Annotated in this window: 111 protein-coding genes (2 of these 111 running past the window's edge); 57 read left to right on the forward strand and 54 right to left on the reverse strand. The window is 47.3% G+C overall.

The window, feature by feature from the left end; translation table 11 throughout:
• The 3 genes from AAAA73_RS07890 to AAAA73_RS07900 all read right to left on the reverse strand — a co-directional run.
• Window positions 1-11, reverse strand: the start of a protein-coding gene (locus AAAA73_RS07890; RefSeq protein ID WP_340597660.1) for a response regulator transcription factor. Its footprint begins 520 nt before the window's first position; only the first 11 of its 531 coding nucleotides appear in the window; the start codon lies at window positions 9-11; its stop codon lies off the left edge, out of view.
• Complete coding sequence (locus AAAA73_RS07895) at window positions 8-1273, reverse strand: sensor histidine kinase (protein WP_340597661.1); 1266 nt, start codon at window positions 1271-1273, stop codon at window positions 8-10. The genes AAAA73_RS07890 and AAAA73_RS07895 overlap by 4 nt, the downstream gene beginning before the upstream one ends.
• A gap of 89 nt (window positions 1274-1362) precedes the next feature.
• Window positions 1363-2793, reverse strand: a complete 1431-nt coding sequence (locus AAAA73_RS07900; protein ID WP_340597662.1) for a cyclic nucleotide-binding domain-containing protein — start codon at window positions 2791-2793, stop codon at window positions 1363-1365.
• A gap of 104 nt (window positions 2794-2897) precedes the next feature.
• On the opposite strand from AAAA73_RS07900, the gene AAAA73_RS07905 reads away from it, so the two are divergent.
• The 10 genes from AAAA73_RS07905 to AAAA73_RS07950 all read left to right on the forward strand — a co-directional run bounded on the left by AAAA73_RS07905 (window position 2898) and on the right by AAAA73_RS07950 (window position 11026).
• Complete coding sequence (locus AAAA73_RS07905) at window positions 2898-3644, forward strand: prolipoprotein diacylglyceryl transferase (protein WP_340597663.1); 747 nt, start codon at window positions 2898-2900, stop codon at window positions 3642-3644.
• A gap of 177 nt (window positions 3645-3821) precedes the next feature.
• Complete coding sequence (locus tag AAAA73_RS07910) at window positions 3822-4556, forward strand: hypothetical protein (RefSeq protein WP_340597664.1); 735 nt, start codon at window positions 3822-3824, stop codon at window positions 4554-4556.
• Between the two features lie 98 nt (window positions 4557-4654).
• Window positions 4655-4900: a DNA gyrase inhibitor YacG gene (locus AAAA73_RS07915; RefSeq protein WP_340597665.1), complete on the forward strand. Its 246-nt coding sequence runs from the start codon at window positions 4655-4657 to the stop codon at window positions 4898-4900.
• A gap of 159 nt (window positions 4901-5059) precedes the next feature.
• The gene (locus AAAA73_RS07920) at window positions 5060-5332 is read left to right on the forward strand and encodes an HU family DNA-binding protein (protein ID WP_142701575.1); all 273 of its coding nucleotides are present in this window, start codon (window positions 5060-5062) and stop codon (window positions 5330-5332) included.
• Between the two features lie 139 nt (window positions 5333-5471).
• Window positions 5472-6461: a 6-phosphofructokinase gene (pfkA, locus tag AAAA73_RS07925; protein ID WP_340597666.1), complete on the forward strand. Its 990-nt coding sequence runs from the start codon at window positions 5472-5474 to the stop codon at window positions 6459-6461.
• A gap of 74 nt (window positions 6462-6535) precedes the next feature.
• Window positions 6536-7657 (forward strand): ABC transporter substrate-binding protein, encoded by a 1122-nt coding sequence (locus AAAA73_RS07930; RefSeq protein WP_340597667.1) that lies wholly within the window; start codon window positions 6536-6538, stop codon window positions 7655-7657.
• A gap of 22 nt (window positions 7658-7679) precedes the next feature.
• Window positions 7680-8582 (forward strand): branched-chain amino acid ABC transporter permease, encoded by a 903-nt coding sequence (locus AAAA73_RS07935; RefSeq protein ID WP_340597668.1) that lies wholly within the window; start codon window positions 7680-7682, stop codon window positions 8580-8582.
• Window positions 8583-8584: 2 nt separating this feature from the next.
• The gene (locus AAAA73_RS07940; protein WP_413583479.1) at window positions 8585-9562 is read left to right on the forward strand and encodes a branched-chain amino acid ABC transporter permease; all 978 of its coding nucleotides are present in this window, start codon (window positions 8585-8587) and stop codon (window positions 9560-9562) included.
• A complete protein-coding gene (locus AAAA73_RS07945; RefSeq protein ID WP_340597670.1) occupies window positions 9537-10313 on the forward strand; it encodes an ABC transporter ATP-binding protein in 777 nt (258 codons plus the stop codon). Before AAAA73_RS07940 ends, AAAA73_RS07945 begins: the two co-directional genes overlap by 26 nt.
• Window positions 10313-11026 (forward strand): ABC transporter ATP-binding protein, encoded by a 714-nt coding sequence (locus tag AAAA73_RS07950; RefSeq protein ID WP_445292026.1) that lies wholly within the window; start codon window positions 10313-10315, stop codon window positions 11024-11026. The genes AAAA73_RS07945 and AAAA73_RS07950 overlap by 1 nt, the downstream gene beginning before the upstream one ends.
• Before the next feature lie 43 nt (window positions 11027-11069).
• On the opposite strand, the gene AAAA73_RS07955 is transcribed toward AAAA73_RS07950, so the two are convergent.
• The 18 genes from AAAA73_RS07955 to AAAA73_RS08040 form a co-directional block, all read right to left on the reverse strand.
• Window positions 11070-12440: a hypothetical protein gene (locus AAAA73_RS07955; RefSeq protein WP_340597671.1), complete on the reverse strand. Its 1371-nt coding sequence runs from the start codon at window positions 12438-12440 to the stop codon at window positions 11070-11072.
• 27 nt (window positions 12441-12467) lie between these two features.
• Window positions 12468-13880, reverse strand: coding sequence for a sensor histidine kinase (locus AAAA73_RS07960; RefSeq protein WP_340597672.1), 1413 nt, complete (start codon window positions 13878-13880; stop codon window positions 12468-12470).
• Window positions 13861-14535 carry a response regulator transcription factor gene (locus AAAA73_RS07965; RefSeq protein WP_340597673.1) on the reverse strand — a complete coding sequence of 225 codons (675 nt, stop codon included), beginning with the start codon at window positions 14533-14535 and terminating at the stop codon, window positions 13861-13863. The genes AAAA73_RS07960 and AAAA73_RS07965 overlap by 20 nt, the downstream gene beginning before the upstream one ends.
• Before the next feature lie 266 nt (window positions 14536-14801).
• Window positions 14802-16085: a flagellar hook protein FlgE gene (locus AAAA73_RS07970; RefSeq protein WP_340597674.1), complete on the reverse strand. Its 1284-nt coding sequence runs from the start codon at window positions 16083-16085 to the stop codon at window positions 14802-14804.
• 171 nt (window positions 16086-16256) lie between these two features.
• On the reverse strand, window positions 16257-16694 hold the full coding sequence (locus AAAA73_RS07975; protein ID WP_340597675.1) for a TIGR02530 family flagellar biosynthesis protein: 438 nt from the start codon (window positions 16692-16694) through the stop codon (window positions 16257-16259).
• A 1-nt stretch (window position 16695) separates the two neighbouring features.
• Window positions 16696-17703: a flagellar hook assembly protein FlgD gene (locus AAAA73_RS07980; protein ID WP_340597676.1), complete on the reverse strand. Its 1008-nt coding sequence runs from the start codon at window positions 17701-17703 to the stop codon at window positions 16696-16698.
• A gap of 15 nt (window positions 17704-17718) precedes the next feature.
• On the reverse strand, window positions 17719-19575 hold the full coding sequence (locus AAAA73_RS07985) for a flagellar hook-length control protein FliK (protein WP_340597678.1): 1857 nt from the start codon (window positions 19573-19575) through the stop codon (window positions 17719-17721).
• 33 nt (window positions 19576-19608) lie between these two features.
• Window positions 19609-20424 (reverse strand): MotE family protein, encoded by an 816-nt coding sequence (locus AAAA73_RS07990; RefSeq protein ID WP_340597679.1) that lies wholly within the window; start codon window positions 20422-20424, stop codon window positions 19609-19611.
• A 40-nt stretch (window positions 20425-20464) separates the two neighbouring features.
• Window positions 20465-20911: a flagellar export protein FliJ gene (fliJ, locus tag AAAA73_RS07995; RefSeq protein ID WP_340597680.1), complete on the reverse strand. Its 447-nt coding sequence runs from the start codon at window positions 20909-20911 to the stop codon at window positions 20465-20467.
• 14 nt (window positions 20912-20925) lie between these two features.
• Window positions 20926-22254 carry a FliI/YscN family ATPase gene (locus AAAA73_RS08000; protein WP_340597681.1) on the reverse strand — a complete coding sequence of 443 codons (1329 nt, stop codon included), beginning with the start codon at window positions 22252-22254 and terminating at the stop codon, window positions 20926-20928.
• A complete protein-coding gene (locus tag AAAA73_RS08005; RefSeq protein WP_340597682.1) occupies window positions 22254-23060 on the reverse strand; it encodes a FliH/SctL family protein in 807 nt (268 codons plus the stop codon). Before AAAA73_RS08005 ends, AAAA73_RS08000 begins: the two co-directional genes overlap by 1 nt.
• Window positions 23047-24081: a flagellar motor switch protein FliG gene (fliG, locus tag AAAA73_RS08010; protein ID WP_340597683.1), complete on the reverse strand. Its 1035-nt coding sequence runs from the start codon at window positions 24079-24081 to the stop codon at window positions 23047-23049. The genes AAAA73_RS08005 and fliG overlap by 14 nt, the downstream gene beginning before the upstream one ends.
• On the reverse strand, window positions 24081-25733 hold the full coding sequence (gene fliF, locus AAAA73_RS08015; RefSeq protein ID WP_340597684.1) for a flagellar basal-body MS-ring/collar protein FliF: 1653 nt from the start codon (window positions 25731-25733) through the stop codon (window positions 24081-24083). Before fliF ends, fliG begins: the two co-directional genes overlap by 1 nt.
• Window positions 25734-25815: 82 nt before the next feature.
• Window positions 25816-26154 (reverse strand): flagellar hook-basal body complex protein FliE, encoded by a 339-nt coding sequence (gene fliE / locus AAAA73_RS08020; protein ID WP_340597685.1) that lies wholly within the window; start codon window positions 26152-26154, stop codon window positions 25816-25818.
• Window positions 26155-26242: 88 nt separating this feature from the next.
• Window positions 26243-26686: a flagellar basal body rod protein FlgC gene (gene flgC, locus AAAA73_RS08025; RefSeq protein ID WP_445292027.1), complete on the reverse strand. Its 444-nt coding sequence runs from the start codon at window positions 26684-26686 to the stop codon at window positions 26243-26245.
• Window positions 26687-26754: 68 nt separating this feature from the next.
• Window positions 26755-27165, reverse strand: a complete 411-nt coding sequence (gene flgB, locus AAAA73_RS08030; RefSeq protein ID WP_340597687.1) for a flagellar basal body rod protein FlgB — start codon at window positions 27163-27165, stop codon at window positions 26755-26757.
• Window positions 27162-28004 carry a sigma 54-interacting transcriptional regulator gene (locus AAAA73_RS08035; RefSeq protein ID WP_340597688.1) on the reverse strand — a complete coding sequence of 281 codons (843 nt, stop codon included), beginning with the start codon at window positions 28002-28004 and terminating at the stop codon, window positions 27162-27164. The genes flgB and AAAA73_RS08035 overlap by 4 nt, the downstream gene beginning before the upstream one ends.
• 14 nt (window positions 28005-28018) lie before the next feature.
• Window positions 28019-30799: a tetratricopeptide repeat protein gene (locus tag AAAA73_RS08040; RefSeq protein WP_340597689.1), complete on the reverse strand. Its 2781-nt coding sequence runs from the start codon at window positions 30797-30799 to the stop codon at window positions 28019-28021.
• Window positions 30800-31000: 201 nt separating this feature from the next.
• Between AAAA73_RS08040 and AAAA73_RS08045 the strand changes: the two genes are divergently transcribed.
• The 6 genes from AAAA73_RS08045 (at window position 31001) to AAAA73_RS08070 (ending at window position 35666) form a co-directional block, all read left to right on the forward strand.
• Window positions 31001-31489, forward strand: a complete 489-nt coding sequence (locus tag AAAA73_RS08045; protein ID WP_340597690.1) for a hypothetical protein — start codon at window positions 31001-31003, stop codon at window positions 31487-31489.
• Window positions 31490-32278, forward strand: a complete 789-nt coding sequence (locus AAAA73_RS08050; RefSeq protein ID WP_340597691.1) for an MlaE family ABC transporter permease — start codon at window positions 31490-31492, stop codon at window positions 32276-32278. It abuts the gene before it with no gap.
• Window positions 32275-33024 carry an ABC transporter ATP-binding protein gene (locus AAAA73_RS08055; protein ID WP_340597692.1) on the forward strand — a complete coding sequence of 250 codons (750 nt, stop codon included), beginning with the start codon at window positions 32275-32277 and terminating at the stop codon, window positions 33022-33024. The genes AAAA73_RS08050 and AAAA73_RS08055 overlap by 4 nt, the downstream gene beginning before the upstream one ends.
• Window positions 33024-33833 (forward strand): MlaD family protein, encoded by an 810-nt coding sequence (locus AAAA73_RS08060; protein ID WP_340597693.1) that lies wholly within the window; start codon window positions 33024-33026, stop codon window positions 33831-33833. Before AAAA73_RS08055 ends, AAAA73_RS08060 begins: the two co-directional genes overlap by 1 nt.
• Window positions 33834-33897: 64 nt before the next feature.
• Entirely contained in the window at window positions 33898-34740 is an 843-nt protein-coding gene (locus tag AAAA73_RS08065; RefSeq protein ID WP_340597694.1) for a hypothetical protein, read from the forward strand.
• On the forward strand, window positions 34737-35666 hold the full coding sequence (locus tag AAAA73_RS08070; RefSeq protein ID WP_340597695.1) for a trypsin-like serine protease: 930 nt from the start codon (window positions 34737-34739) through the stop codon (window positions 35664-35666). Before AAAA73_RS08065 ends, AAAA73_RS08070 begins: the two co-directional genes overlap by 4 nt.
• On the opposite strand, the gene AAAA73_RS08075 is transcribed toward AAAA73_RS08070, so the two are convergent.
• A complete protein-coding gene (locus tag AAAA73_RS08075; protein ID WP_340597696.1) occupies window positions 35623-36030 on the reverse strand; it encodes a DUF721 domain-containing protein in 408 nt (135 codons plus the stop codon). The genes AAAA73_RS08070 and AAAA73_RS08075 overlap by 44 nt on opposite strands.
• A gap of 35 nt (window positions 36031-36065) precedes the next feature.
• Here AAAA73_RS08075 and trmFO point away from each other — a divergent pair, with 35 nt between their 5' ends.
• On the forward strand, window positions 36066-37385 hold the full coding sequence (trmFO, locus tag AAAA73_RS08080; RefSeq protein WP_340597697.1) for a methylenetetrahydrofolate--tRNA-(uracil(54)-C(5))-methyltransferase (FADH(2)-oxidizing) TrmFO: 1320 nt from the start codon (window positions 36066-36068) through the stop codon (window positions 37383-37385).
• 53 nt (window positions 37386-37438) lie between these two features.
• On the opposite strand, the gene AAAA73_RS08085 is transcribed toward trmFO, so the two are convergent.
• The gene (locus AAAA73_RS08085) at window positions 37439-37891 is read right to left on the reverse strand and encodes a DUF4430 domain-containing protein (RefSeq protein ID WP_340597698.1); all 453 of its coding nucleotides are present in this window, start codon (window positions 37889-37891) and stop codon (window positions 37439-37441) included.
• A gap of 36 nt (window positions 37892-37927) precedes the next feature.
• Window positions 37928-38554 (reverse strand): thymidine kinase, encoded by a 627-nt coding sequence (locus AAAA73_RS08090; RefSeq protein WP_340597699.1) that lies wholly within the window; start codon window positions 38552-38554, stop codon window positions 37928-37930.
• A gap of 244 nt (window positions 38555-38798) precedes the next feature.
• Here AAAA73_RS08090 and mltF point away from each other — a divergent pair, with 244 nt between their 5' ends.
• Window positions 38799-40175, forward strand: a complete 1377-nt coding sequence (mltF, locus tag AAAA73_RS08095) for a membrane-bound lytic murein transglycosylase MltF (RefSeq protein ID WP_340597700.1) — start codon at window positions 38799-38801, stop codon at window positions 40173-40175.
• 42 nt (window positions 40176-40217) lie between these two features.
• Complete coding sequence (locus AAAA73_RS08100; protein WP_340597701.1) at window positions 40218-40751, forward strand: hypothetical protein; 534 nt, start codon at window positions 40218-40220, stop codon at window positions 40749-40751.
• Between the two features lie 57 nt (window positions 40752-40808).
• On the opposite strand, the gene glmS is transcribed toward AAAA73_RS08100, so the two are convergent.
• Together glmS and glmU are read right to left on the reverse strand one after the other, a co-directional pair.
• Window positions 40809-42695 (reverse strand): glutamine--fructose-6-phosphate transaminase (isomerizing), encoded by a 1887-nt coding sequence (gene glmS / locus AAAA73_RS08105; RefSeq protein WP_340597702.1) that lies wholly within the window; start codon window positions 42693-42695, stop codon window positions 40809-40811.
• A gap of 34 nt (window positions 42696-42729) precedes the next feature.
• Window positions 42730-44157, reverse strand: coding sequence for a bifunctional UDP-N-acetylglucosamine diphosphorylase/glucosamine-1-phosphate N-acetyltransferase GlmU (glmU, locus tag AAAA73_RS08110; RefSeq protein WP_340597703.1), 1428 nt, complete (start codon window positions 44155-44157; stop codon window positions 42730-42732).
• Between the two features lie 57 nt (window positions 44158-44214).
• On the opposite strand from glmU, the gene AAAA73_RS08115 reads away from it, so the two are divergent.
• The 5 genes from AAAA73_RS08115 (at window position 44215) to AAAA73_RS08135 (ending at window position 51328) form a co-directional block, all read left to right on the forward strand.
• Window positions 44215-44922, forward strand: coding sequence for a DUF2817 domain-containing protein (locus AAAA73_RS08115; RefSeq protein WP_340597704.1), 708 nt, complete (start codon window positions 44215-44217; stop codon window positions 44920-44922).
• Between the two features lies 1 nt (window position 44923).
• On the forward strand, window positions 44924-45607 hold the full coding sequence (locus tag AAAA73_RS08120; protein ID WP_340597705.1) for an HAD hydrolase-like protein: 684 nt from the start codon (window positions 44924-44926) through the stop codon (window positions 45605-45607).
• Window positions 45595-47451 (forward strand): histidine kinase dimerization/phospho-acceptor domain-containing protein, encoded by a 1857-nt coding sequence (locus tag AAAA73_RS08125; RefSeq protein WP_340597706.1) that lies wholly within the window; start codon window positions 45595-45597, stop codon window positions 47449-47451. The genes AAAA73_RS08120 and AAAA73_RS08125 overlap by 13 nt, the downstream gene beginning before the upstream one ends.
• A 115-nt stretch (window positions 47452-47566) precedes the next feature.
• The gene (locus AAAA73_RS08130) at window positions 47567-48979 is read left to right on the forward strand and encodes a sigma-54-dependent transcriptional regulator (protein WP_340597707.1); all 1413 of its coding nucleotides are present in this window, start codon (window positions 47567-47569) and stop codon (window positions 48977-48979) included.
• 132 nt (window positions 48980-49111) lie between these two features.
• Window positions 49112-51328 (forward strand): phospholipase D-like domain-containing protein, encoded by a 2217-nt coding sequence (locus AAAA73_RS08135; RefSeq protein WP_340597708.1) that lies wholly within the window; start codon window positions 49112-49114, stop codon window positions 51326-51328.
• 11 nt (window positions 51329-51339) lie between these two features.
• Here AAAA73_RS08135 and speB read toward each other — a convergent pair whose 3' ends face one another.
• Window positions 51340-52272: an agmatinase gene (speB, locus tag AAAA73_RS08140; protein ID WP_340597710.1), complete on the reverse strand. Its 933-nt coding sequence runs from the start codon at window positions 52270-52272 to the stop codon at window positions 51340-51342.
• A gap of 37 nt (window positions 52273-52309) precedes the next feature.
• Between speB and AAAA73_RS08145 the strand changes: the two genes are divergently transcribed.
• Genes AAAA73_RS08145 through AAAA73_RS08155 form a run of 3 tightly spaced genes read left to right on the forward strand, consistent with a single transcriptional unit; the run spans window position 52310 to window position 55025 of the window.
• Window positions 52310-53281, forward strand: coding sequence for an A/G-specific adenine glycosylase (locus tag AAAA73_RS08145; RefSeq protein WP_340597711.1), 972 nt, complete (start codon window positions 52310-52312; stop codon window positions 53279-53281).
• On the forward strand, window positions 53278-54414 hold the full coding sequence (locus tag AAAA73_RS08150) for a TolB family protein (RefSeq protein WP_340597712.1): 1137 nt from the start codon (window positions 53278-53280) through the stop codon (window positions 54412-54414). The genes AAAA73_RS08145 and AAAA73_RS08150 overlap by 4 nt, the downstream gene beginning before the upstream one ends.
• Window positions 54415-54461: 47 nt before the next feature.
• Window positions 54462-55025, forward strand: coding sequence for a hypothetical protein (locus AAAA73_RS08155; protein ID WP_340597713.1), 564 nt, complete (start codon window positions 54462-54464; stop codon window positions 55023-55025).
• Window positions 55026-55036: 11 nt separating this feature from the next.
• Here the strand turns inward: AAAA73_RS08155 and AAAA73_RS08160 are convergent, their stop codons facing one another.
• On the reverse strand, window positions 55037-56446 hold the full coding sequence (locus AAAA73_RS08160; RefSeq protein ID WP_340597714.1) for a hypothetical protein: 1410 nt from the start codon (window positions 56444-56446) through the stop codon (window positions 55037-55039).
• A 210-nt stretch (window positions 56447-56656) separates the two neighbouring features.
• Window positions 56657-57640, reverse strand: coding sequence for a porphobilinogen synthase (gene hemB, locus AAAA73_RS08165; protein WP_340597715.1), 984 nt, complete (start codon window positions 57638-57640; stop codon window positions 56657-56659).
• A gap of 108 nt (window positions 57641-57748) precedes the next feature.
• Between hemB and AAAA73_RS08170 the strand changes: the two genes are divergently transcribed.
• The 13 genes from AAAA73_RS08170 (at window position 57749) to AAAA73_RS08230 (ending at window position 72587) form a co-directional block, all read left to right on the forward strand.
• Window positions 57749-58648 carry a hypothetical protein gene (locus AAAA73_RS08170; RefSeq protein WP_340597716.1) on the forward strand — a complete coding sequence of 300 codons (900 nt, stop codon included), beginning with the start codon at window positions 57749-57751 and terminating at the stop codon, window positions 58646-58648.
• Window positions 58639-60147 carry a hydroxymethylbilane synthase gene (gene hemC, locus AAAA73_RS08175; RefSeq protein ID WP_340597717.1) on the forward strand — a complete coding sequence of 503 codons (1509 nt, stop codon included), beginning with the start codon at window positions 58639-58641 and terminating at the stop codon, window positions 60145-60147. Before AAAA73_RS08170 ends, hemC begins: the two co-directional genes overlap by 10 nt.
• Complete coding sequence (locus AAAA73_RS08180; RefSeq protein WP_340597718.1) at window positions 60135-61418, forward strand: glutamate-1-semialdehyde 2,1-aminomutase; 1284 nt, start codon at window positions 60135-60137, stop codon at window positions 61416-61418. The genes hemC and AAAA73_RS08180 overlap by 13 nt, the downstream gene beginning before the upstream one ends.
• A 6-nt stretch (window positions 61419-61424) precedes the next feature.
• Window positions 61425-62273, forward strand: coding sequence for a sensor histidine kinase (locus AAAA73_RS08185; protein ID WP_340597719.1), 849 nt, complete (start codon window positions 61425-61427; stop codon window positions 62271-62273).
• On the forward strand, window positions 62270-62947 hold the full coding sequence (locus AAAA73_RS08190) for a response regulator transcription factor (protein ID WP_340597720.1): 678 nt from the start codon (window positions 62270-62272) through the stop codon (window positions 62945-62947). The genes AAAA73_RS08185 and AAAA73_RS08190 overlap by 4 nt, the downstream gene beginning before the upstream one ends.
• Window positions 62944-63966, forward strand: coding sequence for a uroporphyrinogen decarboxylase family protein (locus tag AAAA73_RS08195; RefSeq protein ID WP_340597721.1), 1023 nt, complete (start codon window positions 62944-62946; stop codon window positions 63964-63966). The genes AAAA73_RS08190 and AAAA73_RS08195 overlap by 4 nt, the downstream gene beginning before the upstream one ends.
• Window positions 63966-65315 carry an oxygen-independent coproporphyrinogen III oxidase gene (hemN, locus tag AAAA73_RS08200; RefSeq protein WP_445292036.1) on the forward strand — a complete coding sequence of 450 codons (1350 nt, stop codon included), beginning with the start codon at window positions 63966-63968 and terminating at the stop codon, window positions 65313-65315. The genes AAAA73_RS08195 and hemN overlap by 1 nt, the downstream gene beginning before the upstream one ends.
• Entirely contained in the window at window positions 65312-66520 is a 1209-nt protein-coding gene (locus tag AAAA73_RS08205) for a protoporphyrinogen/coproporphyrinogen oxidase (RefSeq protein ID WP_340597723.1), read from the forward strand. The genes hemN and AAAA73_RS08205 overlap by 4 nt, the downstream gene beginning before the upstream one ends.
• Window positions 66513-67520 carry a ferrochelatase gene (gene hemH, locus AAAA73_RS08210; protein WP_340597724.1) on the forward strand — a complete coding sequence of 336 codons (1008 nt, stop codon included), beginning with the start codon at window positions 66513-66515 and terminating at the stop codon, window positions 67518-67520. The genes AAAA73_RS08205 and hemH overlap by 8 nt, the downstream gene beginning before the upstream one ends.
• 88 nt (window positions 67521-67608) lie before the next feature.
• A complete protein-coding gene (locus AAAA73_RS08215; RefSeq protein WP_340597725.1) occupies window positions 67609-69510 on the forward strand; it encodes a hypothetical protein in 1902 nt (633 codons plus the stop codon).
• Window positions 69511-69762: 252 nt separating this feature from the next.
• Window positions 69763-71061: a D-alanyl-D-alanine carboxypeptidase gene (locus AAAA73_RS08220; protein WP_340597726.1), complete on the forward strand. Its 1299-nt coding sequence runs from the start codon at window positions 69763-69765 to the stop codon at window positions 71059-71061.
• Window positions 71061-71726, forward strand: a complete 666-nt coding sequence (locus tag AAAA73_RS08225) for an ankyrin repeat domain-containing protein (RefSeq protein WP_340597727.1) — start codon at window positions 71061-71063, stop codon at window positions 71724-71726. Before AAAA73_RS08220 ends, AAAA73_RS08225 begins: the two co-directional genes overlap by 1 nt.
• 129 nt (window positions 71727-71855) lie before the next feature.
• Window positions 71856-72587 carry a helix-turn-helix domain-containing protein gene (locus AAAA73_RS08230; protein ID WP_340597728.1) on the forward strand — a complete coding sequence of 244 codons (732 nt, stop codon included), beginning with the start codon at window positions 71856-71858 and terminating at the stop codon, window positions 72585-72587.
• Between the two features lie 112 nt (window positions 72588-72699).
• Here the strand turns inward: AAAA73_RS08230 and AAAA73_RS08235 are convergent, their stop codons facing one another.
• Window positions 72700-74316, reverse strand: a complete 1617-nt coding sequence (locus AAAA73_RS08235) for a DEAD/DEAH box helicase (RefSeq protein ID WP_340597729.1) — start codon at window positions 74314-74316, stop codon at window positions 72700-72702.
• An 81-nt stretch (window positions 74317-74397) separates the two neighbouring features.
• Entirely contained in the window at window positions 74398-75213 is an 816-nt protein-coding gene (locus AAAA73_RS08240) for an alpha/beta fold hydrolase (RefSeq protein ID WP_340597730.1), read from the reverse strand.
• Between the two features lie 77 nt (window positions 75214-75290).
• Between AAAA73_RS08240 and AAAA73_RS08245 the strand changes: the two genes are divergently transcribed.
• A complete protein-coding gene (locus AAAA73_RS08245) occupies window positions 75291-76475 on the forward strand; it encodes a CCA tRNA nucleotidyltransferase (protein WP_340597731.1) in 1185 nt (394 codons plus the stop codon).
• 14 nt (window positions 76476-76489) lie between these two features.
• Here the strand turns inward: AAAA73_RS08245 and AAAA73_RS08250 are convergent, their stop codons facing one another.
• The 4 genes from AAAA73_RS08250 to AAAA73_RS08265 form a co-directional block, all read right to left on the reverse strand.
• Window positions 76490-78586: an ATP-binding response regulator gene (locus AAAA73_RS08250; protein WP_340597732.1), complete on the reverse strand. Its 2097-nt coding sequence runs from the start codon at window positions 78584-78586 to the stop codon at window positions 76490-76492.
• Between the two features lie 103 nt (window positions 78587-78689).
• A complete protein-coding gene (locus AAAA73_RS08255; RefSeq protein WP_340597733.1) occupies window positions 78690-79751 on the reverse strand; it encodes a protein-glutamate methylesterase/protein-glutamine glutaminase in 1062 nt (353 codons plus the stop codon).
• Window positions 79752-79758: 7 nt separating this feature from the next.
• Window positions 79759-80628 (reverse strand): CheR family methyltransferase, encoded by an 870-nt coding sequence (locus AAAA73_RS08260; protein WP_340597734.1) that lies wholly within the window; start codon window positions 80626-80628, stop codon window positions 79759-79761.
• Entirely contained in the window at window positions 80625-82760 is a 2136-nt protein-coding gene (locus AAAA73_RS08265; RefSeq protein WP_340597735.1) for a chemotaxis protein CheA, read from the reverse strand. Before AAAA73_RS08265 ends, AAAA73_RS08260 begins: the two co-directional genes overlap by 4 nt.
• Window positions 82761-83008: 248 nt before the next feature.
• On the opposite strand from AAAA73_RS08265, the gene AAAA73_RS08270 reads away from it, so the two are divergent.
• Window positions 83009-83482 (forward strand): chemotaxis protein CheW, encoded by a 474-nt coding sequence (locus AAAA73_RS08270; RefSeq protein WP_340597736.1) that lies wholly within the window; start codon window positions 83009-83011, stop codon window positions 83480-83482.
• 84 nt (window positions 83483-83566) lie between these two features.
• On the opposite strand, the gene AAAA73_RS08275 is transcribed toward AAAA73_RS08270, so the two are convergent.
• Entirely contained in the window at window positions 83567-83833 is a 267-nt protein-coding gene (locus AAAA73_RS08275; protein ID WP_340597737.1) for a hypothetical protein, read from the reverse strand.
• A gap of 142 nt (window positions 83834-83975) precedes the next feature.
• Window positions 83976-84488 (reverse strand): lactoylglutathione lyase, encoded by a 513-nt coding sequence (gene gloA / locus AAAA73_RS08280; RefSeq protein WP_340597738.1) that lies wholly within the window; start codon window positions 84486-84488, stop codon window positions 83976-83978.
• Window positions 84489-84662: 174 nt separating this feature from the next.
• Here gloA and AAAA73_RS08285 point away from each other — a divergent pair, with 174 nt between their 5' ends.
• On the forward strand, window positions 84663-85574 hold the full coding sequence (locus AAAA73_RS08285) for a trypsin-like serine peptidase (RefSeq protein ID WP_340597739.1): 912 nt from the start codon (window positions 84663-84665) through the stop codon (window positions 85572-85574).
• Between the two features lie 33 nt (window positions 85575-85607).
• On the opposite strand, the gene AAAA73_RS08290 is transcribed toward AAAA73_RS08285, so the two are convergent.
• Window positions 85608-87614 (reverse strand): transketolase C-terminal domain-containing protein, encoded by a 2007-nt coding sequence (locus tag AAAA73_RS08290; protein ID WP_340597740.1) that lies wholly within the window; start codon window positions 87612-87614, stop codon window positions 85608-85610.
• A 37-nt stretch (window positions 87615-87651) separates the two neighbouring features.
• Between AAAA73_RS08290 and add the strand changes: the two genes are divergently transcribed.
• The 5 genes from add to AAAA73_RS08315 all read left to right on the forward strand — a co-directional run bounded on the left by add (window position 87652) and on the right by AAAA73_RS08315 (window position 92153).
• A complete protein-coding gene (gene add / locus AAAA73_RS08295; protein ID WP_340597741.1) occupies window positions 87652-88674 on the forward strand; it encodes an adenosine deaminase in 1023 nt (340 codons plus the stop codon).
• Entirely contained in the window at window positions 88674-89264 is a 591-nt protein-coding gene (locus AAAA73_RS08300; RefSeq protein WP_340597742.1) for a DUF6624 domain-containing protein, read from the forward strand. The genes add and AAAA73_RS08300 overlap by 1 nt, the downstream gene beginning before the upstream one ends.
• Window positions 89265-89291: 27 nt before the next feature.
• Window positions 89292-90254 carry a prolyl aminopeptidase gene (pip, locus tag AAAA73_RS08305; protein ID WP_340597743.1) on the forward strand — a complete coding sequence of 321 codons (963 nt, stop codon included), beginning with the start codon at window positions 89292-89294 and terminating at the stop codon, window positions 90252-90254.
• A gap of 166 nt (window positions 90255-90420) precedes the next feature.
• Entirely contained in the window at window positions 90421-91356 is a 936-nt protein-coding gene (locus AAAA73_RS08310; protein ID WP_340597744.1) for a S1 family peptidase, read from the forward strand.
• A gap of 2 nt (window positions 91357-91358) precedes the next feature.
• Complete coding sequence (locus AAAA73_RS08315; protein ID WP_340597745.1) at window positions 91359-92153, forward strand: S1 family peptidase; 795 nt, start codon at window positions 91359-91361, stop codon at window positions 92151-92153.
• On the opposite strand, the gene AAAA73_RS08320 is transcribed toward AAAA73_RS08315, so the two are convergent.
• The 3 genes from AAAA73_RS08320 to AAAA73_RS08330 are packed head-to-tail and all read right to left on the reverse strand — an operon-like array spanning window position 92136 to window position 95361.
• Entirely contained in the window at window positions 92136-92918 is a 783-nt protein-coding gene (locus AAAA73_RS08320) for an alpha/beta fold hydrolase (protein ID WP_340597746.1), read from the reverse strand. The two genes, AAAA73_RS08315 and AAAA73_RS08320, sit on opposite strands and share 18 nt — an antisense overlap.
• Window positions 92885-94456 carry a 2-succinyl-5-enolpyruvyl-6-hydroxy-3-cyclohexene-1-carboxylic-acid synthase gene (gene menD, locus AAAA73_RS08325; protein ID WP_340597747.1) on the reverse strand — a complete coding sequence of 524 codons (1572 nt, stop codon included), beginning with the start codon at window positions 94454-94456 and terminating at the stop codon, window positions 92885-92887. The genes AAAA73_RS08320 and menD overlap by 34 nt, the downstream gene beginning before the upstream one ends.
• Entirely contained in the window at window positions 94453-95361 is a 909-nt protein-coding gene (locus AAAA73_RS08330) for a chorismate-binding protein (RefSeq protein WP_340597748.1), read from the reverse strand. The genes menD and AAAA73_RS08330 overlap by 4 nt, the downstream gene beginning before the upstream one ends.
• Before the next feature lie 196 nt (window positions 95362-95557).
• On the opposite strand from AAAA73_RS08330, the gene aroF reads away from it, so the two are divergent.
• The 3 genes from aroF (at window position 95558) to AAAA73_RS08345 (ending at window position 97675) form a co-directional block, all read left to right on the forward strand.
• Window positions 95558-96391 carry a 3-deoxy-7-phosphoheptulonate synthase gene (gene aroF / locus AAAA73_RS08335; RefSeq protein ID WP_340597749.1) on the forward strand — a complete coding sequence of 278 codons (834 nt, stop codon included), beginning with the start codon at window positions 95558-95560 and terminating at the stop codon, window positions 96389-96391.
• On the forward strand, window positions 96381-97103 hold the full coding sequence (gene ubiE, locus AAAA73_RS08340; protein ID WP_340597750.1) for a bifunctional demethylmenaquinone methyltransferase/2-methoxy-6-polyprenyl-1,4-benzoquinol methylase UbiE: 723 nt from the start codon (window positions 96381-96383) through the stop codon (window positions 97101-97103). Before aroF ends, ubiE begins: the two co-directional genes overlap by 11 nt.
• A 137-nt stretch (window positions 97104-97240) precedes the next feature.
• Window positions 97241-97675: a hypothetical protein gene (locus AAAA73_RS08345; protein WP_340597751.1), complete on the forward strand. Its 435-nt coding sequence runs from the start codon at window positions 97241-97243 to the stop codon at window positions 97673-97675.
• A 79-nt stretch (window positions 97676-97754) separates the two neighbouring features.
• On the opposite strand, the gene AAAA73_RS08350 is transcribed toward AAAA73_RS08345, so the two are convergent.
• From AAAA73_RS08350 to ung, 9 genes are all read right to left on the reverse strand, one after another.
• Entirely contained in the window at window positions 97755-98819 is a 1065-nt protein-coding gene (locus tag AAAA73_RS08350) for a branched-chain amino acid aminotransferase (protein WP_340597752.1), read from the reverse strand.
• Window positions 98820-98892: 73 nt separating this feature from the next.
• A complete protein-coding gene (locus AAAA73_RS08355) occupies window positions 98893-99081 on the reverse strand; it encodes a hypothetical protein (protein WP_340597753.1) in 189 nt (62 codons plus the stop codon).
• 105 nt (window positions 99082-99186) lie between these two features.
• The gene (locus AAAA73_RS08360) at window positions 99187-100086 is read right to left on the reverse strand and encodes a 1,4-dihydroxy-2-naphthoyl-CoA synthase (RefSeq protein ID WP_340597754.1); all 900 of its coding nucleotides are present in this window, start codon (window positions 100084-100086) and stop codon (window positions 99187-99189) included.
• Window positions 100087-100096: 10 nt separating this feature from the next.
• Complete coding sequence (gene aroC / locus AAAA73_RS08365; protein WP_340597755.1) at window positions 100097-101125, reverse strand: chorismate synthase; 1029 nt, start codon at window positions 101123-101125, stop codon at window positions 100097-100099.
• Entirely contained in the window at window positions 101122-102948 is a 1827-nt protein-coding gene (locus tag AAAA73_RS08370) for a shikimate kinase (RefSeq protein ID WP_340597756.1), read from the reverse strand. Before AAAA73_RS08370 ends, aroC begins: the two co-directional genes overlap by 4 nt.
• Entirely contained in the window at window positions 102945-104123 is a 1179-nt protein-coding gene (locus AAAA73_RS08375) for a 3-phosphoshikimate 1-carboxyvinyltransferase (protein ID WP_340597757.1), read from the reverse strand. Before AAAA73_RS08375 ends, AAAA73_RS08370 begins: the two co-directional genes overlap by 4 nt.
• Window positions 104116-105171 carry a 3-dehydroquinate synthase family protein gene (locus AAAA73_RS08380; RefSeq protein ID WP_340597758.1) on the reverse strand — a complete coding sequence of 352 codons (1056 nt, stop codon included), beginning with the start codon at window positions 105169-105171 and terminating at the stop codon, window positions 104116-104118. The genes AAAA73_RS08375 and AAAA73_RS08380 overlap by 8 nt, the downstream gene beginning before the upstream one ends.
• A 7-nt stretch (window positions 105172-105178) precedes the next feature.
• Window positions 105179-105595 (reverse strand): hypothetical protein, encoded by a 417-nt coding sequence (locus tag AAAA73_RS08385; protein WP_340597759.1) that lies wholly within the window; start codon window positions 105593-105595, stop codon window positions 105179-105181.
• A 52-nt stretch (window positions 105596-105647) separates the two neighbouring features.
• Complete coding sequence (gene ung / locus AAAA73_RS08390; protein WP_340597760.1) at window positions 105648-106313, reverse strand: uracil-DNA glycosylase; 666 nt, start codon at window positions 106311-106313, stop codon at window positions 105648-105650.
• A 151-nt stretch (window positions 106314-106464) separates the two neighbouring features.
• On the opposite strand from ung, the gene AAAA73_RS08395 reads away from it, so the two are divergent.
• On the forward strand, window positions 106465-106866 hold the full coding sequence (locus tag AAAA73_RS08395; RefSeq protein WP_340597761.1) for a hypothetical protein: 402 nt from the start codon (window positions 106465-106467) through the stop codon (window positions 106864-106866).
• 53 nt (window positions 106867-106919) lie between these two features.
• Window positions 106920-107879 (forward strand): aldo/keto reductase family protein, encoded by a 960-nt coding sequence (locus AAAA73_RS08400; RefSeq protein WP_340597762.1) that lies wholly within the window; start codon window positions 106920-106922, stop codon window positions 107877-107879.
• A 37-nt stretch (window positions 107880-107916) separates the two neighbouring features.
• Here AAAA73_RS08400 and AAAA73_RS08405 read toward each other — a convergent pair whose 3' ends face one another.
• Window positions 107917-108825 carry a M14 family zinc carboxypeptidase gene (locus AAAA73_RS08405; RefSeq protein ID WP_340597763.1) on the reverse strand — a complete coding sequence of 303 codons (909 nt, stop codon included), beginning with the start codon at window positions 108823-108825 and terminating at the stop codon, window positions 107917-107919.
• A gap of 164 nt (window positions 108826-108989) precedes the next feature.
• Between AAAA73_RS08405 and AAAA73_RS08410 the strand changes: the two genes are divergently transcribed.
• The 3 genes from AAAA73_RS08410 (at window position 108990) to AAAA73_RS08420 (ending at window position 112200) form a co-directional block, all read left to right on the forward strand.
• A complete protein-coding gene (locus AAAA73_RS08410) occupies window positions 108990-109208 on the forward strand; it encodes a hypothetical protein (RefSeq protein ID WP_340597764.1) in 219 nt (72 codons plus the stop codon).
• 160 nt (window positions 109209-109368) lie between these two features.
• The gene (gene lexA / locus AAAA73_RS08415; protein WP_340597765.1) at window positions 109369-110088 is read left to right on the forward strand and encodes a transcriptional repressor LexA; all 720 of its coding nucleotides are present in this window, start codon (window positions 109369-109371) and stop codon (window positions 110086-110088) included.
• Between the two features lie 129 nt (window positions 110089-110217).
• On the forward strand, window positions 110218-112200 hold the full coding sequence (locus AAAA73_RS08420; RefSeq protein ID WP_340597766.1) for a hypothetical protein: 1983 nt from the start codon (window positions 110218-110220) through the stop codon (window positions 112198-112200).
• A gap of 83 nt (window positions 112201-112283) precedes the next feature.
• Here the strand turns inward: AAAA73_RS08420 and AAAA73_RS08425 are convergent, their stop codons facing one another.
• From AAAA73_RS08425 to AAAA73_RS08435, 3 genes are all read right to left on the reverse strand, one after another.
• Window positions 112284-112655 carry a TraR/DksA family transcriptional regulator gene (locus tag AAAA73_RS08425; RefSeq protein WP_088615720.1) on the reverse strand — a complete coding sequence of 124 codons (372 nt, stop codon included), beginning with the start codon at window positions 112653-112655 and terminating at the stop codon, window positions 112284-112286.
• 382 nt (window positions 112656-113037) lie between these two features.
• A complete protein-coding gene (locus tag AAAA73_RS08430; protein ID WP_340597768.1) occupies window positions 113038-113388 on the reverse strand; it encodes a hypothetical protein in 351 nt (116 codons plus the stop codon).
• A gap of 89 nt (window positions 113389-113477) precedes the next feature.
• On the reverse strand, window positions 113478-114086 hold the full coding sequence (locus AAAA73_RS08435) for a TetR/AcrR family transcriptional regulator (protein ID WP_340597769.1): 609 nt from the start codon (window positions 114084-114086) through the stop codon (window positions 113478-113480).
• A 197-nt stretch (window positions 114087-114283) separates the two neighbouring features.
• Between AAAA73_RS08435 and AAAA73_RS08440 the strand changes: the two genes are divergently transcribed.
• Window positions 114284-114470 carry the 5' portion of a penicillin-binding transpeptidase domain-containing protein gene (locus AAAA73_RS08440; protein ID WP_340597770.1) on the forward strand. 1043 nt of this gene lie beyond the right edge of the window, so 187 of the gene's 1230 nt are visible here — the first part of the coding sequence; it begins with the start codon at window positions 114284-114286; the stop codon falls past the right edge of the window.

Below are 114470 nucleotides of genomic sequence, written 5' to 3' on the forward strand. Positions count from 1 at the left end.
CGATTTTTCATCCACGCTCCTCAAAAGGAAGAGACAGGCGAGCGGTTGCACCTTTCCCTGATGAATTATTTCCCAACAAAAATTCGCCACCCATTGATTGAGCCGTCAATATTGCTGAATAAACCCCAAGTCCGTTACCCTGCTGCTTGTTGGTGTTGAAGGGCTCGCCCAGACGCTCAATGACTTCGGCCGCCAGGCCCGCACCGTTATCAACGACTTCAATCACCACTTCCTGATCATCTTGGTAAAGCTTCAAGGTGATTTCAGCGGGAGCCTGAGAAGCCTCCAAGGCGTTATCCAATAAATCCAGAATCATCTGTGCGAACGATAACGGCTGCAGACGACTGTAAAACTGCCGCTCACTGACAACCTTATTGATAGACGTCTTATTGTCGATTTCCCACGAGCGAACGATATCCTGAAGAACCGAATTGACGTTAAGCTTTTGTAGCTCTCCATCAGCCGAAGTCATAAACACTCCGGCCATTTTTTGAAATACCGAAATACACTCGTCCAATGAAAGTTGCGCCTGTTGGATTTCCGCATGAGCCGCCACCGGATCGCCAAGCTTTCGGACGCCGCGATCCAGACGCAATTTCAGGGAGTTTAACGGCGTCGCCATCTCGTGAGAGAATCCCGCCGCCAGAGCACCCAGGGATTTTAAACGGTCCGCGCGGTATTGTCGGTTTTGCAAACTGCGGATTCGCTCTTCATGCTTTTCCAGAAGCCCCGAAAAAAGATGCGCCACAAACCACGCGCCAGCAACCACCACCCACTGAAACAGAAAATCAAAATACAAAGCCCGACGGTCCACATTCAGAGTCATGGCAGCATCGCGATTCGTTTCAAACTGCAAAATACCCAGGAATACAAAAATCAGAACTCCAAACAGAATACTCCGTTTGCGCAGCAACATGCCCCCTAGGAAGGCGTGCAAAGTCAGTACATAAATAAACGGATTCACAGCAGAACCACTTACGAATAGCAATCCTGCCACCGCAAACAGATCCACAAGCAATTGCACAAAAAGAAGGGATTGTTCCTGAGCTGCTTTGGCCTTGCTCCAAATTCCCAAGGTCAGACCATTAAAAACCGCAAGTAATGCAATGACGGCCATGAAATAAAACAGCTGTTCCTTAAGAAGGTAGCCCGCTTGAAGCAGCGGCACCGTCCCCAGCATCATGAAAAAAATGGCGATCCAACGAAAGCGAACGATCCCCTGAATAAGGGTCGAAGACTCCGGCCAAAATGCTTTGATAAGTGACGATGACATGAGGTTTACATATGCCAGAGAGGCCGGCACAGCAAGGATTTGCGCGTTCCTGCAACCATCCGTTGCACTAACGCGCTGGCACATTCTGCTTATGAGAAGAAATAGTGGAAAGACGGCTGAGCCAAGCGTTTTTGCCCATCCAAATTGAACAGACAAATCACCTCAGTTCGCACACCTTGCTTTACATTGAAAATGGTCAAATCTGAGTTTTCAATGATCTGATGCAAGCCACGTCCCGCACCACCCTTTTGGGAGTTCAGGCTTCCAGCTGCGCCATTGTAGCAAGACTCAAGATAATCAATGATCACTTCCTTCTTCAATGCCCCAAAAGGATCGACCACAGCCACCGCTGCCATGACACCGTCCGTGGCATAGCGGAAAACAGACTGCTGATGAGTTTCCAACTGAACTTCTTCTTTACGGCTGACATGATTAAAGATCGCATGACCTTGAGAGTCCACCGGAGCATCGTAGATGGCATTCATCAACATCTCTTCGGCCACTGTATTCACACGGTCGACCACGGAAGTTCGTACACCCGCTTTTTTCAAATAGGCGCACATATCCTCACGAAGTTTTTCACGCTGGCTTGAATGAGTGACGATTTTCTTTTGAATGTCGACTCCCCAAGTAAGGTATTTGTCGACGCCAAACAGATCTTTATTCAAGAGTTTACCCAGTGCCGTCAAAACAAAGCGAATCGTCGCGTTCTTGTCCTCGGCATCGCGGGAAATGATATTTTTAACAAAGCGATTCTTCAGAAGTATGTTCAAGTTCCCTTGCACGTCGTGGCTGGTCAATAGAATCACATTCGGGCTGAGTTTCTTTTCCTCGACCTGACGAAGCACTTCCACACAGCTTTCTTCACCAATGACCACGTCATATTTATTGGTTTGCAGGAATTCCAGAGCCTGAGAGGCGTCTGTGGCAATATCCAGCTGCACACCGGTACTGCCCAAAGCCATTCTTAGTGGCATTTGCTGCTTTTTATCCGGCTCAATCAACAATACGTTACCGCCAGCTCCACGCTGAAGGGCATTTTGTGCTTCATGCAATTCACGGTTCAGAATCTCAAAAAGACGGGCTTTTTCATTGGTCTTAATCAATCGCTCCGTCAAAATCATGCAATAGATCTGATATAAAAGGGCTTGGAAACGATCTTTGTCCTTAGGATGAACGTGGGCAAAGTCCTCGTCTTTAATGATGAAACAGCTGACTTCAGACACCGCAGTCACAGAAGTGGATGCGGGATTCGAAGTGATGACACTCATCTCCCCCCACACATCGCCCGCATTATCAAACGTAGCCAGGACTTCACCCGCCAACGAAATCTCGAGCTTTCCGGATCTTAAGAAGTACAGATTGCGATTCGTTTGCCCTTCTTTCAGGACAACTGTTCCAGATGGATATACTTCGGCATGCATCATGGCTGCGACTTGCAGTAGCAAGTCCGTGCTGAATGATTTAAAAAAGGAGTATCCCTTAATTTCCTGAACGATATCTGCCGGATGCATTTTCATATGCTACAATTATGTAGTCGGACATTGGGCGATGGGTAGTTTCACTTGAATATTCTTCGGAATTTTTGAAAAATTAAGTCTATCGTCGGTATCCCGGAGGATCCGTGTTTCCAATCATTAAATTGTCTTCTGAGTTTCAGATTCCCACTTATTACCTGATCATCAGCGTAACTGCGATCATTTGTCTGATGTGGGCTGTCCGCCGTAGCCATATCTATCATTTACATCAAAAGGAAACCCTCGACTTAGGTCTTCTCATTATGATCTTCGGATTCTTGGGCGGTCGATTGTTTCACGTGTTCTATGAAAGTTTTGATTACTATAGAGAAGACTTCCTCCGCATCTTTTATATCTGGAACGGTGGATTCGTATTCTATGGTGGTGCCGTGCTCGCGGCATTTGCTGGAATCTGTTACTTATATTTCAAGGACTACAAAAGACTGGAAGACTATCTGGATCTTTTGGCTCCAGTGCTGGCCTTGGGATATGGCCTGGGACGCGTGGCTTGTTTACTGGCAGGTTGTTGCTACGGACGAAGCTGCGAACTTCCTTGGGCCATTGCGAATAAGCATCCCACTCAACTGTATGCCAGCCTTTGGGAGGCCGGCGTATTGTTTTTGCTTCTGGGGCTTGAGAAATCACGCGCCCAATACAACTACTTTAAGGTACCCGGGCGGATCTTTTATTCCTGGATGATTTTGCACGGAATTGGGCGCCTTATAATGGAGTCCTTTCGCGCCGATTTCCGCGGTCCCACGCTGGGTGCCTCTATTTCCACGTGGATCAGCTGGGCGATCATCGCTTTCGGCTTCTTACTGCTCCTAAAAAAGCCTCTAGATTCAGATATTTAAAGTGTCTCATGTTGAGACTTTCGACAAAAGGTGACACAAATTGGCGGACTGTCTAAACAGTTCAACACCCTAACCGCTCTCAAATCGTAATTAACGAATCCCTGCGCACAGTTGGCGATGGCATGTCTCGCGCATTGCATCTGTAGTGAAGAAGTTTAATTAATGAGAGAGGTCTATATGAAAAAGCTCATCCTATCCTTAGTCACAACAGTCTCTGTGCTGACTTTCGTTGGTTGCAGCAACGGTGACAGTGGCGGTAACGGAGTTGTTCCAGTTACCTGTAACGCAGGCACAACTTGGAATGGTTCATACTGTGTGGGCAGCAATGGCGGCATCGTCAGCCCAGGCACAACAACCATACGCTACTTCGATTACGTTTATTACTTCCAGATTGATTATTGGACGAAAGCTCCACTGGCTGTAAATCCAAGTGCAAAACGCTACATGAAAATCACAAATTCTGCTGTCTATAAGAAGTTTTTGAAAGAAGCGATGGCAGTGTGTGACAGAAATATCTGGGGCTGGAACTCCGGTTACTCTGACTGTAATGCATGGGCCAACGGTTCCATGATTTTGCAGGTCGACTTGAATAACAGCTTGAAGCCTTCAGTTTATTTCACAGCAATTCCATCCCAGCAGTACTTTAACTTCAGTTTCGGTATTGATGGTGGCGGTATGGCTTACAACCCACTGGCTTTGATTCAAAACACAACATACAGCTTGATCAACCAAAGCAAAGGTTTCGAGATTCGCTCTAACGGCGCATCAACAAACGGTGGCGGGTTGCACTTGATCCAAATCCAGGTGTTCAACGGAACAACTGCTGACAATCAAGTGAACTACCAAATTGCTTACCCTGACTCCAAGGGCAAAGGCACTGTCTTCGCAACTGGTACTTTGACGAAATACTAATTGTCGCTACTTTAACAACCGATTGCTCAACTTCGCAGTGCATGGCGCAGGTGAACAATCGGTTGATCTCGTTTCAACTCTGCGCAAATATTCCCTTCATGAGTGAATCAGAAAAACCCCCAGGCAAAACAGTAAAGTGTCCACAGTGTGGCAAACCCGCTTTGTACTCACCAGAAAATGCATTTCGTCCTTTTTGCTCTGAACGCTGCCGTCTGATTGATCTTGGCGAGTGGGCTTCAGGTGGATACGCGATTCCCGTCAAGAATGATTCTTCAAGTGATTCTTTAACTTCCATCGACGATGCTTACGATGATGAAGATGAAGGCAACAACCACCGACATTAGTGCACGCATGAAAATGGCTCTGCGAGCCTTTTTCGCAAATTGCTATTGACGAAGCAGAGTTTTTAATTTGTTATTTGAAAGTCATTGGAAGACGAGAATTTATCATCAGGATGTATTAACAACAGGGACACACAAATGTGTCACTAAAGAGGAGTTCACATGAACAAGGCTCAATTGATCGAAAAAATCGCTGGCGAAACTAAAGTTTCTAAAGCACAAGCAGAAGCTATCCTTGACTGCGCAGTAGAAAACATCAAAAAAGCAGTTAAAAAAGGCGACGACGTTAAACTTGTTGGCTTCGGTACTTTCACTAAAGCTAAACGCAAAGCTCGCACTGGTCGCAACCCACAAACTGGTAAAGCAATCAAAATCCCAGCTGCATGGGCTCCAAAATTCCGCGCTGGCGCTGAATTCAAATCAATGGTTAAGTAATTAGTTAACACTAATTAAAATCATTAAAAGGCGTTCCCTCGGGAGCGCCTTTTTTTATGCCGTGTCACAGAACAGTCGGAACCCGCAGAGCACGGGGATTCCCTTTGAAATTTCCTCCCCCCAGCGCTAATCTAGCGCAATGGCAACATTCAATAAAAAGATCCAAAGATTAGGCGTGTATACAAGTGGTGGCGATGCTCCTGGAATGAACGCAGGGCTTCGCGCAGTCGTTCGTGCAGCAATCGCAAACAAACTGGAAGTTTCCGCAATCATGCAAGGCTATGTCGGCATGATGGAAAATCATATTGAGTCGATTGATCAACGTTTTGTTGCAAACATCATTCAACGTGGTGGCACTGTCATCAAAACAGGACGCTCCACTGAATTCACAAAACCTGAAGGCCGCGCCAAAGCCGCAGCCAACTTGAAAGCTCACGGCATCGATGCCTTGGTATGCATCGGCGGTGATGGCTCCTTCCGTGGTGCTCACGCCCTTTGGGAAGAACACCAAATTCCTGTCGTGGGAATTCCCGGGACTATTGATAACGATGTGTTTGGCTCTGATAAAACGATCGGTTTTGATACAGCTGTAAACACTGCTTTGGAAGCGATCGACAGAATCCGTGACACAGCTGCTTCACATGATCGCCTGTTCATCGTGGAAGTCATGGGTCGCAACTCCGGCCACATCGCATCTTATGTGGGACTTGCCGGTGGTGCTGAAGAGATCTTCACGCCGGAAGCCACAACGACAGTTGATAAAGCTGTGGATCGTATCAAAGAAGGCATCTCCAGAGGGAAAACCAGCTCAATTCTGGTCACGGCAGAAGGCCAAAAGCCAGGTCGCGCTTATGATCTTGCCGATGCCATCCGCAAGAAAACAGGCTGGGACGCTAAAGTTTGCATCCTGGGTCACCAACAACGTGGCGGTTCACCAACTGCTGCCGACCGCATTCTTGCAAGCCGCATGGGAGCCGCAGCCGTGGATTCATTGCTGAAAGGTCATTGCGACATCATGATCGGCACTGAAGGTGAACGACTGGTCGAAGTACCTCTCGACATTGTAACGAAGACCGAGAAAAAAGCGCATCTTGACCTCATCAGTCTTGCAAGTGTTTTAGCCACTTAAAAACTCTTGACCTCTTTTGTAGATGCTTGAATTCTAAACGCTATTCGCGTTTTAGCATTACAAAAGAGGTCTTTATGAAACGTCTGTTAGTATCCCTTTTGCTGGCTCTTCCTTTGCTGGCTGGTTGCACGAAAAAAGATAACGTTATCATGATCGGTGAATACGATTCATTGTCCGGTAGCGATGCCACGTTTGGCTTGAGCTCAAACAAAGGTGTTCGTCTGGCATTTGATGAAATCAACGCTGCTGGTGGTATCAAAGGTAAAAAAATCGAACTTAAAACCATGGATGACCAAGGTAAAAACGAAGAGGCCGCTGCGGCGACTACTCGCTTGATCACGCAAAATAAAGTGGTCGCAATTATCGGCGGCGTTGCTTCCGGTCGCTCCAAAGCGGCAGCACCGATTGCACAAGCCAAAGGTGTTCCGTTCGTCTCCCCGGCCTCCACAAATCCTGACGTAACAAAAGTCGGCGATTATGTATTCCGTGTTTGCTTCATCGATCCATTCCAAGGATCTGTGATGGCCAAGTTTGCGACTGAGAATCTGAAAATCAAAAAAGTTGCAATCCTTCGCGACGTTAAAAACGACTACTCCGTAGGACTGGCTGATGCCTTCCTGACAGATTTCAAAAATCGCGGTGGCGAAATCGTAGCGGACGTCTCTTACCAAGCGGGCGATATTGATTTCAAAGCTCAGCTGACGCAAATTCGCTCTAAAAACCCTGAAGCGATCTACGTTCCAGGTTACTACACTGAAGTGGGATTGATTGCGCAACAAGCTCGCCAACTGGGCATCAAAGCTCCGTTGATGGGTGGTGACGGATGGGATTCCGAAAAATTGCACGAGATCGGAAAAGAAGCGATCAATGGCAACTACTACTCAAACCACTACACTGTTGAAAGCACAGATCCTGCAGTGACTGAATTCATCAAAAAATTCAAAGCGAAATACAACGAAACTCCGGATGCGTTGGCAGCTTTGGGTTACGATGCCGCTAAAATTCTGGCAGCCGCTATGGAGCGTTCTGTAGACTTGTCAGGTAAAGCGATTCGTGATGAACTGGCTAAAACAAAAGATTTCCCTGGCGTGACTGGTAAAATCAGTCTGAATGAAAACCGCGATGCTGTTAAGAGTGCTGTGGTGATTCAGGTTGATGGACCAAACCGCAAGTACATCTCGACAGTGACGCCTTAATCGGCCCCAATAAAGGACGGACATGCAGGATTTCGCACAGCACTTAATAAATGGTATCAGCCTTGGCTCCATCTACGCACTGATCGCTCTTGGCTACACCATGGTGTACGGAATCCTGAAAATGATCAACTTCGCCCACTCTGATGTTTACATGGTGGGCGCCTTTGGTGCCTACTATGTCGCCCGGGCCCTGGGTATCGAAGCTCAGCCCGGCATCGGTTCTTTGGCAGTTCTTCTGATTTCTTCGATGGTCGTTTGCAGTGTCCTGGGTCTTTTGATTGAACGACTTGCTTACCGCCCCCTTCGCACAGCACCTAAATTAAACATTCTGATCACCGCTATCGGTGTCAGCTTGCTGCTGGAATACGGTGGACAAGTTGTATTCGGAGCCGATCCCAAAGTCTTTCCTGAAGTGATGAAAGATTTTGTGATCTTCTCGTTCGGCAATGTGGAACTGAAGTCCTTCGATTTGACAGTCCTTCTGGTCAGTGTCATCGCGATGATGGCCCTTCAATTCATGCTCTATAAAACCAAACTTGGCAAAGCCATGCGTGCGGTCAGCGCCAATCCTTCCGTCGCCAGCCTGATGGGCATTAACCCGGATAAAATCATCGCTTTCACATTTATCGTGGGCTCGGCCCTGGCCGGAGTGGGCAGCGTCCTGGTCGGCATGAAATATCCGAAGATTGATCCTTTGATGGGAATGATGATCGGCATGAAGGCCTTCGTCGCCGCAGTTCTGGGTGGCATCGGCAACGTGCGTGGCGCCGTTCTTGGAGCCTTGATTATGGGGCTTTCCGAAGAAATGGTCGTCGCTTATCTTTCATCCACATACCGCGATGCTTTGGCCTTCGGTATTCTGATTGTCATTTTAATCTTTAAACCTGCTGGCCTGCTGGGCAAGTACACTGTGGAGAAAGTGTGATGATTCGTGCTTTAAAGAATCCTCTTTTATCCCTTGTTGCAACCCTGATTCTGGGGCTGGTCTTTCAGTTCGGATTTGATGAATACATCCAACTGATGGTTTTGTTCGTCACCGTTAACTGTCTGATGGCCATGAGTTTAAATCTGGTCAATGGCTACACAGGGCAATTTTCATTGGGACATGCTGGTTTTATGGCGATCGGCGCCTACTTCACGGCCTACGCTTCCGTGAATTGGAACTTCCTGCCGGAGCAATTTCAAGGAATCACATTCTTTGTCTTCGCTATCGGCAGCGGTCTTGCCGCAGCCCTTGCTGGATTTCTGGTGGGACTTCCCTCTTTGCGCCTGAAGGGTGACTATCTGGCCATCGTCACTCTGGGGTTTGGTGAGATCATTCGCGTGGCGCTTTTGAATATGGACTTTTTGGGCGGTCCGCGTGGATTTGCCAACATTCCAGGATTCTCCAGCTTTTACATGTCCTATGCCTTCGCCGTTCTTTGGATCCTGATTTGCTTCTTTACCATTTGGCGTGTGATGAGATCCTCTTGGGGACGCGGCTTCCTGAGTGTTCGCGAAGACGAAATCGCAGCCGAGTCCACAGGTATCAACACGACAGGAATGAAGGTTCGCGCTTTTGTTCTTTCCAGCTTTTTTGCGGGTGTGGCCGGCGCCTTGTTTGCTCACTTTACCAACTTCATCAATCCATCATCATTCACCTTCCTGCAAAGCGTGAATGCTGTGATCATGGTGGTTTTGGGCGGAATGGGATCCATGACAGGATCCATTATCGCAGCCATTTTTGTAACGGCACTGCCTGAAGCACTTCGTCCCCTGCAAGAAGTGACCGGTGTCGACCTGCGCATGGTTATTTACTCATTGTCTTTGGTACTTGTGATGATTCTTCGCCCTAAAGGCATCATGGGCGAACTGGAAATCACCGATCTGTGGAGAAAATATGTCCGACGTTCTGCTGGAAGCTAAAGGTATCACAATGCAGTTCGGCGGATTAAAAGCCGTCGACAATCTGTCCTTCAAAATTGAAAAAGGTCAGTTGGCGGGTTTGATCGGACCAAACGGTGCGGGTAAAACAACGGCCTTCAATATGCTGACAGGCGTTTACCAGCCGACTCATGGCGAGGTTTTTCTGGACGGTCAATCCTTGGCGGGCTTAAGACCCTACCAGATCTCCCAGCGTGGCATCGCCCGCACATTCCAAAATATTCGTCTTTTTAAAAATCTGACGGTATTGGAAAACGTCCTGATCGCCACACATCAGCATGTGAGCTATGGAATTATGGATGCCTTGTTTCAAACCAAGAAGTTCATTGAGACTGAAAAGCAAATGACTGAAAAAGCCATGGACCTTCTTTCTCTTTTTTCCATGCAAAACAAGGCCGATGAACTTGCGAGCAGCCTCCCTTACGGCCAACAGCGCAAGCTTGAGATCGTCCGCGCCCTGGCAACCGATCCCAAAATCATCTTACTGGATGAACCTGCAGCGGGAATGAATCATTCGGAAACTCACCAACTGATGGAAACCATCGCGCAGATCAGATCCAAATTTAACCTGACGGTTTTATTGATCGAACACGACATGAAACTGGTCATGGGAATATGTGAAAATATTGTGGTGCTGGATCACGGAGTGAAAATTGAAGAGGGCAGTCCCAAGCACGTTCAAAACTCCAAAAAAGTTATCGAGGCCTACCTGGGTGTGGAGGAAACTCACTAATGCAGACTCCAATTATTTCCGCTGAAAACCTGAACGTCTATTATGGATCCATCCAGGCCCTTAAAGGAATCACTTTCCACGTCAACAAAGGGGAAATCGTCAGTTTGATTGGTGCCAATGGCGCCGGTAAAACAACGACACTTCGTGCATTGTCTGGATTGGTTCCCTCCCAGGGCACAATCACAATGCATGGCAAAGATCTGATGACCGTGCCATCCCACGACCGGGTCAAGCTGGGCATGGCTCAGTCCCCTGAGGGGCGCGGTGTGTTTCCCCAAATGAGCGTGCTCGAGAATCTGGAAATGGGTGCCTACCACCGTAACGACAAGGCCGAAATCAAAAAAGATTTTGAAATGTGTCTGGAACTGTTCCCGCGAATCAAAGAACGCCTGTGGCAGATGGCCGGGACATTGTCAGGGGGCGAGCAACAAATGCTGGCAATCAGCCGCGCCCTAATGTGCAAACCTGAGATTCTATTGCTGGATGAGCCTTCTTTGGGACTTGCTCCCCTGATCGTAAACCAGATTTTTCAAATCGTGACCAAGCTGAATCAGGATGGCATGACAATTCTGCTGGTGGAGCAAAATGCCAAGCTTGCCCTAAGAATTTCTCATCGTGCTTACGTTCTGGAAACCGGGCGCGTGGTGATGCAGGACACAGGTATCAACCTGCTGAACAACGACGAAGTTCGCAAATCTTACCTCGGCGTTTAAAAAGAATCTTTAAATAAAAAACCCGCTTTCGAGCGGGTTTTTTTTATTTCTCTTCGTGTTTCCACTGCAGATAGTTGTTGTTTGATTTGTTTTCCGGGTGCTGATGATACTCTTTATAGAGTTGCAACACATCCCGATGAAAATTCGACTGATATGAGTGCACTCGGCTGCCCAAGGCCCCAAAAATATTGAACAAGCTGAACACCACAAGGACCGCTGAAAAAATCCAGGCAAATCGTCTTGCGGGCATTCTGTCACGAAGCTGGCTAAAGGCGATGGTAATCAACACTGTCACTATCGGGAATGCCAAAATTAAATGCCAGTGATTGAACTCCACCGGGGAAAGACCCGTGGCCAAAATCATCGAGCAGAACATGTAAAAAGCGTACAGGTAAATTCGCTCTTCACCCTGCACCAAGGTGCGATCCTGGCGAATCTTGAAAGGGCGGTCCGTTTTCCAAACCTTCTTAAAGATTTTCCATTGAACCACGGCACTGAACACGACCGTTACCGCCGTGAACAAGTATTTGCCACCATGGAATGCTCCACTGACAATCTTCTGCACCGTCAGATCCTGAATCCACAGAAAATTGATCTCACTAAAAATATGACGACCATAGGAGATCGCACCATAGCGAATCCAATAGGAAATTCCTTTTAGCACCGGATAAACCAGGACAAAGTTTTTTCCAATAAACGAATTGGACTCTTTACTGACGGCCACGGCCAGTTCACGGTGCTCCAGATAAGCCATCAGCCATGGGAGTAAACTAAGAGCCACTACCGCACTTCCCGCGACAAAGCCCCACCAATTCACTTTCAAGTATCTGAAACCCCAAAGTCCCAAAGACAGAATCCCCAGCATCAAGACAGAGAAATGGACCTGCACGCAGAAGCCAATTGTCAGGACGTGAAAAAACGTCATCCAGAAACTTTTCTTATTCATGTGGTAGGCGGTATAGAAGTGAACAGCAGAGAACAAAAATAAGTACGCCGGATTGTACAGTTCCGTCTGCTCCACGCGCCAAGGACTGAGCCAATACAACAAAAGAAAATCCAGGATAATGACCGGCTTAAAATTCTTTTTCAGAACGTCAGCAAATAGAAGGTACGAAATCACGTGGAAAAGTAAAATAACCGCCAGAGCGGAATAAGGCGAAAAATAGATTTTCATCGGAATTGCCGAAACGGCCGTCAAAAAACTGCCCGGCAAAAAACCCATGCCGGTCGTCGCATTTCCAAAGTGTGACCACTGTCCGTCATCGATCACACGGAATGCTTTTAGCAACATCTGCACGTGATCATTATGCAAAGTGAGATGCGCAAAAAAGAAAATACTGAAGAAAAGGCCCAGGGAAAATAAGGCCAATTTGGACAGACACAGGGAGGCTGTTGTTTCGGGTTTCTTAGACATGGGCTCACTTTGGCACAAAAGAGGCCCTTAGGCCATCTTTTGTAGTGTGATTTCCATCTCGGTTCCACGGCCATCTTTGACCGGGCTCTTGATACTTACTTTACCATCGTGCGCTTCGACTACAGCTTTTACGAACGTCAGACCCAAACCCATTCCGTATTCAGAACGGCTCTTGTCACTGCGATAAAGCTTTTGCCAGATCAAGCCGTGCTCTTCAGCGGCGATTCCGGGACCGGAATCCACGACTTTAAGAATAACGCTTTCCGTCTGATTGATAGTCTCGATGATTACTTCACCACCCGGAGGTGTGTACTTATGGGCATTATCCAAAAGATTGGCGATCACACGACTGATCAATCTTGGATCAATCATCGCCCAGTCATGGGAATCCAATTTTTGCGTGACCTTGATGTTTTTTTCCTCGAAGGCCATTTCATAAAGGTCCATGATTTCACGCACCAGATCACTGATAAACTTTTTCTCGATCTTCAGCTTTTTACTGCGATTCTCGGCCTCGGTAATATCAGTCAGGACCTGCAGGAAGTTCAGGATCTTATCTGAGTTCTCGAAGCAGCTTTGCAGGGCTTCGCGATAAGACTCCAAATCACCCTCACTGGTCAGTGCAATTTCCGCACGGCCACGCAGTCTGGTTACCGGCGTGCGAATATCATGGGCCAAATGATCAAAGGCTTCCTTCAATCCATTTACCAGGTTCTCGATCTTATCCAGTGCCTTATTGAATAACAGCTTAAGCTCTTCAAGCTCATCATCACTGCCACCAATCGGCACACGAGTGGAAAGAGATCCGCGCTCGATCTTTTTCATCGAGTTGATCAGTTCACGAACGGGACTAAGAGTGGAATTCGATAAAAAGAGGCCGCCCAAAAATCCAATCATCGCAACCGGAACCAGAGTCCACCAGAAAAGTCTTTGCAGATTGCGCAGCTGGCGAGCCATTCCTTCCGTGCTTTTCGCCAACATAAGGCGCTCGCCATTTTTTAGATTTCTTCCCTGAACCAAAACCGCCTCGGCCCCCTGGCGTTCAGGGATGGAGAACTCGAATGCATTTTCACGATGATTTCGCAGTTCACGAGTCAATAGATTCTTATCAAATTCAGGTGCTGGATTAGGCCAGTGAGAGAAAACGACATCACCGTTTTCGTCGTAGATTTCAATCATCAACGAGGCATCACGGTCAAAAGTACGCAAAACCTCGAAATACTGTTTGAAGTCCTCAAGGCCATTGACCTCGATACGATTGGCAAACTCGTCCGTTTTAGAAACGAGAATCGCCCGCTCTTGATTTTGCAGTGAGTGCGTGATTTGAAAATAAAGAAAACTGAAGATCAGCGTGGAGCTCAGAATCAGTACCAGCGAGTACGCAAGCGTCAGCTTGGTACTGATTCTAAAAAGCGTGGGCTTAAGACCCTTTAAGAACATAACCTACACCTCTGACTGTATAGATAAGTCGTGTAGGAAAATCTTTTTCTAACTTGTTTCTTAGGCGGCATACCAATACGTCTACCACATTCGTTTGTGGATCGAAATCATAATTCCAAACTTCTTTAAGGATAGTTTGTTTTCCGATGATTTTGTTTGGATTGCTCATGAATAGATCCAACAGAACAAACTCGCGCTCTTGTAGATCCAACTTGCGACCCGCACGAACCACATCACGGTTCAAACGATTCAATTTCAAATCCTGGAAAACCAATTGAGTCACTTCAGAAGCTTTCTGAGCGCGCTTTAACAGGTTCTTTACGCGGATTTGCAATTCAGCCATTGCGAATGGCTTTGTCAGGTAGTCATCACCACCCATGCTCAAACCTTTAAGACGGTCGTCCAACTCGCGCAAAGCACTCAAGATCAAAATCGGTGTGTTGATTTCTTTCTCGCGCAGAGATTTTGCAAACGTGTAGCCATCCATTTCAGGAAGCATCAAATCAAGTACAATAATGTCATAATGATTTGTCAGGGCTCTTTCGTAAGCACGTCTTCCGTTGGACTCAACGTCGACTTCACCTTCAAGCTCACCCAAACCTTGTTTTACGATTGTTGCAATCTCGTTGTCGTCTTCTACTACTAAGCATCTCATCTTAAGGAACCCCTCTGGACTAATGATTTAAACTTGCGCCAGTGTATATCAGGTTTGTTTCTAAACAAAAGGTTCAATTTTAACTAAGCTTGCAAAAACGCCTATTATTACAGACATTTAATCGCCTACTTTGGGGAATAATGCCCTTTATTACTGGGTTTTAAAGCTTATGTGGGGCATTTCGGGTTGACCCTTAAAAAAAAGAAACAGGCCCGGGGTCAGCGGGCCTGTCGACATGGTTTAGATATTAACGGGTCTTTAACTTATTATCGTTTCAATTGGATCACTTCATTAAGAAGTTCATCGGTCGTCGTGATCGTTTTTGCATTGGCTTGGAAACCACGTTGATTTTGGATCATGTTTACGAACTCTGTTGCCAAATCCACTGTGGATCTTTCAAGAGATTTCGCGAACAATTTACCACGACCAGCTGCACCTGGGCCACCCACTGAAGCTGTTCCAGAGTCTCTGGATTCCTTCAAACGATTGTTACCAACTTTGAATAGAGCTTCTGGATTTTCAAATTTCGCCAGTGCAATCTGCGCCAAGTCTTGTGCCTGACCATTCGAGTAAACCGCAGTCAAGATACCTTCATCATTGAAGGACAAGCTGTTGATTGTACCCGCAGCCGCACCGTCTTGGTGCCAAGAGATAAGGTCTGAGTTTTTACCGTACTGTTTAGTACCGTCCAAACCTTTACCGCCATCCTTGATTGCATCACCGAAGTTCAATTTGATTTCTTGGCCTTGAAGTGCGCCACCTTTGAAGTTGAAATTCGAGGAAGTCAGTTGTTGAGTGTCCAATTTACCATCAACCGTGAATTCAAGCTTACCAGCACAAACTTCAGAAAGCTGACCTTCTTCGCCACCAGTAATTTCTTTACCGTCAACAAGGCCTTTGTATTCCCATTGTCTGTCAGCTGTCTTATTGAAGAACAAGCTCAACAAATGCTTATTACCTTGGGAATCGTACATCTCTACACCTGTAGAGTAGTGAGACGTGGAGTATGGGTCTTTTGGATCAAACTTTTTAGTTGGCTCCATACGGGAGTCCAAGTTCAGGTCCATCTTGATTTCTTTAGTCGCTTTCGCCGGAACCAATGCACGAGGGAATTTGATGTCAGTCATTTTGTTCAGGATGTTACCTTTTTCATCAGTACCGAAACCTTGAACTTTTTGATTGTCATTAGTTACCAGGTAACCTTCACGGTCAAAGTGGAAGGAACCATCACGAGTGTAAGACTCGCCATCAGAACCTTTAACTTTGAAGTAACCATCACCAGAGATTGCAAGGTCCGTTACTTTTTCAGTAGCGTCAACGTTACCTTGAGTAAGGATTGGATTTACGGCACCGATCTTCACACCACGACCGATTTGATTTCCGCCCAGAACACCTTTTAAACTTTTAGAAATGATATCTTGGAATTCCGCGCGGCTTGCTTTGAAACCGACAGTGTTTGCATTCGCGATATTGTCACCGATAACGCCTAGGGCTTCGCCCTGAGCAGCCATACCAGACACACCCGTGTACAATGAAGAAAGAATACCCATGTGACCTCCATGTCGTTGGCAGTTCTATTCGAGAACCACCGTTTGGAGAGCCTCCTCTACGAGGACCAGCTCTAATATTTAGTTTTTAGTTCATTCGCCTTCACTCATCCTGAGCTTCAGCGATTTTGTGTTTTATCTGTCTCTTCAGGACAGCTTCAACACGTTTTGCGGTTAAATAACCACCGTGCTATCGATGTTCGTGAACACATTTTCTTTCAATGCGGTCTTGTCCATCACAGTAACAACAGTCTTATTCTTCACGCTGACAATCAGTGCCGAGTCATTCATCAAAACCAATGAATCCTTGGAACCTTTCGCCGCAGCTCTCGAAACCGCATCATTCAGCTTGTTAATATCCTCGGGACTGTATCTAATCCCGCGAGTACTCATTCGCTCAATTGCATGATTCGAAAACTTCACTCCTTCAGCAGGCTTTGTTAAGCCTTGAGGAACCACCTGTGCAGCTTGGGGAGTCGCAATCGGCCCACCGAGCTTATCAAGGGTATCCTTGAAGGAAGGACCCGTTCCCGCTCCAACTTCAGGTTTAACCTTCGGCTGCTGCTGCGGAATGAGTTGTTCAAATGTCTGTATCTTCTTTAAGTCCACCATTTTACTTCGCCGTCTCCTTCGCGATCTTTTCCATCATGTCGCGAGATAAACCCACCGTATCCATGATCTTAGATTTTGGCGCAGGAGCAGACGCAGTAGTAGGACTTTGTTGAACTACATTTGCCTCTTTCTTAGTTTGTCCTGTGGCATCATCCTTTTTCAAGTCTAGGTTGGTGACATCATTTACATTCTGGTCGTTCCTCATAAGACGAGGGTCTGTGATCTTCTTCACGTCTCTGAAGCGAATCGCCTGGTTTCCAACATTTAGAACCGGGCCTTCAGAGGAATAACTCACGCCTGTGATAACGCCATCGAAATCTGTTTTGATGCCGAGTTTTTTTCCGTCCGCTGTTTTTGCCTCTGCCAGGAATTGATATTCTCCTGCTGCGGCTTTCATACCTTTCGTGTCTTCACCATTCCAAGTGAGTTTGTTATCACCTTGCTTCAGACCTTTCAGGTTGTACTCACGCACGACAGCTCCATCAGCGTCACGCACTTTCACTGTCACTTCCTCTGCTGCCATTGGCAACGAGAAACGGAAATCATGTTCTCTGTCATTCACGCCGCGCACAACTTTGGATGAATCACCCGCAACAGCTTTGCCGATCAAATTCAACGCCTGGAAATTTTCAGAAGGTTTTTGTGCTGCCTTCATCTCTTCAAGGGTTTTGTTGATGTTCTGCATTTGCTCGAGTGACGAGAAGTTCGCCAATTGAGCTGCCATTTCATGTGACTTCATTGGGTTTGTCGGATCCTGATTCTTCATTTGCGTAAGCATCAATTTGAAGAATGCATCCTTATCCATATTTGGATTACCCGTCGTACGAACTTTCTGAGTAGGATCAGTCCAATTCGGATCAGCAAGCTTGTTCGCCACCGCGCCAAGATCTTCTTCGCCGACTTTCGCTTTATCGGAAGCGCTCAATGTGCTAGCCACATTTGTGCTTGTCGGTTTTTCATTTGTTGCACCGAAAGCATTCACTCCTAATTTCGCGTTGACCATTGTCATTCAAGTTCCCCTTTTTTATGCCACTAAGTTTAGACCGCTGCCTTTGCCTTCAGTTGTACGTGGCGCTGATTTTACAGACGCTGTATCAATTGGTTGCAAAGGATCACGACGTTTACCAGCATAGCCACGAAGCGGTTGCATATCAGTGAAGGATTCGCGACGACCTTGGTTACCAAAGCTGTCATTGAATTGATTCCAGAACTGACGTGCCTGGTCTCTTTGACCTTGGCCGTTCGTATTATTTTGGTTTTGCGTCGCTGTGTCGGCAGACGTCGTATTCACAACATCCACTTTAACATTTTCCACAGACAATTTGTGAGCAGCAAGACTGTTCTTCAAATCAACTAGACTAGACTCAATAGACTTTTTCGCCTCTGGAGAGTCCGCTTGCATCTGAAGATTCACTTTTCCGTCCTGAAGCATGACTTTCAAGTGGATTGTTCCCATGCCCTCTGGGGACATCTGAACTTTCACCTCACCGCCACCTTTTTTGATCAGGTATTGGGCTTGATCCATCAATTGCTTCACGCTGGCTTCGTTTTCTGCCGCGTTCACTGGAGCTTTGGGCGCCATCGCTGCCATCGCAGGGTCAAACTTCAAGCTTTCACCTTTGATTGGTTGCGCTTGCAGAGCCTCAAGTCCATTCAATTCCGCTTTGAATTCCGCCGCTTTTGTTGTCAGCTTATCCTGCGCAGAATCTTTACCCTCAGCCATTCCCTGCTGCATAAACTGCTGTGCCTGGTTTTGCATCATGGATTGACCTTGGTTCTCCTGCTGAAAGAAGGATTCGGGGCCCATCTTTCCATTCACAGCCTGCTTCATCATATCCATCTGCTGAGGCTTCTCCATGCGTGGGGCCTCAATAGCTTTGGTGAATTCATCAGTCAGCTCGACGGATGACTCTTCCATCGCTGCACCTTCGGATTTTTGTTGCGCTGCTGCCGCTGCCTGTTTTGCCGCCAGTGCCGCCAATAATGCCGGAGACATGGTCTCCTTCATCTGACCTTGCAAATGCGGAGGCAATTTATCCAGAAGATTCTGTTGAGATGCTTCGGCTTGCGACGCCCCTGGAGCTGGCATGGCCGCTTCCATTGGCATTTCCGCTTCCGGCATCATGGCGCTGTCGTCCATCATCATACGTGATGCCAACGAACCACCCAGATCAGGCATTGCCATGGCATTCGCCGGCCCATCCTGTTTCATCCAGAACTTTTTATTCAGGTTATCAACCGCAGTTCCGATCTGGTTCTGCTTTTCCTGCGCTGCCGCCACTCGCATCTGCATGCTCTCTTGAGACATGCCTAAACCCGCTGCCATTTCCGGCATCGGTTTCGGAGTTTGTGGTTGTGGCATTTGCTGCAATTGAGCAAGCAAGGACGCATACATGGCCGTGGCTTGTTCTGCCTGGTCATCGTCCAAGTTCAATTGATCAATCACAGCTTGCGCTGTCACTTCTGGGGATTGTTTGAGCTGGCTGTCGTCCAGTTCGGCCATCGCTTCCACAAGTCGTGTGGGAGGGATTTCAAATTCACTCTCGAATGAGTCCATGAATTCTTTGATTGCCTGCTGTCGATTCGCCGCCCGCTTTTCTTTCCCATCGTCAGTGCTGACCTTGCGTTCTGGTTTCGAGCTGTTTTCCTGAGCTTTTTCATCCCGTGGCTCTTTCGAGTCTTTGGAATCTTTCGCTCGGGCTTCCTGCTTCGGCGATTCTTTGGTTTCTTTCGGGCTTCTCAGGCTGATTTTATCCTGCAGAGCTTTGTCGAAACCGGAATCTTTACCGGAACCCTTGAAATCTTTCTCCTGAAGTTTGTCAGAAGCTTGAGACCTCAATTCGGTCGCACCCACCATTGGGGGGCCGACTATATTTAACAAAATGATCCTCCTTCCTAGAGAATTTCTGTTACTTTACTTTTCTGATGCTGGAGCACGTTTATAACCGGCATATTTCTCAGAAATGATCTGAGCTTTTTCCGGCTTCAATAAATTCATGATATCAGCAGCATTTTTCTTTTTCATACGACCAAGTATCTCAACCACCAAATCCTCGTCCATCGTCTCAAAGACTTTGGCCGCTTGCGGGGGCTTCATATTGGTATACATCTGTACCAAGGTATCGACTTTCTGGTCGTCAGCCTTGACGCGATCCTCGAGCATGCTGGAGATCTTGCCACGCATGTCCTCGAGCTCTTTCAAACGTTTATCCAATTCAACCTTTTGCGCCTGAAGTTCGGATTCCTGACGATTCAGCTCCTCTTCACGGGCATCAAGTTCTTTTTTTCTGTCAGTCAATTTTGTCAGATGATCAATTTCACTTGTCGACAAGGAGGCCGCTTTGGCTTCCGTCGCCGCTTCCACCGGCTTTTCTTCCGCAACCGGAGCCGCAGGTGCTGGAGCGGATTGCGCCATCGCGCCACCGTTCAAAGTGATTTCCACGCGTTTAAGAACGTTGTCGATTTCCTCATGGTTCTGGAAACCCACAACCGCAAGAATCAATCCCAAGAATGAAAAACCGGCCATTTTCCAATGCACACCGGATTTCTTTTTGGATTTTTTGGGAGCAGTCATTTTCATGCGACGACGCAACTGTTGTTCAACGTCTTCAGAGGATAGATCCAAATGCAGGCGAGTCGACGCTGGATTTTTTGTGAACTTCACACTCCCGCTGTTTTCGTCGGCGACCTTGCGTGCATTTTTAAAATACTGATCGTATCCAGATTTCATCGATTTATGATTCCTTCATCCTTGAAGTTCGCAAACCCGTTTATTCAGCTGTTCTTTTAAACCGCAGAATGGCCTGCTCATCCATCTCTTTTTGATCCTGGATTTTTCGTTCGGCTTTGTATTCCTCGAACTGATTTTCCCGGGCCTTCTCCATAATTTTATAGTCTAGAGCGGCTTGTCGCAAAATTTCTCTCTTGGCCTCGACTATTTTTTCGATTTCGTGAACATTTTGCTCTTGATTCTGAATGCGAATTTTCTGGCCCTTCATGAATTCATGAATTTGTGAGAGGGCTGGACCTTGGGCGCCCCCGGCCTGAACCAGGCTCCCGGCGCGGGCTTGGGCGTCCAGAACATCCTGGCGCATTTTATCCAACTTGGTCTGATATTCATTTAGTACGGCCACCGCATCCTGAAAGTTCTTCTGAGCGATATTTTCAACAACCTTACGGTGTTCAAGGACTTTCTGCAGGGGAAATTTGAATCTCACAAGTCACCCCCTGGTTAGGCGTTGATCAGAATCTGCTGAAGCATACGAACGGTATTATTGAAGTTCGTGGGATCTTCAACTCTTTGCTTAAGGAAGTCATTCACCTGATCGATGACTTTTACGGCCCGGTCAATCTTCGGATTGGAACCCGGCTTGTAAGCGCCGATATTAATCAAATCCTCTGCATCCTTATAAACCGCCAAAGTCTCTTTCAGCTTTTGCGCCAGTCGCACGTGCTCCGAGGACGAAACCGCTTTCATAACACGCGATGCACTTTGCATAACGTCGATCGCCGGATAGTGACCACGAGCTGCCAAGGCGCGAGACAAAACGATGTGTCCGTCCACGATGGAACGAACTGAATCCCCGATCGGATCATTCATATCATCACCCTCTACGAGTGTGGTATAGAATCCTGTAATACTGCCTTCGCCTTCAAAGTTTCCTGCGCGCTCAAGCAATTTCGGAAGAGTTGCGAACACCGACGGAGTGTAACCTTTTTGAGAAGGCGGCTCTCCTGTCGACAAACCGATCTCACGTTGTGCCATTGCAAAACGGGTGACCGAATCCATCATCAACAAAACATTCTTGCCTTGAGCACTGAAGTATTCCGCCATTGCTGTTGCCACATAGGCACCACGCATACGCAGAAGTGGAGATTGATCACTCGTCACGCAGACGACCACGGAACGAGCCATACCCTCAGGACCCAAATCATGCTCGATAAACTCACGCACCTCACGACCCCGCTCGCCGATCATGGCGATCACGTTGACGTCAGCAGTGGTGTTACGAGCCATCATACCCAGAAGCACGGACTTACCCACACCCGAACCAGCCATAATAGCGACACGCTGACCAAGGCCCGCGGTTAATGCACCATTGATCGCACGAATGCCCACATCCAGTGGCTCGCGAATCGGCTGTCTTTCAAGGGGGTTACGAATTTCACTATATAAAGGAACTTCCCGGAAGTTTTCAATCTCGCCTTTGTTATCCAAAGGGCGACCCAAACCATCCACCACGCGACCTAAAAGCTCATCGCCGGCACGAACTGTGGCAATCTGACGGGAAAGTACGATTTTAGAACCCAAGGCAACGCCTCTCATGTCATTGAGAGCCATCATCAGAACGTGCTTGTCCTTAAAACCCACCACTTCCGCAAGGAAGGAGCGATCAAGGCCCGCAGGAATGATTTGCACCACGCTACCAACACTGGCGCCTGGCAGATATCCCTTGATCAGCATCCCGTTCACTTCCGTCACTTTACCGCTATCGCGGGTCAAATGGATGGAGTTGACCAGGTCCGAATATTTATCCAGATCAAGAGACATTTCACTCATTAACTTGCAACCTTATCTTTTACTTTCGGCATGTTCTCGGAAAGAACAGACCACAGCTGTTCCAAACGTTGTTCAACGCGGGCATCGACTTCACCATAGTTGGTTTCAACAATGCATCCACCAGCCATGATCTCGGTATTTGGCTCGAAGCGGATTTTCTTGGTGAATTCAAGATCACGACCCGTTTCTTTTTTAAGCTCTTCCAAAAATTCAAACTGTTCCTGGGACACGTGAACTGTGATTTGTTCTTCGTCTTGAGCCAGGCTGACCGCATCTCTCAGGATCTGCACCATGGCATCATTGTTGGTAGCCAATTCAGCTTTAGCCAGGCGGCCGGCCATTTTGTAGGCCAAAGTCACCAGGTGATTTTCATTGAAAGCCGCCAATTCTTTTTTCAGCTCTTTCACACCCAACAGCAATTCATCAAGACCCTGCATGCGCGCGGCGATCTCATCAGATACCTTTTCAAAAGCCTCTTTACGGCCTTCTTCCAAACCAAGATTATAGGCTTCCTGGTAGGCTTGTTCCTGGATTTCTTTAAGCTTATCCAAAGCGGCAGCTTCGATCTTTTCCTGCTCGTCGACTTCTTCGACCTGATCAACGCCCGTTTGAATACGAATCGCATCGTTCATACGGAAATCAGATCCACGCTTTTTTTGCGTCAAATAGTCCATCGCCTGAGAGGGAGTGCCCAGTTCAAACTTGACCGGCACGAACTCCAGAACGGTTTTTTCTGCCACGTCCTTCTTAAGGACTGCCTTCGTGTGGGCCCCAGGGCCCTGTTTGCCAGAACTAGACCATTGCATCTTCTGAACCGCCTCTTGCAATCAGGATTTTTCCTTCCGCCTCTAGGCGGCGAGCTGCATTGACGATCTCTTGCTGAGCACCCTCGACGTCTGACAGACGTGAAGGTCCCATGTTTCCAAGATCCTCGCGTAACATCTCGGCCGCACGAGCGGAGATATTTTTGAAGATTTTGACACGAATTTCCTCGCTGGAAGTTTTGAGTGCCAGCAGAAGTTTGTCGTTTGGTACTTCTTTGAGAAGCGCCTGAATACCACGATCGTCGATTTTGATGATGTCGTCGAAGACAAACATAAGTTTGCGAATCTCTTCGGCAAGAAGAGGATCCTTTTCCTCGAGACGGGACATAATCGCCGTTTCCGTGTTTTTGTCCATAACGTTGAGCATCTCTGCCACCGGCTGAACCCCGCCCAAAGCGGCTTGTTCCACAGTTGCAGTATTGGACAATTGATTTTTCAATACGCGGTCGATTTCAGCAATCAACTCAGGGTCCACGTGCTCCAAGTTGGCCATACGCAGAACAACCTCTGCTTGCAGGGCTTCTGGAAGACGTTTTAGAACCTCACCTTTTTTCTCCGGCTCCAAGTGAGCCAGAATCACCGCAACTGTCTGAGGATGTTCATTCACCAGGAACGTCGCCAATGACTTGGCATCCACCATCTCCAGGGATTCCAAAGAACGCGAGCCACCGGTGGTGATATTCAAACCACCCAGAATACCTCTGGCACGCTCTTCACCCAATGCATCCACGATAGTTTCCTTCGCAGAAATGGTTTCAGAGAAGATATAGTCTTCAGTTTCAGAAATCATTTCATAAAACTCTTCAAGTACGCGCTTGGTAACGTGCACAGGCACGACGCGCATTTTGCTCATCTGATTGATAAGCTTGCGGATATCTGCATCGTCCATACGACGCAAAAGGACCTTCACTGCATCCTTACCAAGATAATTGATAAGAATTGCCGCTTTATCGAAACCTTTGAGTTGTTCGTACTCAATATGATCGGCTTTGTGCAGTTTCATTACGAATCCTTCCTAACAAGCCACATACCAAAAGCATTGGCTGCTTTTTCCTCATCGCGGCCCATAGTGGCCATGATACGGTCTTTCAACAATTCAGACTCAGCTTTTTCAGGGTCAATGGATTCCTGTAGGACAGGAAGAGCCGTCGACATGCCCGGAAGCGTGTTATCCACAGATTGAAGCTCTTCAAGTTCCTCGATAGTTCTTGGCAACATCTCCTCCACAGAATCCTGGAAGCTGTCGGTAATCCATTGCATGAACGGACGAACCACGATGAAGAAGAACAATGCCAACGAGAAACCCAAAAGCGCCCATTTGAACAAAGCATGGATCAACTTCTTACGCTCAAGCGTCGTCAGGATTTTTTCAGCCTCAGAAAAGTCTTCTGGCTGGAATTGAATGGATTCAACTTTAACAGAGTCACCACGAGCGGCGTTAAAACCGATCGCACCCTTGATCAGGTCTTCGTATTTTTTAACTTCCTCAACGGAACGAGGCTGCCATTTGCTCTCTGTTGTGCCGTCAGCATTCTTTGTTGTCACATGAACACCGTCGACCACAACCGCAACACTCAGACGCTCCAGATTTCCGGCAGCTTCTCTGATGTTACGAACTGTTTTGGGAACTTCGTAATTGATGGTCTTCAATTCTTTTTTAACGTCTTGTTTGAAACCCACTTGGCCGGAAGCATCTTCCGCACCAGGGATATTCGAACGGGAACCCGGAACACCTGCTGGATTGGTACGAGCCCCATCCAGGGATTCCTCTTCAGATTGTTGCGAGCGAATGGCTGTTTTATCCGGATCCACTAGTTCTTCAACAGAAGAGATCACCCGGTGATTCAAGGTCGCATCCACTTTCGCCACAACTTTGGCATGACCAACAACTTTGGACAGGATGTCTTCGATACGATCCTCGAAGTCACCTTCTACTTTTGCTTTCAGATCCAATAGATCACTGGAACCGCCCGTTGTGCCATCGGAAGCACGGGTCAATACTTTCCCGCGCTCATCCAATACAGCCACTTTATCCGCATCCATACCCTCGACCGCATTCGCGACCAGGTAACGGATACCACGAACTTGTTCCTGAGAAAGCTCTTTACCCTGATGAAGCTCCACCACGACGGATGCTGAAGGTGAACCACCCTCTTCAAGGAAAGTCTTTTTATTTGGAAGGGCCAGAATAACTTTTGACTGCTTAACCGCAGTCAAAGTGTTGATGGCTCTCATCAACTCACCCTGCAGGGCTCTTTGATAATTGATTTTTTGCGCGTAAGAGTTAACCCCGAAATCCTGCTTGTCGAACAGCTCCAGACCGATGGAACCCATTTTTGGAGATCCGATTTCTGCCATCAACGTCATTTGCGTTGAGTGCAAAAGCTCTTTCGGAATGGCGACTGTTTTACCACCGTCGCGCAACTGGAATGGGATGTTCTTCTCATTCAATTTCGCCACGATCGTGGAAACTTGTTCAGTCGGAATATTTGTAAACAGAGGAACATAGTCCTTACCGGACGCCATGAACATCATCGTCATTAATGCCACAACCGCAATAAGAGTTACGGCAATAACTGAAAGTCGTTTGGTTGGACCCAGATTTTTAAAGAACTCACGAAACTGGACAACCAATCCACCAAAAATTTTGTTCAAAGAATCCCTCCGGTCTTACACTTTGGCTCCGCCAAAGCACGCGATCTAACGAATCATGTATCAGTAAATAAACTTACAAAAACTAAACCTGCATTTTCATGACTTCCTGATACGCATCAATAATCTTGTTGCGTACTTGGACCATGACTCGCAATGCGATGTCGGCTTTTTCGGAGGCAATCATGGCGCCCGCGACATCGTCCGTTTTTCCAGTGGCAATGTTTTGCGCAAACTTGTCAGAAGTTTTTTGCAATTCATTCACGGAGCTTACGGCATCCTTCAAGGTATCAGCAAAGCTCTTGCCGGATTCAGATGTAGAATTCAGTGATGTAGTTTCACCCGAGATGTTCAGTGATTTGGAATCACGCAGATTGCCCGTCTCGAGGAACCTGTTGGCATTTGATACTGTAAAACCCTCCATGGCTTCACTTCTCCTTGTACTCAGTACTCTCTAAAAATTGTATTCTATACGTTCAAAAAATTCCTGCTTTTTTAACCTAGTCTAGGAACTATCTTCCTATTTCCAAAGCACTCATGGCCATATCTTTTGACGCCTGCATGGCCGATACGTTCGCCTCGTAGGAACGCGACGATTGTATCATATTGGTCATTTCTTCCATGAGATTGATATTGGGATATGCGACGTAACCCTCTGGATTTGCATCAGGATGATCCGGCTCATATTTCAATAACGGTGCCTTGCGATCCGAGACGATATCAGTCACCTGGACCCGTTGCATATTCCCCATAGGGTCTGTGCCTGTCACGATTTCGCCAAAATTCTTGGCGTCGGGCATGCTCTCGAAAACCACGTCCTTACGGCGATACGGGCCGCCTTCCGGGGTCTGGGTCGTATTGATATTGGCGATATTGCTGGCAATGGTATTCATGCGCATTCTTTGCGCTGCCATACCACTGCTACTAATTCTCATACCGGTTAAAAAATCAGCCATGATTTACTCCCGAACATCCTGTTCTGGATTTAAAAAGTTAACTACTCCGACGGAGTCGGAGTGTAGACCTACCGACCTTCAGACGCTGCGTACTTCAATGCTGCCATTTTTTTATTGATCAGCTGAAGTGCGGTTTTGTACATGATGGCGTTTTCAGACAACGCCGACATTTCCTTCTCAAGATCCACCGTGTTGCCGTCATTGTTCACAGCACCCTCTGGATTTTCGTAAATGTCCGGTCTGGTTTTAGCCACCGACACACCACCCAGTGAAAAGTGCTCTCCACTGCTGGTGCTCAGTGCATTCATGCCATCCATATTCATGGAGCGGGACAACGCCTCTTCAAAATCCATCTTCTTCGCGTGATACCCTGGGGTTTCCGCGTTGGCGATGTTAGACGAGGTGATGTTGTTACGAAGCTGCCTCATTCGCATTGAGGTCGCGAGGCCGTTTATCGTTTTATCGAAAATATCACTCATGCGACACCTTCTTCCCTGTATTCGTTCAGTTTGTTTCTCAAGGTTCTGATACTGATTCCAAGCATTTGAGCCGCACGCGTGCGGTTCTGTGCCGTCAACTCAAGGGTCTGAAGAATCAGACGCTTTTCAACGGCAGAAAGGGACATTCCTGGCGCGAAATCCGCTGCAGATTCGTCTACCACGGATTCAAATTGAATAGATTGCATCTCAATGACCTGGCCTTTGGTCAATACAACCGCACGCTCGATCACATTTTCAAGCTCGCGAATATTTCCTGGCCAGTTCCAGGAGTTCAATCTTGCATAGGCATCCACAGAGAAGCTCAAACCGGAACGACCATGCATGATCTGAGTTACTTCCAAAATAAAGCTCACAATTCCCTGGAAATCCTGAGTGCGATCTTCCAGACGCGGAACTTCCAAATGGATCACTGCAATCTTGTAGAACAGATCCTGTCTGAACTGCTCCTGCTTAACCATCGCGCGCAGGTCACGGCGTGAGGTTGAAATGAAACGCGGGCGAGTGCCATCGTTTCTTTCCGCAAGCTTCATCAGCTCCCCTTGTACATGCGATGAGGCGCAATCCAAATCCTCAATCAGCAATGTTCCGCCATCAACTTTTTCAAAATTGAAACCACCGGAATTCTTGCATTCAAGAACCTGCAATTTATTTGAACGGCTTTTGGAAAAGATATAGCGTGCAAAACTTGTTTTGCCTACACCGGCTTCTCCAACAACCAGCAGACTTGCCTGCGTCGCCGCAAGTTGCATCCCCAATTGTTTGGCTTCATTCATTTTACGGTCTTCGATGTTTAAAGCATCAAAATCAAAATACGACATCTTCGTCCCTGCTCCTAATTACTGTCCTGCTTATCCGCTGCCATTGCCGGAATTCTTTGAATGTACTTCTTATAACCGTCACGCCACTCAGAGTTCTTTAACTGCTCCTGAGCCAGATTCTTCCAGAATCCACTTTTTTGACCTTTAAAATCATTCCAAACCTCAGCTGCCTTTTGAACATCACCGCGATTGAAATAAATTTGACCTAACTTGTATCGGATCGACGAAAGGGGACGCTTGTCCTCGTACTGCTCCAGCAAATTGCCGAAAGCAGAGATGGCTTTGTCTTTTTGTCCGTTCTCCAATTGAATATTGCCGATCATCTCAAGTGCTTTTGCATGCACCACAGGTGAAACTTTTTTGGAATCCGTCATCAACTTATCAATCATGCCCAAAGCCTCAAGGGCGTCATCTTTTTTGCCCTGCTTCAGCTGCAACTCCGCAAGTTTCAAGTAAGGATCTGCAACAAGCTCCGGCTGGCCTTTCCACGTTCTTAGCAATTCACCCAAATAGCGAATGGCTGAATCTGTGTCGCCACGTCTTTCCAACAGACGTACCGCCACGCCAACGCGCTCAATTTGCTCAGTCTCAGTCAGCTTTTCCGGATTCTTGATATTCTTAAGGTACTCGTAGGCTTGATTGTATTTATGTTCCGCTTCAGAAACCGCCGCCAGACGAAGATTCAATTCCTCAATAGAAGGAACCTGCTCCTTCACTTTGATTTCCTTCGCTTCCGGTGTGCCCGCCAAGGCATAGATGCGATTCAAAACTTCTTTATAGTAGCGCGCAGATTCAGTTGGCGTTCCCGCCATCTCGAATGCACGTCCGACATTGTACTTGGTATCCAGACGGTTGGAATTCTTCAACCAGTTGTCAGAAAATTCACTGTGCGTTTTCAGCGCCCCAATGAAATCACCTTTTTCAACCTGGTCATCCAACTTGGCGTTGATGTTGCTGATAATTCGTCCTGTAAGCAATGGTACATCCACTGTTCCCGGATGCTCCTGGTAGTACTTCGCCAGAAGGTTAATGGATTTATCAAATTCACCACGCTGGGAGTAACCATCAGCCACCATCACCGTAGCGAACTGTTCCATTTTTGGCAGATCCACTTTTTTCGCAAGTTCCATGATTTCTTTCACGGCATTTGCGGTTTCCTTCGGCTTCATGCCCTTCATGCGTGCACTTAGCAAGCGAAGGCGGGCAATCACAGCACTTGGAGTTTCACCATAACGGAAATATGTTTCCAGGTACGCTCCCATCACACGGGATTTATCCGCACCCAGAATATCCAAAAGCTCACCCAGTCGAGTCATCGCATAAGGCGCGTGATCACTGGATGGAAACTTTTTAACGAATTCACGGTACATATCCAAACTTTGAGGATACTGCTTCATGCCGAACATGGATTCAGCCTGATTGTAAAACGCACTTGGATAAGCGCCTTGCCCTTCTGGATATTTCTTCAATGCGTTTTTGTAATCTTCAACGGACTTTGCATAGTTTTTGGCGCGAACCCAGACATCACCGCGACGGTAGGCCGCTTCAACTTTCAAATCACGACTTGTGGAATTCTTTTCGATCTCATCAAACTGCGCAACAGCATCGTCCCATTTGCTGATTCGGGAGTATGCCAACCCCATGCCCATGCGAGCCAGGTCTTTGGAAACGGATTCTTTGCCGCCAAAATTTTTATTGGCGATATGTTCATTGAACAAACGCAAAGCCGCAAGATTGTCGCCACGATCCAAAGTCAGATAACCGATTTTAAGTGACGTTCTTTCCGCCAAAGGGGATTTTGGGAATTTTTCGATGGCTTCCTTATATTTTTGAATCGCCTCATCGAAAAATTCGATTTTACCGCTGTTATTATACAAAGCCAGATTCACGTCGCCCGTCATGTAATCAACGATCTCGTTGTATTCTGAGTTTGGATATTTTTCGCGGAACCAGTTTCTTGTTTTCAAAAAGACGCCGTAACGTTCTTTTTCGAACAACGTCAAAAGCAAACGAGCCTGTTTGTTTTCGTCCGTCTGTTTAGGACTGATTTCATAGATTGTCGGTGTGACTTTCAGTTTTTCCCACTGAGCAACCGGAGTCTCCAGCATAGGAAATGTAATATAGTAGTTGTCTTTGGCGCGGATGACCGAATCTTCCTTAATGTCATAAGGTTTGATCGAGAATCTTTCGTAGTTAGGATCCCCACCATCAAAGATACCAGCTTGAATTTGATCCGCTTGTGCCACCACGGAGCCTGCATTATTAATGGCAAGAACATCTGTGGTTGCCGGCTTGCGATCAGTTTTTGCTTTTGCTTCTGATTTTGCGATCTTAGAGGATTCCTCTTTAACCACTGGTTCCGATTTTTTAGGAGCGGATTTTTTGGCCGCTTTGACCATATTTGGATTCAAGTAGAAGTCCATGATCAATCGGGAAGGTTGGTCCGTCAGATAGTCAAAGGTCTCGATACTTTCACCGGAAAGCACAAAAGAAATTACTGACTTTCCATCAGTGCCCTGAGCATCGACAGAAACTTTAGTCACCATATCGCTTTTGAATGTATTTAAGGATTTAATAGTGGCGTCATCCAACGCTGGCACAGTCATACGGACGATAGTCTGGCCTTTGTCATCCAGACGTTTCACGTCATAGTCCCAATTCTGCTGTCCCAACAGTTCCAAGTGCACAGTATCGCCCTGGAAGTTGATGAAGCCATTGACCTTATTATTTGCTGCATTGGCCACTAGACCAAAGCAAAGGCATCCTGCCAAAATTACGTTGCGCAAAGTGTTCACTCCTCGAACCCCTTTTCCCTGCATTGTGCTTTTGCACATACAGTGCCAGCCTTGCAAACGTCTATTGGCAAATATGTTCAAGATGGGCAAAATGTTTCATAGATTTATTGTCAGGCCTGACAAACCAATGACAGGGACTTTGGTCTTGATTTGATTTGGAACGACTAACTTTACAACACAAAACTCCGATAGATAGACGATATGAGAAACCACTATAAATACATCATCTTGAGTTTTCTTTTAAGCAGCTGCGTCTCCGTGGAACTTCCATCGGGAAAATCCAAGCCAGCAAAGGACGTGGAGTTCTCTGAACCAGGTTCACCATTCAAAACTTTTAAATCCAAAAATGTGGATCGTGCTTGGCAGAGCTCTAAAACCGGCAACACGATCTCGTATTTATCTGAATGCGGCAGCAATGCGGATCCAAGCTTGCAAACCCTGGAAACAGAATCCCTGAGTGCCATTAACAAACTTGAGATCCTGAAACAAGAAACCACAACCTATAATGGTCGCGAAGCCCGCCAATCAGTTTCTGCGGGGACCGTTGATGGAGTTCCAGTGGCATTGGCCCTGGTGGTCTTTAAAAAGAACGGCTGCAACTACACTTTGAGCTATGGCGGCGTGGAAAAGCAGTTCAATTCAGAACTTCCCGCTTTCGAAAAATTCAAAGCAGAGTTCAAGGCTCCCTAGATGCTACAAGCGCTTTTGCCATTAACTAATTTTACGATCGAGATCTTCCACTTTCTGGGTGGCATCGGTCTATTGAGTCGCGACATCTGGCGCGAGCTGGTCGGTACGAAAATTTATTGGCGTCTCTTAGGCGAACAAATCTATCAGGTCGGTATTCGTTCGGCTCCCTTGATTGTGGTGACTGCGGTGACTATCGGAGCCGTCATGTCTTTGCAATTTGGTCTGGGACTGGAAAAGTTTGGCGGCAAAATGTATGTGCCAAAGCTTCTGGCCGTGACCATCCTTCGTGAAATGGGCCCCATGTTCACCAGTCTGATGTTGGCAGCCCGCGTAGGGGCCGGCATCGCCAGTGAAATCGGCTCGATGGTCGTCACCCAACAGGTGGATGCGATTCGCGCCCTGGGCACCTCCCCTATTCGCAAAATCGTTATTCCAAGAGTCCTGGCCTGCCTGATCACGTTGCCCATCCTGTGCGCTGTGACCAACGTGGTTGCCAATGCCGGCGGTTTGTTCATTGGTGCCGTCGAACTGAAACTGGATCCAGGCTTTTATCTTCTGAAAGTTCTATCCACATCCTCCGTTGGCGATTACATCTCTGGATTTGGCAAAACCTTCTTCTTCTCGTTGTTCATCTCAATCCCAGCTTGTTACTTTGGATTGAATGTTAAGAACGGAACCAAAGAGGTCGGCATTGCCACCACAAAAGCCGTAGTTGTGTCCTCCATTTTGATTTTGATCGGTGACTTCTTTCTTTCGAAACTTTTCTGGATTGTGGAAGGACTTCTATGACACAAAAACCACAAGCCTTTATTGAGGTTGTCGACTTCCATAAATCCTTTGAGGAAAAAAAGGTTCACCAAGGTGTGAGCTTTTATGTTCGCAAAGGCGAATGCCTGGGACTGATCGGTGGATCTGGTACTGGAAAATCCGTTCTGCTGCGCACTTTAGTGGGGTTGGAAAAACCTGACAAGGGCCAGGTGATCGTGGACGGTGTTGAAATCGGTGGAATGAAGGAATCCGAACTTATCGAGATTCGCAAGAAAGTGGCTTACGCTTTTCAAGGCGGCGCCTTGTTTGACTCAATGACAGTCTATGAAAACCTGGCATACCCGCTCCGCGAACATTTCAAATTCACGGAAAAAGAAGTTGCTGCACAAATCAAAGCCCAGCTGGAGGAATTTGGCCTGGCTCCGGGAACTGAAAAGCTTTACCCAGGCAGTCTTTCCGGTGGTATGCAAAAACGTGTGGGATTGGCCCGTGCGATGATGATTCATCCCCAGGTCGTTCTCTACGACGAGCCCACAGCTGGTTTGGATCCCTACAACACAAAGAAAATCCAGGAATCTATTTTAAGCCTGAAAGCCAAAGGGATGACCTCTATTTTAGTCACTCACGATATGCCGACGGTGTATGCGGTTTGCGACAAAGTCGCTCTTCTGCAAAATGGCCGCATCAGCGAGCAATACACAATCGATACACTTAAAAAAGAGCCGAGTGGCGCCATGACAGAATTTATCAACGGAGAAAGCGCGTAATGGAATCTTCAAACAGCACTCAAGTCAAAGTCGGAATCTTTATCGCGATTGGTGTCGTGATAATTCTGGGTTCGATCTTCTTTATTGGCGGCGAAAAGTCCATTTTCAAATCTTACGTGAATATTCACGCCCACTTTGATCAGGTTCAGGGCCTCGCAGAGGGCAGCGTCGTTTCACTTTCAGGTGTGACAATCGGTAACGTTCAAAAAATAAATTTCCTGTCTGAAAAGAACACTTTGGATGTTGTCATGAGAGTCGACAAGACCTACACCTCCCGCATCCGTGAAGGTTCTCAGGTGGAAATCCGCACTCAAGGCGCATTGGGCGACAAGTTTGTATTCATTATTCCGGGTGACCCAAGAAATCCGGAAATCCAGGATGGAGCCATCCTGGAAATCGCCAAACCCACAGATCTGATCGGCGTTATTTCAGAACGCGGTGGCGAAGCAGGGAAGCTATTTGATGTTATCAACGAGATGTACAAGATCACAAAAGCCATGAACGATGAAAACCGTCTGGGTAAAATCATGGCGAACTTTGAGTCGACGTCCGCGAACCTAAGCCGCGTCAGTGGCGAGGCTTCCGGCATTATGAAAAAGCTAAATGACGGCCACAGCGGCGAGAAGCTGACCAATACAATCAATAAATTGGATGCGATCGTCTCCAAGGTGGACCGCGGAGAAGGCACTCTGGGCGCTCTTATTAATGATCCCAGTATTCACAATCAGTTGAAGGTATTGCTTGGCGGCACTCAACGCAAAAACAACGTGAAGAGCCTGCTGCGCACATCCATCGAAAAAGAAGAATAGAGCCCAGGTCTCTCAATTGCATTTTAATCTCCTGTCGTACACTTAAAGTCGTCAGGAGGAATATATGCCAGCTGGGACCCCCAAGAACCGCGTGCGCTGTCATAGTGTCTTAAAACTAGACACGGGCCTCCGTTTGGCTATGGCTTTCATTATTCCCCTGGTTTCGTCTTTATCGGCCCACGGTAAGATCGTCACTTGCGACGATGTCTTCGCATCCACCATCCGCGATGAACGCGCCCCCTACTATGATACCGCGATGGAAAGAGCTCTGACAAAATCAGTTCGAATCTACAGCGACTACGACGGCCTTTCCTCCAAGGACATTCTTTATATCGTCGAGAAAATCTATCGCGAAGAAGAAGGTCAACGTTACAAGCTCTCGGACTATTGGAAACTGAACTCCAAGGAACGATCCACTCAGGAACTGGCACGCATTGTGGGCGAACGTATCACCCATATTGGTATCGAGAACTATTTCCGTGAAAGCGGAATTCTGCTGGATCATTCCACATTAATTTCCAAAATCAGAACTTTCAACAGAGCTGCTTTTACAAACCAAACCTCCGCTGTTCTGGGAACAATTGGCTTGGTCAATGGTCGCTTGCCAATCTTTCTGCCTGAAGCTTATTTAAAAATCGCCACGGATGATATGACTGTTCTATTATTGCGCGGCCTTGACTCCAAAGAGGGTCGCGAAATTCAAAAGAAATATCAATCACGCCAGGAACTGTTCCGTGCCTATGAGCAAATCAATCGTCACTACACTCGCATCGCCCTTGCTGTGGTGTTTGCAGTCCTGGTCGATAAAGGTGACGATTTCCTAAAGGAAAAACACGAAGACATCCTGACTGACTTGTGGACTCGCGTGGTTCAGGAAATCACTGGCAAGAAAGGCAGCGTTGAATGAAAAAACTAACGCTCTTTTTCGCATTTCTATTTTTAGCTGCCTGTCAGGATGGTGGTTTCGACGCCGCCCAAACCGGATCTGCTGCCAATAAAAACACCGCGACCACTGAGGCAAAGAATACTTCAAACACATCCATCATCGGTGGTATTGATGTCGAGCCAGGAAGTGATATTTCCCGGACGGTGATTTCGTTCAAATCTCTTGTTAAGCCCTTGGATACTCAAGTCGGCAGTCAAAATGTCGTCGTTACTCAATGTACCGCTGCCGCTTTGACCCGCAGAGTGGTTTTAACGGCTGCTCATTGTATCAACGCCGAAAATCAAAGTTTTATTGAGTTGAATACCGGGGTTACTGTCACGACGATCCCCGTATTGAAAGCTGTCATTATCGATGAGTACCACACCGACCCCACTGCTGACTTGGCTTTGGCTGTCTTAAGTGAAGATCTTCCTGAGAACATCATCACAGTGTCCATCCCCAACCCTGACATGAAAGTGGAATTGGCCACTCTGGACTTGATCGCAGCGGGTTACGGTAAAAACACGGATGTCGTTGCTGCTGCTCCCGGTTCAACCTTGAAGGATGGCCTGGGTACGTTGCGCGTGGTGATTTTGAAAATTTCATTTTATGAATTTGCGGAAAACCGATTCATGGTGGATCAGTCCTCTGGAAGAGGATTCTGCCAAGGGGACTCCGGTGGTCCCGCGTTTTTCATCCACAACTCCAAGTATTATGTTATGGGCGTGGCCAGTAAAACAATCGCTCCGGAAGGTCAGACCGATGCTTCCACAGGTCATTGCAGCTTCCGTGGTGCATACGTGAATCTTTTAAAATTTAAAAAGTGGATTGAAGCAACAACTCAAACACTGACAGCCGAACTGGCTAGTCCTCCGAATTCGGAGCCAGTCTCTGAATCATCTCCTTGATGCCCGTCTGATCGTCCTGAGGAACTTCATGGCGATCCAAAGTGAATTTGATATAGCGAACAAAGTTATTCTCAAATTTCTCGTTGATGGTATTGCGAATCTGATCCTTCAAAAAGATCATCTGCTGCATCCACGAGGAGTTACGAACCCACACATACAAAACACCACGCTGAAAGCCCACGGGCTCTGCATTTTTTGCAATGGTGGGACCCACAACCTCTTCCCATTTTGCCCATAATTTCCAACGCATGAACTGTTCTGACAATGGCGACTTGCCATTTTCAAAAAGACTCTGTAGGACTTCGGATCCCAGAGTGAGCTTGCGCTTTTTATTTTTAGGGTGGTTTGGATCGTTTGAATTCATAATTTCCCGTAAGTTAGCAAAGGAATACCAAAAAGATGACCAATTTCACGCAAAATCAAAAAATTACTGTCGTTGGCGCGGGGCTCGCGGGCTCTGAATGCGCATTGCAGCTTGCGGACATGGGCTATAAGGTCGTTCTTTTCGAGATGCGCGATAAAACCATGACACCAGCGCACAAAACACCCAAGTTTGCAGAGCTGGTTTGTTCAAACTCCTTTGGTACGTTGAACGAGATTTCAGCTCCGGGTCAGCTTAAATGGGAAGCGGAATTGCTGGGTTCTCACATCCTTAAGATCGCCAAGGAATCAGCCGTCCCCGCAGGACAGGCTTTAGGCATGGACCGCGAGGTCTTCTCTCAATTAGTCACAGACAAAGTTAAAAGCCATCCCAACATTGAAATCCGCAATGATGTCGTCAAGTCTTTGAGTGATATTCCCAGACCGGCTGTCATCGCCACCGGTCCATTGACTCATGATGAATTGGCCGAAGACATGCGCAAACATTTCGGCGATGAGTTCCTGTATTTCTTTGATGCCATCGCACCGATCATCGATGCGGAATCCATCAACACAGAAATCGCCTGGAAGGCAGACCGTTGGGGCAAAGGCACCAACGATTACTACAACTGCCCGATGAACAAAGAGGAATACAACAACTTCATCCAGGCAGTGACTGACGCAAAAAAAATTGAACCCAAGGATTTCGAAAAAACGGAATTCTTTGAAGGCTGCATGCCCATTGAAGTGATGGTGGATCGCGGACCGCAAACATTGCGCTTTGGTCCAATGAAACCCATCGGCTTGGATGATCCTCGTACAAACCGTTATCCATGGGCCGTGGTGCAATTGCGCCAGGACAATAAGGAAGGTACTGCCTATAACATGGTGGGCTTCCAAACGCGGATGGCTTATGCAGATCAGGTTCGCGTTTTCCGTATGATCCCGGGTCTTGAAAACGCAGAGTTCTTAAAGCTTGGCTCCATTCATAGAAACCTGTTCATCAATACTCCAAAGAGATTGAATAAAGACTTATCCTCCAAGAATGATCCTTGGTTGTTCTTTGCGGGACAAATCACGGGTGTTGAAGGCTATTTTGAATCCACTTGCGTGGGTTTGATGGTGGCTCGTTTCATCAATCAAAAACTGAAAGATGAAACTTTCAATCCTCCACCGCGTCCGTCTGCTTTTGGTTCTTTACTTGAAGCCATCACAGATGAAACCCGTGCCGAGCACTTCCAGCCGACGAATATCAATATGGCCCTTCTTCCCCCGCTTCCTGAAAAAGAGCGCGACAAAGAAACCAGGAAGAAAAAACAAATCGAAATCGCCCGATCTGCAATGCAGACTTGGAAATAAAAAAAGCCGAACCTTCTGGGTTCGGCTTTTTAATTTAAGCTGCTTTACTTAATCTATTTTTTGCAGAACATCTCAGGCTTGATATTAAGTCCTGGAACGCACATATCGACCCATTGATTTTTGTCATTCGTTGAATACGCATGAAACCAAATCAGCTCATCGTCTTGAGAATTGAATTTCACCTTGTGAGGCATTGCCAGTGGAATCTCGCCATTGACTGAATAGCACCAGCCATAAGCGCGCATCAAAGTATCTGAAACAACTTCGACCGCATCCAAGCCCACCGGTGAATCATTCACTGAGCTGATACCCTCTGCCACGCCCATGTAGTTCACATTATTCGCATCAAAAATCTGAATTGTATTATCACCAACGGACTTTTTCAGATCCACTGTCGCGGTACCTTGATAAAGCGGGGTTTCTGAACAAGAACCCACTACTTTCCAGGTGATTGCATGAGAGGTCATTGGCGCCAAAACGAAAAGAAGGGCTATCATGTTTTTCATGAGCCCTTCTTAGCTAATCTATATAATAGAGGCAATCTATACGGAGGCTTCCGTATAAATTTCCACCTTTTGCAGCTTCCAGTCCAACGTGGGAACGTCCACAACCGGTTTAAAGTGAAAACGGCAACGGGCCTCATAGGCCTCGTGAGTCCCCACTTGCACCTGACCATCTCCACCCGCAGTGCGCTGGGTTCTGCAGGCTGGAGCCCCACAAACCACACACACGGCATGCTGCTTGGTCACGTTTTCAGCAATGGCCATCAAAGTCGGCATCGGCTCAAAAGGCTTCGCCTGCCAGTCAGTGTCCAAACCGGCGATAATCACGCGCAAACCGCGCTCAGCCAGATCCTGAGCCACCTGAACCAGGTTGCCGGAGAAAAACTGCCCTTCATCGATACCAACTACTTTGGTGTCTGGCTTCAAATGCTCCCAAATTTGTTCGGCGTCCTCAACGGGTTGAGAATCCATCGTCGTAAAGTTGTGGGAGGTCACCGCCATTTCATTGTAGCGCTTGTCGATAACCGGCTTAAAAACCTGAACCTGCAGGCGTGCAAACTCGGCACGACGCAAACGGCGGATCAGCTCTTCAGTTTTCCCGCTAAACATAGAGCCAACAATCACTTCAATCCAACCACGGGTCACAATATATGAAAATTCAGACACGAAAAAATCCCCTCAAAAGAACGTTTGAAAGCATCGAATGGGCGCGAAAAACTGTCAAATGATTGCATTGCATTAGAAAACTGAGGGATTGCCGCGTTGTTTTCCGCTCGCATCAAGGCATTGGGGATACTGAATTTTTTTCTGAAATGATGCAAAAAACGGCAATCTTTCACATTTAATACCACAATGCGGGTGCTTATTGCTTGCGCAAGCACTGCGCCATCAGGTACTCAGCCCGAGCACTATGGGTAAGAATTTAAGATTTCGACAGAAATTAAACCAGTTCTTTGTTGTCAGCGGATTGGCAGCCATGACGTTCTTTATGAACGGTTGTGATGCTATCTACTGGGATGAACAAGACAGTTTAAGCAAGGTCCAAAGCCGCGGCGAGATCACCGTTCTGACCACCAAGAACCCTCTTATATATAGTAAGAATAATCGCGGCGAGATCAGCGGCATTGATTACGATCTTATGCAGAACTTCGCCAAGCACTACGGCCTCAAAGTTAAATTCAAGGTCCTTAAAGACGAGAGCGAGGTTTTAACCGCTCTGGCCCAGGGACAAGGCGATGTGGCTGCCGCACGATTAAGAACTCCAGAGAATCGTTCGGCCTTTTTAAACGGCCCCGCCTACGAAGACACGGCCTTGAGTTTATATTGCCAGCGTCGTTCCCAAATTCAAAATATCCAAGACTTGGCCGGCAAATCGGTCGGCATTCTTCACAAAGACAATTACGCGGGTTTCTCGCAAAGACTGACCCAGCTCTCCCCGACAACACAGATTCAACTGATCAATGGGGAACGCACTCAAGACCTTCTGTCAAAACTGAACAACAAAAAATATGACTGCGTGATCACTGAAAACGTCAGTGGTGACTTCTATGTTCGTTTCCATAAGAACATAGAAAAAATCACTACAATCACGGATGCTTACGCCCTCAGTTGGTTGCTCACTCCTGACAGCCAGGATCTAGCCCGTCTGATGCAAGCCTGGTATCAATCAGCTTCCCGTGCTGACAGTATCATGCGCATCATGGACCGCTATAAAACAACTTTGAATCAGTTGGACAAAGCCGACATCTCCCGCTTCTTCCAAAAGATCGAAGAGATCCTGCCAACTTATCGACAAGCCTTCAAAGAAGCTGGTGTTGAACACGGACTGCCGTGGCAGCTGATCGCCTCTGTTGCTTATCAAGAGTCACATTGGAATGCAGACGCTCGCAGTTTCACTGGCGTACGTGGCTTGATGCAATTGACGACAGACACAGCTGAGCATGTCGGTATCGATGATCGCACTGATCCATTCCAAAGTATTTGGGGCGGCTCCAAGTATCTTCGCTACCTTCTGGATAAAATGCCACGCTCCATGAATAAAAAGGATCGTCTGGCTTTGGCTTTGGCTGCTTACAATGTTGGATATGCGCATTTACGTGATGCTCAAAAACTGGCAGAAAGCATGGGACGCGATCCCTATTCCTGGCGCCACATGAAAGAAGTTTTGCCACTTCTTGCGGACCCTGATTACACCGAGAAACTTGAATACGGTTATGCTCGTGGCTATGAAACTGTTGAGTTCGTGGAACGAGTTAAGTCTTTCTACAGCTTAATGTCCGCTGGCTAAATGTAACTCCTTAAAATCAAAAAATATTGTTAATGTTTTTTGATGACCATCCGAATCTTCACTCGCAAAACCATCTATTTCACTTCGGTCTTATCGACAGGGTTGTTTGCGGGTTTTACGTGCTTCTTTTCTTTGTGTTTCGCTCCGGCTCTAAAAGAAATACCACCGGCCATCTCCATGGAGTTTTTCCGTTTTGATAAGTCGGCATTTGATCAGAATGTTTTTCTAACCTACCTGGTGATGGGAACGTCCATCGGCAGTTGGTTGATACTTTGGCGCCAACGCTATCGAATGGTGGACTTCTATTTCGTTCTGGGGGCGTTTCTATGTGTTCTGCAGGAGGCATTTCTGTCCTACCTGGGTCATTATCGCATCAATACGATTTTTCGCAGCTTTTCCGTTGATCGCATCGTCAGCAGTGATGTCTATGCCTTGCGCGAGGAATGGGCCTACTTTATGAACTTTCACTTTGCGACGAACTTGGTGGGATTTCTTTTGGTTCTTGCAGCACTTAAACGGGCCACTTCTGGTAGAGAATCGCCACGAAACAACTTTATGGCGGCCACGCCAAAATAAAAAACCCGCGAGGTGATCGCGGGTTTTTTTATTTATAACGTTATAACTTTTCAAATTCTATTCAACAGTTACCGATTTCGCCAGATTTCGCGGCTGATCGACATCGTAACCCAGGCTTGAAGCCAAATGGTAACTCATCAATTGCAATGGGATCACGGACAGGATTGTATTCGTTGTCCAGTGCGCTTTTGGCATTGCCAAATAGTATTCACTGATTCCACGCAGCTTCTCGTTTTCACCTGTACCGATGGAAATAATTTTTCCACCGCGGGCACGGGCTTCCTCAAGATTGCTGATTGTTTTTTCATACCAGTGATCCGTCGGAGCCACCATTACGATCGCCATACGCTCATCAATCAACGCCAACGGACCGTGCTTCATTTCACCAGCGGCATAGCCTTCTGCGTGCATGTAAGCCAGCTCTTTCAGCTTTAAAGCACCTTCCATCGCGATTGGATAGCTGGTTCCACGGCCCATATACAAGAAGCCACGGAAAAGCTTCAACTTAGCTGCTGCTTCGTCAAAGTACTTATCGTAAACCAAGACACTTTCCATTTGTGCCGGAGTCGCCAGCAAGCTTTGAACAAGTTCTTTTTCTTCCTTGGCTTCCATCACACCACGGCTGCGAGCCATCGCCACTGCTACGCAGTTCAACACGGCAAGTGTGGATGTGAAGGCTTTGGTAGAAGCCACACCGATCTCTGGACCCGAGTTCATATACAAGTGACCGTGAGCTTCACGATCGATTGTTGAGTTGCGCACGTTACAGATACTCATTGTCGTCGCGCCCGCTTCTTTGGACATACGGATCGCTGCCAATGTATCTGCCGTCTCACCCGATTGAGAGATCGTCATCACCAACGTTTTTGGTGGGATCACCGGATTGCGGTAACGGAATTCACTCGCCACATCCACTTCAACTGGGATGCGCGCCAACTGTTCGATCAAGTATTTACCAACCAGACCTGCATAGAAACTTGTTCCGCAAGCGATGATAAACACACGTTCGATACCTTTGAAAACTTCCTGAGTTTTTGCCCAGTCTGTTTTCGAATCCAGCTCTTCCAACTTTTGAACAGATTGACCACCGAAGCCCACGTTTTTCAAAGCCACAGTGAAGGCTTCCGTGTTGACGTGTGGTTCGATCGCCGCAGCCACAGCACGTGGTTGCTCGTAGATTTCTTTAAGCATGTAGTGAGCATAGCCTTGTTTTTCGACCATCTCAGGGTTCCAGTTAAGCTCCACGGATTTCTTTTGGATTGGGAAACCGTTTGCAGAGAAGAATTCAACCTTGCTGCCCTTGATATTTGCGATCTCGCGGTCATCCAGGTACACGAAAGTTTTTGTGTATTGGATCAACGCTTGAACGTCAGAAGCTACGAACACTTCGTCCTTACCCAAGCCCACAACCAAAGGTGGACCGTCTTTAAAGGCGATCAAATGATCCGGTTCTTTATCCCACATAACCAGGATCGAGAACGCACCACGAAGTTTTGTCAAAGTGCTTTCAACAGCTTTGTACAAGTCTTTTGTGATTTCGATTTCATTCGCGATCAAGTGAGCAACCAATTCAGAGTCTGTGTCTGAAGTGATCTCTGCTCCTTGAGCCAAAAGCTCTTCGCGGATATCAAGGTAGTTTTCAATGATACCATTGTGAACCAGGTTGATGCCGCGAACTTGGTGAGGATGGGCATTGCGCTCTGACGGCTTGCCGTGAGTCGCCCAACGAGTGTGACCGATACCCAGGTGGCCATCGAATTTTTCACCCACAAGTTTCTCTTCAAGGTTTTTCAATTTCCCCTGAGCACGAACACGCTTTGTCGCACCTTTATCCAAGATGGCGATACCAGCACTGTCATAACCACGATATTCCAGTTTTTTAAGGCCGCTGATGATAATGTCTTTTGGGCTTTGAGGCCCCAAGTAACCGACGATTCCGCACATAAATTCACCTATTAACTTTCAATACTCAATTCAACTACTGGTTCTCGGTTTCAGTTTCAACCACAGGGGCCTTCGCCACGTAGTTCTCTTTGATAAACTGTTTACCGCGTGCCACAGCCAACGCATTGGCAGGCACATTCTTGGTGATAGTGGAGCCGGAGCCGATAACAGCGTCTGCACCAACTTCAATTGGAGCCACAAACTGCGTGTCACTGCCCACAAAAACACGATCACCGATTTTGGTTTTATATTTCTTTTTATCCGCGGCGTAGTTGCAAGTTATAGTTCCGCAACCCACGTTCACTTCTTCACCGATTTCTGCATCGCCCAAGTACGTCAAGTGACCTGCTTTGGACTTCTTACCAAATTTCGTTTTCTTCATTTCCACGAAGTTCCCCACATGAGCTTCTTCGCAGATTTCTGTTTCAGGACGCAAACGTGCATAGGGACCCACTGAAACTTTGTTATGAAGCTTGGAGCTTTCCAAATAAGTTCCGCCACGCACCTGAACGCTGTCCCCGATGTCCGAATCAGAAATGAACGAGTTGGACTCAATCACGCTGAACGAACCGATTTTGGAACGACCACGGATAAAGACATTGGGATACACGACTGTACCGGGTCCGATTTGCACGCTTTCTTCGATATAAGCTGTGCGCGGATCAATCATCAGCACACCTTCTTCCATCAAACGCAGGGCTTTTCTTTTAAACAGCAAACGAGTCGCTTTCGCCAACTCCACCTGATTATTCACACCCACTGCCACTTTCGGAGTGGACTTGATGGCTTGAACTTTCAATTTATCCTGAATGCACAAAGAAATAAGATCCGTGATGTAGAATTCTTTTTTTGCATTGTTGTTTTTGATCTGAGGAAGGTACTCAGCAAGAACAGATGCCTTGGCGATATAAATACCGGTGTTGATCTCGCGAATCTTCAAAGCTTCCGCTGAAGCATCTTTTGCCTCAACGATAGCCACCAGCTCACCACGGTTACGAACAATACGTCCGAACTCCCCTGGCACTTTAAGCTCCGCCGTTACCACCGCCAAATCACATTTTTCGTCACGGAAAATGCGCAGGAATTCTTTAATGTCAGAAGACTCGATCAAAGGATGGTCACCATTCATGATAACAACATCGCCTTCAATCGTTTCCGGTTTTGCACAACGAACCGCGTGCGCCGTACCCAATTGCTCGTCCTGGGCATAACAAGATACACCCATCGGCTCGACAACCTGACGAACCAGGTTTTGGCCATGCCCAACAATCACGCGAACTTCCGTCGCACCAGCCCCCTTGGAGGCTAAAATAACTTTTTCAATCATCGGTCGACCCGCCACCGGGTGCAGAACTTTTGGAAGAGGCGATTTCATACGCGTCCCCTTACCAGCGGCCAGGGCAATCACAGTCAACTTGTCAGGAGTATTCATGGTGGTATTATTAGTGGCATTTGCTGACATTCAGAAACTTCCTTTTAAATGCTTTTCTTCTCTTAAAAAAACAGGCTTAATTATCGCATGCAACAAAGAATTTTTCACCTAACTTCTTGGGCTAAGACCGCTTTGGGAACAAGTATCGAGCTGTATAAAAAATCACACAGCTCCGGTGATACATCCCACGGCTTTTCTGAACGCCCCATCCTTTTCATCGGCGGCGTTCATGGCGATGAGCCCGAAGGCGTGCGCCTGGCGCAAGAACTGCTTCAATGGCTCCAAGAAAATGAAAAAACCCAAAGTGCCAACATTCGTCCGTGGATCCTGATTCCCAATATAAACCCGGATGGATCGGCTCAAAACCAACGAACCAACGGCTCTGGCGTGGACCTGAATCGCAACTTTCCAAGCAGCGATTGGAGCCCCGAAGCCAAAGCTCCCAGATACTATCCCGGCCCTTCGCCCGGAAGCGAGCCTGAAGTACAGGCTTTGGTAAAACTCATTGAGGACGAAAAGCCACATCTCATAGTACACTTCCATTCATGGGAGCCTTGCGTTGTTTATACCGGCGAACCCGGAAAAAAAGCTGCCGAGATCCTGGCAACAGGTACTGGGTACGAACACCGGGAAGATATCGGCTATCCCACTCCAGGCAGTTTGGGACAGTTTGGCTGGATCGATAAAAAAACTCCGGTTGTCTGCATTGAAGAGCAAAGCGGAGTGGATCTGAACTTGGTATGGCCCCATTTTAAAGCGGGATTGCAGATGTTACTGACAGGTAAAGGTTTCTAAAATGTCCATGATCAAGTCCATCGCATTCGATTTGGATGATACGCTGGTAGACACTTCGGGTCTGCTGGTGCCGATGGCTTCGCAACGCGCCTGTGAGGCGATGATTGCAGCGGGCGTCTGCGTTTCTTTGGAAGAGTGCATGACCATTCGCGAAGAACTTGCTGCCAACCTTTCACACACTGAAATTTTCACAAAAATAGTTAATCAATTCGGGACCAATCAACCTGGCAAAGCCGTCCATGATGCTTTGGAGGAGTTCTACAATCCCGAAGTTCCATCGGTTCTGCCACTACTGGCTGGAGCAACTGAAAACCTGTTGCACCTGAAAGAGCAATACAATCTTTATTTGGTGACGATGGGATCCTTCGATGCCCAGATTCAGAAAATCAAAGCACTGGGTATTGAAAAATTCTTTAAGAAAATATACGTCCTGAATGGTTTTATCGGAGAGAAAAAAGAAGCCGCATTTCTGGACATCCTGGCAAAAGAGGGCCACCCGCCCGCAGAATTGTTGAGCATAGGCAATCGCCTCTCCAGCGAGATCCGCGACGGAAAACGTGTCGGTGCCGTGACTTGCTATTTTGCCCATGGCGAACATGTCGGCGAAGAAGCCGTATTCCCTGAAGACAATCCTGACTACACAATCACGCAGCACAAGGATCTGATCAAAGTATGCGGACTTTAAAAGCGAGCTTTCTGTTGATCGGTCCCTGGGACTCCCGACTGCAAGAACTTGGCGCCCATATCGCCACGGATCTGCAGCAGGCCTGGCATTGGATTCAGGACTCCACCTACAATGTCGTCGCAGTCTCTGTGACTGTCATTTTGGGCAAAAGATTTCCGGAGTTCTACGAAGAGATTAAACGCAGTAGTCCTGCCACCCAATTCATCGCCGTAGTGCCTCCGGATTTTTCTGCAAACCAACTGAGCCGACTGCACGAAGAGTACTCTTTTATCCGTGTCATGCACAGTTTCAACGACACGGATCTGGAAACTCATTTGTTCACCGCCCTGGAAGAAGCCAATCAAAGGAAGCAGGATGAAAACCTGGCCGTTCTGATTCGTGAGCAGACCGAAAAGTTGAAACGTCTGCAAATTGAACTTGAAGAACGCGTGCAGAAACGAACCAAGTTCCTGACGGAAGCCCGACGCAAACTGTACCTGACGAACTCCCGAATCGAAGGATTCAAAGTCGCATTGATGGCCGTGCACCAGGCCAGCTCTGTCACGGAAATAGAACAGCTTTTGAACGAATCTCTGGCCGCCACCGTTCAAACTTCGTGGATTCGTATCTTCTTCAGTCCCCAGGACGAACATTTTGCAAGCCAGGTCACAGCTCAATTAAGTTTTACACAATTACAAGTGCCCTTGTTTAAACACCATGACCGAATTGGTTCCGTGTTTTTCCTGCGCGCACCGGAGCACCCTTTTAACAAAGAGGAAAGTGACTTCCTGACCCGTGTCGCGGAAGCCGTTGCTTTGGCTTTGGACCGTATTCAAAAACTTCAGGAATCGGAATCCATGAAAGAACAGTGGGAAGCCACTTTCAATTCCATGTCAGATCCGGTGGTCCTGATTGATCAAAACTACGACATCATTCAATCCAACAAGGCGGCTGAAGTCCGCCTGAAGGAACGTGAGCATCCGCAAAACACCCGCAAGTGCTTTGCGCTTTTATACAATAGAGAAGAACCATGCCCGGGATGTCAGCGCGGTCGAAATTTCCGCGTTCGTTCGAATGATCCTGGTGTTCGCACCTATGATGTATTCAGCCAAAGTCTGATTCTGGACAGCGACAAACCAGCCGTATTTGTAAACCTCTATCACGACATCACACAACAGATGAAAATGGAGAAACAGATTCTGGAATCTGCAAAAATGGCAGAGCTCGGAACCATCGGATCCTCCATCGCTCACGAGTTGAACAATCCTCTGGGTGGTGTTTTGTCGTTCACTCAATTAATTAAAATGGACATGCCTGGCGATCACCCGCTGTATCCGGATATTCTGGAAATGGAAGCGGGCGTTCAACGCTGCAAAGAAATCGTGCAGAATCTTTTGGGCTTCACACGCAATCCTAATTCAGATCAGGAAGGCGATGTCAGTCTTAAGGAAGTCAGTCAGCGCGCCTTTAAAATTGTCGAGCTACAAACAAAATCACAAGGCATTGAGGTTCGACTTCATTTCCCTGCCGAAGAGATTTTCGTTAAAGGTCATCTGAACTTATTGGCCCAGGCTTTGAAGAACGTGATTCAAAATTCCATTGATCATTTAACGGACCGCAGCCGCCAGGTTAAGGGATTCCGAGCATCCCTCGATATTGAAATCACCTCGACCGAAGACCTTGCCACTATTTTAATCAAAGATAATGGAACTCCAGAGAAAAATCCAAGTCTTCCCATAGGTTTAGGTGTTCCTGTTGCTTCACAGATCCTGCGCGATCATGAGGCGGACCTCGAATTCTACACCGGTCCAGCCCAGGAAAATGTGGCAAAAATTTCCTTCAACCGTCCAGTTTTAAGGTCCTGAAACGCAGTCTGGGCGCGGATTTTTTGACAGGCCCGTCAAAAATACCATATCCTTTTATCAAGGCTGACATGCACGTCGGCCGGTGTTTTTCGAACCCACCATGGAAGGAAGGTTCATGCGTTCACAACGTGTTCTTATTCTGGATGACGAATCCTCTTTGCGTACCGCTCTTTTTAGAGTGCTCGACAGAAAAGGTCTAAACGTCATCACTGCCAACAAAATCGAAGAAGCGAAAGCCCTTTCTCAAGGCGACACTCCTATCGATTTGGCCATTGTTGATTTGAATCTTCCAGATGGTGATGGCATTGAATTCATGTCTCACCTGAAAGCATTGAATCCTGCAACTGAAGTGATCATCCTGACAGGTCATGCAACTATTGAGTCCGCAATCCGCGCGACTCAAAAAGGTGCTTTCCACTTTGTGACCAAGCCTTTCAATCTTGAAGAGCTGATGAGCCTGATCGAAAAAGCACTGACTCATAAGAAACTTCAGGCTGAAAATCAGCAACTGCGCTCTGAACTGAACAAGAAGTACAAGTTTGATCAAATCGTTGGCTCTTCGGAACCGATTCAAAGCGTACTGCGACTGATTGAACGTGTTGCAGATTCAGATTCGACAGTTCTGGTCACTGGTGAATCCGGCACAGGTAAAGAACTTATTGCCCGCGCGATTCACTACAACTCGCCACGTGCGCAAGGTCCCTTTGTTCCAATCAATTGTGGCGCAATTCCCTCTGAACTTTTGGAAAGTGAACTTTTTGGTCACATGAAGGGCGCCTTTACGGGGGCCATTGCCAATCGTATCGGTCGTTTTGAAATGGCTGATGGCGGAACGATCTTCCTGGACGAGATCGGCGATCTTGAACCGTCGTTGCAAGTGAAACTTCTTCGTGCCTTGCAGGAAAGAAGTTTTGAGCCCGTAGGCTCCGCAAAAACAGTCTCAGTCAATGTCCGCGTGATTGCCGCTACCAATATTCACCTGGAAGAAGCGGTTGAGCACGGAAGATTCCGCGAAGATCTGTATTACCGTTTGAATGTTATCCCTATCCACGTCCCTGCTTTGCGCGAACGCAAAAGCGACATCCCTTTGTTGTTGAACCACTTCATGGAAATCTTCAACAAAAACAAGGGCCGCGGTCTGACTGGTATCGCCCACGACGCCTTGGATGCTTTGACGAACTATCCATGGCCAGGAAATATCCGTGAACTGGAAAACCTGGTAGAGCGCATGACCATCCTAAAAGGCCAAGGCAACGTTGAAATGAATGACCTGCCTACCAAGTACAAATCAATGAAACCAGTGATTTCATTGGATGCAAGTCAGCTGGAAATTCCTGACAGCGGCATGGACTTTAACACCGCGGTCGATAACTTCGAGAACAATCTGATCTTGAAGGCTTTGGAAAAAACAGGATGGAATCGCAACCAGGCCGCGGCTTTGTTAAGACTAAACAGAACGACGCTGGTGGAGAAGATCAAGAAAAAAGGTCTGACACCTCCGAACGATATCAATCCGGCAAATTTCTAATTCAATCTCATTACGAGACTTCAAGCGGCGAAGACATCTTCGCCGCTTTTTTTATCTTAAAATCACTCGCAAACCAGACTTAAATCCCGTAATTCCACTACACTTTCCCTCGATATATCCGATCAGAATTTGATGCGATTTTTTCTGAATTCACTCATCATTTCAACGATCTTGGCAACCATGGGATGCACCAGCACTCAACGCGCGCCCAGCTCCCTCACCACCGATGAGGAGCGCATCGTTCGCATTCAGGAAATTGACTTACAGCTTTCACAGTACTGGAATAATGATTGGCGATATAGCCAAAAGCTGTTTCAAGTCGCACCCACGATGGTGATGACATCCAGTGCCCCCTTGTTTGATCTTTCCAAAATTTCTGATCCGAAGGTTCGCTCTCAGATTCAAACCTTGATGAACGAACGATCTAACCTGCGCGAGACCCTGGGACACAAGTTTGAAAATCGTTCCTGGTCCGGTGTCGGACCGTGGTTTCAATCCACCTTCCGCCGCCCGCTGTTTGAAAAACAGGAAGTGATCAGCATTCGGGACCTGCATGAGTTCCGTCTGGACGGAAAGGCCATCAACCCGTTCCCGTTGGAGCATCGCCTTTTTGCAAACTACTCCCTGCACTTCAAAAATGAAATACCCTCCAACTCCGATGTCTTCGCCAAAGACAAGGATGATCGCGTTCGCAAGAAAAGTCTTAAAGCAAGATTGGAATGTGATGGGGATATCATTGCGCCGTCCAAGTATTTCTGGCGTGCTGATGAACGCACGCGGGTGTTTGAGTTTGACTGGTTCTACGCAAAAGAAGGTGGACAGAAAATTTCTGTGAAATTTTCCCCGATGGTTACTCAGTGTCAGTTCAGATATTACGACCCCGAGCAATCGTCCTCGTGGAGCAACGGCCTTCCGCTGACAAGCCTGAATTCACTCTCATCGGAATGGGTGGAGATGGCACAGCAGATTGATGCCTGCCCTTTGATTTCCGGTATGGGTAAAAACCCGGAAGGCTTTTTTTGGTCACAGGATTTCAACTTCAATACCTGCCCTGAAACTTTCGACAAATACACAAACCTGCGCAATCCTTTCGTGGCAATGAACCGCCGGGTGGTTTCTCTGACCGGATCGCCTTTGCTGACCAAGGACTTTGAACAAAAAAATCCCATGGCCACGTTAAACTTTTCCAAGGCGCCCCAATTTGACATCATTTGGGTGGCGTCGTTGAACTTCTCTGCTGACTTTTCAGGTATGGTCACAGCTCGCGCCATTCGCTATCATGCAGAACGCGGCACGCAGGTGCGCATTCTGGTTCCTCAAGTCACCATGACCAAAAAAGACCGCGAGATTGTAACGTGGCTGATGCGGGATCTTCCCAATGTCAAAGTTCAGTACTACAAATACACTGTCACCGACGACAAGGATGGCACTTGGTTTGACCGCTTTCATCGGGTCAACCACACCAAATTGTTGCTGGGTTACTCCTCAAAGAATCCGGCGGCGAACTTTATGATCACTGGGGGTCGCAATATTCGCGACTCTTATATCTTTCCCGAAACTCCATTCTACCGGGCTTATAAGCACTTGAAAAATTATGGCGACGGCGAAGAACCTTACATCTATTACAATGATTTTGATATCGAACTTCGCGGCACGGACATTGTAAAACACACGCTTGCCCAAATGGTGAACTTCTGGAATCGGGAGCCTGACACTCACCGCTTCCGCTCGACCAATGTGAATCTTCCGGTGCGCGCTGAAAAGGACATGATCAACCGCTTAAACACACTGCCCAAATCAAAACCGGTGGTTCGCCATATCATGTCCCTTCCGTACTTTGATGGCTACCAGCTGGAGCGTTTCTATATTGAGATGATTGAGTCCGCGCAAAAGGAAATCCTTTTGACGACTCCGTACTTCCGCCCTTCAGTGGCTATCAGTGCGGCTTTGGATCGCGCCCATGCTCGCGGAGTGAACATCAAGGTGGTCACGCGAATTCATCTGGCTGGCGACGGCACTCCGCAGATCGCAGAGGAAGTGAATAAAGAGGGCATCAATCGTCATTTAAAAAACATCATGATTTACGAATGGACCGACAACAATTCCATCATGCACGCCAAGATCCTGGTGATCGACAGCAAACTCAGCTTCCTGAGCAGCGTGAATTTGAATCGTCGCAGCTTCATTCACGATACCGAAAGTGGCGCGTTGATCCTGCATGAGCCCACAGCCCTGGATTTACGCAGAGAAGTCCTCAGCTACCTCAGCCGCAGCCGCCTGTTAACAGCCCAGGAAAAAATAGGCTGGATCAGCGGCCAACTCATCGACTGGGGCGACTCGTACTTCTAATCGCCGACCGGCTATTTCGTTTGGAACAAGTGGAGCATTTCGAACATGGCGTCCATGCCAGCAAGGGCCGTGATGTCACCGTGGTCGAAGGGTGGCGAAATTTCCACGACGTCGCAACCCACCAGGTTTGGAATTTTCAAAGCACGGAAGATGCGTTGCACTTCGTACGTTGTCAAACCACCTGGAACTGGAGTCCCGGTGCCCGGTGCACAGCTGGGATCCAGATTGTCGATGTCGTAGCTGATGTATGTTGGAGTGTCGTCGAATGTCGGTAACGTTTTCAGGAAGTCGTTAATGTTTTGATTGCGAATCTCATCAACAGTGATCACACGGATGCCGTGTTTATTCACGAAATTCAAATCATCACCGCCGGCCAAGGGACCGCGGATTCCGATTTGCACCATTTTCTTTGGATCCACCAAACCTTCTTCAACTGCATGACGTGCGAAAGCGCCGTGATGGTACTCACAACCCCAGGCCGCAGGATAGGTGTCCAAATGCGCGTCGAAATGAATGAACGCCAATGGCTTGCCATACTTCTTACGAAGAGCGCGCAGCACTGGAAGCGTGGTGGAGTGATCTCCGCCCACGGACACAAACTTTTTATTCAAACGCATCAACTCGCCCACAAATTTTTCGATGCGCTCATAAGTTTGACCTTGATCAATCGGCACTGTGGGACAATCACCGATATCCGCGACCTTCAGTTTTTCGAAGAAATTTTCCATGCGGGTCATGTGGAAGCCACGACCCAGAGCTGAAACCTCTCTCACTTTTGCCGGGGCAAAACGAGCTCCGGGACGATAGGACACGCCACCGTCATAAGGAATACCAAAGATTCCGACTTCATAGTCCGCGTCGATTGCCACATAGGGCAAACGGAAGAAGGTTTTAATCGCAGAAAAACGGGGAAATTCACGTCCGCTCAGAGGTTTGTATTCCATTATTGACTCCTCAAGTATCTAGACTACATTACCGCCGATGGACTATCAACGCGACCAAAAACAATTGATTCAGTGGTACAAAAAGAATCGCCGCGCACTTCCATGGCGTAAAAATAAAGATCCTTACAGAATCTGGCTGTCCGAGGTCATGTTGCAGCAAACCACTGTGGTTGCGGTCATTCCATACTTCGAGAAATTTCTTAAAAACTTCCCCACAGTTCAGGACCTAGCCTCGGCCCCCGAACACGACGTCCTGGAGGCTTGGGCTGGTCTAGGTTATTATTCCCGCGCCCGCAATCTGCACAAAGCTGCAAAAGCTTTGGCTGAAAATGGCTTTCCAAAAAAAGCCGCCGAGTTGCTGGAACTCCCTGGCTTTGGACCTTACACCTCCCGTGCTGTGGCCAGTATCGCATTCGGCGAAAAGGTCGGCGTGCTGGACGGCAACGTGATTCGTGTTCTTTCTCGTCGCTATGGACTTAAGATCGAATGGTGGAACAACAAAGGACGCCAGCAGCTTCAGGAAATTTCTGATACGTTGTCTTCTTTTGGTAATTCCGATTCCGTGAATCAAGGTCTGATGGAATTGGGCGCCACGGTATGCACTCCGCAAAAAGTCATGTGCTTGATGTGCCCTTGGTCCGCTGATTGCGTTTCCCGCGAAAAGAACCTGGTCGAGAAATTACCTCTGAAAAAACCACGCAAACAGAGTGAAGTCTGGGTGTGGAAACCAGTTGTGACGGTAAAAAATGGCAAAGTCGCTTTAGTCAGCAATGACTACGCTCCGTTTCTTAAAGGTCAAATGATCTTTCCAGGAACGATTTCTCAAAATGACGACAAGCCCAAAGACTATGATGCTAAACACAACATCACACATCATGATATCTTCATAAAAATCGCTCATAAAAAAACCTTGAGCGACCGAAATGTGGAATGGGTTGAAATCAAAAACCTTAAGAAGGTCAATCCGTCTTCGCTATTACAAAAAGTACTGCACAAGGTAGAGACATGAAGCAACTGAGTTTGAAGATCATCGCATTGGGCAGCATCCTTTTCGGATGCACACACAGCAGCCCGACGAAAGATCTTCTGACTCCAGATTTTCTGCTGCAAAAAAATGTAAAACAAATCACTTTCCAAGGCGACAATGAACGTCCCCGTTTTTCCGCCAACGGCACGCGTCTGATTTACTCCAGTCAAAATCGTGGCAATAGAAAAGACCTGCAGGTTTACGAAACAGATTTGGTTCGCAACAAAGAACGTCGCGTGACATTCTCTGATGGCGCGGCCTTCGACGCCGACTACATCAACGATATGGAGATCCTATACTCCAGCACGACGGATGAAATTAAGGAAAGTCCGTTCTTGAATCGCAATCCCAGCAAAGAATTTCCACCATCTGACCTATACCTGAGCGACCGCTTCGGTTCCGACATTCTGCGCGTGACCGTTCAGCCCGGCTACGATGGTGAAGCTTTTATGATTCCACACCCCACGAAACCTTCTGTAATTTTCACCTCTCGTCGTGGTGATGTAACGGGCGTCTATCGCATGGATTTGAAATCCAGATTTGTCTCCCTGTTGGCTTCAGAAACCGGCAAAGACCGCAGATTTCCGACTCTGGCACCAGAAAAGTCCCGAGTTGCGTTCAAAGAAACCAACCTGGAATCAAAACAACAAAGTCTGCAACTGGTCGATCTTCATACCAAGCAAACTGCATTGCTAAAATCGGGTGAAGGCCATTATCGTGATCTCTTCTTCGCTCCCCGACCACCCTCACGCTTGTTCTATAGCATTCTAAGAAATGGCGACAAAAAATATCAGATTGAAGTCTACAATCTGGAAACGAAATGCACCCAGGTGGTTTTCAAAGGCAAAGACGATCTTCTGTATCCTGCAGTTTCCAATGAGTCTGTTGAAAGACTGGCTTTCACACGAACTGTTCAGGAAAAAAAGCAAATTTACATGGTCGATCTGCCAGCAGATTTGGGACCTTGCCTTCCAGACACTTCCGGCAACGGTGAAAAATCCAAAACACCAGCTGCAACTCCTATGAATACACCGTCTGTAGCCCCCGCGGTTACTCCCATAGCGAGTCCAGTTTCTGTCGAATCGCCAACTCCTGCGCCTTCTCCTGTGAAATAAAGACCTTTGCTCTTGCTGCCCCAGCAGGCCCTTGATAATCTAAAAGGGTGAGAACGTTATTTGCCGCAATCCTAATTTTAAGTCCCCTGACAAGCTTTGCAGCTCCGTATCCTGCGACCAGCACCTCTGCGCTGACAGCGCCCGAGAAGGGACTTTATTTTCTGCACAAGGGTTTCTCTTTAAAAACGGACGGCAGCAACTGGCTTCCGGTGGCACTTTCTGAAGAAAGTATTTTGGATACGGTTCGTTTTGCAGATAAGAACGCTCCCGACGCTGCATCACTCAGTGTGCGCACAGACCGCGTTGCCAAGAATGCTTCCCTGGAGTTGTACACGCGCAAGTGGATGCGCGATTACCCAAGCTATGGCTTCGAAGTTTTGGCGACCAAGCAATTCAATCTGAATGGCAGTCCGGCACTGATCGTGGATATGCTTTCAAGAGCCAAGAACAAGCAAATCCGCCAGGTTGTTTTGAAAAACGAAGACAAAGTGGCAATCATGACCTGCCTTGATAACAAAGACACTTTTTCCAAGTCACTGCAGCAGTGCAATCAAATCATCAAGACTTTCTCCTGGGTTGCCCCAGAAGAAAAGCCTTCGCTTAAAAAATAGTTCTTAAAGAATTATTGGAACACCAAATAGATATCTGACAGAGCTTTCGAGCCACCGCAATCCAGAGCATTCACATTCAGCTCGTACTGTTTGCCAACACTGAAATCACTTGTCAGCAACAGCGTTCCGATCGTCGCGGTACCGCCGGATTCAAAGGCTTGCAGGGCCACGTCTTTGTCATTCACTTTGATTTTTCCCGTCGTACCGATGGCAGCATCCGCTGAACCGAAGGCGCGATAGTTAGAAATCGCAACCGAGCTTGAAGCTAGGCGACTGCCCATCAAGACAAAGTTATCCACCAGAATCGAAGTCAGTGCATTGCTGGATCCGGAAAGCTTCACAGAGCGTTCACCTTGCAATGTCACTTTGTTCGTAAAGGCACCCATCACATAAGGAGTTGCCACGTTTGTTAAAGCCGTACCGCTGGCACCCGGTGAACCACTGTGGTTGCGAGCAGACACGAAACTCAAGCGATCGCCTGAAGAAGGTGATACCGCAATCTTATTAAACAGCTTCGCATAATAACAAACACCCGCCTCGGTGCGCTCTGGAATCACCACTGGGAAAGATGTGATTTCCACAAATGTTTTACAAGCATACACGATACATTTACCACCGGATTTCACTTCATTGCGTCCGCATGTGATCGAGATGGACGCTGTTTTACTTACCGACTCGCCAATGGAGTTAGTCCCCTTAACCGTACAAGCCAAGTCCTGTGTGACTTTGATATTTGTGGAGGTCGCAGCCACCGGAAGTGATCCGGTCTGACCATCAGAGCAAGTGTAAGCCATCGTGGAAACGTTAAAGCCTTCCGTGATTAATCCTGCAGTTCCATTGATGGCAACTGTTGGACTTGAGAACGAGGCATTTAAATCCGGAGAAGGACACGATTTATCCAAACCAATGTAAGAACCCTTTTCAGATTTTACATAGTTCTCTTTGCCATTCTCACATACATAGACATCATTTTTATTGTATATCGCATTCACCGTCACCGAGGTCGATGGGCAGCTTTTCACTTCGGACAGAGTTCCATTTGGAACACTCCAAGTGCTGCCAGAGGCTTTTCCGTTACAAGTCGCTGGCAAACAAGCACCCGAAGTGGAGATCAAACTGCCTTTTTGAGATTGCCCCGTCAGAACTGCGCTTCCATTTGTGCAAATCAATTCCACATTTTTGCCATAGGAATATTTTAAGTCGCCGCCAAATACACAAACGCCGTTCTCTACGATGGTTTCATTGGACGGAACCCACCAAGTGGTGCCCTCAGTACGACCAAAACAATTCAACTCTTCCTCTTCAGGAGGTGCGGCTTGTGATGTCAGTGCGGATTTTGAAAATTCAAGAGATTGTGGCGCACAGTTTTGAAAAGCTATGACAAGAAGTCCGACGGCAAGAATCTTATTCACATGCTTCATTTGGCAGTCCTTGGTTAAACATTCCCTACTGGACTTTTCGGCAGAATCAGAGTGAAGCTTGCGGATTTTTCAGTTCTATTTGCGGCTCAAAATGAGATTCGCTGCAGGTAATTTTTGAGCTTACCCAACGGAAGTAACAGGCAAAGATCGAATCACGTGGAACGCCCAAATAAGGTACGGAGCAAGTGTCCGTACCTTCGACTTTTTGGGTTAGGTATTCTTATTTAGCCACTCAGCCATTGGCAAAGCGAAGTATGTGAAGATAATGTCGGCTCCGGCACGACGGATGGAATACAGAGTTTCCACCATCGCGCGGGTTTCATCGATCAGACCGGCTTTAGCACCGTGTTTGATCAAACCATACTCACCACTCACGTTGTACGCGGCCACCGGAATATTGGTGTGCGCTTTTACTTTCGCAATCACATCCAGGTATGACAACGCAGGTTTCACCATCACGATGTCAGCACCTTCCGCCACGTCCAAATCAATTTCACGAATCGCTTCGCGCGTGTTTCTGAAATCCATTTGATAAGTTTTTTTATCGCCAAATTTTGGAGCGGAATCCAAGGCCTCGCGGAACGGACCATAGAAACTGGAAGCGTATTTTACCGAATAAGAAAGAATGCCGGTGTCGATCAAACCTTCCGCATCCAACGCCTCACGAATTGCACCCACTCGCCCGTCCATCATGTCTGATGGAGACACAATGTCGGCACCCGATTTCGCATGAAGCACACTCATTTTTGCGAGAATCTCTACTGTTTCATCATTCAAGATGAGACCGTTTTTCACTAAGCCGTCATGTCCATCCGAGGAGTAGGGATCCAAAGCCACATCGGTGATCAGCGTCACATCCGGAAACTTGTCGCGAATTTTCTTCAGGGTTGTGGGCATTAAGCCATTCGGGTTCAGTGACTCCGTACCAATTTGATCTTTCTTGGATTCAGGAAGAGCGGGAAACAGATCGAAACTTTTAACTCCCAATGAAACGGCTTTCGCCACCTCATCTAAAATTAAATCAGGGCTCATGCGGAAAATGCCCGGCATAGAGGCAATTTCTTGCTTTTGTTGGGTGCCATCAACCAGGAACAAAGGCAGGACTAATTGAGAGGGGCGCAGATCTGTTTCTGCCACCATTTGGCGCACAGCTTCAGTGCGGCGATTTCTTCTGGGCCTCTGTGTCAACTTCATATAGAACCTCGCTTCGTATGTTGTAAGGCGTCTCGCTATGGGAAAACCGCACTTATGACATTTCAATGACACTTTAATGAAAGTTTAGTGATAAACCTAATAATCAAGATGGAAGATATACTTCTCGTTCATAGAAAATCCAGCAAAAATTTTGCAGAGTCCTTGCAAGACGCAGCCGTGTGGAAGACATGTTTGCGCCAGATTCTATTCTGCCGCGAAGACGATGTGAATTCAATGCTGGATGTTTTGGAATCTGATGATCAGATCCTGCGTGGCGAGAAAGCTTTCAGCCTTCTACTTGAAATTCTTTGTGGTTTGCATTCCCCGATCGTTGGCGAAACTGAAGTATTCGGACAATTCCGTAACTTCATCGAAGCCCGTAAGGCGGCTGGCGACACTCTGTTCAGCGACAACCAGAAATGGTTGAAGTTCATTATGGCAGAAGTAAAACGCACGCGCGCTGAACACCTGGTGGGAATCGGTTCACAAAGTTATGGCAGCCTTTTGCGCCGTTATTCCAAGGACATGGACTCCGTCACATTGTGCGGATCCGGACAATTGGCGCAGGAAATTCTTCCATGGCTGGCTCATAAAAAATCCGTTCAAGTTCTTTGCCGTGAATGCACGAAGATGAGCAGCTTTGCAGAGAAATACGATAATCTTAATATTGTAAACTACAACGAAGCTTATGTTCATGGAGAGGCGATGGTTATTGCCGCACCTCTTTCTGATGCACGCATCCTGGAATTGATCAGCAAGCAGGACACCCGTCCTCATGTGATTTATGATCTGCGCGGTGAAGAAAACAATTTGCCAGCACTCATTGCAAAACAGTTCCCACACGTGACCGTCATGACCCTTCAACAGTTTTTTGCTGAAATCGAAGAGACCAAAAAAGACAGGCAAACCAAAATCGAACAGATCCGCAAGTTCTTGTTCGAAAAAGCCTTGGCCTTCGCACAAAGAACAGAGCTTCGTCCACTTGGTTGGGACGATATATGCGCCTGAAAATTTCCGCTCGTAAAAGTGACTTAGCCCGCCTCCAGGCTTATATGGTTGGCGAAATTCTAAAAGAAAAAAATCCGGGACTTGAGATCGAATTCAAGTTCAAGGAATCCCTGGGTGATATCAACCTGACGACACCTCTTTGGCAAATTCCAGAGAAAGGTGTTTTCACCGAGGACTTCTTTGGCGAGTTGATCAAGGGCGAAACCGATATGGTTGTTCACTCCTGGAAGGATCTTCCGACAGAAGTGAAATCAGAGACTGTGATTGCGGCGACACTGCCTCGCGCCGATCAACGTGATCTTTTGTTGGTAAAAAAGTCCCACTTTGAAAAACTGCGCACTTCCCGAAAAATGAACGTGTTCAGTTCTTCACCTCGTCGCGAATACAATCTGACGAATTTCTTTAAAGAACATCTTCCATTCAACTTGGAATCTGTAAAGTTCGAAAGCGTTCGTGGAAATATCCCAACGCGTATTCGTAAATTGCTAGAAGCTCCAGAAACTGACGGCTTGATCGTTGCGAAAGCGGCGTTAGATCGCCTATTGACGGCAAAAGAACCTGAATTCAAAGAAGTTCAAGGCTTGCTTCGCTCTTACTTGGATCAAGTTGAATTTGCCGCTCTTCCTTTGAGCATCAACCCCAATGCAGCGGCTCAGGGTGCATTGGCTGTTGAGATCAAAGCAGACCGTGCAGATCTTAAGGCGTTGCTGGCAAAAATCGACAACCCAACGACATTCCAATGCGCGCAAAAAGAGCGCGACATCCTGGCAAGCTTTGGTGGCGGTTGCCATCAAAAGATCGGCGTGGCTGTTCTGTCCCGTCCCTACGGTGAGATCACAATCCTAAAAGGTCTGACGGATGGTGGAACTGTTTTAGATAAACGTGAATTGAAACCTTCTGTCGTTTCTCCTCGTTTTACTTCAGATCAAATGTGGTCTTCAGAAGTTCGCGCGGAAAGAAAACCTCTGAACGACTGGAAAGTTCCAACAGGTACAAATGCCCTTTACGTTTCTCGTTCTGAGTCTTGGCCTGAATCTTTAAAATTCGATCAATTCATTTGGACGGCAGGAACTCGCACATGGAAAGCCATGGCGCAAAAAGGCGTTTGGGTTCACGGTTGCTCTGAAGGCTTGGGCGAACAAGAAGAATCCCGCATCGATATCCTAGCTGGTAAATCTTTGTCTTGGGCAAAACTGACTCACGACACGGGATACGAAGAAGGTGCCCGTCAAATGCCTTTGGTTGCGACTTATGCTTTGGGTGAGCAAAACAATGCGACCCCTGTGACTGGAAAAGAATGCTTCTTCTGGAGCAGCGGCAGTCAGTTCTTAGATACAGCAAAAAAATATCCTGAAGTACTTGGCAAGCATCACGCTTGCGGTCCTGGCAATACTTTCAAAATCATCCGTCAGTATTTGCAGGAACAAGGTCACTTCACTGAATCAAAATTAAATATCTACTTGGATCAAGATAACTGGAGACAGCAATGCACAAAATAACATCTGAAGAATTATTCCAACGCGCCCTGAAAGTAACACCAGGCGGAGTTCACTCCCCGGTTCGTTCTTTTAAAGGTTTGGACCGTGCACCTGTTTTCTTTAAACAAGCTGAAGGCGCATTCCTGACTTCTGTTGAAGACAAAAAGTACATCGACTTCTGCCAAAGCTTTGGACCCTTGATCCTGGGTCACCGTGACGCCGAAGTCGCAGAAGAAGTTCACCGCATGGTGGACACAGCTTGGACTTTTGGTGCCACTGAAATTTACTCCTTGGAATTGGCAGAGTGGATTTCTTCAACTTTGCCATTCATGCAAAAGCTTCGCTTCGTATCTTCTGGAACTGAAGCCGTTATGTCTGCATTGCGTGTAGCCCGTGCAGCCACTGGCCGCAGCAAAATCTTGAAATTCGAAGGTTGCTATCACGGTCACGTTGATAACTTGCTGGTTAAAGCAGGTTCGGGTCTGGCGGGTGCTGCCGCTTCCTCTTCTGCAGGAATTTCTGCTGAAGTGGCTAACACAACTGTTGTGGCCCCACTTGATGACGAAGCGAAACTTGAAGAAGTTTTCGCGGCTCAAGGTAAAGACATCGCAGCTGTGATCATTGAACCACTTCCTGCAAACTACGGTCTTTTGATCCAGCGCCAAGAATTCCTTAAAAAAGTATCTGAAATCTGCAAAAAGAACGGCTCCTTGTTGATCTTTGACGAAGTGATCTCTGGTTTCCGCGTAGGCCTTGAAGGCATGGTTGGTAAAACTGGCATCACTCCGGACCTGGTTACTTACGGTAAAATCATCGGTGGTGGTTTCCCAGTGGGTTGCTACGGCGGTCGCGCCGAACTTATGAACATGGTTGCTCCAAGCGGTGATGTTTACCAAGCGGGTACTTTGTCAGCAAATCCAATCGGTATGCGCGCAGGTCTTACGACTCTTAAAAAAATGCAGCGCCTGGATGGTTGGAACGTACTTGAAAAACGCACTCAAAAGTTCGTTCAAGCTTTGCGTGATGGTTTCGCTAAAAAAGGCGTTCCATTGAAAGTAGAACAGCATTCTTCGTTGTTCTGGATTCACGGCGATACAAGCGGTAAAACCATCCGTACTATCGAACAAATCCCCGCAAACCAAAGTACTACCTTCAAAACTTTGTTCCTGAAAGCATTGGACAAAGGTGTTTACTTGGCACCGAATGCCTACGAAGTTGGTTTCGTTTCCATGGCTCACACCGATGAATTGCTAGCTGAAGCAGCAAGCATCATCGTAGGTTCTGCGGAGTAATCGAAAATGAAGAACTTTCTCAAGTCACATTTGAAAACAGTGCTCGCGATCATCTGGTTCGCGTTCACGTTTGCGCTTGTGTCTTGGTGGTGGGTGTTCTTTTTGATGGAACTGGAAGGTGCTCGTCAGCATCGCATGATCGCCTGGGAAGGATCCATTCTTTTGGGGTCCATCTTAATCGGTGGTATTTCCCTGATCGTTTTTACTTTCCGCGATAAACAGCGCCACGATCGGCTGCGTTTCTTTTTCTCGACTTTCAGTCATGATATCAAAACTTCAATTGCTCGTCTTAGACTGCAAGCTGAAGTTTTGGAGGAAGACTTGCAAGGCAACAGTCCGCCAGTCATGAAACGTTTGATCTCTGATATCCAGCGCTTGGATTTGCAGCTGGAAAACTCGCTATTACTTGCAAACTTGGAAGTCAGTCCCCTTCTGCACGAAGAAATGTCTTTAAGCCAACTATTGGGAAATCTGCGCAGTGAATTTGCTGATCTTTCTGTCGAGCTTGAGCGTGACGCCAAAATTTCCGGCGACCGCAGAGCTTTGATGAGTGTCGTTCGCAATCTTTTGCAGAACTCTGTTCTGCACGGCAAAGCCACTACGGTTCGTATTCGCGTACGCGCTGTCGGCAGCAGTCGCCTGGAAGTGATCTTTGAAGACGACGGCCTGGGATTTAAAGGTGAAACCGGTAAATTGGGTTCTGAACTATTGAATTCCAAAGATTCCCGCGGCAACGGCATTGGACTTTTGATCACAAAACGTCTGATGGAAAAAATGCGCGGTGATATCAAATTCGAATCCTCTGATAAAAACGGCTTCAAATCCATACTTCAATTGGAGGGCCAGCTTCTATGATGAGAAAAGTCCTTCTGGTTGAAGATGATTTATCCCTGGGCGAAACACTGACGGAACGCCTGCGCAAAGACTACGAAGTCTTCTGGGGCAAAAGTGTTGCGGATGCCTGGTCCGTTTACACCCAGGAAAAAGATTTTGACCTGGTCATCCTGGATGTGGGCCTTCCTGACGGCACTGGCTTTGAACTTGCCGCAAAAATGAAGAAAAACTCTCCTGTACTGTTCCTGTTTCTGACAGCACAAGCCGATGCTGAATCGCGCTTGCAGGGATTTGAACTGGGCGCAGCGGAATACATTCCGAAGCCTTTCCATTTGAAAGAGCTTTTGATCCGCGTAAAACACGTATTGGATGCACATGCCCCGTTAAAGGAAGTGCAGCTAACAACATGTGTGATTAATTTTACCAATATGTCCGTACGTAAGAACTCAGGTCAAATCGAGTACCCTGCAGTTACAGATATGAAGATTTTGCAGTTATTAATTGATAAAGCACCACGGGTTTTAAGTCGTGACGAGATCATGAATGAAATCTGGGGTGTTGATAAGAACCCTAGCCACAGAACCATCGACAACACGATCGTACGTCTGCGCCAATTATTGGGCGAGGACGGCGACAAACACATTCGTTCTGTGCGCGGCATCGGCTACCAATGGTCCACGGAGGAAACTACATGAACACACTTTTTCACAACGCTCTTCAAAGAAAAGCACAGAAGACACCTCCGATCTGGTTCATGCGTCAGGCCGGCCGTTATCACCAGCACTATCAAGGCATGAGAAAGAAAAACTCTTTCGAAGAGCTTTGCAAAACTCCGGAACTGGCTGCTGAAGTAGCTCGTGGACCCGTTGCTGAATTTGACTTCGACGTATCGATCCTTTTCTCTGACATCCTATTCCCATTGGAAGCATTGGGCATGGGCTTGAAATACACAGACGCTCATGGCCCGCAATTGGGATTCAAACTAAACCCTGAAACGATCAACAACCTGGGCGAAGTGGCACCTGCGATCGAGTTCATGAAATTCCAAAAAGAGGCAGTGATCGCGACTCGCGAAGTGCTTCCTAAAGACAAAAGCTTGATCGGCTTTGTTGGCGGTCCTTGGACATTGTTCGTTTACGGCGTTGAAGGCTCCCACGCAGGTTCTTTGATTCAATCCAAAGTATTGATCAATATGTTCCCTAAGTTCCTGGAAAAAATGCTTCCACTTCTAAAAGCAAACATCCAGCTTCAATTGGATGGCGGCGTTGAGATCGTCATGATCTTTGATACAGCTGCTGGCGAAGTTTCCCCGCTATTCTTCCGTGAATGGATTCAACCAGTGATCTCCGTTTTGGCTAAAGAATTCCCGGGTAAAATCGGTTACTACTCCAAAGGCACACAGCCGACGTTCTTTAATAAAGAATTCACCGAGCTTCCTTGGGCGGGTCAGGGTTTCGACCACCGTTGCTACATCCCTGAATGCTTTAAAGTTCAAAACAAAGGTTTTGTCCAAGGCAACTTCGACCAAAGCTTGCTTTTCATGGACGACGCTGACTTCAAAAAAGCGGTCCAAAACTTCCTGGCTCCGATGAAAGAAATGTCACCAGAACAACGTGCTGGCTGGGTCTGCGGCTTGGGCCACGGCGTCCTTCCCAAAACTCCCGAGAAGAACGTGAAACTATTCATCGAAACTGTTCGAGAGGTACTTTCATGATGATTAAAAATCTACTGGCAAAATACGATGTGCCGGCACCCCGGTACACCTCTTACCCGACGGTTCCTTACTGGGAGACGAATCCCACACGCGACCAATGGGTGTCCCACCTGAAAACGACTTTGCAAAAAAGCGAAGGTGGTTGGTCTTTGTACGTCCACATTCCATTCTGTGAAACTCTTTGTACTTTCTGTGGATGTAACAACATCATCACGAAAAGCCATTCAAAAGAGTCTCCGTATGTGGATATGCTGATCAAAGAATGGAATCTGTACAAGCAACAGGTGCCAGAACTTTTGAAAGCTCCGTTGAAACACATCCATTTGGGTGGTGGAACTCCGACGTTCCTTTCTGCTGACTCCCTGCTGCGCCTTCTGACTCCGATCGTGAATGACTGCAACTTGGATAAAGAGCACTTCGAGGGCTCCATCGAAGTGGACCCACGCAGAACCACACCGGAACAACTGAAGGCATTGCGCACATTGGGCTTCAATCGTGTCAGCATGGGTGTTCAGGATTTCAATCCTGAGGTTCAACGCCTGGTAAACCGCATTCAGCCCCTGGAAATCACGGCCGAGCTTTCCCAAGCAGCCCGCGATCTGGGTTATACTTCCGTTAACTTCGATTTGATTTATGGTCTGGCAAAACAAACTGCGGAGTCCATCCGCGAAACGGCGGAAGCAACGGTGAAGTTGCGCCCGGATCGTATTGCCTTGTACAGCTTTGCCTTGGTGCCTTGGATTAAACCGGCTCAGCGTCTTTTTAAGGACGAGGATCTTCCTAAAGCTGCTGAAAAGCGTGAGCTTTATGAAATCGCCCGTGGCATTTTGCTAAACGCCGGTTACGTGGAAGTCGGCATGGATCACTTTGCCCTGCCAACTGATAACTTGAGCATCGCCATGGACGAAAAACGTCTGCACAGAAATTTCATGGGCTATACAGATCAAAGAACGGATGTTCTTTTGGGTCTGGGCGTTTCTTCTATTTCTGAAACTCCATTCAGCTTCCATCAGAATGAAAAAGTCCTGCCTTTGTACGAGCAATCCATCAACGATGGTTTGATCCCGACAATGCGCGGACACATCCTGACCGAGGAAGACCAGATTCGCCGTCGTCAGATTCTAAAATTGATGACTGAATTTGAAGTCGAGTTCCTAAGTGACGAACAAGAAGAGAAAGCCACTGAGTTTTTGACCGAAATGATCAAAGACGAGCTTTTGGTTATCAAGGATCACAAACTGGTTGTTCTGGAAGCGGGACGCCCGTTCCTGCGCAACGCCTGCGTGTTCTTTGATGAACGTTTAAAGACCAAACAACCTCAAACCAAGATTTTCTCTCAGTCGATATGAAAAAGATCACGGTCATTGGTGCTGGTTTCGCGGGATTAACAATTGCCCTGAAGCTGGCGCAAAAAGGATTCAAGGTTCATCTTCACGAAAAGTCCGAGCGTCTGGGCGGACTTTTGGGAACTGAATATAGCGAATACGGCATGGCTGAAAAAGCCGCCAACTCCCTGATCCTGACCGACCGTTCTGAAAAACTCTTTAAAGAAATCGGTTTGGACCTGACTTATCCGTTAGAGTCCTCCAAGAAACGCTTCATCTTCCGCGGTTTTCCCAAAGCCATGCCGCTGAATCCCTTTGAAATTCTGAAAGTGGCCTTCACGGTCATTCCCCGTGTTTTATTTGCCAAAGCTTCGCTGAAACCAAAATCGGGCGAGACACTTCAAGACTGGGGCTTGCGCCGTTTGGGAAAAGCACCGACCCGCTTCCTACTGGGACCTGCGATGCAGGGAATCTATGCCAATGAAGCCAAGGACCTGAGCGCTTCATTGATCATCACACCGCTATTTAAGAAAGACCGTGAAAAGTTCCGCGGCACGATCAGCGGTCCCAATGGAATGCAGGATATTGTCGATTATCTGCATGCGACCTTGCAGCAGTTGGATGTCGAAATTTATTTGAACTCGGATCTGGATATCACAACAGTGGAAGGTCCGGTGGTAATCGCCACGTCAGCGTCTGCCGCTGCAAACATCCTTGCCACTCGTGCTCCACAGCTTTCAACATTGTTGAAGCGTGTGAATATGTCCTCGTTGATCAGCACCACAGTGTTTTTTGATAAGGCGCAAACCAAGTACAAGGGTTTCGGCTGCTTGATTCCGCGTGATCTGAAACTGCGCACCTTTGGCGTATTGATGCCTCCTTATATTTTCGCGGGTCGTGATAAGACCTACAACGAAACCTGGATCATGGGCGGCAAGAATAATCAGGATCTTTTAAACTACTCTGATAAAGATCTTAAAGACCTGATCACCAAAGAAAGAAAATCCCTGTTCAAACGCCAGGACACCATTTTGGACGCCAAGATTTTCCGTTGGGATCTGGCTTTGCCGATTTATGATCTGGAGCTTGAGAGCATTCAAAACCAGCTTGCGGAAATAAAAGTGCCGGGCATTTTCCTGCACGGAAATTATCTATCTGGAATCGGCTTAAGCAAAATTCTGGAACGCAGTGAACGTCTTAGTGAAGAAATAGCGAGTCAACATGGCTAAAACAGGCGTCTTACTTTTAAATATTGGCAGCCCACGCACCTATCAGGTTCCAGATGTTAAAAAATATCTGACTCATTTCCTGATGGACAAAGAAGTTATCAACTTACCATTCATCCTTCGTTGGCCTTTGGTAAATCTTTTGATTGTGCCAAAACGGGGCCCGATCTCTGCCGGGAACTATAAAAAAATCTGGCTTGAAAATGGCTCGCCGCTGACTGTGTACACAGTTGAATTCGCCGAGAAACTGCAAAAGGATTTGGGAGACAAATACCTGGTTCAAGTAGGCATGCGCTACAGCGACCCGGATATTCCATCGGCTTTGAAAGCATTCGCGGCGGCCGGTGTTGAAAGTGTTCTTCTTGCTCCGATGTACCCTCAGTACGCCGACGCGACCACGGGATCGTCTCTTCGTGAAGTCGAGCGCCAGATAAAAAAACTGGGGCTAAAGCTTAAAATTAAAAGCATCCGTGACTTCTATCAGCATCCTTCGTTTGTGGATCCCAGTGTGGAAATCGCCCGGGAACACCTTCAGGGCAAGGAAATCGAACACTATTTGTTTTCGTTTCACGGCCTGCCTGAAAGCCATGTGAAACAAAACGAAGGCTGCCTGGTGACGGCAGATTGTTGTGTTCAACCCAGAGCTTGCGATAAGCCCTGCTATCGTGCGCAATGTCTTGCGACGGCCACAGCCATCGCCAATAAGTTGGGACTTAAAAAAGACCAATGGAGCCTGGCTTACCAATCTCGTTTGGGCCGTGATGAATGGTTGAAACCGGCAACGGATGCGACGATCGCGGAACTTGCTCCAAAATATAAAAGTATTGCTGTTCTATGTCCTTCCTTTGTCGCTGATTGCATCGAGACTTTGGAAGAAATCGGAATCGGTGGAGAAGAAACTTTCCATGAAGCTGGCGGCAAAGAATTTCACTTGGTGCCGTGCGTGAATGTGAACAGCTCGTGGGTGAATCAGTTTGCCCGATTGGTCGCATCACAGTCTTGAGAGATTACTCTAATTTGACCCGCTGCGCTTTGCTATATAACAAATCCTGAACAAATATTGGAGCCCTAATCATTCAGGAGTAGCAACTTTGAAAACGACATCATTGAAGGCGGGACTGATCGCACTTGTCCTCGCTCTATCTGTTCCCGTTACATCTCACGCAGGTTTGGATATTTTTGAACCCGGCAAAAAAGTGGTCGAAAAAATCCGCAAACAAATCGCCAAACAAGATATCGGTGCCACCATCGGTCTTGGTGGTGACATCATTGACGGTCTTCATGTTTCCCTGAAATACAAAGCCAAGTCCGAACCTTCTTACCTGGATGGTTATTACACTCGCCTGGATAAGTATGTACTAACTTCTGAATTAAACGTCGGTGATCTTATCGATGGCAGCGACACTCCATTTGGTTTGGAAGTGGAAAATGGCACGGAAGTCTATTTTGCCCGCCAATTTAAAACACAAGGCGATTCACTTAAAGCGATTCCATACTCGATCAAACAAATTCCTTTCACCGCTCAAAAGGCAGTTAAAAACCTGAAGGTCGGTGACTTCGTTGCCCTTCAAGGGAAATTGAACATCGTGTTCTCGGTTGGCGGGGCTACAGACCTGAATCCAACCATCGAGTTGGGTGGCTCCACGCATGTGTTTATGGCTGGCGATTTCATGATCCACTTGTATCGCATGGCGGATGATAAAATCCGCGTGAAGTTGATCACGATGAGACGTCGTGGTGTCGGTGCCAGTGCCAGCATCGACTACCTTGGTAAGTTGAAAGTTGTGGGCTTAAGAGTTATTGATCGCAAACTTGAGCGTTGGGTTGACTTGAAGCCAGCGTCTTTGAACTTCGGCAAAAGCATGAATGACGTTTTCATGTTGGATTACGTTTTCGATCTTAAAAATGCCCAGGCCGCGACTGCATTCAACAACTTCATGAACAAGAAGTTGAAATTCAAAAATCTTAAAGTTATCGACCCAACAGCTTCCCGTCCTGAGTTGCAGAATGAATTGATGACGGACATGTCTGAAGTTGAAGACATGTACATGGCAGATCATAACTTGCCAGCTGATCAACGCCGCATTGATCGCGTCTTCAAAGGATCCAATACATCTGTCGATGTCATGTCCCGCTACAAACTTTCCATGAGCATCCTGCGCCTGGAAGCGAACACAATGTACTCCCAAAACAAACTGCAAAACTTCGACTCTAATAACGTTGAAAAGCAATACATTCTGGACACGTACCAAAAATCAGCTCAGTCCAAAATCTTTTACGGCATCTGGGGTAACAAAATCACTGAAGGTGATCACATTATCTTTAACTCCAATCCGAAATGGACACCGGGTTCTTTTGTGACGGCTTCCCACTTCTATGAAGCCCGCATGAGAAACGTTTCCAAAAAAGACTTCGGTAAAATGCAAAACCGCACAATGGAAATTCTGCCAGAGTGGATCTATCGCCAAATCGACTGGAAGCGCTGGGATTTTTCAGATGGCGATATCGTGAATGGTTATTTCCGTCACCAGGTGTGCATCCATCCTGAAGCCTACGACGCCCTTCCGAACTACACGGCAAGCCAGATTAAAAAAATGTTCCTGGCTTACCTGAAATCAGAAGATCAGGATCTGGATCAGTTAAGACGCAACAAGATTGCGAAGATCTCTGAAAACTTCTCGTACCTGCTGCAACCGTATATGACGGACCAGGCTCGCTATGAGGCTTTCAGAAATCTGCAAAAGATCGCCATGTGGCGTGATCACGGTGCTTATTTTGTACTGACTCTTTTGCCGGACAATCAGTTTGAACAACTGGTTACATACGAAATGACTTTCACAGGCCGTAAAGTGGATCAGATCAATTTCCGCTTCGGTAACTTTGAAAAGCAGCAATTGTACCAATCCCTGCTGTATATCCAAAACCTGATCAACGATCGTTCCTTCGATTTGCGTCTGGTAACAGACTCCACCGGTGGAAGCAAAAAACCATAATGACTTTGAAGGGCCTTGCAAAAGGGCCCTTTTTTTTTGCCCTTTGTGTGACTGTTTCCTGCCCTTATCCTGGCGAATTCCGTCGTCATTTCGCAAAATTGTAATAAATACCCAGCGAATTCCCAAAAGCACCGGGAAAACATTGTCCTGACCTCAAAACATTCTTTAGATTAAAGGATTTTAAGTATATTAATCCCACCCTAGTTGCTAAGTAGACCAGCTCACTTACATCAAGAACCAAGGGGAACAAGAGTGTCATTCTTGAAAACACAATTCGTAATAGCTGCTCTGGTCGTGGGATTCACGACATCTGCTTCTGCTAAAGTATATCTGAATTCTGCCTGCACGATGAAAGCCAAATCGCAAAGCATCGAAGGCAACGGCAGTAAAGACGAAAAGTTCCCACTGGCTTCTATTTCAAAACTTGTGACTTCCCTTTGGGCCATCGAAACTCTGGGTCCCAAATATCGCTTCACCACTAAAATTCATCTGACCAAAAAGGCTGACGGTCTTTTTGATATGCACATTGAAGGCGGTAAAGACCCTATCTTCGGTCGCAGCGTGGGTTACTTTGTTCTGGCGCAAATGGCGATGCGCGAGTTGAATATCAAACAAGTCGACACCCTGACCTTTGACGAAAACTTTTTGATGGAGTGGAACGTCGAGGAGCCGACAGCGATTGCTGGCGACACGAAATACTATCCTGATCTTGCCGCCCAAACAGCGCATGTAAAACATGAGCTGGAAAACGGCTTCATCACGCCCATCGCTGACAACTCCTACAAGTATGTTCGCGCCATGGCGAAGTCTGTGGAAGTTCTGTTGCCGGAATCCAAGCCCAACATCAAATTCAACAAAGTTGAATTCCTGCCAAAACAGGAATTCAAACAAGACACTCAAACTGTTTCCTTCACCTATCGTTCAGCTCCGTTGCATAAAATCATCAAGAACATGAACAACAAGTCCAACAACTACATTGCAGATCATCTGTACTGGAATCTGGGCGACACTCCGGCATTTAACGAATTCCTGCAAAAGAATCTGAAAATGGACAACCGGGATCTACAGTTCAATCTGGGCTCCGGGAACAATGCTGACTATATTTCCAAGAAAAAATACGACTACAACGAAGGCACTTGTTCTGCGATGATCAAAGTTTTGATTTGTCTGAACGAAGTTTTGGCGACTCAGGGATTGGCACTAACTGATGTCATGGCAGTTGCTGGAACTGACACTGAATCCACAGTTGCGAAATACGGTGGCGCTATGGAAGGTGCAATGGTTGGCAAAACCGGCACCGTTGATAAAGCGAAAACACTTGCCGGCACGATCTCCACCGGTAACGGGACAATTTACTTTGTGATTCTTATGCACAAGGATTCTTCCGGCGAAAATGGTTCAGCGGCCAATGCTATCAAAAATCGTATCCGTGCCTTGTTCACCATCAACAATGGCTCCAAAAAAATTAACTACTCCGAATTCAGCCCCCTTCCGTTCGACAAGGGATCAGCCTTGGTTTTGGAATACGGGCCTAAATTAGGAATGTACTAATGATCAATGTGGCGATCTGGATTTTTTATGTTCTTGTGGCTCTCTTCACGGCGTTTGGACCAATCACGGCCCGCGGTGGCGAGTCGGCTGAGAACATCAACAGAGCCATTGAGCTGCAGAAAAATTCCGAAGTTAAAAAGCATGTGCAGGACAAATCTTTTGATCCTGCCAAAGGCGACGAAGACGGCATCACTCCACTGATGGCTGCCGCAATGAATGGCAACCTTCAGGCATTAAAATTGATTCTTAAATTGAAGCCAAACCTGGAACAACAAAATAATTTGGGCGACACCGCCTTGGCTATGGCTGTTTCTAATGATCAAGATGCAGCGGCAAAGTTGTTGATCGAATCCGGTGCGAAGGTTGATATTCCGGTTCTTTCCGAAAACAAAGACACCCTGTTGATCACCGCTGCCAAAAGCAGCGAGAAGACCACGCAGCTTATTCTTAAAAAAGACAAAAAGACCATCGATCAGAAAAACGCCCTGGGCAACACCGCCCTGATTGAGTCAATCCTTGCCGGATACACCGACATCGCAACAATGTTGGTTAAAAATGGCGCTGACGTTTCTGTAAAAAACAACGACGGCAAGAATGCTTTGGACCTTTCCAAGGAACTAAAAAACCAGACACTCACATCTCTTTTATCCAAGAAATCCAAATAAAGCCTTCGCCAACAAAACCTAACACCATTTCTCCCTCTGAATAAGTACCTTTTTATGGTACTTTATATGTCTTGATGAAGAAAAGTACCCGATTCATAGTTGGCTCAACAATCCAACAAAGGAGTCATTATGGAATTCACAAACGTATCTGAAGCACTAAGAAATGTTCTTAAGTCCCGCAGTATCACTTACAAAGACCTGGCGGATAAACTCAAAATGTCCGAATCAGGGGTTAAAAAACTTCTGACTGGCGATGATATCTCATTCAACAAGCTGAATGCCATTCTGTCATTCCTGGATATCAGCCTTAAGGATCTGATCTCCTTGAAGAGTCGCGGATTCGCAAAGCTGACAGACAAGCAGGAAAACTTTTTGCTCAAGCATCCCCAGCATTTCAATTTCTTTGTTCAACTTCATCATCATTTAATGAGCCTTGAATTGGTAAAAGCCGACAATCACAAGCTATCGAAAGCCAAAATGAATCAGTACGTCGACGACCTTGTGAAAATTGAAGTGTTGGAATTCGTGGATGGAAAACTGACATCCTCATTGAAGGACGGATTTACAATGAGTGATAAACTCACTGAGTCTTTTCAAAAAAGAAGTTATGGCGCTGTTATCGATTCTTTGAAGAACGCCGACGAGTACAAAAAAACACCTTGGCTGTATGAAGGATTCGGACAGTTCGCTTTAACTCACAAATCAGCCCTGGAATTCAGAATGGCGCTGGAAGATCTACTTAAAGAGTTCTCAAAAAGAACGGATCGCGAAAAGAAGATCCACAAATCCAGCGACCTGGTTCACTGCGCAGCCCTGCTGGTGAATGCAGATCTGAAAGTGAAGGATATTTTCCCGATTTAATAACACAAAGAAGTCGTGGACAAAATTGGCAGTTTGCACACCCGTAGCGGGTGTAGATTTGTCATTGTAGTCCACAAACAAAAAAACCCCGGGGACGCCGGGGTTTTTCTTTTTAAGAGAACAATTTTTTGATGAAGCTGGAAATCTTTTTGCCGATTGTTTGCTTCGGTTTCGGTGGTCTGCGAACGGCACTTGCGCCTTTGCGTGGCTCGTGGCGTTTGTTTCCGCCTTGGCCCGCGTGACGTTTGTCACCGTGCTTAGATTGACCATGCTGTGGCTTACTACCATGTTCAGGACGCTTTGCGTGTCCTGGACGAGGTCCATCAGACTTCTGCGCAGTAGCGCCTTTGCGCTCCTCACGTGGTCCTTTGTTTTCGCCACGGTTTTCACCGCGTGGGCCACGATTGCTGTCACGCCCCTCACGACGTGGACCACGATCACCTTCACGGCGAGGTCCGCGTTCACGGTTACCGCCGCCAGCACTGCGACCGCCCTCACGACGAGGACCGCGCTCCCCATCCAATGATTTTGGATAGTGACCGTCGAAACGATCTGGGAATGGCTTGAATTCCTGAAGAAGCTGTTCGTTTTCCAAATAGCCCACTTCAATTTTGTGTTTCAAATAATCTTCGATACGAGTCAAAGACTCGATGTCTTTTTCTCCAACCATCGAGAACGCCTGACCTGTTGTGCCCGCGCGACCAGTACGGCCGATACGGTGAACATAGGATTCAGAATCCATTGGCAATTCATAGTTGATTACCAGATCAACGCCTTTGATATCCAAACCACGGGCCGCAACGTCCGTTGCCACCAGGATGTTCAGATGATTTTCAGCCTTGAACTGCTCGATCACGCGGTTGCGCTGAGCTTGAGTCAACAAGCTGGAAATCGCCATCGCAGGTACATCGTTATCAACCAGGAACTTGGTGATTTTCTCGACGTTCATTTTGAAGTTCGTGAAGATAATCGCCTGTTTCGGATTGTGTGCTTTTAGCAAAGACAAAAGATGCTGAGGTTTTTCAGCATTGCCCACGTGGAAGATCTGGTCTTTCACGTTTTCCGCTTTGGCCTGGTCACGGCTGATGTTGATTTCAACCGGCTCGGAACCAAATTGGTAAGCGGTGTTCAAAACATCGAAGTTCAAAGTTGCAGAGAAAACCAGGAACTGGCGTTCGCGTGGCACTCTTTGCAGGATGTACTTCATGTCGTCTTTGAAGCCCATGTCGAACATGCGGTCTGCTTCATCGAACACGATTGCGCGAACCTGCTTCAAATCCACCAAGTGCTCTTTGTACAAATCAATCAAACGGCCTGGAGTTGCCACGATGAATTCAACACCGTTTTTAAGCGCCTCTTTTTGTTTGTCGTATCCTGTACCGCCGTAGATCGCGAAACCTTTAAGGCCGCTATCAACGCCGAACTTGATGATGTTGTCTTGTACTTGCTCTGCCAATTCGCGTGTCGGAACCAAAACCAAAATAAAGTTTTGTGGTTTCCAGTCCTTGAACGCGCGCTTTTCGATGATTTCTTTTTCTGAATCAGAAATTTCGCCGTGAGCTGGGCGAGCACGTAAAATACGCTCCATCAATGGCAGAACAAATGCTGCTGTTTTGCCGGTGCCTGTTTGTGCCAGGCCGGCGACGTCTTTGCCATCCAAAATAAATGGCATGGCTTGCGCTTGAATAGGACTGCATTCTTCATATCCAATTTTTTGGATAGCAGTCATCAAAGCGGGATCTAAATTTAACTCTGAGAATTTCAATTTCTTATACTCCGGTTCTTTGACCCAAACCTACTTTTCGGTGCCTTAAAAGTCACCAACAAAGCTTTTTAGGGTCTCTATAAAGGTCTGAGGCTGATCTGAATGGACCCAATGTCCAGCCCCAGGGATTTCGACGCCCTTAATCATCGGGTTCTCGGCCAAAATTCTCTGATAAACATCAGGTTTTAGCTCTTGAGACTTCTCGCCCCGAATCCAAAGGGTTGGCATTTTAAGGTCACGGACCTGGTCCCAACGCTCACGCGTGTGTCCGGCCTTCACTGATTCGATGATACCATACTTGGAGAACCGCCAATCAACAGTCCCGTCTGGTTTTTCAATCATGTTTGAATAAAAGTACTGAGCCATGACTTCGACTTTTTCTCGGGTCTTGGCTGTTTTCACAAAGTCTTCCATGAAGTACTTGCGAGCCTCCTCACGGGAGGCAAATGGCGTCGGTGCAAGATTCAAGAGATACTCATAGTATTCGTAGGCATTGGGTGCAGCCTCGGGGCCGATATCTTCCACGATCAGTTTTTCAACATACTCCGGGTACATTGAAGCAAAGGCCAAGACATTGCGCCCACCCATGGAATGACCAACCAGGATAAACTTATCCCACCCCAACTCGTCCACGATCTGTTTCAGGTCATTGGCGTAGTCTTCAGGTGAATATCCCGCCTCCGGCTGAAATGATCGGCCGTGGCCCCTTTGATCGTAAGCCAGACAGCGCTCGGTCGTCTCCAGCCCCGAAATAATCCGGCGCCAATTCTGGCCGTAGCCCATAAGCCCGTGAATAAACACCCATTTTCGTCCATCTTCTGGACCATAGATCTGGTAATTGAAGTTTTCCAAGTATGCCATACGGCCCCTATCCTGCGCCCATGAGTGGGGTATTTCAAGTTTGAATTTTAGTCCGAACGGGAGTAGATTCAGCGACAATGAGTTTTACCAAAAAGCCCCAGCTTCATGAAGACTGGATCGATCCTTACGCATTAAGAATTGTCAAAAACCTGCAAGATTCCGGTTTTGAAACCTATCTTGTTGGTGGTTGCGTACGCGATCTTATGGTGGGAATTCATCCAAAAGATTTCGACATCGCCACCAGCGCTCACCCCAACCAAGTTCGCAAGAAAGTTCCCAATGCCTATGTCATCGGGAGAAGATTCAAACTTGTTTTGGTCAAGCGTGGTGATCAGCAATTCGAAGTTGCCACTTTCCGCAGAAACATCAGCGCCGAAGAGCTTGCCGCAACTCCTGAAGAGGACACAATTGAAGGTGACAACTATTTCGGAACGGTTGAAGAGGACGCCAAACGTCGCGACTTCACAGCCAACGCTGTTTTTTATGATCCAGCCAACAACAAACTGATCGATTTCTGTGGCGGCATTCAGGATATTGAAGATCGCGTTCTGCGTATGATCGGTGATCCCAAGGATCGCTTCATCGAAGATCCGATTCGTATTTTACGTGCGATTCGTCTTTCACATAAATTGCATTTCTCGATTGAATCAACCATGCGCCATGCGATCTCCGAGTGCGCTCCGGAATTGAAAAAGTCCGTCCTGCCCCGTCGTCGCGAAGAGTGGTTGAAATTCATGCGCTTGAACGAGCCGCATCTGGCATTCATGGAGTTGTTCGACTTGCACATCCTGGAGCAAATTCTGCCAGGCCTGCATTCTGTCTTTATCGATCCGGTAAAAATGGAGACGTTCGAACTTCACGTGGCCCGCATCAATCAAGTGGGCATCAATCGCCAGGATCCTTTGGAACTGTTTGCAGGATTCATGTTCTCGTTCATGAAAGCCCAGTATGGCGAAGGCCAATGGGACAGCGAAATCGAGAACGATCCAAAACTTGCTTACTTCATCCGCGAAGAAATGGGCATCTTCAAACAGGAAACGGCCGTGTTCTTTAAAGCCTTGCACTTGATGTCGGGACTGAAAAAGATCGACAGCTATTCCCGCAAAGGTGAACGTCGCCAAATGGCCTTCGTTAAGAATGAAGCCTTTGGACTTGCGATGAAACTTTCGATGCTGGATTTCTCTTTGTCTGCTCCGGAGATCCACTACTGGATGCAACAGGTGGAAAAATTCAACGGCGCCCAAGTTCCGCCGACTCATTAAAATTACCGTAGAATTTAATTTTTAACAGGAAGGGCCTTCAACAGGACTTCCTCAAGCATGGATGTGTCGACGGGCTTGCTTAAATAGCCGTCGAAGCCCGAGTTCAGGCAGTCGCTTTGACCTTCAGAGCTGGCCTGAGCTGTGATCGCAATAATCGGTTTGGTATAGCCGCGCCCACGCAAGGCCCGAGTGGCCTCATGCCCCGACATGATTGGCATTTTAATATCCATCAAGATCAGATCGTAGCCATCATCTGAAGCGGCTTTATCCAGCGCTTCACGTCCACTTTCACAAACATCAACAATGGCACCATGACGATTCAGATATCTGTGCATCAAATTACGCAAGTCTTCGGAGTCATCGACAACCAGGATACGGCGGTCCTTCAAATACTCGCGTGCTTGATTTTGCAGATTTCTTTCCTGAACCAACCGGCCTGCAAGATGGGATTCAACCAGTTTTAGATCCGTCACAGAGCCAAGGGCCACAGAGTATTCAAACACACTCCCCTTGCCTTCAATCGACTCAATCAAACTTAAATCCCCGCCGGACAAACGAGCCAAACGCTGCGATAAAGCCAAACCCAGTCCCGAACCGGAGACTTTTTGAACTTCGACACCTTCACCACGCATGAATGGTTGAAACAGATTCTTCTGAGTCTGCTCATTCATCCCGATACCAGAATCGGCCACGCGAATGCGCAAGGTCCCTTTATTGTTGATATCAAAACCCAAAGAAACAGTGACTTGAATCTCACCCTGCGGAGTGAACTTCACCGCATTTGACAGCAAGTTGATCAACACCTGACGGAAGCGAACCGAGTCCATCTGAATTTCATCCGGCACCAAAGTCGCAAAACTTAGTTTCAAGCTATGACGTTTATCAATCACAGTGCGGATCACAGACACCGCATCCTCGATTTCCCGTACCAGGCTCATCGGAGTTTTTTGCAGAAGCAGTTTTTTACTTTCAATCTTGGACAGATCCAACAGATCGTTCACCAACGACGTCATGAATTTACCCTGACGCTGAATCGAGTGAAGATCCTTATAAACGCTGTCATCCAAATTAGGATTTGCCAGCAATGCCTCGGCATAACCCAATATGGCTGCTAATGGTGTGCGAATTTCGTGGCTGGCATTGGCCAACAGAAATGACTTCGCTTCATTGGCAGCTTCGTGCAGATCACGCTCACGGCGCAGGGACTCCTGATGTCTTTTCGTCGTGACATCCCAAACGATACCCGTCGTTCGCAAGACGGCTCCGTCATCGTCACGCTCGACCTTTCCACGGAAAGCCAAAACACGTGGTCCGTTCTTGCCGTTAATCAGATTGAATTCAAAATCCAATTCACGGTTTTCAACGAAGTTTGCTTTAAGGATATCTTTCAGCAACGCTTGTTCAGGAAGAAGTGACAGATTTCCCTCTCGGAAAATCATATCCTGTTGAATATCCCAATCCCACGTCATGGCTTCAGAGGACGCCATGGCCATGCGCACACGCTCTTCACTGCGAATCAGAATTTTATCAAGGCTGAACAAAGTGGCCATGGAACGATTCAATGAACGCCCCAAAGAAACCACCAAGCCAAAGTAGACAATCATGATAAATCCGACCAGGTAGGAATATGACTGACCGGAATAAAGATAGCCTGCCGCCCAGCCCACAACCGTCGGTCCGACCAGAAAGATCATCGCAACCCTGTTGGCGGCATACAAGATCATGCCGCCAGCACTCATGACGGCAATCAACATCGAGGTTAAAATCTGCACGCTCGTGCCGGCCCATGGAGCGACGAAACCCATCGCACCCCAACAGCCACCCGAAATCAAAATCATGACGTACTTTGCGTACTTCCATTTGTTCAGCTGCTCTTCGGATTGAAGTTTGGTCATGGCCTCACGCCAAAAAGGAACAATCCCCAGGCTTAAGGCAGCATAAATATTTATCGTGATAAACCAGAAAACCAGGAACTTGTGGGAGATAGTGCTCCAGGCGATGAACGTATAGAAATAAGCCGTGGTGAGAACGGCCACCACAGAGGTGTAGCTCTGCCCTAAAAGCAGATCTACTTTACGAATTTCTAATTCCAACAATTCATTATTTTTCATATACGCACTAGTGTTCGAATACTCCCACAGGGACATAAAATAAAACAGAGAAAGTCTGCACTTTCTCCGTTTTACATGTTCCATTTAAATTCTGTAATAATCGTTAAGCGGCTTCTCTTAAATCCAGCTGTTTTAGGAGGTCTCCGGCGATGCGATCCAAGGCTAAAACCTTGTCAGCTGCGCCTAAAGCCACAGCCGCGGCTGGCATTCCGTAAACCACGCAAGTTTCTTCGTTCTGAGCGACGGTATAAGCCCCGGCATTCTTCATTTCCAAAAGCCCCTCTGCACCGTCTTTACCCATACCCGTTAAAACCACCCCAAGGGCGTTCTTCCCGGCGTACTTAGCTACTGATTTCATTAGATAATCAGCCGCTGGGCGCACGCTGTGCATGGGCGGATTTTGATGAAGTTTAACGTAGTAGAAGGCACCGCTGCGGGTGATTTCCATATGGAAGTTTCCTGGAGCAATCAAAACCCGGCCAGGGACCACTTGGTCACCTTCCTGGGCTTCTTTCACCTCAAATGGGAACATGGCATTTAAATTATCCGCAAAGGACTTGGTAAAGCCCGGTGGCATATGCTGAACCACCACTGTTCCTGGAATATTTGCCGGCATCCCCGAAAGGAAAACCTTCAATGCCTCTGTACCCCCTGTACTGGAAGCCACTGCGATCATCTGATGCGTGGTACGAGCCAGGGATGTACGGTCCACTTTTTTAACCTGTGCCGTCGGAGTTGGAATTTTGGTTTTTGCCTGTATACGCGAGCGTGCCACCATACGAACTCTTTCAACGATCTCTCGACCCAAAACTTCCAATGACTGGGAAACGTCAATGGAAGGCTTTTCCATAATTTCAATCGCACCAGCCTCCAGCGCACGCAGATAGGTCTCCGAACCGGTCTTTGCCAAGCTCGAAAAAATAATCGTGCGAGTGGGAAAGTGTTGCATCACTTTCTCCAGAAAACTGATGCCGTCCATGCGAGGCATCTCCACGTCCAATGTCATCACATCCGGTTTCAATGCCACCAGTTTATCACGGGCAATGTACGGATCAGCCGCCGTGCCCACCACCTCAATATCTGCTACCGAGGAGAATATTTTTTCCAACAGTTTACGAATTACTGCGGAGTCATCAACTATGAGTACTTTAATTTTTTGGCTCATGATTCCTCTACAGCTTTTGATAAACTGCGCGTGAAAGCGGTTTTAATTGTGTGTGTTTAATATTGCCGGACTCAGAGTGCCCCAACACCAGATAACCACCCGGCGCCAGACATGAAGTCAGACTGTCGACGACCTTTTTAGTCGTCTCCTCATCAAAGTAAATCAGAACGTTACGACAGAAAATCACATGAAATTTGTTTTGAAATTCGTACTTGGGACTCATCAAATTGAATGGCGCAAATCGAATCATGTCATGGATAGAGTCTTTGGCTCTCCAGTATTCGACTTCGTTCTTCTTCATTTTTTCAAAGTACTTCATACGAGTTGCCGGTGGCAGTCCCTGCATTTCACGCTCTTCGTAGACTCCGCTGGTTGCTTTTTTCAGCACCTGCAAATCAATGTCTGTCGCCAGCAATCGCGCTTTCATTCCAGTCACCTGTTGCATCGCTTCGTGAGCAGTGATTGCGATCGTATAGGGTTCCTGCCCCGTACTGGCTGCCGCACACCACATACGAATATCCGTCCCGAATTTCTTATAAAGATCCGGCAACTGCTGCGCCAGGAATTCGAAATGATTTGATTCGCGATAAAACGACGTCATGTTCGTCGTCAGAGCGGAAATAAATTCTGACGTTACTTCTTTGTTGCCGTGTTCGACCATGTCCCAATACTGCTCGTAGGATTTAAGACCGTGACGACGCAATAGTTTGACGATTCTGTTTCTGATCAATGCATGATTTTTAGGGGAAAATGGCAGATCCACGCCCGCAAGCTCATACATATGCTTGGCAAACTTGGTGAACATCTTCTCCGTGAGCTGAATGTCTTCAAACTCATACAGTGCACTGGTTGGATCCACTTTCTTTAAAGCACTCATGCTGCCGCCATTTCTGATGATTTAGAAACGGACTGAAGCAAAGCTCCTGGTTCAAGAATAAGTACAGTACGACCGTCACCCAGAATTGCCGCGCCGGCGATTTCCGGAATATCAAATCCAGTTACAATCGGTTTCACAACAACCTGCGCCTGCCCCAGGACATCGTCCACCGGGAATGCCATCTGGCCTGTCACCGATTCAATCACCACCAGCATCGTCTCTTCGCGACGGGAACTTAACGTGTCTTTTTTAACAACATCGCCTGTCAGCGTCTGATTCAATGTGCCCAGCGTGCGGGAAACATCGATAACCGGCAACAGCAAGCCACGAATGTTTGCGACTTTTCCAGCGTTGGAAATATTCGTGTAGTCCTTCGGAAGAACACGCACGATTTCGCGGATGGAGTGAATTGGCAGAATATAACGGGAACCATCCAAAGATACGATAATGCCGTCAGTGATTGCCGTGCTTAGTGGAATTGTCAGACGGAACGTCGTCCCCTGACCGGCTTTGGACATAATGTTGATCTTACCGTTGATTTTATCAAGGTTCGATTTAACGACATCCAAGCCCACGCCACGACCGGAAAGATCGGAAATCTTGTCCGCTGTGGAGAAACCAGGATAGAAAATATATTGGAATACGGATTCATCCGGAATTGTGGAAGGATCCACACCTTTTGGCACGAAGCCTTTTTCAATCGCTTTGCTCAAAACTTTTTCACGGTTGATACCGCCACCATCATCGATGATTTCGATGATAACGTTACCGCCATTTTGTTTTGCAGAGACTGTCACTTTCGCCACCGCGGGTTTACCGCGCTCCTGACGAACTTCCTTTTTCTCCACACCGTGATCCATGGAGTTGCGAACCAAGTGAACCAAAGGGTCGCCCAACAGCTCGAACACGGTTCTTTCAACTTCAGTTTCTTCACCGATCAGTTGTAAATCAACCGGTTTATCCAAAGTCAAAGACACGTCACGAACGATACGTTGAATTTTAATGAACATGGATTTTAGCGGCGTCATGCGGATGCTCAATGTTTTCTCATAAAGCTCACGCACCGCTTTGTCCAACTGATCCACGATCGCTTCCAAACGCAGGTTTTCACCACTGCGAACAGTTTCGTCGTGTACCAACTGATTTTTCAATACAACCAGCTCACCCACTGCATCCAATACTGAATCCACACGACCCGTGTCGACTTTGATGGTGCTGTTTTGATTTTTTGCCGGAGCTTTTGCACTGCCACCACCGTTATCAGAAGAAGACGGAGTTTTGGCTTGGGCAACGACTTTCAATTTTGGCTCTTCAGCGACCGGCTCTGGGGAAGCCGTGGCTGCAGGCGACACTGTCGGACCCGCAACTGGCGCGGCCATGGGTGCTTCTGCGACTACGGCAGGAGCCACTTCTTCCTGTGGAATTTCAATGGACGCTTGTTCAAGTTCCCGGATTAATTCCTGCTCGGCTTTTTCAGCAGCTTCTTTGGCTTCAAATTCAGCGCGATCTTCAGGAGAAAGCTGCGATAACAGTTCCGCCAATAGATCGTGATTCACAACGTCGTCCGCTGGCTCAGGAATGACCATCTCAGGCTCTCTTGGAGCTGCTGCTGCCGCATCCACGTGCTCGAAGAAATCATCAGGCACTGCCACTTTGACTTCTTCAACTGGCGCTGCTGCTGCTGCTGTCTTGGCTGCCGCTTCTGCTGCCTTTGTGTGAGAGGATTTTTTACCTGACAGTCCTTCTGTCACTTCCACAAGTTGCTTTACCAGGGCCGCTGGATCCCATGGACCACCCTGACCCTGCTGCAAAGAAGCGATACGGTTTTTAAGTTCGTCACCCGCTTGCAACAGCAACGAGATGACATTCGAATTTACCAGTTCCGGCTTGGAGCGAAGCAGATCCAAAAGATCCTCTGCAACATGGGCGAATTTGGAGAGATCAGTAAGCCCTACTGCTGCAGCACCACCTTTTACCGAGTGGGCAACACGAAAAATATCTGTCAGATCCTTAGCCGGATCGTCGCTGTTTTCCAACTTCATCATGGATTCTTCGTACTGTTCAAACATGAACAGGGACTCGTTAAGAAAATCCATCTGCAGTTCTTCAAAGAATGCATTATCATCGCTCATTTGTTCTCTCCAATGGAAACATGGTAAATCTATTCGCTTGGATTATCGGCAACTTAGCACTTTTGCTATTCCGGCAAAGGTCCAGAGAAAACGCCAACTTACGGGTTTTAGCCATAGGGCCAGAGGCCGTACCGCTTTGAAACGAAAATGCGAATTAACAATAATTCTTAACAGGACCTCAAGTAGTTATCTGTTTTAGGCGAATAGTAGGGAGCTACTAAATTTGAAAGGCCATAACTATGAGTGAAATGTCTACGAAAGCAAAAGCTGGTCAATACCTGACGTTCCAGTTGATGTCAGAGCAATATGGTGTTGCGATCGAAACCGTTCGCGAGATCAACCAGTTTGGTGAAATCACTCCGGTTCCACGCACCCCTGAATACGTTAAGGGTGTCATGAATTTGCGTGGAAAAATCATTCCAGTTGTTAACTTGCGTGTGAAATTTGGAATGGATGCACAAGATAAAACTCGCGACACTTGCATCATCGTGATCGACACTGAAATCGGTCAAGTGGGCATGATCGTGGACTCCGTAAAAGAAGTCGTTGATTTGGAAGATAACCAAATCGAACCGTCTCCGGTTCTGGGCAATCACAGCTCAATGCATTTCGTTCGCGGCATGGGTAAAGTCGACAACAGAGTCGTTATCCTGGTCGACATCGTAGCGGCATTCTCTCAGGATCAAATGGGCCAAATGGCTAATTTTGCTGAGGCTGCTTAATAGCTGTCCTGCTGTTTTAAAAATAAAAAAGGCACTGAGAACATCAGTGCCTTTTTCTTTTTGTCGCATCGACAAATTCAACAACTAGTCGTTGTAGTCGTCACCCATGCAACGGTCTTTGATTTCAGAATCAAGACGAACCAACGCGTTTACAAGTTGAGTTCTTTCGCTTTTCAAGAAAGCAACAGTGTCGCCGTTACGCGCATCTTTGATCTTAACATTGATATCAGCGATACCTTCGCGAACGCTTGCTTTAGCGTCTGCCAATTGGCCGCAAGACAAGTTGTAGATATCAGCGTGAGCTTGAGATGTAAGACCCACCAAAGCCAAAGCAAAAATAGCTGCTTTCATTTAGACTCCTAATCAGTTGGTTAAATTCAGAATTAGGAATATAGATCTTTGGTGGAATTCTCCATCGAATTGTCCCCACAGGGACTGATTTTAGAATTTTTTCACAGCGTGACCACTTAAAATAGCTCCGTTGCGGGTACTTTTACAGTAACCCGGCCTGTATGATTTCGATCCAATAGTTATCCGGATCTTTGATGAACGCGATATTCTTCATCCCGCCTTCACCCAAGCGCTTTTGGAAATTCACACCCAGCTTTTCGAATCGCTCGCATGCTGCTTTGATATCCGGGACTGTTACGCAAATATGACCGAAGCCACGGGGTTCGGTGTTGCCATTATGATAAGGCATGGCTTCTTGAGTTTCCGTACCCCAGTTATGAGTCAGCTCCAAAACCGCTTCACGACCAAATACGTAATTTGCATTGGCTTCGTTGTCGGTTGGCACCTGCGTGCCTTCTGGAACGTAAGCCAAGAAAAACAAAGAAAACTTCCACTCTGCGAAATCCAGTTTACGCGCCAATTTCATTCCCAACACGCGAGTATAAAAATCCAAAGAAGCCTTTGGGTCCTTCACTCTTAGCATCGTGTGGTTGAATACGTACTTTCCGGTTTCAGCGTCCGGATTTGTGCACAATCCAGGAATATTGTCTGCCATGGGGACTCCTTATTGGAAATAGATGTTTTAGCTATAGCACAGTAAAACCCAAGGGTCCCGCTACATTTCCACTTAACTTTTTATGGCAGCTGTTCATGACTTTGACAGGCAAACTCCCTCTAAAAAGACCCTGCTCGCACCCGTCAAAGTCCCCTTTTTGCTAGATCCTAAATCATGAGATTCATTCTGTGGTTCGTGGGTTCCATTTTCATCCTGGCGGCTTGTTCAGAAGCCCCCCAAAGTACTCTCTCCTTGGATAAAAACCAAGGCAACGCCGTCGTTTATGGTGAGGACTCCGTAAGCCTTCCCGACGAAACTTCGATTTCTGACTCTGCCGAATTTCAAAACAACGTTCAGGCCAGCGTAGCCATGATGTATCGAAGTGAATTAACTGAATCCCCGCAAGGATTTACTCTGCCAAACAAGACAGTTCACGACTCCCATAAAACTTGTTCTAATTTTCAACTGAGTTCGTCGCAAAATCCCGCTCAATGCTCTGCTATATTGGTTGCGCCAAATTTGGTTCTCACTGCCGGTCATTGTGTGACTATGAAAAAAGACACCTGTGCCGATGCGGCCTTCGTGGTTGGCTTTAATCAGGACAACATGATTATTCCAAAAGAACAGATCTACTACTGCAAACAGGTTCGCGTGCTGTCGTTCTTCGAAAAAGGAAACCTTAGTGACTATGCTCTGATAGAGTTGGATCGCACAGTTCCTGAAGTTCAACCAGCGAGGATCAAAAATTCCCCGATAAATCTAAACGACTCCATCTACACATTAGGATACCCGCTGGGAACATCAAAAAAGTATGCTGATGGATTTATTCGCAGCTTTGATCGCATCCTGGCGGTCAGCAATCTGGATGTGTACGGTGGGAACTCCGGCGGTCCTGTCTTTGACAAACAAACTCACGAACTGGTTGGAATAGTTAATTCTGGCGAAACTGATTTGGAAGAAACCGTAGAGGGTTGTCAGATGCCGAAACTATGCAAAGACAATGAATGCATGGGCGAAAATATTCTGCCCATCACGTTCATCATGCAATCCCTGAAAGAAAAAGGGGAAGCCTTCGCCTCCCCTTAACATGCATCGTAATAAGAACTAGGACTTGGCACCTTATTTGGCGGCAGCCACGATCGCTGAAGCGTCTACTTTGTGTTTTTTGTATAGATCCAACGCTGTGTAAGAGCTTTGACCGAATTCGCCGTGCACGCCCAAAGACTTCACTTTAAACTCAACACCCGCTTGCAATAGAGCGTGGCAAAGCATTTGGCCGAAACCACCGATCATCTGGTGATCTTCAGCAGTAACCATACGGCCACCAGTTTTTGCCAATGCGGCTTTCAAAGTTTCAACATCCACATGATTTACGTTCACGCAGTTCACAACTACAGCTCCAACGCCTTGTGCTTCCAAAGTTTTGGCAGCTTCCAAAGCTTGTGGAACCAAAGAGCCCGTCGTTGCAATCGTTACGGATTTAGCTTTTCCAGCCGTCGTATCCGCAAGCACTTGAGCTTTCTTAAGATCATACTTAGCACCAGCCACGTAGGATTTAGGGAAGTTTTCACGTCCCAAGAAGAACACGGCACTGTTTGGAACTTTGCCAGACTTGCGATCTTTGGCGAAGTTTTCAAGAACTGTGAACATCACTTGGTCTGCTTCTTCACTGCAAGACAGTGAGTAAACATCAACATGCGGGATAGAGGAAACCATCGCCATATAGCTTAGTGCCTGGTGAGAAGCCCCGTCCGCCGCGTCTTGGAAGCCTGTGTGCGAGAATACGCAAACAACAGGAGCCTCAGACAATGCACCCATCGTGATTGGCAAAGCACCTTTAGTAACACCAAATTGTGCGAAAGTATCTACAACTGGGATATAGCCCAATTTAGAAAGACCTGCCGCTGTGGAGATCATATTGGATTCAGCCACGCCCACGTCAAAGGAATCACCTGGGAATTCTTTTCTGAATCCTGCCACACCTGTGGAGCCCGGAAGATCCGAAGTCACACTCAATACCGGAAGACCTGCTTTGCGAGCACGGATCATTGCCGAAGAAATTCCTGTTTGGATTTTCTCGCCCGTGTCTTTGACTGCATTCGCTTTGATTTCAGCTTCCCACTTGTTCAATTCGTCGATCCAAGTGTTGTAAACAGCTGGCAAAGCCTCGCCGTTGTAAATTTCTGACAAGAATGCCGGAAGTTCAGTTGGAGATTTCAAAGGGAAGCCGTGACCACCACTTGCAGATTCTGCAGTTTTCTTGGTTCCGATACCTTTGATAGTTTTAGCGTGAATCGCCACTGGAACTTTTGGATTGGCTTTCGCTTTTTCCACTGCAGTCACGATAGCGTCGTAGCATTTTTGCAAGTCATTGCCTTCAGGCAAGGAGATCACATCCCAACCCATCGTTTTCAAAGACGCGAAAGTGTGCGCCATAGAGAAAGACTCATTGTCGATACGGCCAGAAAGCTTCGTGTTGTTATCAGAGATAACCAAAACGTAAGGACCCATTTTCCCCGTCGCTGCCAAACCTGGAATAGCCGCGAAAGATTCACGAGCTTCACCTTCCATGCTGGCGCCGTCAGAGATCGCTGTGATAGTCACACGGTTTTTACCAGAGATCGCCTCGCCCATCGCCAAACCTTGAGTTTGCGGAAATGCGGAACCCAAGGGACCGTTGGAAACGAAGACACCTTCTGGGAAGCAGTGAACTTCACCGTGACCGGTCAGACCGCTTTCGATCGAACGGAATTTTTTAAGGCTGTTCAAATTCAAACCAGCCATTTGGTAGTTCGCTTTCAACGCGTACAAACCGTTTTCGCAGTGACCAGCATCATTAACCAAATGAAACAATTCATACCAAGGTTTGTTATCACGTTGAGCGACATCGAAAACGTGACCATGCATTGCTGACATCAGCTCTGCAAAAGCGGCAGGACCGCCGTAGTGAGATGCTGCGCCACCCAGCACCGCATTCATGTCCATCAAGGACACAAGCGCGCGCGTCGAGCGAGGATCCGCGACAGGAATAGATCTGCCGTCCTTGCTTTTAACGAAGCTTTTGAATTGAGGTTCTTGAGTCGGGTTGCCAGCCAATTTTGATTTGATTTGAATAGGTTCAGTCATAGAATAATGTTCTACTTCCCTAGTTAAGGAACTTCAAATGCAAAAGCTCTATGCACACAACATTCGCAATCTTTTAAAAGTCGAACTTCACCGGCACTTGGACTGCTCGGTGCGTTGGAGCACGCTCGTGGAATTGGCCCCGCAGGTGGGTATTCCGCTGGCAACCACATCCCAAGGACAAAAAGATCAGTTTTTGATCACAGAGCCCATGAATGATTTGGGAAGTGTGCTTAATAAGTTTCTCAATGCCCAGAAAGTCCTGGCCAGCGAGGAAATCCTGACTCGTATCGCCTATGAAGCGTGTGAAGACGCTTACAATGATGGAATCCGACTTCTTGAACTGCGCTATGCCCCGACATTTATCGCAGATGGCCACGACAACCTGAGTTTTGACTCCATTCATCAGTCCCTTCTGAAGGGAGTAAAAATGGCTCAGAAAAACTTTTCCATGGCCGTCGGACTGATCTGCATCGTTCAAAGAGTGAAGCCTTTTGCCGTTGCGGAAAAAGTCGTGGATTTCGCTATAGACAACAAAGACAGCTTCATCGCTTTGGATCTGGCCGACAACGAAGAAGGCTTTGATCCCAAGATCTTTGCTCCCCTATTTCAGAAAGCAAAAAAAGCGGGTCTGCATATCACCGTTCATTCCGGCGAAACACCGAATGATCTGGCTGCCAGCTGGGTCAAGGACTCGGTGGAGATCCTGGGTGCGGAACGTATCGGTCATGGGATTCAGATTGTGCGCAATCCTGAAATATTAAACTTTATCCGCGACCGCCACATCCCTCTTGAAATTTGTCCAATCAGCAATTACCTGACTCAGTCTTTTAAGACCTACGAGGATCATCCAATTCGTCAATTGCTGAACTCGGGAGTTCTGGTCACCGTAAACTCGGATGATCCCGGAATATTCGCAACGACCTTAAGTGACGACTACGAAGTCCTTCATCGCACCCACGCATTTACGGAAGAGGATTTCAGAAGATGCAATCAAACTGCTTTTGATGCGAGCTTCATTCCACTTTCTGAAAAGAACAAATTCAGACAGGACTTTTTTTAATGAGTCAGGATTGGAAGAACTTCTACGAAGAAATCATGCACATGATTCGCGAGGACCAGGCCGTCCGCGAAGTTTTGGCCCAGACGGGCGAACTTTTTCAGGGCTACTCCCCGGTCATGGAAAAAACGCATCTGAAACATGCCGAACGACTGAAAAAGTTGATTGAACTTCACGGCTTCCCCACAATTCCCAAAGTGGGAGAAGACGCCGCCATCGCAGCCATGCGTCTGATTTTGCACGCCATCAGCTGGCCCGAGTTCATGCGCGCCATGGAAATCGAAACCGTGGAGCTCCTTAAGAACAACGAGGTTCCAAAACAATATGTCGCCATGCTGATGGATCGCATCCGCTTTTATGAGGGTCGAAAACAAATCTACGGAACAAATTCAGACTGGGACGATAATGGAATTTTGCGAGTGACCGACGTTGAAGATGAACCAAACCTGAATGCGCGACGGGCCGAAATGGGATTGGATCCACTTGAAAGCCTGGTCCGAAGCCCTCTTGAGGAATTTCACCCCACCGATCCCAAGAAGCGTCACGAGGAATTTGTGGCGTGGACTCTAAAGGTGGGTTGGCGTACAGTTTAGGCCTCTTAGCCACAAAGGAATTTACAAATGGAAAAGCAAAGTCTTCGCGAATTTTATCCAGCGATTGAACCTTACAACAAAGGCTTCCTGAAAGTTTCAGAAATTCACAATATCTACTTTGAGGAAGTTGGAAATCCCGCGGGCAAACCAATTGTTTTCCTGCACGGCGGCCCGGGCGGCGGCGTTGCTCCTGATCATCGTCGTTTCTTTGATCCAAAAACTTATCGTATCATTCTTTTTGATCAACGAGGCTCTGGCCAATCCACACCTTGCGCGGAACTTCGCGAAAATACCACATGGGATCTGGTTGCCGATACGGAACGTGTGCGCGAGCACTTGAAAATCGACAAGTGGGTTGTCTTTGGCGGCAGCTGGGGCTCCACACTGGCACTGACTTATGCGATCAAACATCCTGAGCGTGTAAAAGCGTTGGTATTGCGCGGAATCTTCCTGTGCCGTCCTTCCGAAATCAAATGGTTCTACCAAGAAGGTGCTTCGCAAATTTTCCCGGACGTGTGGGATGAATACCTGAAAGTGATTCCTCAAAATGAACGTCATGACATGGTGACAGCATACTACAAACGCCTGACTCACGAAAATCGCGACGTCCGTTTGGAAGCAGCGAAAGCGTGGAGCAAGTGGGAAGCCGCCACTTCAAGACTTTACATCGATGCTCATGCCATTGAGGAATACGATGATCCGGATTCTGCTTTAAGTTTTGCACGCATTGAATGCCACTACTTCACTAATAATGCTTTCTTTGAAACCAACAACTGGATATTGGAAAACGTAAGCAAGATCCGCCACATTCCTGCGTGGATTGTGCAAGGTCGCTACGATGTGGTTTGCCCGGCAACTTCAGCTTGGGAACTTCACAAAGCCTGGCCGGAAGCAGACTTCAAAATTATCCCGGATTCGGGTCACGCAGCCGCTGAACCCGGCACCCGTTCGGCTTTGATTCAAGCTACAGACGCTTGTAAATCACTATAAGAGATTTGAGACCTTGGCAGGGTGAATTTTCTACAATTCCCCTGCCAAGAAATTGTTTCCCACCCCTTAATTGCACCTATCTTTTCCCGGTAACCTCAGGTTATATAACTCAACGCATCAATGAACCGGACAGCAAACGGACCGATGCTTTTTCCTGGGGGAAAATTTGGGGTTGTTACAGAATCCATTCTTGTATCTGGCTCTCGGTTGCACAATAAGTGCCTGCACTCCGCTGCGCACTCCACACGTATCTCTGAACAAAACAGACACTGCCATCGTAGGCGGTAAAACAGTGACCTCTTCCGACCTTGCTTCTCGCAGCGTGGTGGGACTTCTGATCGAAAACAAAAACACGGGCGATCAGGAAGTCTGCAGCGGCACTCTGTTAAAAGGAAATTTGATTCTAACCGCTGCTCACTGTGTGACTGATCCACAAAATCTTTTGATCACTGTTGTGTTTAGCAACGTGATGAATGGTAACAACATCACGACCGTGGGTCGCAGAGGTCTATCCACTGCGGTGACTGCGTGGTGGGGGGCTGAAACTCACCTTGAATCTGACACTGGTGATATCGCACTTATCAAATTCGAAGGCAGCGCTCCGACTGGCTACATTCCTGTTACAAATCTGGTTCAAGAGGACGATCTTTCCGTAAACCAGACAGTCTTCATCGCAGGATTTGGAGCAAATAAAATCACTTCAACTCCGATTGATGTGAATACGTACCCTGACTTGATCGCAGCCATTCAAACCGGCCAGGTGGTTTGTCAGGATTCCATGAAGCTTGAGCACTGCAAAGAAATTAAAATGGACGGCGCCGGCACTCTTCGCCAAGGCACTTCCACTATTGCAAATCGCAACTACTCCAGCTCTGAGATTGAAGTGGCTGCAAAAAGCGGTTCAACCTGCCACGGTGATTCGGGCGGTCCGGGTTTTATCATCAAGAACAATCAACTTCACCTTTGGGGCGTTGCCAATCGCGCAGCAAATCGCAAAGTGACTGATTGCTCGGTGAATTCCATTTACGCCAACGTTTCCTTCTTCCGCGAGTGGCTGAATCTTGCAGCTTCCAAGCTGCACGAACAAACTGAAAGCAATTAATCATGAACAAGCTTTTACTGCTCTTGTTGTGTGGATTGCTGGCAGCCTGCCAACCAGAACATGCTTTGAACAATTCCAATGTCGATGACACCATCGAGGAAATTGCCGGAGGCTCCAAAGTCACGCGCTTTGATCCGTTGGCGAAACACCTGGTTCACCTGTATGTTCCGGCAACCCGCGGGGTTTGCACCGGAACAATCATCGCCGAAAATCTGATTCTGACCGCGGCCCATTGTATTGCCGACACTTCGTATTCTGTGGAAATCGGTTTTGGACTGGATTGGGATGATCGCAATATCGAAACACGCATCGGAAAAAGAATCATCAGACATTCGGGCTTTGCCGGCCCTAAAAATAATTTTGATCGCGATGATGTGGCTTTGATTTCATTTTCAGGATCAATGCCCAAAGGGTACAAGCCAGCACCCTTGGCACCGGATCTTTCTGCTGCCAAAGAAAACGGTGAGTTTGTGGCTTTTGGCTATGGCAGCACCACTGGCATCGACGGATATGGTGATGAAAACGGAAGACTGCGCAAAGTCTCCATGAAAATCTTCAGCGTCTTTTCCAGCAAAAAAGTATTCGCTTCAAAACACCTGTCCGGTAAAGGCATCTGCTTTGGTGACTCCGGTGGTGCAGCTTTCGTGAAAATCAAAGGTGTTTACCATTTGCTGGGAGTGATCGGCGGAGTTTATTGGTCGCAACGACCTAAAGATCAGTGCTCAGCGTATTCGTATTACCTGGCTGTGCCTTATTACCTGCCGTGGATTAAAGAGAAATCACTTCAGCTGCGCTAATATAGATTTAATTATTTCTGCGATTTCGCGAGGACGATCAAACAGCACACGGTGTGAAGCATCCTGTGCGATCTCCACTTTCACACCAGTCTCATGATGCAGAGTCTGAGACATCGACACAAATTTTTCGTCTCTTTCCCCGACCAGCCAAAAGACTTTCTGTTTTAAAGCCGTCAGCAGGTTTCGCATATTTTGTTGCTCGGCCAGTGACCAGCGAGTCAGCGCCAGGCTTAGATTCTCGCGGCTATAATCTTTTTCCATGCGCAGAGGCTCACTGCCGCCACCAAATACGGGTTGCGCATTCCAGTTGCGCATCACCATATCCCAAGGGGCTTTCAAAAACTCTTCCGCCCAATAGGAATCGTTCAACCATCGTTGACGGCGCTGTTCTGAACTTGGATCAAAATTCTTGTGATTGTCGTCGAAGCCAGGATTGGTGGAAATGAACAGGGCTTTGTACCACTGTGTGGGATTTTGCGCGAGCGCCTGAAGAGCCAGTCGCCCTCCCAGGGAATATCCCACCAGAATATTGCGACCGGTGCCTTTGGTTTCATCGTGGGCCCAGTCATTGAAGTTCTCGGCCCATTTTTCGAAGCTATGTACGGAAGTCAGTTCTTCGTCTTTGAAATAATCAGGAGTGTAAATGCGCAGGTTTGCAACCGGTGGCAAGGAAGCTTTCACTGCTTCCCAATCAGAGGGTCTGCCCAAAAAACCGTGCAACAAAAACAGATTCACTCTTTCCAAATCGATTCCAATTCCTTCCAAAACTGTTGGGTTTCATTCCAATCAGGGACCATCTCAATAATTTGCAGATTATCCAGTTCCAAACTCTTGGGAACAGTATGCCACTTCTGATACGACCAATTCCACATTTTTGCCCATGATTCGAATGAAATCTCGTGTTTATTTACGAAAATCTCTTTCTTGAACATGCGTGAGAATATTTGGCCGCCCCCATTGTTGATCACAACTACGCGTAATTTTTGCGCTTCTAGCTGATTGGTCGCCCATAGTGAGGAAAGGTCATACATCGCCGTCAGATCCCCGACCACACACCAGTTCGGTGTATCTGTATGAGCCCAGCCAAGGAAGGTGGAAACCTGTCCGTCTATACCATTTGCTCCACGATTTGCGGCCACACGAAGTGGCGCACTATCAAGATCAGCGCAGGAATCCCACTCACGAATCGGCAGTGAATTCCCCAAATACACAGAATGACCCTTCATATGTTTGGAGATTTCGTAGATCATGCCCTGTTCTGACTTTGGATACTTCTCCAGCAAGACCTTCATTTGTTCGGTGCGGGAGTTATCTTCAGCGGAAATATGCACATTTTCACGATGCACAGACGAGAACTCAACCTGGCTCAACAAATCCAAAGACGGACAATGATCGACAGGACGGCTCAGACCCGTGAAATGATTGAAGGCCACCGAGAACACCGGCAAATCACGATAGCGGTCCTCAAGATCACGCCATATACGCACTGTCGGCACTCCTCCAATTCGCAGAATGGAGTCACAAGCGCCGGACTTTAGAAGTCGGTGGATCATTTGCTCGCCGGAACGAATCTGCAGATCCTTCAAATCAGGATGACCACGCAGACTGGAAATACCCTCTACATACAGAGGCGCTTTGTATTGCTTTAAAAAATCCAAAACAGTGCCGTAAGCTTTTTCCGGCAGAATGCCCACCAGAACCAGCGGCTTGCGTGTATTTAAAAAATCCTCAAGCTGCTTCAGCATTCCCATTGGCAATTGCCCTGGAAGCTTGGTTCTTTCGGATGCTTGCGGCACTTTGATTTGCGGGACGGGTCCGTCAATCAAGGGCTCTTCAAAGCACACGTTGACGTGAATTGGTTTTTTCCAGGAAAGACTTTTGAAAGACAGATGCGAGTTTTCCGCATCGATGTCCAAAGCCACTTCGTTGTAGTAAGAAAAAATACCAACTTGCTCAATGGACTGTGGAGCACCGGAACCGCGATAGCGCTTCGGGCGATCTGCAGTTACCATGATCAAAGGCAAAGAGGAATAAGTTCCCTCAACAGCTGCCGGCAGCAATTCTGCAACCGCAGTCCCTGAAGTTGTGAAAATCGCAACCGGGCGACGATAGCCGGCAATGCGGCCCAAAGCAAAAAACGCCGCTGAGCGCTCCTCGAAAAAGGAATAGACCTTCAGATTTTTATTTTCATCCAGAATATGGACCAGAGGACTGTTGCGAGCTCCAGCACAGAGGATGAATTCACGGACGCCCGTATCCACCAACTCCTGAATAACTTTTGCTGCCAACTCCATGTTTGTCATACTTTAAGCCCCAAAATCTTTCTTACCGACAGTCGCTTCTGAAAAAGCTCCCGCCACTCTCTGGAAAATTCACTGGCTGCGACAACGCCGCAACCCGATCCAATCATAGATTCGTTCTGATCCCACTGCAAATTCCGAATCGCAACAAGACACAGAGCCTCCTCTGCACCCAAAAAAGCCATCGGGCCGCCAAAGCCACGACGCCCTTCCTGTCCCGGCAGTTCCTGCATCCATTTGTAACCAGCAGCTCTGGGTGCAACTCCCAAGGCCGGAGTCGGGTGCAGCTGCATAACCAACTCGCGAAAATCCGGTTTGCTTTTGCACATCACCTGGAAATCAGTTTTCAAATGGTACAGAGTCGGAAGCTCCAGGATCGTAGGACCGTGACTCTGCACCTGTCCCCATTGGCTCAATCTTTTGCCAAGATCCTCAACAACGAAATGATGCTCTTGCATTTCTTTTTCATCAAGCAGCAATGACTCGCGTTCGGCTTTGTCACTCTTAGGACAAGTCCCCGCCAGCGCCATCGTCTGCAACAGCCCGCGATCGTAATCAAACAAAACTTCCGGTGTGGCCCCTAGAATACCCTGCCCATTCTGCCAAAAACCAAAGACGTACAAAGTCTCCGGAGCCGCGAGCAAATTCAAAATCATCCGAGCCCGATCTGCACTGGTCACCGTTTGCGATGAACGCGCAAACACCACAGGCACAGCCTTTTGTATTTGCTGATTTGCGATCTTTTTTTGGATCACTTCCAGATCGGTTTCGAAATCTGATTCCGGTGGTTCCTGCCACTCGGCCTTACTTAGGGGCCCATCGGGACGCGGGTTTCCGGTCAGGTGGTTTTCAATTAGGGCTTGTAATTCAGAGGTACTAACCGTGAACTGGGCCGTTCCCCACCACAACGGGTGCGAATCCTGCTCATAGAAATCAGGGCAAAATACTGAAATCTCTGAACTATTGGGAGTTTTTACAGGGTTAAATGGCCCCTGTATAAGAGTCCATTGCCCCTTGTGGCGCAAGAGGGCCCCCGAGTCCAAAAAGTTTGTAATGCCTAGAGGCAATATGCTATGTTTGCGATCCACAGTGAGAGTTCGTAATATGGAAACGCAAACTATGCAAACAAGTCCCTCAACCCAAATCGTCAATGTTGGCGGGTTCGACATTGGGGGTCCCGAATTTACCGTTATCGCAGGGCCGTGCTCTATCGAGAGCCACGCACAATTTCTTGAAACTGCGTCCGGTGTTAAAGCTTCTGGTGCTCACCTTTTGAGAGGCGGCATTTGGAAAATGCGCACGTCTCCGACGGCGTTCCAGGGATTGGGCAACTCTGCATTCGACATGGTTAAAGACGTTTGCAAACAATTGAACATGAGCCTCGTTTCTGAAGTGACTGACGTTCGTCAAATCGCTGAAGTTTACGATGTGGTTGAATGTTTCCAAGTTGGTTCCCGCTCCATGCAGAACTATGAACTTCTGAAAGAACTGGGCCGTCAAAACAAGCCTGTCTTGTTGAAACGTGGTTTGGCTGCTTACATCGAAGAGTGGATCAAAGCTTCTGAATACGTGGTCAAAGCCGGTAACAACAACGTTATCCTTTGCGAACGTGGTATCCGCACTTTCGAAACTGCGACTCGCAACACGCTGGACCTGAACGCGGTTGCTTTCGCCAAGAAAAACACACATCTTCCAGTCATCGTGGATCCTTCTCATGCAGTGGGCATCCGCGCATTGGTTCCGGATCTGGCTTACGCAGCAGCTGCTGTGGGCGCCGACGGTATTATCGTGGAAGTTCATCCTCGTCCTTCCGAAGCACTTTCAGATGGCATGCAAGCCCTGACTTTGCAGGATTTCGAAACGATGATGAGAAAACTGGAAAGAATCCTGGTTGCGATCGACCGCCCTCTTCACAAGGTGACAGCACATGCACACTGAGAATCAAAAACACTCTCCAAATCCTGAAATCATCCGCAGCATGTTCTCTAAAGTTGCTGCAAACTATGACAAAGGCAACAACGTGCTTTCCATGGGTGTTCACCACTTGTGGAGAAAAAAATTGGTTAAATTCTCTGGCGCAAAACTAGGCGACAGAGTTTTGGACTGCGCCACTGGCACAGGTGACCTTGCGATTGAATTCAAACAAACTGTGGGTTCTGCAGGTCAAGTGACTGGCACAGACTTCTGCGCAGAGATGCTGATCCCGGCTCCGGGCAAAGCGGCTGACAAAGGCCTTGATATCAAGTTTGAACAAGCCGATGTCACTCAGTTGAACTATGCTGATGACTCTTTCGATATCTCTTCCATCTCTTTCGGTATCCGCAATGTTGGCAACCCGGTAAAAGGTTTGTCCGAGATGGCTCGCGTGACGAAGTCCGGCGGTAAAGTGATGATCCTGGAGTTCGGTCAAGTGAACATCCCGTTGTTCGGCGCTTTGTACAACTTCTACTCCCAAAACATTCTGCCAAAAATCGGCGGATTGGTGACGGGACAAAAAGATGCTTACGAGTATCTGCAAAAGTCCTCTGCAGCATTCCCATGCCGCGAGGAGTTTGTGGCGATGATGAATGAGACGGGTGCTTTCTCCAAGTGCGAGTTCATCACATTGACCGGTGGAATTGCGTATATCTACAAAGGTACTGTAAAATAGCTCTCACGCAGCACACAAAAAACTGATTAAAAGGCGTTCCCCAGGGACGCCTTTTTTATTTTGTTTTCATCAACCACTTCACATTGACTCCGACCTCAGAAAGTTAAAAAGTAGTCGCACTTTTCAAGGAGTCTAAAATGAAATGGATTATTGCTGCTGTATTGTTTGCAGGTTCTACATCTCTTGCAAGTGAGTTCTGCCCTTCTGCTGAAGATTATCAAGCACATGGCTGGGTTGTTCATAACTCTGAGGACTTTGCCAAGCTGGAAAAGACCTTCGATGCCATGCTGGCTCAGGGCCAAAAAGACGGTCACATCGTTGATGATTTGAGCGGCCACATGGTTGTAAATGACTTGGATAATAAAGAAATCATGCTTGCTGTGAAGTCCTTTGAAGACCTGCGCACACCTGATTTGGTGATGTATGGTGACCACGCGACTTACACTCACATCGAAACTCAAGAGCGCGTTGAAATTCGCTGGTTCAACGGCAAAAAGAATGTCGTGATCAACCCCAAGTACATCAAATGCATCACGGGTCAGCCGCCATTTGCTGAAAACGCAATTCTGTAGTTTTAAAAATTGAATATATAAAAATAAAAAAGGCTGAGTTTATCTCAGCCTTTTTTATTTGGTTTCAGCATTCTGAATCTTAAGTAAGAGGGGAAATCCAGTTCATGGAGTCTGGAATTGTACCCTGCTGGATCCCCGTGATTTCACTGTAAAGCTCGGAGCTTAATGGACCCGTTTCGTTGTTGTTGATAGTCCAGTCTTTCTCGTTGTAGTGAATCACACCAATCGGAGAAATCACGGCTGCGGTACCAGTACCGAAAGCTTCTTTCAGCTCACCTTTGGACAGGCGCTCGATCACTTCAGTGATTGTGATACGTCTTTCAACGATCGGAAGATTTTTCTTCTTAAGAACCTGAATGATCGCATCACGAGTGCCACCGGACAAAATACTGCCGTTCAATGCTGGAGTCACAATTTCATTATTGAACACAAAGAACGCATTCATGGTGCCGACTTCTTCGATACCCAAGCGCTCCACATCAAGCCACAAAACCTGAGCGTAGCCCTTCTGTTTGGCCTCCAAAGCGGCCTTCAAGCTGGAAGCGTAGTTCGCCCCTGCCTTCACAGCTCCCAAGCCACCTGGTGCTGCACGAAGATATCTTTCCTCTGTCCAGATTTTTACGGGCTTAGCGCCCTCAGCGTAATAAGAGCCCACTGGAGACAGCAAAATGAAGAATGTAGTTTCACGGGAAGGACGAACTCCCAAGAACGCTTCAGTACCGATCAATGTCGGTCGGATGTACAAGGACGTGCCTTTTTGATGAGGAATCCAACGCTCGTCAACTTTAGTAAGCTCATGCAGACCCTGCATGAAAAGCTCCATAGGAGGCGCTTCCAAGCACATGCGTTCCGCGCCCTCTGCCAGGCGATGATAGTTGAACTCAGGACGGAAGAAGACCACACGGCCGTCGTTTTGGCGGAAGGCTTTCATCCCTTCAAACAACGCTTGTCCGTAGTGCAATACCGAAGCTCCCGGATCCACAGAAAGCGGACCATAGGGAACGATAGAAGCCTCAAACCAACCCTTGCCTTCAGCATACTTGGCCACAAACATGTGGTCTGTGAAGTATTGACCAAATCCAAGTTGGTCAGAGGGTGGAAGAGCTTTCGGCGAAGTCACAAGCGTCGTAGAGATATTTGTCATGGAATTGTGGTACCTAATTTCAACCGATGGGTCAAACCTCAGGGCCAATGAAAATGAATTTCGGCAGTTTTTTCTATGCGAGCATCACTAAGAAATAGACGCCAGGCCCCACCAATGGGGCCATTCCACCCAATTGATCCAATTGACGGTGATTTAAACCCACATCTTGTTTATTTTGAGTCTCTGTCTGAGGTTCCGGTGGTTTTGGCGGAGGAATTTTTGGCTGCTCCCGAGTTGGGCAACCCGAGATAAAAAGCGTCATAAAAAGAAGGAGGAGACAACGCCGTTTCATGGCTTTATTCTCCTCCCACTAAATAAAAATTTGTACCTAATTCAGTCTGTTTTTTAAAAGCCCTCTAAGAGCTTCTTAGTAGTGCCAAGGGAACTTGGAGAAGTCGCGATCGCGTTTCTCGACGAAAGCTCCGCGGCCTTCGACTGCTTCTTCAGTACCGTAAGCCAGTCTGGTTGCCTCACCTGCAAACAATTGCTGTCCCACCAGACCATCATCGATCATGTTGAAACCGAACTTCAGCATGCGCATTGCGGTTGGACTTTTCGTGTTCATTTCAGCAGCCCACTCCAAAGCAACCTTCTCAAGATCCTTGTGAGGAATAACGGCGTTCACCATACCCATCTCAAATGCCTCTTGTGCCGAGTAGTTACGACCCAGGAAGAAGATTTCACGAGCACGTTTTTGACCCACCATACGAGCCAGATATGCAGAACCGTAACCACTGTCGAAGCTTGCCACATCCGGATCCGTTTGTTTGAAGATCGCGTGTTCTTTGCTGGCCAAAGTCAGATCGCAGACCACATGAAGTGAATGACCACCACCCACAGCCCAGCCTGGCACAACAGCCACAACAATCTTAGGCATGAAGCGAATCAAACGTTGAACTTCCAGGATATGCAAACGACCCAAGCGAGCAAGGTCCGCTTTACCAGCAGCTTCCTTGTCCTCATACTTGTAGCCATCTTTACCGCGAATGCGTTGATCGCCACCGGAACAGAACGCCCAGCCGGCATCTTTCGGTGAAGGACCATTTCCGGTGATCAACACCACACCCACATCAGGAGTCACGCGAGCGTGCTCTAGGGCGATATAAAGTTCGTCCACTGTTTGCGGGCGGAAAGCATTGCGCACTTCAGGACGATTGAAGGCAATACGAACCGTGCCCTGATCTTTAGCGCGATGATAAGTAATGTCTTTGAAATCAAAACCAGGAACTTCCGTCCACCATTCAGGTGTGAAAATATCAGAAACCATAATTGCCCCTTTAGAGTTTGTCTGTTTTAGCCCAGAGGTAGTGGTCTGCCAATACCAGCCATGTCATGGCCTCCAGGACCGGGATTGCGCGTGTCACTATGCACGGATCGTGACGACCTTTTTTTGCCACATCCAAAATCGAACTGGTTGGCTTAAACGAAACTCTTAATAAAATATCCTCGCCTGTCGAGATGCCGCCGCGAATACCGCCATAGACATCCTGATGACCCTGATGGAAATCAGTGCCCGGCACTTTCACGGACTCAAAACCCAAACCCAGCTCAAATCCGTTGGTCGCACCAACGCTCATGAAAGCCTGAGCCAGATCAGACTTTAATTTATGGAATACCGGTTGCCCCAAAGAGGCCGGTGGAGCCTGAATCAGGATTTCAGCGATGCCCCCGTAACTATCACCGCTTTCCTGGGCTTTCTTTAGCAGATCAGCCACTTGCTGATCGTCTTTTGAGGGAAATCTTGCCTGAAAGGAATCCACATTAACATTCTTAACGTTCTTGCGATCCGCATCCGACAAATCTATGGGACCAATCTGCGAAGCATAACCAATCACTTTGGTGCGCGAACTGACTTCGGTCATCAGCATTTTCGCCACAGCACCTGCCATGACTCGCGAAACGGTTTCACGTCCTGACGAACGGCCGCCACCGCGATGATCACTGTGACCGAATTTATTTTTCCACATATCATCCGCGTGCCCGGCCCGTGGTGCTTTTTGAATTTTTTCATAATCCTGAGAACGTGCATCCTGATTGCGAACGATAATGGCAATCGGAGTTCCCAAGGTTTTCCCATCGAAAACACCGCTCAGAACTTCCGCCTGATCAGATTCCTGACGACCGGAAACGATTTGCCCGGAGCCATGATGACCCGGTCTGCGTCTTTCCAGTTCCCGAGTCAAAACTTCAGAATCAAAGTGCACGCCCGCTGGACAGCCATCGATCAAAACACCAAGTGCAGTTCCATGACTCTCTCCAAAAGAGGTCATCGTAAATCGCGATCCAAACTGATTAGCTGAACTCATGCTTTTTCCTCGCACTCTTTCCAAAACATTCTTTGTTGCTGTGCCTGAGCCACGAACATCTTCAATCCGGACTCATAATTGGCCTTGGCTAGTTGGGCATACTCGCGCCCCACGGAGTCTTCTTTGTAATTTAAATCAAATATCATAGCCGGCGTCCAGTCAGCCGGTGGCATGTAGGTATCATCCACTCTGGGAGCCGCCCAAATAACCACCTTCGGATTTAAGCCGTCTGCGGACTCAGATCCTTCGCGCAACTCCCCGGTTCGAGCCGAGTAATAGTTTGCGTGCGGAAGAACTTTTTCAATCATCGGAAGCGTTCCACCCCCGCCCCACACTGCAATCTCTTTTTGCAGCGGCGCCAGCATTCCCACTCCCTCGATAAGTTCGACAAAACCCGCTTCATCCGTGGAGGTTCCCATCCACTTGGAAGTTTTTTTATTGAAGTACAAAGTGTTCACTGCAGGAAGTGTCGGATGGTAGCACCATCTGGCCGCGCGCTCTTTGTGGGGCGAGGTCACAGCTGCATACTGCAATCCCAACTCCTGCAGAATCGGCATCGCCACATCCCACTCTTCACGGGAAATACGAATTGCAAATACCGGCAGGTTCCGTGATGCAAAAAAATCTGAATGCTCGACGGGAGTAAAGCTGTGAACGACCGGATCCCCCAAAACCGCGGCAAAACTTTTCGCTGCTGCTGGAGTCATCATCCAATGAAATAAACTTGGCTGGTCACCAGCACTGCCTTGGCCCTCGCGCCAGAAGTTGATCATCTGACGGCCTTTTTGCAACAAACGGTACCAGGCCCAGCGACCATCCTTTGAACGCGGCAGGAAGCTGCGGGAATCATCCTGCTCCTGTTGCCATTTGTGCAAACGCTGCAGATCCGAAAAGCTTTCAATCAACGGAGCGAACTTAAGATGGCCCACTTCATTCTCGAGTTTTTGCAAATCAAAAAGATGAACACTTTCGTGGGCGGATAAAATAATTTTCTCTTTTGGCAGGCGATCCAGAACATCCGTCGGCACACCCAGTTCCAGCGGCCAGTCGATCCACGAGGCTTTTTGCAGAATAAACTGCGCCTTCTCTGAGTTCCACCAATCCGCGCGGTCTTTCACTGCACGGAAAGAGAAAACGATTTTCTCCTCCGGCATCGCCTGGATGAACTGCAAAATCTGGTCTTCATTCAGAAAGTCATCGCGCAATTCAAAATAATCCACACCCCGGCCAGCATAGCGCTTTTTGAAAAGTTCAAAGCGCTGAGCTTTTTTAAAAATCGAGGATTCCACGGTGATGGCACCGGTGACGTTATGTAATTGACCGGAAAGGATCCGTCTTTCCAGCCCCAGCACCTGATGATGATGCTCGAAGATTCCTTCCGGCATCAAATACACTTCATCAGCGACTTCCTGGTAGCGAACCTCACGAGGGCTGGCGCGCTTGATATACTCCTGCAACGGTGACATATCCGGATTCAAACGAGGTCTGTTTAAAAAAATCCGGCCGTCCAAGTCGGTTTGCCGCTTTACCCATAAAACATGCAAATCCGCAGGTACAGTCGTCACATCAAAGCCCGCACCCAAGACTAAAAAAATATCGCGATAAGGTTTTTGCAACACTTCCAGGAAAATTTGTTTTTCCATTTCCCGAAAATAGGCTTCCCCGTGCTCCAAAAACAATTCGCGAATGGTTTTACCTATGCGCTTTTCGATCTCATCATCCAAATCCAAATAGGCAACTTCCGGATGGGACATGGTCAACTGCATGCGCTTGACCAAATCAGTTTTTCCCGTGCCGCGATGACCGATGATGAGTGTGATCATGGTTTGATTCCAATCATGTCCCAGAATTCCGGGAAGCTTTTATTGATGGCCTCTGGATGCTGAATTTGAATTTGGTGACCTTTTAATTTCATCAAAACCGCAGCCATCACCATGCGATGGTCCTCGTCAGGATTGAAAACGACACCTTTTTTCAGAGATTGTTGTGGATTACCATGTATTATCATGCCGTCCTCCAAAACCTCGTGCTGAATGCCCAACAAAGTTAACAGGTCCGCCACTTTTGCGATGCGGTTTGATTCCTTGGCCACCAGTTGCGGAGCACCATGCAATTTGGAGGTGCCTTCAGCACAGCTGCACACAACCGCCAACACAGGAAATAAATCCGGGCATTGAAACAAGTTCCACTCCACAGCTTTTAAATGCTGAGGCTTTCTGACTGTTAACGTTCTTCCATCCAGATCAACCTGCGCGCCCATTTTTTTGAAGATATCCACAAACACCTTGTCCGGTTGTTGTGTTTGTTCAGGATAGTTTTCGATCACCGATTCACCGGCAAGCACACCGGCCGCAGCCATCGTGAACATCGAACTCATGTCGGCTTCCACGTCGAACGACAATTTTTCCAGACGCTGTCCCATAGGAACCAGATACCCCGTCGGAGTCTGCTTGATCCGAAGACCCATCTTTTTAAGCATTTCCAACGTCAGCAGAAAATAACTCTCAGAAACTTTATTGCCCACCAATTGAAATTCCAAATCGAAATCCAGCAGCCATGAATTTAAAATCAAAGCTGATGCATATTGAGAGGATTCCGTCGTGTCGACTTTGATCACGCGGTTTTTAAACTTTTTCCAGCCTTCGCTGACGATATGCATTTCATTTTTTTTGATCTGCGCCTGAATCCCCAGCTGTTGCAACAAATCAATCAAACCATGCTGAGGGCGCGACATCAGGCGAGGAGTTCCTTTTAAAACATGCACGCCGCGAACACGGGAAGCCCGCAAGGCCATGAACCGGAAAGTGGTCCCACCCTCACCGCAATCAATGCGACTGCGTTCTTTGATTCCCTTCAGTCCTTCACGCATAAAGCGCACATCATCGCAATCCGCGAATCCGTGCAAATCCAAAACCGGAAAATAACTTTTAACAATCAATGCGCGATTGAAAACGGATTTGGAACCAGGAATGCTCCCTTGAAAACGAAAATCAGCCATGAAGCTCCTCTTCACGCTGACGACAAAGCTCGATCAACAGATCGTCCACTGTCACTTCCTGAATGACCGTTTTTCCCGGATTTTTAACAAAAACAAAACGCAGCGTTGCCGCTTTCGTTTTCTTTTTATCACTTAACAACAAACGACGGTATTCCTTAAGGTCAGAGCTTTTTACTGAAATCAGATCATCCCGCAATGGAGACAACAAGAACCCCATCACCGGCTCACCGTAAAGACGAGACGCATCGGCGGGCTTCATGATTTTTTTCTGCACACTGAAGCGCAGGGCAAAATCCAAACCGTAATTGATGGCAATTCCATGCGGGAGTTCGTAATGGCTTTCAAGCACATGGCCGATGGTATGCCCCAGGTTCAGGACATGACGAATTCCCTTTTTCTCATGGGGATCTTTTGCAACCACTTTGTATTTTGCGTGAACGGCCGCTTCCAGATGCTTCCACAAAGTTTTGGAGTTCATCTGTTTTTCTTTCGCCAACGAAGACCAAAGCTTACCGCCCTCGATCAGGGAAATTTTAATCAACTCACCAAAGCCCTCAAAGGCGCGGGCTTCCGGTTGGGCCATCAGCACAGAGCGAACCATGATAATCTGATCTGCAGGATAAAAAGTCCCGATCTGATTCTTGGCTCCACCAACATTAAGAGCTGTCTTGCCACCGTGAGCTGAATCAATGGCCGCCAGCCAGGTGCTGGGAATATTAATCAGGCGCACACCGCGCTTCAAAATACTGGCAACAAAGCCACCAAAATCCCCAACACTTCCCCCACCCACGACCACGACAGTCAGCTTCTTCACTGAGGTCTGCTCGGTCAACTTAGTGATCGCTTTGATATGGCGGGGAAACTGTTCGATATCTTTTAGGTGCTCGCCGGCTTTCACCGGATACTTTAAGGAAATCCCTTTCGCCCATTTTCTGAACGACGGGGATTTTTGCGCCAGGATCTGATCGTAAATCAGAAGAATTTCCTCCCCCAGCTTTTTTACCGGGGGAAGTTCGTTGGAAAAAACAAGCGTGCTTTGTAACTTCATTTTAAGATTACTTTTGCTCAGCGTATTCAGCTTTGGCTTTGGAATAGGAGTCAGAGATGGAGTCCCAAGCTTTGCTCATGCCATCTTTCATGTGACCCCAGGCTTTGCCTGAGCTTTTTTTCAACTGCGCCAGATCCTTGGTCATGCCATCTTGTTTTTTCTCAAGGCTGTTGATTTGCTGATTCATTTCATTTTTGGCTTCGCCAGTTTTCGCAGCTGCGGATTTTTTCAGTTCTGCGATCTCTTTTTTCATTTCAGCAAGTTTGGCTTCCATCTCTTTTTGGAAAGCTTCTTGTTGTGCTTTTGTGTAGTTCACAGCCGAAACTGCTGCTTCAGATGTTTTTTGTTTTACATCTTCAGATGTTGTAGCGAATGAAGGTTGGAATGCGGCAAGTGCGATGAAAAGTGCGAATACAGATTTCATGAAAGTCTCCTTGTAATTCAACTTGTAATTCAAGGAGACCAGTTTACATGTCCTAAAGGCTCCAGTCCACAGGCTCTTTACCCTTGGACGTCAGATACTCATTGGCTTTTGAGAAGGGCTTTGTTCCAAAAAAGCCGCGATGTGCCGACAATGGCGAAGGATGCACCGACTCAATGACAAAGTGTTTTTTGCGATCCACGAAAGCCGCTTTCTTTTGGGCATAGGCCCCCCAAAGGATGAACACCAGGTTTTCACGCTCTTCATTAAGCACGTGAATGACTCGATCCGTGAACTGTTCCCACCCTTTGCCCGAATGAGCTGCCGCTTTGCCGTCTTCGACGGTCAAAACTGCGTTAAGCAAAAGCACGCCGTGCTCTGCCCATTTCATCAGAGATCCACTTTTAGGAATCTCGACGCCCATATCACTTTTAAGTTCTTTAAATATGTTTAAAAGAGAAGGAGGAAAACGCACGCCCTCGCGGACTGAAAAACACAAACCATGGGCTTGACCAGGACCGTGATAGGGATCCTGCCCCACAATCACAACTTTCACCTTATCCAGAGGCGTCAAATTAAAAGCTGCAAAATACTCATCTCCCTGAGGGTAAATGATTTTCCCCGACTTTGATTCCTTCTGCAAAAAAGCTGTCAGCTTCTTCATCGAATCGTTGTCGAGCTCACTTTGTAATCTTGATTTCCAGCCAGCTTCTAATTTCATTACGTCTCACAATGACACACGTCAATAGTCCAGGTCTGCGATTCTAAATCAAACCTATTGGTTTTCAAATTATTTTTCATGCCGACGCCAACTTGACCAGACAAATTCCAACCCCATTGTTAAACTGATAATAAGGAAAAGGAGGCCGCCTATGACGAACCTTCAAAACCCCACCATTCAACTTATTGAGGAAAACCCGGAAGTTAAGTCGTTCATCTATCAAATGATCAACGAGTTTGACGGCTTTGTGACGCCAGAAACAGTGGTCACAGTCGTTGCCCGGAATCCAAAAAAACTCGCGCTTCAGTATGAAACAGAGGGCAAGGAGTTCGATCGTCGCGATTTGAGCAAATTGTTTCGCATTGCGATTGTCCTCACCGAAGGCGACGCCAAAGTCGAAGCCGAAGGAGTCCACAGCGACATCTTTCTGGCGATCAAGTTGGCAAAAGACAACTTGATGCTGAAGTTGATGGAAATCCAGGACTCCGTTGTGAGCCATCAAGATCGGTTGGTTGAAATCAACCACTACTTACAGCCACCTGTCCTGCACTAAGCTTTACTCTCACTCCCTTCAGACGGAAGATCTCCACTGAAGGGAGTTTTTTTATGTCCAATCAAAACATGTCCTTTCGCAGTATGGGCCGATGCGGCCTTAAGCTTTCCACTTTTTCGCTGGGAGGTTGGACGACCTTCGGCGGCTCCGTCAAAGACTTCACTTCCATTCGCAGCATTCTTCATCATGCCTATGAATCAGGAATAAATTTTTTCGATATTGCTGACGTCTATGCAAAAGGTGATGCCGAACGCATGATGGGCGGAGCTTTGAAAGAGCTCCCCCGTCATGAACTGGTGATCTCTTCAAAAGTTTTCTGGCCGATGAGTGAAAACATCAACGACAAAGGCCTTTCACGAAAGCACATTCTGGAATCCGTGAACAGAAGTCTGCAAAGAATCGGCACTGAGTATCTGGATATCTATTTTTGCCATCGCTATGACGAAGACACTCCGGTTGAGGAAACCATTCGCATCATGGACGATCTGATTCATCACGGAAAAATTCTTTATTGGGGCACCAGTGAATGGACTGCAGACCAAATTCAGGAAGCGATGGATGTCTGTGACAAGCGCGGTTATTACAAGCCTCAGGTGGAACAACCGCAGTACAGTCTGATCGCACGCCAGAAGTTTGAAACCAACGCGCAACCCAAAGCTCTGGAACACGGAATGGGCTTGGTCACGTGGTCCCCGCTGGCTTCAGGCTTACTGACCGGGAAATATGACGGCGGGATCACCGAGGGACGACTTGCCCGGATGGATAATCTTCGCGAATCACTTTACAACGACCAGAATATCAATCGCGTAAAACAGATGAAGAAAATCTCTGACGCCCTTGAATGTTCGCGCACGCAGCTGGCATTGGCGTGGGTGGCAGCACAACCGGGAATGAGCAGTGTGATTCTGGGAGCAACTAATGTGGAGCAGCTGCAGGAAAACCTGGGCGCACTGAAAGTGAATATCACGCCGCAAGTGGATCAGGATTTGAAAGAAATTTTCACACTCAGCTAAAAATAAAAAACCCGCTTCGCAGCGGGTTTTTTTATTCTTATTGATTCACATCAAAAGCCAGGGGGAGATATTTACTCGGAGGATTCGCTGAGGAGGTATTGGAGGCTTTTCTTGCCGCATCCAATTTCACCAGTGTACCGATGATATCCTGAAGCTTATCAAACGGTGCAAGGTTCGGAGGAAGATTTTCCTTCAACTCCATCGTCAACACCGGCGTGTTGCGCTCCATCCACATGTAGCGACCTAAGCTGCCCGGATAATTCCCCAGGGATTTCCACGGAAGATAATCAAACTTCGGTGGCGGAGAAAATTTCGGACCATCAAAATCCAACACCTTCAACGGCGTATGAACAGAGACGATGAAGTCAGGCTTGAAATCATCAATGTGGTGAATCGCACATTTGGTTTCAGGCTCACTACCGCCCTCTTTACCCGGGAAGCGACGAGGATTTTCTTTCGTGGATTTTTTCCACGCATCGACAGCGCCTACTTCCCAATCTTTTGTTGGGAAGTTTCTGTTCACATCAATTTTGTTCGCATTGGTGCGGGTTTTGTATTTAACGCCATCCGGATTCATGACGGGAACGACTCTCCAGGAATTTCTTGGATCAATTCCTTCCAAGCGCTCCATCCAATAACGTCCCACAGTGCCCGCATGTGTTTCATCACCATGGATCAAACTGATAACCAAAACTTTTTTGGACCCCAGTTCGCCGGACATTTTATCGTAGTGATAAATAGGTCTGCCCTCAACGCTCACACATTGCGGATCCATAACTACTTTGGCACATGCTTGCTTCAATAGTTTGTCATCCCACGCCCCTGGGAATTTTTTAAGATCATTCACGCAGGTCTCTGAAAGATTAGTGAACTCTGCTTGGGCAGCATTAGTTCCTGCGAGAATACATATCAAACTTGCTATTAGGTAACGAAGTGGCTTCATCATTACTTTCTATTATCCCACGTCTTTAAATTCTCTCAAGATGAGAAAACGCCTTTTTTTGCGCCAATCTGAGAAAGGCTAGAAAATGACTAAAGTCTTACCGCCAAACGTCCGTAATGTAAAAGGTGTGATTTTTAGCACCCATTGTTGTGTTTTAGGAGGATGGTATGGTTAACAAAGGTAGTTTTAGTTTTGTCGCGATGTTGGTAATAAATCCCGTCGTGATACTCTTCTACCAAAACTGCTCGATGACGCCGGTCAGTCACGCGCAAAACAGCCCTCCGGCTACAGTTTCTCGCCAAATTGCATCTGAAGCGAAGCCAGAGATTGCCAAGCTAGATACAGTCTGTGACGAGGCTAAAAAAGAGTGCCCACGCAAAGAATAATTCGCACTTAATAATCTAAAAGAACCACTAATTAAATAGCCCCAGCAGTCACCACTGTTGGGGCTTTCCAATTTCTTGATGGCGCATATCGTAAAGCGGAAAACTGGACCATTTTCCTTTTGACTTACATATTATTTACACTGTAGGTTGTATGTAAGTTATGACAAAGAAATTGCCCCTCCCATCACTGACGCCTAAAGAAAAATCGGTTCTCGAGTACATCGAGGCCCACATCTTAAGTTCAGGTATTTCTCCGTCATATCAGGAAATTAAGGATCATTTTGGTCTAGCCTCGTTCAATTCAGTTCAGAATTATCTGAAACAATTAACGACCAAAGGCTATATCACCAACCCGGTGAACCAAAAAAGAGCCATCCAAGTGCTTCATTCAGCTTCGGCTGTACAGGATCACTTGCAAGCAAAAGTCTCGACGACGACGGGATCTCATCGCACTAAGCTCCTCCAGGCTCGTGACGAGATCCTGTCCCTTCCCTTACTTGGGAAAGTGGCAGCGGGACAGCCAATTGAAAATTTCAAACACGATGAATTCGTTGATGTACCACCTTCAATGGTGCGCAATCCTTCCAAGTCTTTTGCTCTTAAGGTTCAAGGCGACTCCATGATCGACGATGGTATCTTCGATGAAGACATCATTCTTGTTCAGGAGCAGAAGTCTGCTGGCAATGGCGATATCGTCGTGGCGACGGTCGACAATGAAGCGACCGTGAAGCGTATTTACCTGCGTGCCCGCCCCGAAAGTGGTGTTTCCGAAAAGCAGGTTGAACTGCGTCCATCAAACTCAACCATGAAGTCCATGTGGTACTCACCTGATCAGGTCGAGATTCGCGGGATTGTTGTGGGTCTTATTCGCAAATTCTAATCCCAGTTTAAGACGGCGCTGTCGGCTCAGTTCATTTATATCGCCTTCAGTCCTAATCCTTGCTCACGCTATTGCTCTGTCCCCCAGGCTTCTTTCATAATGTTAAGAAACAGCTAACCGGGACGTAGAATGAAAATTAGCATTAGCAGCTTGATTGTGATGGCGTTGGTTTCTTTTGCAATCAACACATCAGCACAAACAAAGAAATCCACTAAAAAAAGCTCTGCAAAAACAGCCGCAACAGAAAACGCAAAGCCCGCGAGTCCAGCTCCCGAAGCAACACCGGTTGCCGCACAACCATCGCCAACCGCGACTCCAGTTGCTGCTGAAACTCCGGCTGCTGAACCTAAGGAATCCGACGACTATACTCGGCCTTTGTTTTTCGCAGTGAGCGAGCCTGATGTAAAAATCAAAACTCCGGTTATTGCCTACGATTTGAAATCCGACAAAGGCAACTCACTTAAAATCGCGGACTACGTCTTCAATAGCGACTCCCTGGCGGCTGACGTTGAAAACGGACAGTTAAAAATCACTTGGGATACGACCATCATGCAATCTGGTGATCTGTCGATCATCGACAGCTTTGGTAAAGAACTTTGGAAAACCAAAGTGGATAAGTCCGGTGACTGGAAGTTCGATCTTAAGAGCGAAAAAGGACCTCAGTGGCGATCTGGAAATAACTTTCGCTTTTGTCTGCGCTCTGAAATCGAAAAAGGTTTCACGGCAATGTGTACTCAGAACTACGGTATAGAGATCAAAGGCGACGAAATCATCCTGGATTACGTAAAGTCTGATGCCACTCCGCGAATTATTGCCTTAAATGAAGAGCGCAAAAATCTGAAAGACAATCTGGAAGTAGCCATTGGCGCCCCGGTGGGCTTCCTGGCAACGCTGAAATCGGGTGCCACTTACGAATTCATGTCTGAACCTATTCAGCCCGACCTTCGCGACTTCATCGAAAGCACAAACAAGGATGCCATCACCTTTAAAGGAGCCCTGCCTGCTCCGGTTGGTGATTCCAAAGTCACTCCAAGAATCATCTATGGAGCTATCACCAAAACTCTGGGTTTTCAAAAAACCATCGCGGAGCCAAGTGATCTTTGGGAGATGGACGTGGCACTGAAAAATCCACGACTTCATTTTGCCGGAAAATACGGTGGTGTGTTCACTTATGAGTTGGAAATTAAAAACTATCCAAAACAGAAGGATCGTCTTTTCGCTCATAAAGACGTCCTGCAAGGCACTTACAGCACCAAGGATCAAATGAAGATCAAGGTGAACAAGGACGCCAAGGTTGAAGGCTTGGAGCCTTTGGACGAAAAAGACAAGGATTCTGATCTTCGCACCTGGAAGTTCGCGGCCGATCAAAAGTACCAATTGAATAAACCCCAGCTTTTGGTTTCCGAAGGCGAACAATCCAAAATCGAACCGCACAAAGCTTATATTGAAGTTTATCGCGGTGGTGCGGGTGAAGCGAGCTTGCGACTGAGCGGTATTTCCACAACTCAAGGTGGTTCGACATTTGTGGGCGAAGTCCATCTGCAATACTGGTTCAATGATTTGTTTGATTGGCAAAATCGCTATTTATCCAAACAGCGTTGGGGTGTATCTGCCAAGTACTTCACTTCCCTGGCTGACGTGACTGCGACCAAAGAAAACGACGAAACGGAAAAAGTTTCCTTAAATTCCACCGAGGTCGATCTTCGCTACAGATTCTCGCAAGGTTTGTGGGAGCGCGATGAAACTGTCGGAGCCATCTTTGCCTATGAAGTTTTGACGATTGGTGATCAGAAGGCCAACAAAATGGGTGCCGGTCTATTCTGGGCTCGCTCGATGCCAAAGGCTTTCGACGATCTTTTAAACTACATCCCGTTCATGAAATATCCAAAATTCGTGGATATGGAATACATCCAATTCTTTGGCTCCACCGACAGCGGCACCAAGATGGGGAATGATTTCTTGTTGAACTTCCACGGGAAAGTTTTGTGGACCAATAATTTCTTCGGCGAGCTTGGTTTTGGTGTGAAAAAATATGATTTCACCAATGCCGACGAATCTGGTGCGACTCTGTCGACATTCTATGGAACTGTTGGCTTGGGTGTGAACTTCTAAAAAGGACCCCTCAAAAATACGAAAGGGAATAAGGCATAGCCCCATTCCCTTTCAATCCCCTCTAGATATCTAATTCAATGCTCTTAACCGCGAGCGTAGCGTTTGTTCACCGACTCGCGGATCTCAGCACCTTCGATGCTTAGACGAGTCCAAGGAATTGCGCGCAGACGTTCTGGCTCAATTTCCTCTTCAGTTTCTTCGCAGAAACCGAAAGAACCGTTTTCGATACGTGCCAGAGCCGATTCGATTTCCATTAGCTGCGAACGAAGTCTTTCGTGCATGCTAAGGAATTCTTGTTCAGCAAGAACGCGAACCGTTTGGTCGCCTTCGTCGCCGCCCTTTTCCTCGTTCTGGTCCAAATTCAATCGAGCTTCTTTAACCCTGTTCAGGATGTCCTGCTTCGATTGCAAAAGTCGCTGTCTGCATTCGCCGACCAACTTTTCAGAGATAGCCATACTGCCCCCCTCGTTCCATCGAGACTTGAGTGCCAAATTGGAACTGAACTATTAAGTTCCAGCCCTGTATTTTTTGCAAGCAAAAAATCTTACATCAACTTACAGCTATCCAACCCATTGATAATACTAATATTTCAATGTTTGTGGACAATGATGCGACTATGCTAAATACCCGGTTTTTCGGGCCTCATGACATCTTCTTTCACATCACGCTGAGCGTTAAATTATACACCTGGGGATTTTAAAAGGAAATAGAGCTGCTTTTCAAACACAATGGATTCTCGGATTGAGACTTTGATCGAACGATTTAACGAAAGGCGACCTACTAGACTTCGGTCGCCCTCGAGCCCCCTCTGCTATAGGGCGAGCTCCCCCGAGCCGCCTATAGACACTCAGAAACACGATTTAGAAGGTCCTCGGTGCCTAGCTGAAGCTTTTCAGCCATGCGCTTACCTTGCACCCCACGTGTGCGAAAGGCCTTAGCCGAGGATTTCATGTCTCTGGTGATTGATTTCTTAGAGGACTGACCCGAGGTACCCGTCAAATTGTCGGAGTATTCTTCCAGGGTCGACGCGAAGGTTTCGTGATTGCTTACAAGGCTATTCATGATCTGCGCCTGAGCCGTCTGCATTGCGATTAGCTCGGCCTTTAAAGCCGTGCATTTTTCTGAATTGGTATTCGCAGAAGCAGTTGCCGTCAGTAAAAACAAAAACGCAGTGATCATTGCCTTCATGAAGAAACCTTTCGTGTTGTTGATTTCTTCTAAGCAATGAACTTGCCACCTCTACTCGATTTTACAGAGGGAAGAGGTGACGAAATTGGCTAGGACTTGAGAATTTTTTCAAACTCGTCTTTAGTGTCGCCAGTTGTGTATGGGAACAACAAACGAGTCACATGGCGCTTACCACGTTCAATCGTGCGTTGTCCTGGCTGGCGCTCTGCCGATTCGAAGAATTGCAGGAACGTCGTAGACATCGCCAACAGGGACTCCGCCACGTACTGCATTTCATTCACATCGTTGATTTTGACCATTTTATCTTCGCGCACCCATTGACGGTACAGGATCACCATCAATTTCATCATTTTCTGAATATGGGCTCTCCACATCTTGGCAAGCTCAAGATCCTTGCGGCGAAGCGCATACATCTCGCGATGGAAAAAACGATAGCGCCAGTAAAGATCAAAATTATCGTTGATGAAATCCTGTGGAGTGACTTTCTTAACGCGACGAGGACGCCACACATCGTAAGTCTCTTTGCACATACGAGTGAAAAGCTCGACCAGAATTTCTTCCTTGTTGTCATAGTGGAAATATAAATTTCCAGGGCTGATATCCATGGCTTTCGCGATGTGATTGGTTGTCACAGCGACAACACCACTGCGATTAAAGAGTTCTATGGAGGTAACGAGGATGCGTTCTTTCGTCTTCATGGACTTAAGTCTTTAGTCCAAATTATTGCGTGAGTCACGTCATAACCCTTAAAAGTCGCACTCTGAGCCAGTTTCAAGTGACTTCTTCTGAGAATGGCCTTGAAACTGACAAAAACATGGTGCTACGATTAAAAGATATGCGATCTACTAGAAAACCTAACTTGTTAAAACTATTCATATTTTCAGGCGTTTGCGGAGTGGCACTCTATTCTCTGATGGGCTTCACGGCCTCTGCCACACCAGAAGCAAAGGCTGAAAAACAACTTCAATCACAAATCGAACAGCGCGCACAAATTGCGCATGCGCTGAATGATAAAATCAAAAACAACGAATTGCCCACTCAGTTGAAATTGAATTGGGATGGCGATGACGAGCAGTTTGCGG

Origin of the sequence: Bdellovibrio sp. GT3 (genome assembly GCF_037996765.1) — a bacterium.
Classification (GTDB): Bacteria; Bdellovibrionota; Bdellovibrionia; order Bdellovibrionales; family Bdellovibrionaceae; genus Bdellovibrio.

What these genes read in the sequence shown, in the direction of transcription:
- AAAA73_RS08120 (WP_340597705.1), top strand. Translation starts at nt 44,924, where the DNA reads ATGTCCATGATCAAGTCCATCGCATTCGATTTGGATGATACGCTGGTA.
- hemC (WP_340597717.1), top strand. Translation starts at nt 58,639, where the DNA reads ATGCGCCTGAAAATTTCCGCTCGTAAAAGTGACTTAGCCCGCCTCCAG.
- hemB (WP_340597715.1), bottom strand. Translation starts at nt 57,640, where the DNA reads ATGAAGTTGACACAGAGGCCCAGAAGAAATCGCCGCACTGAAGCTGTG.
- hemN (WP_445292036.1), top strand. Translation starts at nt 63,966, where the DNA reads ATGATTAAAAATCTACTGGCAAAATACGATGTGCCGGCACCCCGGTAC.
- lexA (WP_340597765.1), top strand. Translation starts at nt 109,369, where the DNA reads ATGACAAAGAAATTGCCCCTCCCATCACTGACGCCTAAAGAAAAATCG.
- AAAA73_RS08075 (WP_340597696.1), bottom strand. Translation starts at nt 36,030, where the DNA reads ATGAATTCAAACGATCCAAACCACCCTAAAAATAAAAAGCGCAAGCTC.
- AAAA73_RS08425 (WP_088615720.1), bottom strand. Translation starts at nt 112,655, where the DNA reads ATGGCTATCTCTGAAAAGTTGGTCGGCGAATGCAGACAGCGACTTTTG.
- hemH (WP_340597724.1), top strand. Translation starts at nt 66,513, where the DNA reads ATGGCTAAAACAGGCGTCTTACTTTTAAATATTGGCAGCCCACGCACC.
- AAAA73_RS07950 (WP_445292026.1), top strand. Translation starts at nt 10,313, where the DNA reads ATGCAGACTCCAATTATTTCCGCTGAAAACCTGAACGTCTATTATGGA.
- fliG (WP_340597683.1), bottom strand. Translation starts at nt 24,081, where the DNA reads ATGAAACTGCACAAAGCCGATCATATTGAGTACGAACAACTCAAAGGT.
- fliE (WP_340597685.1), bottom strand. Translation starts at nt 26,154, where the DNA reads ATGGAGGGTTTTACAGTATCAAATGCCAACAGGTTCCTCGAGACGGGC.
- AAAA73_RS07970 (WP_340597674.1), bottom strand. Translation starts at nt 16,085, where the DNA reads ATGGGTATTCTTTCTTCATTGTACACGGGTGTGTCTGGTATGGCTGCT.
- AAAA73_RS08100 (WP_340597701.1), top strand. Translation starts at nt 40,218, where the DNA reads ATGACCATCCGAATCTTCACTCGCAAAACCATCTATTTCACTTCGGTC.
- AAAA73_RS08115 (WP_340597704.1), top strand. Translation starts at nt 44,215, where the DNA reads ATGCAACAAAGAATTTTTCACCTAACTTCTTGGGCTAAGACCGCTTTG.
- AAAA73_RS08245 (WP_340597731.1), top strand. Translation starts at nt 75,291, where the DNA reads ATGAGTTTTACCAAAAAGCCCCAGCTTCATGAAGACTGGATCGATCCT.
- glmS (WP_340597702.1), bottom strand. Translation starts at nt 42,695, where the DNA reads ATGTGCGGAATCGTCGGTTACTTGGGGCCTCAAAGCCCAAAAGACATT.
- AAAA73_RS08290 (WP_340597740.1), bottom strand. Translation starts at nt 87,614, where the DNA reads ATGACTGAACCTATTCAAATCAAATCAAAATTGGCTGGCAACCCGACT.
- AAAA73_RS08405 (WP_340597763.1), bottom strand. Translation starts at nt 108,825, where the DNA reads ATGATGAAGCCACTTCGTTACCTAATAGCAAGTTTGATATGTATTCTC.
- AAAA73_RS08230 (WP_340597728.1), top strand. Translation starts at nt 71,856, where the DNA reads ATGGAATTCACAAACGTATCTGAAGCACTAAGAAATGTTCTTAAGTCC.
- AAAA73_RS08060 (WP_340597693.1), top strand. Translation starts at nt 33,024, where the DNA reads ATGGAATCTTCAAACAGCACTCAAGTCAAAGTCGGAATCTTTATCGCG.
- AAAA73_RS08430 (WP_340597768.1), bottom strand. Translation starts at nt 113,388, where the DNA reads ATGAAGGCAATGATCACTGCGTTTTTGTTTTTACTGACGGCAACTGCT.
- AAAA73_RS07930 (WP_340597667.1), top strand. Translation starts at nt 6,536, where the DNA reads ATGAAACGTCTGTTAGTATCCCTTTTGCTGGCTCTTCCTTTGCTGGCT.
- AAAA73_RS08410 (WP_340597764.1), top strand. Translation starts at nt 108,990, where the DNA reads ATGGTTAACAAAGGTAGTTTTAGTTTTGTCGCGATGTTGGTAATAAAT.
- trmFO (WP_340597697.1), top strand. Translation starts at nt 36,066, where the DNA reads ATGACCAATTTCACGCAAAATCAAAAAATTACTGTCGTTGGCGCGGGG.
- speB (WP_340597710.1), bottom strand. Translation starts at nt 52,272, where the DNA reads ATGGAATACAAACCTCTGAGCGGACGTGAATTTCCCCGTTTTTCTGCG.
- add (WP_340597741.1), top strand. Translation starts at nt 87,652, where the DNA reads ATGCAAAAGCTCTATGCACACAACATTCGCAATCTTTTAAAAGTCGAA.
- AAAA73_RS08355 (WP_340597753.1), bottom strand. Translation starts at nt 99,081, where the DNA reads ATGACGCTTTTTATCTCGGGTTGCCCAACTCGGGAGCAGCCAAAAATT.
- AAAA73_RS08370 (WP_340597756.1), bottom strand. Translation starts at nt 102,948, where the DNA reads ATGATCACACTCATCATCGGTCATCGCGGCACGGGAAAAACTGATTTG.
- AAAA73_RS08380 (WP_340597758.1), bottom strand. Translation starts at nt 105,171, where the DNA reads ATGAAGTTACAAAGCACGCTTGTTTTTTCCAACGAACTTCCCCCGGTA.
- ubiE (WP_340597750.1), top strand. Translation starts at nt 96,381, where the DNA reads ATGCACACTGAGAATCAAAAACACTCTCCAAATCCTGAAATCATCCGC.
- AAAA73_RS08205 (WP_340597723.1), top strand. Translation starts at nt 65,312, where the DNA reads ATGAAAAAGATCACGGTCATTGGTGCTGGTTTCGCGGGATTAACAATT.
- AAAA73_RS08385 (WP_340597759.1), bottom strand. Translation starts at nt 105,595, where the DNA reads ATGAAATCTGTATTCGCACTTTTCATCGCACTTGCCGCATTCCAACCT.
- AAAA73_RS08255 (WP_340597733.1), bottom strand. Translation starts at nt 79,751, where the DNA reads ATGAGCCAAAAAATTAAAGTACTCATAGTTGATGACTCCGCAGTAATT.
- AAAA73_RS07990 (WP_340597679.1), bottom strand. Translation starts at nt 20,424, where the DNA reads ATGAAATCTGGATACGATCAGTATTTTAAAAATGCACGCAAGGTCGCC.
- AAAA73_RS08225 (WP_340597727.1), top strand. Translation starts at nt 71,061, where the DNA reads ATGATCAATGTGGCGATCTGGATTTTTTATGTTCTTGTGGCTCTCTTC.
- flgB (WP_340597687.1), bottom strand. Translation starts at nt 27,165, where the DNA reads ATGAGTGATATTTTCGATAAAACGATAAACGGCCTCGCGACCTCAATG.
- AAAA73_RS07965 (WP_340597673.1), bottom strand. Translation starts at nt 14,535, where the DNA reads ATGAGATGCTTAGTAGTAGAAGACGACAACGAGATTGCAACAATCGTA.
- AAAA73_RS08125 (WP_340597706.1), top strand. Translation starts at nt 45,595, where the DNA reads ATGCGGACTTTAAAAGCGAGCTTTCTGTTGATCGGTCCCTGGGACTCC.
- AAAA73_RS08145 (WP_340597711.1), top strand. Translation starts at nt 52,310, where the DNA reads ATGGACTATCAACGCGACCAAAAACAATTGATTCAGTGGTACAAAAAG.
- AAAA73_RS08005 (WP_340597682.1), bottom strand. Translation starts at nt 23,060, where the DNA reads ATGCAATGGTCTAGTTCTGGCAAACAGGGCCCTGGGGCCCACACGAAG.
- glmU (WP_340597703.1), bottom strand. Translation starts at nt 44,157, where the DNA reads ATGTCAGCAAATGCCACTAATAATACCACCATGAATACTCCTGACAAG.
- AAAA73_RS08180 (WP_340597718.1), top strand. Translation starts at nt 60,135, where the DNA reads ATGCACAAAATAACATCTGAAGAATTATTCCAACGCGCCCTGAAAGTA.
- AAAA73_RS08135 (WP_340597708.1), top strand. Translation starts at nt 49,112, where the DNA reads ATGCGATTTTTTCTGAATTCACTCATCATTTCAACGATCTTGGCAACC.
- AAAA73_RS07900 (WP_340597662.1), bottom strand. Translation starts at nt 2,793, where the DNA reads ATGAAAATGCATCCGGCAGATATCGTTCAGGAAATTAAGGGATACTCC.
- AAAA73_RS08170 (WP_340597716.1), top strand. Translation starts at nt 57,749, where the DNA reads ATGGAAGATATACTTCTCGTTCATAGAAAATCCAGCAAAAATTTTGCA.
- AAAA73_RS08375 (WP_340597757.1), bottom strand. Translation starts at nt 104,123, where the DNA reads ATGGCTGATTTTCGTTTTCAAGGGAGCATTCCTGGTTCCAAATCCGTT.
- AAAA73_RS08400 (WP_340597762.1), top strand. Translation starts at nt 106,920, where the DNA reads ATGTCCAATCAAAACATGTCCTTTCGCAGTATGGGCCGATGCGGCCTT.
- AAAA73_RS08130 (WP_340597707.1), top strand. Translation starts at nt 47,567, where the DNA reads ATGCGTTCACAACGTGTTCTTATTCTGGATGACGAATCCTCTTTGCGT.
- pfkA (WP_340597666.1), top strand. Translation starts at nt 5,472, where the DNA reads ATGGCAACATTCAATAAAAAGATCCAAAGATTAGGCGTGTATACAAGT.
- AAAA73_RS08250 (WP_340597732.1), bottom strand. Translation starts at nt 78,586, where the DNA reads ATGAAAAATAATGAATTGTTGGAATTAGAAATTCGTAAAGTAGATCTG.
- AAAA73_RS07945 (WP_340597670.1), top strand. Translation starts at nt 9,537, where the DNA reads ATGTCCGACGTTCTGCTGGAAGCTAAAGGTATCACAATGCAGTTCGGC.
- aroF (WP_340597749.1), top strand. Translation starts at nt 95,558, where the DNA reads ATGGAAACGCAAACTATGCAAACAAGTCCCTCAACCCAAATCGTCAAT.
- AAAA73_RS07895 (WP_340597661.1), bottom strand. Translation starts at nt 1,273, where the DNA reads ATGTCATCGTCACTTATCAAAGCATTTTGGCCGGAGTCTTCGACCCTT.
- AAAA73_RS08085 (WP_340597698.1), bottom strand. Translation starts at nt 37,891, where the DNA reads ATGAAAAACATGATAGCCCTTCTTTTCGTTTTGGCGCCAATGACCTCT.
- AAAA73_RS08000 (WP_340597681.1), bottom strand. Translation starts at nt 22,254, where the DNA reads ATGAGTGAAATGTCTCTTGATCTGGATAAATATTCGGACCTGGTCAAC.
- AAAA73_RS08150 (WP_340597712.1), top strand. Translation starts at nt 53,278, where the DNA reads ATGAAGCAACTGAGTTTGAAGATCATCGCATTGGGCAGCATCCTTTTC.
- AAAA73_RS08050 (WP_340597691.1), top strand. Translation starts at nt 31,490, where the DNA reads ATGCTACAAGCGCTTTTGCCATTAACTAATTTTACGATCGAGATCTTC.
- AAAA73_RS07920 (WP_142701575.1), top strand. Translation starts at nt 5,060, where the DNA reads ATGAACAAGGCTCAATTGATCGAAAAAATCGCTGGCGAAACTAAAGTT.
- AAAA73_RS07935 (WP_340597668.1), top strand. Translation starts at nt 7,680, where the DNA reads ATGCAGGATTTCGCACAGCACTTAATAAATGGTATCAGCCTTGGCTCC.
- AAAA73_RS07960 (WP_340597672.1), bottom strand. Translation starts at nt 13,880, where the DNA reads ATGTTCTTAAAGGGTCTTAAGCCCACGCTTTTTAGAATCAGTACCAAG.
- AAAA73_RS08235 (WP_340597729.1), bottom strand. Translation starts at nt 74,316, where the DNA reads ATGACTGCTATCCAAAAAATTGGATATGAAGAATGCAGTCCTATTCAA.
- AAAA73_RS08350 (WP_340597752.1), bottom strand. Translation starts at nt 98,819, where the DNA reads ATGACAAATATCTCTACGACGCTTGTGACTTCGCCGAAAGCTCTTCCA.
- menD (WP_340597747.1), bottom strand. Translation starts at nt 94,456, where the DNA reads ATGACAAACATGGAGTTGGCAGCAAAAGTTATTCAGGAGTTGGTGGAT.
- AAAA73_RS08420 (WP_340597766.1), top strand. Translation starts at nt 110,218, where the DNA reads ATGAAAATTAGCATTAGCAGCTTGATTGTGATGGCGTTGGTTTCTTTT.
- AAAA73_RS08055 (WP_340597692.1), top strand. Translation starts at nt 32,275, where the DNA reads ATGACACAAAAACCACAAGCCTTTATTGAGGTTGTCGACTTCCATAAA.
- AAAA73_RS08260 (WP_340597734.1), bottom strand. Translation starts at nt 80,628, where the DNA reads ATGAGTGCTTTAAAGAAAGTGGATCCAACCAGTGCACTGTATGAGTTT.
- AAAA73_RS07975 (WP_340597675.1), bottom strand. Translation starts at nt 16,694, where the DNA reads ATGGTGGACTTAAAGAAGATACAGACATTTGAACAACTCATTCCGCAG.
- AAAA73_RS08395 (WP_340597761.1), top strand. Translation starts at nt 106,465, where the DNA reads ATGACGAACCTTCAAAACCCCACCATTCAACTTATTGAGGAAAACCCG.
- AAAA73_RS07955 (WP_340597671.1), bottom strand. Translation starts at nt 12,440, where the DNA reads ATGTCTAAGAAACCCGAAACAACAGCCTCCCTGTGTCTGTCCAAATTG.
- AAAA73_RS07915 (WP_340597665.1), top strand. Translation starts at nt 4,655, where the DNA reads ATGAGTGAATCAGAAAAACCCCCAGGCAAAACAGTAAAGTGTCCACAG.
- AAAA73_RS08300 (WP_340597742.1), top strand. Translation starts at nt 88,674, where the DNA reads ATGAGTCAGGATTGGAAGAACTTCTACGAAGAAATCATGCACATGATT.
- AAAA73_RS08315 (WP_340597745.1), top strand. Translation starts at nt 91,359, where the DNA reads ATGAACAAGCTTTTACTGCTCTTGTTGTGTGGATTGCTGGCAGCCTGC.
- AAAA73_RS07910 (WP_340597664.1), top strand. Translation starts at nt 3,822, where the DNA reads ATGAAAAAGCTCATCCTATCCTTAGTCACAACAGTCTCTGTGCTGACT.
- AAAA73_RS08360 (WP_340597754.1), bottom strand. Translation starts at nt 100,086, where the DNA reads ATGGTTTCTGATATTTTCACACCTGAATGGTGGACGGAAGTTCCTGGT.
- mltF (WP_340597700.1), top strand. Translation starts at nt 38,799, where the DNA reads ATGGGTAAGAATTTAAGATTTCGACAGAAATTAAACCAGTTCTTTGTT.
- AAAA73_RS08195 (WP_340597721.1), top strand. Translation starts at nt 62,944, where the DNA reads ATGAACACACTTTTTCACAACGCTCTTCAAAGAAAAGCACAGAAGACA.
- AAAA73_RS08345 (WP_340597751.1), top strand. Translation starts at nt 97,241, where the DNA reads ATGAAATGGATTATTGCTGCTGTATTGTTTGCAGGTTCTACATCTCTT.
- AAAA73_RS08270 (WP_340597736.1), top strand. Translation starts at nt 83,009, where the DNA reads ATGTCTACGAAAGCAAAAGCTGGTCAATACCTGACGTTCCAGTTGATG.
- AAAA73_RS08185 (WP_340597719.1), top strand. Translation starts at nt 61,425, where the DNA reads ATGAAGAACTTTCTCAAGTCACATTTGAAAACAGTGCTCGCGATCATC.
- gloA (WP_340597738.1), bottom strand. Translation starts at nt 84,488, where the DNA reads ATGGCAGACAATATTCCTGGATTGTGCACAAATCCGGACGCTGAAACC.
- AAAA73_RS08045 (WP_340597690.1), top strand. Translation starts at nt 31,001, where the DNA reads ATGAGAAACCACTATAAATACATCATCTTGAGTTTTCTTTTAAGCAGC.
- AAAA73_RS08065 (WP_340597694.1), top strand. Translation starts at nt 33,898, where the DNA reads ATGCCAGCTGGGACCCCCAAGAACCGCGTGCGCTGTCATAGTGTCTTA.
- AAAA73_RS08285 (WP_340597739.1), top strand. Translation starts at nt 84,663, where the DNA reads ATGAGATTCATTCTGTGGTTCGTGGGTTCCATTTTCATCCTGGCGGCT.
- pip (WP_340597743.1), top strand. Translation starts at nt 89,292, where the DNA reads ATGGAAAAGCAAAGTCTTCGCGAATTTTATCCAGCGATTGAACCTTAC.
- AAAA73_RS08190 (WP_340597720.1), top strand. Translation starts at nt 62,270, where the DNA reads ATGATGAGAAAAGTCCTTCTGGTTGAAGATGATTTATCCCTGGGCGAA.
- AAAA73_RS08435 (WP_340597769.1), bottom strand. Translation starts at nt 114,086, where the DNA reads ATGAAGACGAAAGAACGCATCCTCGTTACCTCCATAGAACTCTTTAAT.
- flgC (WP_445292027.1), bottom strand. Translation starts at nt 26,686, where the DNA reads ATGGCTGATTTTTTAACCGGTATGAGAATTAGTAGCAGTGGTATGGCA.
- aroC (WP_340597755.1), bottom strand. Translation starts at nt 101,125, where the DNA reads ATGAGTTCAGCTAATCAGTTTGGATCGCGATTTACGATGACCTCTTTT.
- AAAA73_RS08070 (WP_340597695.1), top strand. Translation starts at nt 34,737, where the DNA reads ATGAAAAAACTAACGCTCTTTTTCGCATTTCTATTTTTAGCTGCCTGT.
- AAAA73_RS08160 (WP_340597714.1), bottom strand. Translation starts at nt 56,446, where the DNA reads ATGAAGCATGTGAATAAGATTCTTGCCGTCGGACTTCTTGTCATAGCT.
- AAAA73_RS08035 (WP_340597688.1), bottom strand. Translation starts at nt 28,004, where the DNA reads ATGTCGTATTTTGATTTTGATGCTTTAAACATCGAAGACCGTAAAATG.
- AAAA73_RS08265 (WP_340597735.1), bottom strand. Translation starts at nt 82,760, where the DNA reads ATGAGCGATGATAATGCATTCTTTGAAGAACTGCAGATGGATTTTCTT.
- ung (WP_340597760.1), bottom strand. Translation starts at nt 106,313, where the DNA reads ATGAAATTAGAAGCTGGCTGGAAATCAAGATTACAAAGTGAGCTCGAC.
- AAAA73_RS08275 (WP_340597737.1), bottom strand. Translation starts at nt 83,833, where the DNA reads ATGAAAGCAGCTATTTTTGCTTTGGCTTTGGTGGGTCTTACATCTCAA.
- AAAA73_RS07980 (WP_340597676.1), bottom strand. Translation starts at nt 17,703, where the DNA reads ATGACAATGGTCAACGCGAAATTAGGAGTGAATGCTTTCGGTGCAACA.
- AAAA73_RS08240 (WP_340597730.1), bottom strand. Translation starts at nt 75,213, where the DNA reads ATGGCATACTTGGAAAACTTCAATTACCAGATCTATGGTCCAGAAGAT.